We start from the raw sequence: 115,343 nt of genomic DNA on the forward strand, positions 1-115,343 counted from the left end.
AAGCTACCCAAAAATCATCCATAGAAAACACTTTTTCATGCTTATGCTCAATGCTGACATCGCCGTCCAAATACACCTTTTCAAGCTGCACATGCACCTGCAGCGGCTCATAGTGCTCCACTTCCGCGCCAAGTGCGCGGGAAGGAGCTCCTATTAAAAATACTGCCGCTGAGCAAAGAATGCCCAGCAAAAGATACGCCGTGCTGAATCGTTTCACCCTCTACACCTCTTTGCACACGTTTATGATTAGTTTGACCAAAGAGGCTACTGCTTAACCGTTTTATCAAAATTTGTCTGCACATTTTCCCTGACAAACCGTTCCTCCGTATACACATCTGTGCTTTGCTCAGAAATTGTCAAGAATCGCGTCAGAAAGCCACTGAAAAAATACAATGCCGCAAAGATCCAAATCACGCCGCCTGCACCGAGCGGCCCAATGAAAAGACTCACGATGCCCGGCGCGATAAACGCACATAAACCAGATCCCAAATTCAACACTGACATGGCAGCACCTTTATTATCAGGTGCAAGCGTCGGCAAAAGCGCGCTTAATGGGACGTACCCTGCTAAAGCCGCGCCGTAGCAGCAGGCGATAATCATGAGCACCCAATACTGATGCCCGATCAGCTGAGGCGTGTAATACAGCGCCAGCGTAAAAATACCGCATCCGACACCGCCAAACCACATGACCGTATTGCGCCAGCCAAGTTTATCTCCGACTGCACCGAAAATGATATTAAACACAATATTCACAAAAAACAGCGTCCCCCATATTTGCAGCCATTCCGAAACCGAATACCCGTATCGTGCTAAATAAGTAGGAAGAAAGATGGCAAATCCAAATTGTCCTATCGCATTAATCGTCTTGACCACTCCGCCGATGCCGACCTTAGGATTTTCAAACATAATTGTAAATGCCTTGGACAGCTCTTTCCATTTCGGCTGATCTTGTTTTTGTATCGGAGTAAATTTATCTTTGTTAAAAAATAAGGCCAGAAATCCGCCTGCCGCCACAAACAGTAAAGCGCTCCAAAGCGTATTGATTTCTCCAAAGGCCGGAACCGCATAGCTGGAATAGAACGGGCCGAGCACGTTAAGGCCGCACGTAAACATAAACCAAAACCAGCCGACGGCTTTTCCGAGAATATTTTGAGAGGTGCTGTATGACACCCATACGAGAAAAGAGTATGCAAACAGCGGATATCCCAAGCCTCTAAGAGCATAGCTGCCCAAGAGAGCCGGATAATACATATGAGGAATCGCCCAGCCGATAAAAGCGGCCGAACCGAGGATAAATGCAAGCAATCCGACAGTCATCGTTTTTCTCGGCCCCCAAGTTTGGACAAACGTTCCTGAAAGCCAAGCTGAGATGGTGACAGCAATGCCGTACATGGTAAATAACGATGCGGATTGCTGCATACTGAGACCATGATCAACGAGAAAAGGAGACAGCCAGCCTTGTTCGAGGCCGTCTCCAACCATAAAGATGACAACGCCAATATAACCCCAAACCATGTGAGAAGGAATTCCGATTTTGTTCAAAACATTTCCTTTAGCATGTACTGTATTCATTTTCTCCACCGCCTACTTAAAGTATCAATGGAGTATATACCCAAGCTTGCTGAATTGTAATCCTGTTAGATTAAAAAGCGATTTTTTCAGTGTGCTCAATGCTGACAGGCATGCCAAAAGCAAGCGATTGCTGTGCTGCTCTGGCGATCCTTCCGGCCTGAAAACCGTCATTGCCGGTGCAGGGAGTCTCCTGGTTTGTGCCGATCGCTTCTGCAAAACGGAGAATCTCCTCCTCATATGAATCCTTATAGCGTTCAAGGAAAAAGAAATGCGGTTTATCCTTCATCACAAAATCAGCTGTTGACACCTCAACCGTTGTCGGCCTGCTATTGTCAGCCGCTGCAGAGCCTTTCGTCCCGAAAACCTCAACCCGCTGGTCATATCCGTACACAGCTTGGCGGCTGTTATCAATCACAGCCATGGCACCGTTTTCAAAAGTCAGTGTAATAACAGCTGTATCAATATCACCCAGTTCCGCAAAAGAAGGATTCACCAAAGCCGCCCCTTTGGCATACACTTCCGTCACTTCGCTTCCCATAATATATCTGGCCATATCAAAATCATGGATCGACATATCCATAAACAATCCGCCTGACGTACGGACATAATCTATATTCGGCGGTTCTGGGTCCCGGGACGTGATTCTTAATAAATGAGGTGTGCCGATTTCACCATTTTCAACAATCGTTTTGATTTTCTTAAAATGAGGATCAAAGCGGCGGTTAAATCCGACTTGAAGTGTTACCCCGTGTTTCCGGACAGCCGCAAGCGCTTCACTCGTTTCGTCCAGAGAGAAACTAACGGGCTTCTCACAAAATATATGCTTTTTCGCCTCGGCTGCTTCTTTGATCATCTGTGCATGTACGGCTGTAGGAGAGCAAATAAAAATAGCATCAATATCAGGATCATGTAATAAATCACGATAATCAGAGGTTATGTATTCAATCTGATGACTGTCGGCCCAGCTTTTTATACGGCTTGCCTGAATGTCAGAGACTGCTTTTATTTTCATGTGAGGAATCCGGCTTATATTTTGAACATGAAGTTTGCCGATGCGGCCTGCACCGATAATCCCTGTCACAATCTGTTTTGTCATGGCTTCTTCCCCCTTGATCATTCACGAAAGCGCTTTATTTAAAATTAATACTATCCCATTTGTAAGCGCTTTTCAAGAATGGAAATTAAACGTTCTATGTCTCTTTTATCACAATTCATGCTTATAAGTAGCCTTCTTCTTCAAGACCAGATACACTAGAATTAGGCTCTTTTTCCTGAACAGTTTATGATTTTCCTATAAACAGCTGCATAAAATAGAGCAAAGAAGGTGAATGAAATGCTGACAAAAGCAGAGGCACTGGCCCATTCCGTCATATACCGCAAGAACAGCAGATTTGATAAAGTCAAAGAGAAATCCGAGGAATTAACACTAATCGGCAAGGGAAGAAGCGCCTATGTGTTTGCCTTAACAGAAGGCGGTCGAAAAATGGCGCTGAAAGTATTTTTTCCGGAATATCAAGCGACAGCAGTCAAAGAAGCAGCGATCTATGAAAAATTAGCCGGGTCCGCATTCTATCCTGACATTTACGAAACTGGCGATTCATTTATTCTCATGGAATATATTAAAGGTGAAACCTTTTATAACTGTCTGAAGAAAGGCATTGCAATCAGTGATGACATGATTCAGCAGGTTGAAGAAGCGCTTTCTGACGCCCGGGCAGCCGGACTGAACCCGTCAGATATTCATTTGCGGAATCTGATATTGACAGAAACCGGGGCGGTGCGGGTGATTGATGTTGCGAGATTTGAGCAAACAAAAACATGCACGCAGTGGGACGACTTAAAATCCGCATATCATGCACTCTACAAAAAACCGATATTCCCCAAAAAGATTCCGGGTTTTTGGCTGGAGATCATCGCATTTTTATATAAGAAAGATTGGTTTCAAAAGCATTTCGCACAGCGGAAAAGAAAATATTCTTAAATCAAAAAGGCAGCCGCACAAGCGGCTGCCTTTATCATGTATTTTTTACTTTCTGACGGCAGAAATCAGTTTCATTTGTTCAGGCGACAGCTTAATTCGATAGCCTCTCACAGTTAAGTAGACCGCTTCTGGGTCCTTCTCGCCGGAATGACAATACGTTTTTTCCATTTCTGTCTCCCCTCACCCTTTATTGGCTTTATTTCATCTTATCATTGCTTTATTAAGGTAATTTTAAAGAAATGTAAAGATCATATGAATCCGATATATAGTAAAATGAGAGAAAAAAAGGGAGAGAGTCACATTAAGACACGCAGCAACATCCCGCTTATTATGTTTGCCCTGCTGGTCTTCTTCGGCGGCGCCATCTATTGGATGTTATTTTCACTAAAAAACGTTCCGAAAGGCAATCTCGTCCAATCGGTTGAATCGCCGGACGGCAGCTATACGTTAAACACTTATGTATCCGAAAACACCTTGAGCTTAGATGCAGCCAGAGGTGAACTTGTAAATGAAAAAACACTTGTCAAGAGAACAATCTACTGGAATTACCCGGACAGCCGCCCAGCAGTGACGTGGGTCAATCACAATACAGTGAAAATCGGCAATCAGACTTTACATCTTGATACTGATGAAACGTATGATTGGCGAAAAGATGATCATTGGATCCGTGAAGAACCGCCGCAGGCAGGCGTCAGTGAGGTGATGAAACATGAATAAGATGAACGGAACAAATGATGAAAAGCATTTCAATCATTTTGTGATTGCTTTATCCTTTATATACGGTTTGACTGAACTAGGCTATTTGTTGCTGAAGGATTTTATAACAATTGCCATAAGTTTGCCTCTGTAGAAAAACGCAGCGTAGTCGATACGCCGCGTTTTTTCTTTTTCCCTTCCTCTTCTTATTGATAATTACAGGTCATATAATGTGACAAATCGATTGTAGAAATAGTTCGTTTAGACCAAAATCCTTTTTATACATGTATTCGAATTTGAAGTGAGGGGGAAGCTTGATGGCAGATTTTGTTACTAGTTTGAATGCGGTCTTATGGAGTACGCCCGTCATTTATATTTTATTGGGAATTGGATTCGCCTTTTCAATTATGACCCGTTTTTTACAAGTCCGACATTTAAAAGAAATGATTGTTCAGATGTTCAAAGGCAAGAGCTCTGAAGCCGGCGTTTCATCTTTCCAAGCGTTATCGATTGCGCTGTCCGGCCGTGTGGGCACAGGAAACATCGCGGGAGTGGCGACAGCAATTGCATTCGGCGGACCCGGTGCAGTGTTCTGGATGTGGGCGATTGCCTTTATCGGGGCGGCGAGTGCCTTTGTAGAATCAACGCTTGCTCAAATTTACAAAGTGAAACAAGACGGTCAATATCGGGGCGGCCCTGCTTATTATATAGAAAAAGGCTTAGGCATTAAGTGGTTTGCCGTCTTATTTGCCGCTGCTGCCCTTATTGCAATGGCCTTTCTAATGCCGGGCGTACAGTCCAACTCCATTGCGGCTGGGATCCAAAATGCATTCGGCATCTCTCCTTTCGTCACAGGGTGTGGTCTGGTTTTATTATTAGGGTTCATTATTTTTGGCGGCGTCAAACGAATTGCCAATGCGGCGCAAATGATTGTTCCATTTATGGCCATTGGATATATCCTGCTGTCTTTGATTATTATTGTCATGAATGTGTCTGAATTGCCTGCTGTGATCTCATTAATATTCAAAAGCGCCTTTGCATTGGATTCCGCTTTTGGCGGCTTGATCGGCATGGCGATTTCCTGGGGCGTTAAACGTGGCATTTATTCAAACGAAGCCGGCCAGGGAACAGGCCCGCATCCGGCAGCTGCTGCAGAGGTTTCTCATCCGGTCAAGCAGGGACTGGTTCAGGCATTTTCTGTTTATATTGACACCTTGTTTGTATGTTCCGCTACAGCTTTCATGATCTTGTTTACCGGCATGTACAATACCCAGGCTGCAGATGGTTCCTTTATCGTTCACCAGCTTAAAGGCGTAGAAGCAGGACCTGGTTTCACACAAGCGGCAATTGACAGTGTTCTGCCTGGATTCGGTGCAGGCTTTGTTGCCATCGCTTTATTCTTCTTCGCTTTTACAACAATTATGGCGTATTACTACATCGCAGAAACAAATATCGCCTATTTAGCACGAGGCAGAGAAAGCAAATGGGCGATGCTTGGCTTAAAACTGATTATTTTAGCCGCCACGTTCTATGGTACTGTGAAAACAGCTTCACTTGCTTGGGCATTAGGGGATGCAGGGCTTGGCATTATGGTATGGCTGAACGTCATTGCCATTGTGCTGCTTGCCAAACCGGCGCTTCTTGCTTTAAAGGATTATGAGCGCCAAAAGAAGCAGGGCTTAGACCCGGTCTTTGATCCAAAAGCGCTGGGTATCAAAAACGCTGATTTCTGGGAGAAAGAATACACTCATGAAAGTGAACGTGTCTCCTGAACATACTAAAACCGGCCCGATATGACATCGTGCCGGTTTTTTATGAGCGATAGTTTGTATACACTTCTTGAACATCATCGTCATCTTCAAGGACGTCTATTAATGTTTCCAGCTTCTCAACAGCCTGATCATCGGCTTCTGCATAGGTATTGGGAAGCATGGTCACCTCCGCCGAAGAAATTAGATATTTCGATTCGAGGGCTGTTTTCACCTCTTCAAAATGCTCAAGCTCTGTGAAAACCTCATATAGGTCTTCTTCAGTTCGCAGCTCTTCTCCTCCTGCTTCAAGCACATCAAGCATGAGCTCATCTTCTTCTATTTGCCGTTCAGTACGGTCTATCGTAATGAACCCCTTTCGTTCAAATAAAAAGGCTACACATCCGCTTTCTCCCAGACTTCCGCCATTTTTATTAAAGGCTGTCCGCACATTTGACGCCGTTCGGTTTTTATTATCTGTTACGCATTCAACCATGACGGCAATCCCTGAAGGGCCGTAGCCTTCATAGGTGATTTCTTCATAGCTGCTTCCGTCTTGGCCTCCCGCAGCTTTTTTAATGGCCCGATCTATATTTTCATTCGGCATATTGGCGCCTTTTGCTTTTTCGATGACAAGACGCAATGCTGAATTTGCTTCTGGATCCGCTCCGCCTTCTTTCGCTGCCACATAGATTTCTTTTGCCAGCTTCATAAATATTTTCCCGCGCTTTGCATCCTGTGCATTTTTTCTTTTTTGAATGTTTTTCCACTTGGAATGGCCTGCCATGTTTTCACCTTCTTTTACATTTTCTATGTACACTTTAATGGGAATTGTTCGCTGATGCAAAGAAAAAGGCTGCCGAATATCACTTCCGGCAGCCCTTCCTTCCTAGCGGTTGTTCATTTTATGAAGTTTTCTGAACAGCCCTTTATCTGTTGATACTTGGACATCACGGCCATTTGCATAGTTGCGCGCTGCTTTTACGACATTATCTCTGTCAGACTTTGTGAACTCTCTGTGGCTTTTGACTGCGATAACTACTCGGGCATCCGATACCATAACTTGTGTGTCATTGACGTTTTTCACTTGTTTCACACGGTTGGCAATTTTTGCAGCCAGTCTTCTGTTTTCTTGGTTGTCATACCCGTTGTTCGCTGCATTCCGATTCATGTTTCGGTTATTCGTGTTGTTATATGTTCCGTCAGTTGCCAAAGGAACACGATCGTCAGCAGTAACACGGTCACGGTTATTTACATTCGTGGTGTTTCGGTTACCGTCGTTCTGATCCTCCATTAATTCAGAAACAGGACCATCGTGGTCGATTCCGTCTCCCTGTCTATCGGCGTCATTTTCATTTGAATAATATCCGATTGGACGGGTATTGCCGTTATTGCGCGTATCATTCATAGCATTATCGTTTGCTCCGCATGCTGTTAAGCCGGCTGTCATTAGAATCAGGCTAGCGATCGTCATTTTTTTACCCAATGGAAAAACCCCCCGTGGACGAATTGAGCAAGTTTGCTCGCTTTTATCATGTGCGTATGGGGGGCATGTTAAGCGTGTCAGTTCTCTCCATTTGGCAGTGATCTGCTTGAAAATAAAAAAAGGAACGATTTACATCGTTCCGAACGATCACTCATTTTCTTCTTCCGGCCGGCCAAACATTTGGTTTACAGAAGGCTGGTTCGTCATTGGCATAGAAACTCCTGCCGAATATGGGTTTGGATTTGGGTTAGCTGTGCCATATGGCATATTAGGGCTTCCGTAAGCTCCCATTCCCGAATGGCCAGGCGCAGAGAAATATGGCTGATGATCACCGTCACAGCCGCAGTCGTCATGATCTTTGTACGGCATGTAACCATGAGCCGCAGCAGGCTGGTATGCTCCCATTACTTGGGGAGTGCCGTAATAAGGGCCATACGGCATATGTCCATACGGAGATCCATAAGCCGGAGATGCGTAATGCGGCGCACCGTATGAACCGTAATGTCCGTGATGGGTGTTTTCATGATGCTGGTTTTCATAACCCGGGTCATACTGAGGCGATACAAAGCCTGGCTGGTATCCATGCATCGGATGCATTGGATAAGCTTGTGCCGGATAGTACGGATAGCATAATCCTGATCCTGGAAGAATTGGCGAAACAGGCACCGGACACGGTACGAAATGAGCCGGATAATGATAATAAGGCTGAACAGCCGGCATCGGCATATTCGGAACTGTGTGATGAACGTTTTCCTCTTCTATACCGCCTACCTCTGGCGCCTTTGGCATATTAGGCATATTCGGATAATTTGCATTTTCCATATTACTCATAGCCTCCTGTTGTGGAAATTGGTCTTGCATATGATACATATGATCCATATTTCCGTCATGATGTTTTTTCGGCTCCTCCGGTTTAGGAGGCGACCAAGGCTGGAAAAGCTGTTTCATATCATAATAATCGTTCACATCAGCTTCAGGGTACACATTTTCCTGCAAATTAGGCATCGGCGGGACATACGGCATGGACTTCTTTTCTTTCGGCTTTGTGTCTTCTACATCGACAACGGATTTAGGCTTCTCTTTCGCATATGGATGTTCTTGCTTCACACTCCCGGCCGCAGGACTTTTGCCCGCTTTTGGCTCTTTTCTGACCGGGACTCCTTCTGACGGCACTTTTATTTTCATTCCAGGCATGATTAAGTCTGGATTGCTAAGCTGTGTATTGAGTTTTTTCACTTCCTCAACATCGACTCCGTACTTTTCAGCTATTTTCCAGAGCGAATCGCCTTTTTGAACGATATGGATTTTCAACGTTTTCCCCTCCTATGCAAAACGTGAACAGTTCAGCTGTGATTACAATATGTTTCTTCACAACATATGCCTGAACAAAAGAAGTTATGAGTAAAGGAAGGGAAAATATTTCTGATCTACGTGATCGAAAGCATTCGATTCAGGGCAAGGAGTGCATCTTCCTGAATGGCTTTTGGCACCTTGATGACGCCTGAAGGTTCTCCTTTTTCAATTTGTTCCAGCGACCACAACAAATGCGGCAAATCAATTCGGTTCATTGTCAGGCAAGGGCACATGTCAGGGTTAAGTGATTCGATTTGTTTATCTGGATGCTCGTGAATGATCCGCTGAACAAGATTCATTTCTGTCCCGATTGCCCACTTGCTTCCCGCCGGAGCCTGGTTGATTGTGTCGATAATATATTTCGTTGATCCGTTATCATCGCTTAGTGTCACGACTTCGTGTGAACATTCCGGGTGCACAATGATCTGAATGTCGGGGTCTCGCTCTCTCATATCATGGATATTTTTAGTGGTGAATTTCTCGTGAACAGAGCAATGCCCTTTCCACAAAATCACTTTCACATTCGTATGCCCGGATTCAGCTACTAATTCATCTTTCATCGGGTCCCACACAGCCATATCTTCAAGCGCAATGCCCAGATCATAAGCCGTATTTCTCCCTAAATGCTGATCAGGCAAAAATAAAATTCTTTTTTTCTGTGTAAACGCCCATTCAAGCACTTTTTTCGCATTCGAAGAAGTCACAGTTGCTCCGCCATGCTTTCCAACGAATGCCTTGATCTCCGCAGTGGAGTTCACATAAGTTAAAGGTATGATCGTATCTCCAAATATATGCTGAAGCTTCTTCCATGCCCTATTGGTCTGCTGCATGTCAGCCATGTCAGCCATAGAACATCCAGCTCTCATATCTGGCAGGACGACCGTTTGCCGCTCGCTTGTCAGCATATCGGCGGTTTCTGCCATAAAGTGAACGCCGCAAAATACGATATAATCCGCTTCTTTGTTTTTTTCCGCTACTTGGGCCAATTGCAGAGAGTCGCCTGTTTGGTCAGCAAATTGTATCACTTCATCCTTTTGATAATGATGGCCTGGTATAAAGAGCCTGCTGCCGAACTTTTTCTTAATGGCGGCAACGCGCGTTTCCATATCCTTTCTCGATAGTTCTTTATAACTTTCGGGCATCATATCATTCGATTGTTTGATCACATCAAGAATTGACATAACGGCATTCCTCCACAGATTCATTTGATAACGTAACATCCATGCTGATATCTAAACTTTTGACGGAATGAGTCAGAAAGCCTAATGAAATATAATTCACACCCGTCCCTTTAAAAGCAGGCAAAGATTCTAACGTAATCCCGCCGGAGGCTTCAGTTTTTATATGATCCGGTGTGAGCTTTGCAAAATGACGGACCGTATCAGGCGGACAGTTGTCAAACATAATAACACCCGCTCCAGCTGCAATTGCTTCCCGCAGCTGTTCCTCCGTTTCAATTTCCACCTCGATATTTACCATGTGCCCCGCGGCCTGACGGGCTTTTTTGCACGCCTCTAAAATAGAACCGCATGCTGCGATATGATTATCTTTAATCATGATGCCGTCATACAAACCGAATCGATGATTATACCCGCCGCCGGCTCTGACAGCATATTTCTCCAGCATTCTGAGCCCCGGTGTTGTTTTTCTCGTGTCACAAATTTTAATCTGTTCATCATCCAGACACCGAACAGCCTCTCTTGTCATTGTCGCAATTCCTGACAGCCTCTGAATAAGATTTAATACGACCCGCTCTCCTGATAGGAGCGCAGCTGCGGGACCGTGTAACTCGGCAATCACTTCACCTTTATGCAACATGTCCCCATCTTTTTTGTGCAAAATGATTTGAGCATTTTCGTCCAATAACGAAAAGCCTTCTTTTATGATCGCTGCTCCTGCAAAAATACCCTCTGACTTTGCAACAATCTCCGCTTCACAGCTCTGTTCTCCAAAAATAGACTGCGATGTAAGATCCCCTGTCCCAATATCCTCAAGAAAAAAGTGATTCAGTAATTTTTTCAGCTGTAAATGATTCATTGTTCCAAATCCCCTCGTTTTTTCTGATCTTCGTTCCTTTTTTTGTATGGACAATTTGACTTCCTTGCCAGCTCACCTCAGCATGAGGAAAATCGGTGCGGAAGTGAGCCCCTCTGCTTTCCTCCCGCAAAAGCGCAGAAAACGTCATCAGCTTTGCAGTTTGCCATAGATGAGAAAGTTCCATCTGCCGAATTGTGATATCCTTCACATTTACTTCCTGAAAAGGCAGCGTATGAAGCCAGATGCTAAGCTCAATCAAACTGCTTTGTTCCCGCAGAATAGACATGTGGCTTGTCATTTTGCTTTGCAGTTCATGCATCTCAATATCCGGCACCTCGTAGACGACACTGGTTTCTAGCCTTGATTGATATTGCCTGTTATAAACCGATTTTTGGATAATATGCTCTGCTGCCCTTTTTCCAAATACCAGCGCTTCCAATAAAGAATTGCTTGCAAGCCGGTTTGCTCCATGTAAACCGGAGCATGCTGTCTCGCCAATCGCATAAAGCCCCGGCACTGTCGTTTCTCCCCAGCGATTAACTGAAACACCTCCCATTAAGAAATGCATTCCCGGAGCAACAGGAATTTTTCCGCTGTGAATATCAACCCCTGCTTTTTCACAAATAGCAGTGATGGTAGGGAAACGAGTTTCAAAATCAGAAATCGCACTGAAGTCTATATAAACGCAATTTCCTTTTGCCATTTCTTCGTGAATAACCCGTGAGACAATATCTCTTGGAGCCAGGTCACCTAAAGGATGCCGTTCAGCCATAATCCTGCGGCCGTTTTCGTCTACTAAACAGCCGCCTTCCCCTCTGACAGCTTCTGAAACAAGCCCGTAGGAAACACCATTTTTCACAAGCAGTGTCGGGTGAAACTGAGTAAACTCCAAATCCGTTAATTCCGCCCCGGCCCGGTAAGCCAGAGAAAGACCGTCACCTGTGACAGTGGGATCATTCGTATGGTGAAGAAACAGGTTTCCACAGCCGCCGGCAGCCAGCACAACTTCGTCTGCGTGCCTTACCTTGAGCCGCCCTTTGCTGTCTTTTGTCATGACGCCGATACATCGTCCGTCCTCTATAAGCAAATCTGCTGCCATTTCATTCTCGATTAACTTGATTTTGCTGTTGATCCGTTTGAGCAAATAATCGATAAGCAGCCTGCCTGTTGCATCTCCGCCTGCATGAAATATGCGGTTGTATGAGTGGGCCCCTTCTCTTCCAAGACAAACACAGCCTCGTTCATTGCGGTCGAATGGAAACCCACGCTCCAATAGGCTTTGAACCATCATTTTTCCATCATGTAAAATGTCTGCTGCAATAGCTAGATTATTATGGCCGCACCCTGCGTATAACGTATCCTTCAGATGGGCTTCAATCGAGTCATCTTTTGCATAGGCCGCAGCAATCCCGCCTTGTGCATAGACAGAATTGCTGTTTTTGACGCTTTTTTTTGTGATAACAGTCACTTCGTATGAGGGCGGGAAAGCTGCAGCTAAGGAAAGTGCCGCCGCCCCTAAACCGATGACTGCAATCGTCTTTTTAGACATATGCCATCCTCCTGTTGTTTACACCTGTCTTGACACCTATATTTACACAAGGATAAAATAAACTCAAGAGTTTTTTATGGAGAACGGATGGAGGAAGACCGGATGATTTATTTAGATTATGCAGCGACAACGCCTATTTGTGAGGAAGCCCTTACTGTATATCAGAAGCTTAGTATGGATATGTACGGAAATGCCAGCAGCCTGCATGATGCAGGAGGAAAAGCAAAGCACATACTGGAGTACTGCCGTAAAAAAATCGCCAACATCATTGGCGGAGAAGCAAGCGGCATCTATTTTACAAGCGGCGGCACTGAATCCAACTTTCTGGCCATTCAATCATTGCTAAACGGCCTGCCAAAAACGAAAAGACATTTTATTACGACTGCCATGGAGCATCAGTCCATTCACAATTGCGCTGCTTTTTTGGAACAGCAGGGATATGATGTAACAGTCATTGAACCGAATGAATACGGGCTTATTACCGAGGAAATATTACTAGCTCATATCCGGCCGGAAACAGGCCTTGTATCTATTCAGCATGCAAATTCTGAAACCGGGATCATTCAGCCCATTCAACGCCTGTCTTCATACCTGCACAATAAGGGGATTCTTCTTCATAGCGACGCTGTTCAAACGTTTGGAAAGATCCCGATCAATACAAAAAATCTGGGAGTAGATGCACTCTCAATGTCCGGCCATAAAATCCACGGTCCTAAAGGAGTAGGGGCGGTCTATATCCGGCCGGATGTCCCTTGGAAACCCGTTTATCCTCTGACTACTCACGAATACGGATTCAGAGCCGGCACCGTAAATGTTCCCGGGATCGGTGCCTTCACTGCCGCTGCAGAATTGATCGTAAGCGAAATGGAAAAACAGATATCCCGCAATGAGGCATTAAGAACTTACTTTCTAGACCAAATCCGTATTCGGTCTCTCCCTGTAACCCTTGCGGCAGAGACTTCGCAAGCAGAATGTCTTCCGCATATTATAGGGTGTTTTTTTCACTCATTTGAAGGACAATATGTTATGTTAGAATGTAATCGGAGTAATATTTGCATTTCAACCGGCAGCGCTTGTTCTGCGGGTTACCACGGTCCTTCTGAAACAATGAAAGCATTAAGAAAAACCGAACAAGAAGCTCTGCAATTTATCCGCATCTCTTTTGGCAGGCATACAACAGCTGAACAGCTGGAACAGTTATTACATACGTTTACAGTGCTTTGGGAACAAAAGAAAGGAGAATTTGATATTGACCGAAGAATTAAAGCTAATGGGCGCCAACAGGCGTGACCAGCTTCTTCTGTGGCTGAAGGAATCTAATTCACCGCTGACAGGAGGAGAACTCGCAAAAAAAGCGAACGTTTCAAGACAGGTTATTGTACAGGATATATCGCTCTTGAAAGCGAAAAATGTACCGATTATCGCCACAAGCCAAGGGTATGTATACATGGATGCAGCCGCTCAGCAGCACCAGCAGGCAGAAAGAATCATAGCATGTCTGCACGGTCCTGAACGGACAGAAGAGGAACTGCAGCTCATCGTCGACGAAGGCGTTACAGTAAAAGACGTAAAAATCGAGCATCCCGTGTATGGAGATTTAACTGCAGCCATCCAAGTAGGCACCCGGAAAGAAGTTAGCCATTTCATTAAAAAAATCAATTCTACGAATGCTGCCTACTTATCACAGCTGACCGACGGCGTGCACCTGCATACTCTGACAGCACCTGATGAACATCGCATCGATCAAGCTTGCCAAGCCCTCGAAGAAGCCGGCATTTTAATTAAAGACTAAAAAAAGCCCTCTAGTGGGCTTTTTTATAATTGGTAAGACTGGTATGCACCCAGGAGCTTCACTTTGCAGCCGAGCGCTTCAAGCTCCTGCATGGCCCCTGGAATCAATACATTATCAAACGCTTTCTCAATATCAATAATAAAGAAATAATGGCCTAATCCCGTTTTAGTCGGACGTGACTCAATTTTTGACAAGTTTAAATTTCTCCAAGAAAATGCAGACAGCACTCTATGCAGCGCCCCCGACTGATCATCCTGCGGAAGCATGACCATTAAGGTCGTTTTCGGCCTGGAATTCAATTTTGAATTCACTTCAAAAGATATGTTTTCATCCGGGGACAGGATAACAAATCTTGTATGATTGTCCCTATAATCCTGTATATCCCGTTTCACGATTTTTAATTCGTATGTAGAAGCTGCCATATCATTGGCAATGACCCCGATATTCAGCTCGGGATGGTCACTGACAAACTTTGCTGCCGCCCCGGTAGAATTGGCGTATTCATATGGAACGGAAGGAAAATGTCGATGAAGAAATTTATGGCATTGCGCAATCGCGTGTGAATGTGAGTAAATTTTGTCGAGCTCTTTCCATGCATTCTCTCTTGAGGGATGGACGAGCAAGTGCTGATGAATCGGCAACGTCATTTCACCCACGATTGGCAAGGGCTGTTCATGTATTAAATAGTCTATTGTTAGATTAACAGATCCTTCTAAAGCATTTTCCAAAGGAACAAAAGCAAAATCAACTTCGCCTGAAACGGCTGCATCTATACACTCCGGAATGGTGCGGTAAGCAACATGTTCGGCGCCGTTTTGAAAACAAGAACTGACTGCTAGATGTGTAAATGTAGCTGCTGGACCTAAATAACCGACTTTCATGACGATTTTCTCTCCCTTATGCACCTGAACCTAATATTTCAACCTTTTCTACAAAATCAAACTTCCTGAGCTTATTCATTAATGTATGAATGTCTTCTTCCATTGCCGACGTACTGATAGACAGTGTCACATTTGCTCTGCCTTGAAGCGGAATCGTCTGGTGAATGGAAAGAACGTTGCTTCCAGAATCAGCTACCGCCTGAAGAAGCTGAGATAACGCACCTGACCTATCCTCTAAATGAAAGAAAAGTGTGATAATTTGTTCTTTTACCATGGTGTAGAATGGAAAAACAGCATCCCTGTATTTATAAAACGCACTTCTGCTTAAATCGACCTTTTGAACGGCATCTGCTACTGAATCTGCTTTTTTTCGATCAAGCAGCTTTTTGACTTCTAATGTTTTTCTCATTGCATCGGGCAATACATCTTCACGGACAAGATAAAATGTCTCCTCTTTCATTTGCATCCCCCCTTTAAAATAGAGAGCCTGACACCAGGCTCTCTTTTCAGCCAACATTCATTAATCAATAAATTCAAATTCAAATTCCAGAAGCCTGATTATATCTCCATCCTTGGCTCCGCGTTCTCTGAGTGCTTCATCAACACCCATTCCGCGCATCTGTCTCGCAAACCGTTTAACCGATTCATCACGTGAGAAATCAGTCATCTTGAATAACCGCTCAAGGCTGTCTCCTGAAAGCACAAATACACCGTCTGGATCGCGTGTAATGTTAAATGGCACTTCCTCATTTTCAATCGTGTACATGACACGGTTTTGTGTAAGCTCTTCCTCGTCATACAGCGGGAATTCCGGTGTGTTCTCAAGCTGATTGGCAACTTCAAACAGAAGCTCGCGAAGGCCTTCTCTTGTCACCGCGCTGATCGGGAATACCGGATAATCATCCGTCAGTTTTTCTTTAAAGGCTTCAAGATTTTCTGCAGCCTCCGGCATGTCCATTTTATTTGCAACGATAATTTGCGGACGCTCAGTGAGTCGCAGATTGTACTCGCTCAGCTCCTGGTTAATCGTAAGATAATCCTCATACGGATCGCGGCCCTCTAAGCCCGACATGTCAATGACGTGAACAATAACCCTCGTCCGTTCAATATGGCGCAAAAACTGGTGGCCCAGTCCGACGCCTTGGTGTGCGCCTTCAATCAGTCCTGGCAAATCAGCCATGACAAAGCTGCGTCCGTCATCCGTTTCAACCATGCCGAGATTCGGGACAAGCGTTGTAAAGTGATAGTCCGCAATTTTCGGTTTTGCAGATGAGACAACAGACAGCAAAGTCGATTTTCCCACACTCGGGAACCCGACAAGTCCGACATCTGCAAGCACTTTTAATTCAAGAACAATATAGCGTTCTTTTCCCGGCTCGCCGTTTTCTGAAAGCTGAGGCGCGGGATTAGCCGGTGTAGCAAAGCGGCTATTCCCTCTTCCGCCTCTTCCGCCTCTTGCAATGACAGCCCGCTGTCCGTGCTCTGTTAAATCAGCGATGACCTGTTTTGTATCATCGTCTGTCACAACGGTGCCCGGCGGAACTTTAATGACCATATCATCAGCATTTCGTCCGTGCTGGTTTTTGGACATGCCATGCTCGCCGCGAATCGCTTTAAAGTGTTTTTTGTATCTAAAATCCATCAGGGTGCGGAGACCTTCATCTACTTCAAAAACGACGTCTCCTCCCTTTCCTCCGTCACCGCCGGCAGGGCCGCCTTTCGGCACATATTTTTCACGGCGAAACGCAACCATACCGTTGCCGCCGTCGCCGCCTTTTACATATACTTTGACCTGATCTACAAACATAATGTCCTCCGTTCTAAACCGTTAAAAACTCCGCTAATCCAACCCAATTTCAATCAGACATTCGTGACTCGTAATTTCAAAACGCATGATATCAACGTCCTCATATCCATTCTGCCGAATATCATCAAAAGCAGATGGATCGGCAAAGGCGCCGTGAAAATCAAGGTACAGAATCAGCTGTCTGTCAGGATGATCCGTTTGAAGCGAAACCGTTAAATGATTTTCACTCTCTCTGCTGACTGCTTGATCAAACAGATGAAACAGCTTTCTCATCAGTTTCGCCAGCTTTTGATCATAAGCCGACAAATCCTTAATTTCTCCGAGAACTTCATATTCAAGCGTCATATAATGGGTTTTCCAATTAAACGTAAGAAAATCAAACGCCAAATGCGGTGTTTTCAGGTTTGAGAGCTTTGATTCGTGCTTTGCGTCTATAACCATTTCTTCAATCATTTCAAAGACGCGGTCATACTTCTGTAAGCTTAAGTTTCCTTTAATCAGCTGCAGCTTATTCATCCAATCATGCCGGGAATGGCCAAGCAGATGAATCAGTTCGTTTGTTAATGCCGTGTCGCTTATATTTTCTTCTTGATTTTTTGAAACATCCTTCATTTTCGCACTCCCAATCATTTAATTTCTTATTTAGGAGTCTGTATAAGTGTGTATTATGAATTATAACAGAGAAGGCTTTGTTAGAAAAACAATTGTTTTTCCCAGAAATATCATGTTCCTTTTTTCTGGCTTTGGTTGATTTGCAGCCAGGCAGAACATTTTATGTATTACTGCTTGGGGAACATATCCAGTGGGTTTGAGATGTTTATTCTCATTCTTGGCGGGGTCTGCTCGCACATACTCTGCATTTCATTCTAGGTGTTTACTCCGCATATTGCAAAAAAAACTCCAGTCATCATCGACCGGAGTTTTTTGAATCATTATTGAGCTACAGGATATACGCTCACTTTTTTGCGGTCACGGCCGAAACGTTCGAATTTAACAGTTCCGTCGATTTTCGCAAATAGAGTGTCATCTCCGCCGCGGCCCACGTTTTCACCTGGGTAAATTTTTGTTCCGCGTTGACGGTAAAGGATAGAACCGCCTGTTACGAATTGACCGTCAGCACGTTTAGCACCTAAACGTTTAGCCTCAGAGTCACGTCCGTTCTTTGTAGAACCTACTCCTTTTTTAGAAGCGAAAAACTGAAGATCTAATCTAAGCATGTAGCTCACCTCCTATATTATGTTTGTGGTCACACGCAAGTTGTCTTTGTAATCCCGTTCGATTGTCTCCAGCGAAACAATCATGCCTTCAATCAGCAGCTGAGCTTTTTGGCGTGCCTCTGGATCAAGAGATTCAGGGAATTCAAAATAAAAATAACCCCCGTCCTCCCCTATATCAAGAAGCGGCTCGAAGCCCGCGAGCACAATGACCGCGTTAACGGCTCCAAACACAACGGCTGTCACTCCGGCACAAACAAGATCTTGTCCATGTTCAGCAAAATTCGCATGGCCCGTCATTTCAAAAGACAATATGCCTTTATCATGAGACCTTCTGATTGTTGCCTGAATCATGCTTACGCGTTGATTTTTTCGATCGTCACTTTAGTGTAAGGCTGACGATGACCTTGTTTTTTATGAACGTTTTTCTTTGGTTTGTATCTGAAAACAGTGATTTTTTTCGCGCGGCCTTGTTTTTCAACTTTAGCCGTTACTGTTGCGCCTTCAACTGTAGGGTTGCCGACTTTCACGTTGTCTCCGCCAACAAACAAAACGTCTTCAAAAGTAACTGTTTCACCTGCTTCAGCAGCAAGTTTTTCGATGTAAACAGTTTGGCCTTCTTCAACTTTGATTTGTTTACCGCCTGTTTTAATGATTGCGTACATTCTCTGCACCTCCTATTAGACTAAGACTCGCCAGATACCAGGGGGCTGTAAAAGCTCTTAACACCTGTACTGAGCGGTTGTAGCAATGGTGCTACATCCATAACATTAAAAAATATACCAAAATACAAGGCGTTTGTCAATCAGTTTTAGTAGGGCAGCAGCAGTTCCTCCATGGAAGAATTCGTCCGCTTATCGGCAAAGTAAGCGTGCAGCACTTCATTCTCGTCAAGCTGGCTGAGCTTTTGGCCTGATTTTTCTATAATAATCGGATGCTTACAGCCACGTTTGAACTCGGCCATCACATGATAGACTTTATCCTCCGCCTTTACTGTCAGCGGCAGAAGTTTCTCAAGCTCCCTGTTTTTTCCGTAATACCTTTCAAGAAGAAATCTCACATGGGTATAGTGTCTTTGCCGATATTCCTCAAACAAGGAAACCGCCAGAAAGACAAACAAAACCCATGCGCTGATTTGCAGAGGAATCACGAATAAAACCCAGCACCCGAGCAACAGGCAGAAGCAGAGCGACGTTTTTAGATTAAGCCGGTGAGCCTTTTGAAAAGGCAGCTGTTTGGAAAACAACAAAAATAACAGTTTTCCTCCATCCAGCGGCCAGATCGGCAGTAAATTGACAAATAAAATAGAAAGATTATAAAAGGTGAAGAGTTCAAAGGTATGCTGATGAATCACTGAGACTTCTGCAAGCATCCAGGCGGCAAACTGAAGCCAGATGTGCTGAAGAGGGCCGGCAATAATAACCGCAAACTCTTCCTTTAACGGTCGATTCCCGTGCTCTTCCACTTCGACCGTTCCCCCAAACGGCAGCAAAAAAACACGCTTGATTCTCCAAGAAAAAAACACGGCCAGAGCAGCATGCCCCAGCTCATGAATCAATACAATCAGGAGCAGACATAATAATGCTTTCATATGGCCTGTGAGCAAGCCCAATGCCGCGATAATCCAAAGAAAAGGATGCACATGGATCTTTAAGATAAGGTCGAGCCATTTATTCAAATGAAATCACCTGAATCGGATCAATAAATTTATCGCCGTCTTTCATGGCAAAATAATAGACCCCTTTATTATGATCATCAAGCTTAATCGAACCGAGCTTTTTGCCTTTATCAACAAAATCATATAAAGCAACATCCACATCTTTGAGCTCGCCATAAATACTATAGGTGTTGTCAGCATGCTGCACCTTAACCGTCAGTCCCGTCTGGCTGTCTTTGCTGACTTCAACCACATAGCCTTCTTTTACACTATCAATCTTATCGCTGCTTGTTTCGACTTTAATTCCTTCCCCATTGTCCTGAAAATCCTGCTGTACTTTCCCGGATGCAGGCGCGATCAGATCTTTGCCTACTTCAATCTGCTGTTCCTTATTTTTGTGTTCAGGAGCCAGGAAAGCAAGCGGATTTCCGAATTTGGTTTCGAACCAATGGCTTGCTGAGGCAAATTGAAATTCAGTTTCAAAGGTTTTGGCTACGGCGGGTTTAATCTGACTGACGGGTCCAATGTTTGTTTTATAGGCTATAGCTGAAACGAGAACAAGGCAGGCCGACAGAAGACATTTCAGGATAATTGAATCTGTTTTCACCAATGGGTGTTTTCCGTTGAATGTTGGCATGTTATCTTCGTAGACCGGGATTGTTCCATGTTTTTCCTGATCCGTTACCATCACCCAGGACGGAGGTTTCTGCTTTTCAGAAACTGTCTGAGTAGAGAAACGTTTTGAGCCGGAAAGCTGCTTTCTTCTTTTCTCTAATCGTTTTCTGATTTCATCTGCTCTGTGACTCATTGCCATCATCCTTTGCATTCGTTGGGTTTGTACATCATATGTCTTGTCCATGGCAAATATTCGGTTTAGTCAAGAACAAAGCAGGCAAAAACAAAAAAACCTGACATAGCATTTGCTTTGTCAGATTCTTCTCTTTGATTCTATCACATTAAGATCTTACTCCGAAAAATGACTTAATCTTAGCCATCATTCCTTTGTTTTGCTCTTCAAGCACCTGTAAAGGAACAGATTCACCTAAGATGCGGCGGGCAATATTGCGATATGCAATAGAAGCGCGGTTTTTCGGGTCCATCGCAATCGGTTCACCATGGTTGGAAGCTTTGATGACTTCATCATCATCAGCCACGATTCCTAGCAAATCGATCGACAAATGCTGTACGATTTCGTCGATATCCATCGTATCACCGTTTTTCATCAGGTGATTTCTGATTCTGTTAACAACGAGCCGCGGCGGTTCAATATTTTCCTCTTGCTCCAGCAGTCCTATAATACGGTCAGCATCACGAACAGCTGAGATTTCAGGCGTAGTGACCACAATCGCTTTATCAGCTCCTGAAACGGCATTTTTGTACCCTTGCTCGATTCCGGCAGGACAGTCTATGATGACATAGTCAAATTCCTGTTTAAGCTCTTGGACCATGTTTTTAATTTGTTCAGGAGCAACAGCTGTCTTATCGCTCGTTTGAGCAGCGGGCATTAAATAGAGCAGATCATCGAAACGTTTGTCTTTTACGAGCGCCTGATGCATTTTGCATCTGCCCTCTACAACGTCTACAAGATCGTAAATAATTCTATTTTCAAGACCCATTACAACATCAAGGTTGCGCAGTCCTATATCAGTATCTACTAAGCATACGCGCTTCCCTAAAATGGCTAAGGCGGTACCGAGGTTCGCAGATGTTGTTGTTTTACCTACTCCGCCTTTTCCCGAAGTTATTACGATAGCCTCACCCAATTCACATTCCTCCCTCAAGCCTTGTTAGATCAGGTCTTAAATGAGCCAAATGTTGAAGGCGTTCAATGACCATATTTCCGTCTGTATCTAAATAAGCACATTCCATTTCGTTCCCTTTTTGAATGTGGTCTGGGGAGCGATTTAACACATGATTGATTCTTAATTGTGTCGGAAGCATTTCAGAGGCGGCGATGACCGCTTGATTATTTCCATTAAATCCGGCATGCGCAATTCCTTTCAGTGAGCCCAGAACAAAAATGTTCCCTCCGGCCCTGACTGTTCCGCCGGGATTCACGTCACCGATCAGGAGCAAGTCGCCTTTTACCTGCAGCACTTGGCCTGAACGGACAATTTTTGAAACAGAAATAATTTCGGCTTCCTCTCTTATCTGCTGTGCTTCTTTTTTAGTAATGACTTCACTGTCAATAGAATGAACAAACAAATCTTTCTTTGACGCAATCAATTCGGTTAGCTGTTCCTCTTGCTCCTTATATAAAAAGCGATTTCCCAGCTTAACATGAACGCTGATTTTCTGGCCTTTTCCATCGGTATATTGTTCAATTGACAGCATATTCTGAAGACCATCGAGAAGCTCATCAAAAGAACACGCATCATCCAGATGCAATGTTAGTCCATTCTTTGTTCCTTTTATTGTTACATATTGCTGCTTTTTGGTCTTCACAATATTCACCTCAACAACATACTCATTTCGTCAAAAAAAGATAAAATCCTTTTTACTCATCTCTCAATTCTTTCTTTAGACTCATAAAAAACAATCTAAATGGCAGAACAAGAATAAGAGCTGCTGCAATATTTAATAAAATTGTCGGTATAAACCGGTCAAGCACAAAGCCGTTAAATGTCATAATGTCTTTATGAATCAAAGACTGAATGCCGAATACGTAAAATTCGAGCAGGCACACGGCGAGAACTGCTATCAATATCACTACAAATGCGTTTGTATGCAACACTTTAAACGCTTTTGAAGCCAAATAGCATAGCCCTGCAAAACCAAACATGTAAACGCCTAATAGACTTGTATAGTTCATGTCATATAGAAAACCAAAAATAAATCCGTAAATCATCGCGTGCTTTTGGTTGATAAAAGCCGACATGAATATCAATACAAGCATCAAAAAACGCGGGGCGAGCACTTGGTCATCTGTAACGAAAGGAAAATGCACCAAATCTGTAAAAATGCTTTCCGCAGAAAAAACAAGCATCATAACGAAAGGGAGAAGGAAACGTTTCACGATCCTTCCTCCTCTGTATCGACAGTCGGCACGTCACGGTTAACAACGATCACATTATTTAAATCTGTAAGGTCAGCCGCAGGTTTTACATAAGCAACCTTTGTCAGTCCATAGGAATCTGACTCGATATCAGTCACTTCACCTATTGTCAGCCCTTCTGGGAAAACACCGCCTGTCCCTGATGTTTCAATAAGATCGCCTTTTTTCACGTCTTGTTTATCCTTACGCTCAATAATTGTCATCTTAAGACGTTTTTTCTCTTTGTCATATCCTTCGATCAAGCCGTAGCCTTTGCTGCCTTTTTTTCCGGAAATTTTTGTCGCGACTCTGTTATTGCGGTCAGTATCGCTTAAAAGCTGAACAGTAGACGTAAAATTGTTAAGTCCGGAGCTTTTGATCTTGCCGATTAATGCGCCTTTTTCGTTTGTAACGGCCATATCTTTCGCTACGTTTTGCTGAGTCCCCTTGTTAATGGTGACCTGTTTCGCCCAATTATCAGGGCTTCTGGCGATGACCGTTGCTAAAATCGGCTTGTAATCTTTAATCGATTTGACATGGCCAAGCTCGTCACGCAAGGATTTGTTTTCTTCTTCAAGCTCTTGAAGCTTGGCTTCATATTGTGTCTGTCCGTCAAGTTTTTCTCTTAGACGCTCGTTTTCTTTGTATGTGTTTTTTAAATCATTGATGTTCTCAAATATTCCTGCAAAAAATTCGGCAGGCGTATGAAAAATATTTTGAAATACTCCCGTCGTATCGCCGATCACTTTCTCAGGCCAGGTGGTATTGCGGCCGCCCTTCAGCGAAAATCCAATCATAGCCACCAATATGATAATACACAGAAGTAATAGCATTAACCGCTTATTCGGCATCGTGTTACACCTCTTCTATTGAACTCCCGATTATCTAGTTTTCCCTTTGAAAAGATGGATGTGCTCCAGTGCTTTCCCTGTTCCGATCGCTACACAATCAAGCGGATCTTCGGCGATAAGGACCGGCATTTTTGTTTCTTCGCTGATGACTTTGTCCAAATTGCGCAAAAGCGCTCCGCCGCCGGTTAACACTATACCTCTGTCCATGATATCTGCTGCAAGCTCAGGCGGTGTTTTTTCGAGTGTGCTCTTCACTGCTTCGACAATTGTAGATACAGTGTCGCGCAGAGCGTTAGAAATCTCTTTTCCTGTGATTTCAATTGTTTTCGGCAAACCTGTCAGCAAATCGCGTCCGCGGATTTCCATGTTGTCGGATTCTTCAGGAGCTTCTGCAGATCCGATTTCCATTTTAATCGCTTCAGCCGTACGGTCACCGATCATCAGATTGTACGTTTTTCTGATGTAGTTGATAATCGCGTCATCCATCTCATCACCGGCTACACGGATTGACTGAGACGTTACGATGCCTCCGAGGGAAATAATCGCAACTTCTGTCGTACCGCCCCCGATATCAACAACCATGCTTCCAGTCGGTTCCCAAACTGGCAAATTGGCTCCGATTGCTGCGGCAAAAGGCTCTTCAATCGGATACGCGTCACGCGCTCCCGCCTGTCTTGTCGCATCGATAACAGCGCGTTCTTCAACAGCTGTAATGCCTGATGGGACACATACCATTACATATGGTTTTCTGGCAAACATGCCTTTATTTTTTATGGCCTGATTGATGTAATATTTCATCATCGTCGCCGTTGTTTCATAATCAGCGATAACGCCGTCTTTCATCGGGCGAAGAGCCACCACGTTGCCCGGTGTCCGTCCAATCATATTTTTCGCATCATTTCCGACAGCGACAATCGATTTCGTATCCGTCTGCAAAGCGACAACTGACGGCTCTCTCACAACAATTCCTTTTCCTTTTACAAAAACAAGCGTATTCGCAGTTCCAAGATCTATACCAAGGTCTCTAGCACCAATTCCAAACATATGTATGTATCTTCCTTTCTTAAAGCAAAAATACCCTAAAGGGAAAAACTCATAAACTCTATTATAGCTTAATTCGACGAAAAAAAAAGTGTTACAAATATCCTTTTTCCTTTAAACTCACAAATTTTTTATCCCCGATCACCAAATGGTCAAGCAGCTCGATGCCAATCAGGTTTCCGCATTCAAACAGCCGTCTTGTCACTTCAATATCTTCCCTGCTCGGCGTCGGATCTCCAGAAGGATGATTATGAACACAGATAAAGGAAGCGGCAGATCGTTTAAACGCTTCTTTAAACACCTCTCGCGGGTGGACAATAGATGAATTCAGGCTTCCGATAAATACGGTGCGTTTATGGATGACTTGATTTTTTGTATTTAAGTATAAACAGACAAAATGCTCCTGGGTTAAAAAGCGCATATCCTCCATGACGAGATTAGCGCCGTCTTCCGGGGAGCGAATAACGAAATGTTCTTCGTTGGCTAATTTATGAATCCGGCTTCCAAGCTCAACTGCAGCCAGTATTTGAATCGCTTTTACCATACCGATTCCCGGGATGCTTGACAGCTCTTCAACCGATGCTTCCTTGAGCAGACGCAGCCCGTCAAATGAGCGCAGCAGCCGGTTTGACAGGTCCAAAACAGATTCGTGTTTAGTCCCTGTCCGCAATAATATAGCCAAAAGTTCATGATTCGCTAAGTTCTCGGCTCCGACTTTCAGGAGCCGTTCTCTTGGCTTTTCTTTCATTGGGAAATCTTTGAGTTTTAATGGCAGATCTTGTATGACCAAGCACTCCTTTTCTTTCCCTTCCCGTTTATAGAACCGTCATGCCCTTATATCAAAATGGCGAAGAGCTCTCATTGTTTTTGATATAGGAAGACCCATGACTGAATAATAATCTCCGTCTATTTTCTTTACAAAAAGCGCGCCTCTTCCTTGGATGCCGTATGCACCTGCTTTATCCATCGGCTCTTTTGTTTCAATATACGTCCAAATCTCTTCTTCACTGAGGGACCAAAACGCAACTTCTGTCTTATCATAAAAAGTCTCGCTGTGATTTTCAGCTTGAATGCTGACCGCGGTTATTACTGAGTGACTTCGGCCTGAAAGCCTCCGCAGCATAGAAGCAGCTTCTTCTTGATCCTGCGGTTTGCCAAGGCATTCGCCGTCAAGGCATACCATTGTATCAGCACCGATAACGATTGCATGCGGGTGGAGATCAGCTACAGCCTTAGCTTTTTGTTTTGCCAACCATTGGACGTTTTCTTCTGGTGAAAAGTTTCGATTTAATTTTTCTTCTACTTCACTGACAATAATGGAGTAGGGCAGCTGGAGAAGATCGAGGAGTTCTTTCCTGCGCGGAGATTGTGATGCAAGTATTAGCGGTTTTGTCATGTTCGTCATCCTTTCAGGGTTTGCTTAAGAAAAAAAGATACTCGTTTATCCTACCAAATCACGAGGCTTGTCACAATTTCAGAAAAATAACTTTTTCATGACAAAATAAAAAAAGCCTGTCACTAAAGGACGAAGGCTCAGGGCACTATCTCTTATTTTACGACGGCTAACAGCTCCTGCTGAGCCTTCCACCCGGCTTCAGCACTTGGATCTTCTAATTCCTTTAAAGCCTGCAAAATCGCTTTTTTCTCTCCTGTTTCTGACGCTTTTGTTTCACCAAGCGACTTTTCTATTTTCTCTACACTCGCTTTTGTAATGTCTTCGCCGAGAATCACCTTTGCTGCAAGCTCCGCTGTTTCCTTAAAAGAATCTGTCATATCTGACTCTATTGATAAGGAAAGCTCCTTGCCTCCCCAGGCTTCAAATTCACTGTCGATTAAAACCTGTCCTAACTGCTGTGAGACATCCTTATCAGTGGCTAAGCCCGCGATGACATACGTATACCCATCATCCTTTGACAGTGACACGGCGGAATATCCTTTTTCGGTCAATTGTTCTGTTAACGTTTCGGCGCCCTTTTCATTTGAAAATTTTCCGGCTTGCACAGCGTATGTTTTGTATGTACCTTCAGTTTGTGCCGCTTGTTTTTCTGCGCCTGAAGTTTGTTTTTCAGATGAAGTATCCCCTGCTTTTGCCGTTTGGCTGCCTAAAGAATCCTCTAAAGAGGCCGGTGCTGACGCTTCTTTATTCCCCGATATGTTTAACGCGAATAACCCTAATCCAGTGCCAATGACAGCCGCGAAGGTAATCGTCGCGGCCACTCTTTTTACCGGTTTGGCAGCCCCGGTCTTTCCTTTTGCATAAAGCTTTGTTTTTTTCTTTTGAAAAGGAGGAACAACTTTAGGGTCCTCTTTAAACACCTTGTCCTCCTCGGAATCCCAATTGAATTCATCTTCATCAGGGTGTTCCTGGGATGCCGCAACCTCTTGTTCTGCCTGTCTTTTTTCCTCCCAATTTGAAAATGTCATGCTTTTATTCGCCTCTGTCTCAGGCGTCTCTTGTTCGTAAACCGTCTCTTCTTTTCCATTAATCGTCACCTTGAGGGCTTTTTCTGCGGCTTTACTGTTTTTTTTATTCTTTCTTTTTTTCAATTCCGCTTCCTCCCTTCATTTGCTTGACCGTTCTTGTCGGCTTTTCATGCTACACACTTTAGCACAGGCAAAGAAAAAAAGAACAAGACTTTTGTCGCCTTGTCCAAAAAACGTTCGTCAAATTTTTCAGCAGTCAGCCCAATGCCATTTTGATATAAAAAGAAATGATAGAGTCACCGTATAAATAGGCTAAAATGCTCCCTGCGGCTATAGCGGGGGCGAAGGGAAGCGGCTGCCTTTTAGCGAGTCTACCAGTCAGAACAGCTGCCGACCCGTACAATGCACCTATCAAAACAGAAAAGAAAAAGGCAGCCGCCAGCATTTTCACACCAAGCACAAAGCCAATCACCGCAAATAATTTAATATCTCCTCCCCCTACTCCCCCATGGGTGATTGCGGCAATTACAGCCAGAAATAGAAATCCGGCTGCCGCACCTAACAGGCCTGCATACCAGGAATCAAGCGGAGAAATCAATCTCGCGGCCGCCAAAAAGGGAAGAAAGAAAATCAATATTCGATTTGGAATCAGCATAAAATGAATATCTGTCACTGCAACAATAATGAGAAGAGAGATAAACACCACAGCGGGAAACAGTTCCAGCGATGTGCCAAAGCGTATTCCTGCGGCGGCAAATAAACACGCTGTCACAAGCTCTGCTGTGGGATACATAAAAGAAATCTTATGCCCGCAGCTTTTACATTTACCTTTTTGAAATAGGAATGACAGGATGGGAATTAATTCTGCAGGAGTTAATGTCCGCCGGCAAAACGGGCATGATGAACGGGGCGCAATAATAGATAGATGTAAGGGGATACGGCACCCGGCCGTATAGTAAAAAGAACCAAGGATCAGCCCAAAGATAATAAGAATGGATAGCATAGACAACACACCTTTACTCATTGAGTTCTGGTATGGATTGTAGCAAAATGGACATCCTGAGCTCCAATTGGGAATATTCAATTTTACACATGAAAAAAACGGCAGAATCTTTTTTTTGATTCTGCCGGAGCCGGATGCTTTTATTTCAACCTTTTTCGAATGTCAGAAATAAAGTAAAGAGATCCGGTAATCAGCACAATTTCATTTGAGCCCTTTTTACTTTCTATGAATTTGATCACATCGTCTGGATCTTCACTCCAGCTTTTATTGCTGATTTCACTTGCATCATAGAGATCTTTTGCAAGGGAAGCACGCGGGAAATCAAAAGAAGCAAAATGCATCGCATGAGCAATGGTTTCCAGTCTTTTAATCATGTTCTGATACGGTTTGTCCTTTAACGCGCTAAACACCACAGAAATGCGTGAATTGGCGAAACGCTGCTTCATCGTTTCCGCCAGCTTTTCAACACCTTCTTCGTTATGCGCACCGTCTAAATATACCGGAGGATGTTCCTGAACAAGCTCTAACCGTCCCGGCCAAGCAGCCTTCACAAGCCCGCTCCTTAACGCTTCGTCACTGATATGGGCGATATTCTCCTTATTGAGCCACTCCGCAGCCAAAATGGACAAAGCAGCATTTTGTCTTTGATGGGTGCCAATCAGAGATGTCCGAATATCTTCATAGCATTTCTCTTCCGTTTTGAATGAAAACTGTTCTCCTGCAGGCAGAGCCTCTTCATTGAAAATAACACATGCATCATGCAATGACTGGAACGGCGCAGCATGCCGTTGAGCTTCATGGCGGATGACCTGTAAAGCTTCCGGCTGGGTAACTGCTGTAACGATTGGAATACCTTCTTTAATAATACCGGCCTTTTCTCCTGCAATTTCTTCAATGGTGTTTCCCAAAATGTTCATATGATCGTGTCCGATGCTTGTAATCACAGTTAAGAGCGGTTCAACCACATTAGTAGAATCGAATCTACCGCCCAGACCTGTTTCAAAAATAACAAAATCGACCTTATGAAACTCTGCAAAATATAAAAACGCACAAGCTGTCATAATTTCAAATTCTGTCGGCTGTCCGTATTCCGTTTGATCAAGGGCTTCAACGTGCGGTTTCATTTGATTGACGAGTGCTGTCCATTCCTCATCTGAAATCGGTATCCCGTTTACGCTGATCCTTTCATTAAACGTAATAATATAAGGCGATGTAAATGTTCCAACCGTATATCCGGCTTCCTGCAGCATAGAACGGATAAAAGCGACAGTTGATCCTTTACCGTTTGTTCCTGCAACGTGGAACGCTCGGATTTTTTTTTCAGGATGTCCTAACCGCGCCATCAGCTGTTTCATTCGGCCAAGTCCGGGCTTCACCCCGAATTTCAGCCTCCCGTGAATCCAGCTGCGCGCATCTTGATATGCAGTAAACAATGATAATCCCCTCTTTTATAAGACAAGGCGGTTTCTCTAGAAACCGCCCCGGCTTTTCATTAACCCTTCAGCTCAGCCATTCGTTTTTGAACAGCGTCACGCTTCGCCACATAATCTTTTTCTTTTTCACGTTCTTCATCAATTACGTGTGCAGGCGCTTTTTTCATAAATCCTTCATTTCCAAGTTTCTTTTGGACACGCTCAACTTCTTTTGTCAGTTTATCAAATTCTTTTTGCAGACGGGCAATTTCTTCATCAATATTGATTAAGCCTTCAAGCGGAAGAATAACCTCTGCTCCTGAGACAACGGCCGTCATCGCCTTATCAACAGCCTCAATATCGGTGCCGATTTTAAGCACGCTCGGATTCGTAAAGCGTTCAACATATGAACGGTTCGCTTCGAGGCGGGCCGCTATTTCGTCTGTGCTTGTTTTAATATACAGTTCAACCTGCTTGCTCATTGGCGTATTGACTTCACTGCGGATATTACGCACAGAACGGATCAGCTCAACAAGAAGCTTCATGTCAGCTGCCGCTTCAGTATCGGTATGCTCCGGCACTACTACAGGCCATTGACTTACTGTAATCGATTCCCCTTGGTGAGGAAGGTGCTGCCAAATTTCCTCCGTTAAGAATGGCATAAACGGATGGAGCAGACGCATCGTTTGATCAAGTACGTAAGCAAGGATGGAACGGGTAGTTTTCTTAGCCGCTTCGTCTTCTCCATAAAGCGGAAGCTTCGCCATTTCAATATACCAATCACAGAAATCATCCCAGATAAAGTTATATAAATGGCGTCCCACTTCACCAAATTCATATCGATCAGCAAGCTGGGTCACGTGCTCGATCGTTTCATTTAATCGCGTTAAAATCCACTTGTCAGCAACTGACTTTTCGCCTGACAGATCAAGCTCATCGTACGTCATGCCATCCATATTCATTAATGCAAAACGGGAGGCGTTCCAAATTTTATTGGCAAAATTCCAGGTCGATTCCACTTTTTCATAGCTGAAGCGCAGATCCTGGCCAGGAGAGCTTCCAGTCGCAAGGAAATAACGCAGAGAATCGGCTCCGTACTTGTCAATCACATCCATCGGGTCGACACCGTTGCCAAGAGATTTACTCATTTTCCGGCCTTGCTCGTCACGGATTAAGCCGTGGATTAAAACATCTTTGAACGGGCGCTCGCCTGTAAATTCAATGCCTTGGAAAATCATGCGTGATACCCAGAAGAAAATGATATCGTACCCTGTCACGAGAACATCTGTCGGATAGTAGCGTTTAAAGTCTTCAGCCGTTACATCAGGCCAGCCCATTGTGGAGAAAGGCCATAGCGCAGAACTGAACCATGTATCCAGTACGTCTGTATCCTGTTCCCAATTTTCGCTGTCTTCCGGCGTTTCAAGCCCGACATATAGCTCGCCTGTTTCTTTATGATACCAGGCAGGAATACGATGGCCCCACCACAATTGACGGGAGATACACCAGTCGCGGATGTTTTCCATCCAGTGTAAATACGTTTTTTCGAAACGGTCAGGCACAAAGTTGACCTTTTCTTCTTTCTTTTGCAGCTCAATCGCTGCATCAGCAAGCGGCTGCATGCGCACAAACCATTGTGTAGAAAGATAAGGCTCCACAACAGCCCCGCTTCGTTCACTATGGCCGACAGAGTGCATATGATCCTCGATCTTGAAGAGAACTCCCGCCTCCTGTAAATCTTTCACGAGCTTTTTGCGGCATTCAAAACGATCCATGCCTTGATATTGCAGAGCATTTTCATTCATCGTGCCATCTTCATTCATGACAAGGATGCGTTCTAAATTGTGGCGGTTGCCAAGCTCGAAGTCGTTCGGATCATGAGCAGGCGTAATTTTCACGGCACCTGAACCAAATTCCATATCAACATAGTCATCACCGACAATCGGAATTTCACGATTTACAATCGGCAGGATCACCGTTTTTCCGATAAGGTGTTTATAGCGCTCGTCTTCAGGGTGAACGGCAACAGCTGTATCACCGAGCATTGTTTCAGGACGTGTCGTCGCAATTTCAATTGAGCCTGAACCGTCAGCAAGCGGATAGCTCATATGATAGAATGCGCCTTGAACATCCTTGTAAATCACCTCAATGTCGGATAGGGCTGTTTTTGTCGCTGGGTCCCAGTTAATAATATATTCGCCTCTGTAGATCAGGCCTTTTTCATAAAGCTTAACGAATACTTCTCTTACCGCTTTGCTCAAGCCTTCATCAAGCGTAAAACGTTCACGGGAATAATCTAGGCCAAGACCTAATTTCGCCCACTGGCTGCGAATAAAGTCAGCATATTCTTCCTTCCACTTCCACGTTTCTTCGAGGAATTTTTCACGGCCTAAATCGTAGCGGGATTTGCCTTCTTCACGAAGTTTCGCCTCTACTTTAGCCTGTGTCGCGATGCCGGCGTGGTCCATGCCAGGAAGCCACAGCACATCATAGCCCTGCATGCGTTTCATTCTTGTTACAATGTCTTGCAGCGTTGTGTCCCATGCGTGGCCAAGGTGAAGTCTTCCTGTTACGTTTGGCGGCGGGATGACAACAGAGTATGGCTCTTTTGTCTGGTCACTGCCCGCTTCAAAAAATTTGCCTTTTAGCCAAAAATCATATCGGTCTTTTTCAACCGCTGCCGGATCATATTTCGTCGGCATTGTTTGTTCATTCGTTTCCATCATAACCCTCCAGCATGTTTAAAAATGGCTGAGAACGAAAAAAGAGCTCTTCATCCCTGTAAAAGGACGAAAAGCTCTTTCGCGGTACCACCTTTTTTCATGAACTCTATCAGTTCATGCACTTATAACGGATAACGGGTGTTTCCCGAATTTCTCTACTCTTCTTTCAAGAAATTATGCTCCCGGGCGACCTTCCAATCAGACAACATAAGAAGCCTTTCAGCAAACGGCTTCTCTCTCTGCATGCGCCTTTTTTGTACTCTTCCCGTTCTAAGCAGGTGTATTTATCAGCTCATTATATACATTATTTATGTTCTTTATTATAGTAAAAGTGTTTTTGATTCGTCAATCATCTTTTCCAAAAACACCGCTTTCTATACAGATGGGCAGGCACCTATTGCCCAAGTTTACATATGATGCTTGTAAATGCGTAGAGGAGGATGCACCGTGAAGAAACGTTTCAGCTCTTATTCGCTGCCGCCATGGGTAAGGCAAATTCGGCTTGTATCCGCACAAGTGATTATTCCCATTACGATTTTTCAAGGAATCAGAACCATTTTCTTTCCGACAACCTTTGATGTTTTGCTGCTCGCAATCCTAATCTTTTTAGCTTGCGCCCTTCATTTAGAATGGATATAAACAAACAAGTCCGCGCCATTAAGACGTGGACTCGTTTTCAGCCTGAAATTTTTTCTCTTGTTCAATCTGATGAATTTTCATCACAAACGGCTCTATATTTTTCATTTGCCAATAAGCCTTTAATAATTGTGTACATTCCTCTTTTTCATGCTGTCTTTTCCCAGTTTGATAACCGTTCAGCACCTTGTACATGGCTGCCGGATATGCCATATAGCTGAGAAAAAGGCTGACTTCCGCTTCACGCAAAGGGAATGATTTCGTATATCCATAAAACCATTCGACGCATTCCGGACAAGCTTTCGGAAAGCCTCTGAAAATTTTTGTATAAAAGCCGAGCAGGTCGTTTTGCGGCGGACCGACAGATGCTCTTTCGAAGTTTGTAAAATACCCGGTCCCGGCATCATTATACAGAAAATGGTGTATAGACAGGCTGCCGTGGTTCATTACAACCCTTGAAACGTCCTTTTCCTTTGCAGACTCATACCAGTCCTCCAACCGTTCCAGCGCAAAATTCACTGCGGAAATGGTTTCTGAAAAATAGGTTATGGCCTGGAGTTCAAAAGGAGAAAGGTACCACTCCTTCTCCGCACTATCCACAAACTGCTCATAGAAAATTTTATCTTGTTCCCACTTTTTTTTCGTTTGCCCGTAATAACGTTCAATCTCATCACGTCTAACCTTTAGTTCCTGCGCGGTTCTCTCGTGAAGACGGGCTGTTTCTCTAAATAAATAAGCATGTTTCTGATCCCGTTCTTCCTCTTGGTCAAATTGGAGCCAAGGCATTAAATAGTAGGTATCTCCGTATTGTATGCCTGCTGAGAAAAACTCACCGCTATTTGTTCTGTAAATGGGAACGAATGAACGAAAGCCTTTTTCCTCAATCGCCACCATATGATCTGTAAAATGCTTGCCGCGCCCCTCTTTCAATTTTTTCAGGGCAAATATGCCGTAGTCTGTATACACTTTCCAAACAAGAGGACTGACAGGCTCAATAAATTGAGCAGTCAGTCCGTATTCCTGAAGAACCGATTGGGTATCTTCCATTTCATTCACCACATTTTCCGATCACTTACGGTTTACGCATGGCTATTTTTATATTGAGGAATATAGAGAATCTGTCCTGCTTTTAATTCATCATCCAAGGCTAAAGAATTCATCCTGATCAGCTGCTGGGATGTAATTTCATACCGTTCGCATAAACGCTCGATCGTATCTTCCTGCTGCACAATACAAATTTTCATTCTCGAAAACTCATCCGCTTCTTTTGTAAAGAGTTTTGTTAAATAAAGAGAATTATCACTTTCCTTTGTTTGAGGTTCCTTCGTTTCAGCAGCAGGAGCAACCCTAGGAACAGCATCCGTTTCCTTCCTTTCAGTCTCAGAAGATTCAGGCAGCTGGAAGGATTGAAAAGGTGTTTCTTCCTTAGGCTCTTCAGCTGATGGTGTTTTTCTCACTTCAATTTCGAAGCTCTCTTCCTCTTGTTCTTCCTCCTCCAGCAGCTTAGGCGCTGAATAAAAAGAATCCTCCTCTTCTTGTTCAGGCAGGAAGGTACGGTATGCCGGTTCAGGCAATTCTTCTTGAGATGCCTCCTCCGAGCTTGTTTTTTGATTGAAATGGAAATGTAAATCGGCTTTGTCATTCTCCACACATACAGCTGAAGCTGTTTCTCTGCTATCTTCTACGGAGAGAGCGGACTCTGATACACTCTCCAAAGCTTCATCCGGTTCCGCCTCTTCTTGGCAAAGCGCAGGATCAGCCTGATCCGATTGAGCTGCTTCTTCATTTTGAGCCTCTTGGCGCAGCGCATATTCATGATTAGAAGACACTGTTGTTTCCTCTTTTTCCTCTGCAATCACGGTCTCTGAATGAAGTTCAGCTTCCAAAGCAGGCGATTCTTCTGCTCCGGCGTGTTCACGAAGCTCAGTCTCCGCTGGAGAGTCTGCTTCTTCACGAACATCCGCTATTACAGCTGCCGGCTCAGCCGTTTCTTTTTTTGCTTTAACGATCTCTTGAATCTCTATTTCTGAAGGATCAGGTTCTGGCTCAGATTCTTCTGTTTCCGATTCAGCACGAACCTCCGTTTCCGGCACAGCAAGCTCTTCTGACTCGTCTTCCTCTTTCACATCTTCTCTGGCCTCTGGTTCTGAAGCAACCGATTCAGGCGGCTCAGATTCTGCTTTTTCTGTCTCCAGTTCTTCACGGAGGCCCGCTTTCGAGATAAAAAGTTCTGGCGGTTCGGCTGGCGGTTCATGCTGAAGAACTGCTTCCTCTGCCGATGATGCACCCGGTTCTTCTACTACACTATGTGCCGGCGGCTCTGAAAGCTCTTCCTCCCTGAATGCCGCAGGAGCTTCATATAAAGGTATCTCCGGCTCTTTGTCTTGCGTATCGTCCAAAAGCCCTTCGATCGCTAAATCAGCTTGAATTGTTAAAATGCGCGAATCCGTCAATTGATAGTCAAAGGCGTCAATAAAGACAAAGACATCCTGTAAATGGCTCACTTTATTTTTCGGAATGGTAATATCCACAGGAAAACAGTGAGTCAGTTCCGCACTTCCATCCTCTCTCTTTCTGACTTGTTCAACAAACCGCTTATCTGTATAAATCTCTTCGGTATGTTTGTTTTGATCTATGTTGTACTCACCTGTAAGTTCAAGCGATCCTATGATTGATACATAATCATTTACTTCCTGAACCCTAATATCAGGATCTAATGAAATAGAAAGCAGTTCAGAAACTTCCTGTCCTTTTTGGAAACAGATCGATTCTTCTACAGAAAATTGCAATCGATGATTTTGCGGCAAGTTCATATCCTCCTTTCATCTAATCCTTAAAATTAGATGTCACTAAAGGTGTATGTATGAACTGGAGAAAATATGAGTGGGAGAGCACGAAAAAACCGGCACAAGGAGTCCTTGATACCGGTTTTCACTCTTATCTGCGGCTGATCTCAGCAAATACTTTCTCAGCTGCCTGGATTGTGTTTTCAATATCTTCATCAGTATGGGCCGTTGAGAGGAAAAGACCTTCGAATTGTGATGGCGGAAGGAATACCCCTTCATTTGCCATCCCTTTATAATAGCTTGCGAACAGCTTCAAATCAGATGATTTCGCTGTTTCATAATTGATGACTGGTTCGTTTGTAAAGAAGAAACCGATCATCGAACCTGCACGGTTAAAGGTATGCGGAATGCCATAAGCCTCGGCAGCTTTTGAAATTCCTTCTTCCAGTCTGTCGCCTTTTTTGATGAAATTCTTGTAGGAATCAGGTGTCAGCTGTTTCAATGTCTCTAAGCCAGCCGTCATCGCAAGCGGATTGCCTGACAATGTACCAGCTTGATAGATCGGACCGCTTGGAGCGATCTGCTCCATGATTTCTGCCTTTCCGCCATAAGCGCCGACAGGGAGTCCGCCCCCAATTACTTTTCCTAAACAAGTCAGATCAGGCGTTACGCCGAAGTAGCCTTGAGCGCAGTTATAATCGACCCGGAAGCCAGTCATCACTTCATCAAAAATCAGCAGGGAGCCGTACTGCTCAGTGATATCACGCAGACCCTGCAGGAAACCTTCTTGCGGCGGAACAACACCCATATTTCCGGCAACTGGCTCTACAATGACTCCCGCAATGTCTTCACCGAATTGCTGGAAAGCAAGCTTTACACTTTCTAAATCATTGTACGGAACGGTGATGGTGTTTTTCGCAATGCCTTCAGGCACCCCCGGGCTGTCAGGCAGACCAAGAGTGGCAACACCTGAACCAGCTTTAATCAAGAGAGAATCGCCGTGTCCGTGGTAGCAGCCCTCAAATTTTAAAATCTTGTTGCGGCCCGTATAGCCCCTTGCCAAACGGAGGGCACTCATTGTAGCCTCTGTTCCGGAGCTTACCATTCGTACAATTTCTACAGATGGCACACGATCAATGACGAGCTTAGCCAGTTCATTTTCTACTTCAGTCGGAGCACCGAAGCTTGTCCCGTATTCAGCCACTTTTTTGAGGCTTTCTACGACGCGGTCATTTGTATGCCCTAAAATTAAAGGCCCCCATGACAAGACGTAGTCAATATATTCATTCCCGTCAATATCAAAGATTTTCGAGCCTTTTCCGCGCTCCATAAAAATCGGGTCCATGTCTACCGATTTAAATGCGCGAACGGGACTGTTCACACCGCCCGGCATGAGTTTTTGCGCTTCTTTAAAAGCCGTTTTTGATTTTTCATAGCTTCTCATCTGCCTCAACTCCTGTCAACTGAATAAAATTACTCCGCAAGCCATTTCGCTGCGTCTTTCGCATGATACGTAATAATCAGGTCAGCACCCGCGCGCTTCATGCTTGTCAAAATTTCCAACACAATTTCTTTTTCTTTGATCCAGCCGTTCTGCGCTGCAGCCTTCACCATTGAATACTCTCCGCTTACATTATAAGCGACGAGCGGCAAAGTAAACTCATTTTTTACGTCACGCATGATATCCATATAAGAAAGCGAAGGTTTGACAATCAAAAAGTCCGCGCCTTCCTCGACATCTGATTGTGCTTCGCGGAGTGCCTCCATACGGTTGGCAGGGTCCATCTGATATGTTTTGCGGTCTCCGAATTGCGGTGTGCTGTTTGCTGCATCACGGAACGGACCGTAAAACTCGCTAGAATATTTCACAGCGTAAGACATGATTGGAATATTGACGAATCCTTCTTTATCAAGTGCTTCTCTGATCACTGTAACAAATCCGTCCATCATGTTTGATGGCGCAATGATATCCGCACCTGCTTTCGCTTGGCTGACAGCTGTCTGCGCCAAAAGCTCCAGCGATTCATCATTGAGGATGACCCCGTCTTTGACAAGTCCGCAATGGCCGTGGTCTGTGTATTCGCACAGGCACGTGTCAGCGACAACAACCATTTCAGGGAAGTGTTCTTTAATTTCTGTGATGGCTTTTTGGACAATTCCGTGATCATGGTACGCTTGTGTTCCGCAATCATCTTTTTCTTCCGGGATGCCGAATACAATAACAGATTGAATGCCCAGTTTAACCAGCTCCGCTACTTCGTCCTTCAATAAATCTAATGATACATGGTAAACATCAGGCATTGATGGAACAGCTTTTTTGCCTTCCAGCCCTTCAACGACAAAAATCGGATAAATAAAATCTGATGGATGCAAACGTGTTTCCTTTACCATTTCTCTCATTGATTTTGATGTCCGCAGGCGGCGGTGTCTATTAAATGATTGACTCATATTCTCTCTTCCTCTCTTGACATGCTGCACATTAACTCAAGCATGCCATCTATTGTAAATGTATCAGGCGTATGCGATGTGATGCCGTACGTCAGAAGGGCATCATTTGTTAAAGGCCCAATGCTGATACAAGCCGTCCCATTCGCCTTCCACTTTTTTAATTCTTCTCCCAAGACATGCATAAACGTATGTACGGTTGATGAACTCGTAAATGTTACATAGTCAAAGGAATATTGACCCGCAGCATCTTTCAGTGCCTCAATGCCTTCTTCATCCGGAATCGTTTCGTAGAGAATCCATTCCTTTACTTCAAAACCGAGCGGGACAAGCTCTTGTTTTATCACATCACGTGACAAATTCCCTTTCATCACGGTAATGGGCTCCCCCGGTTCAGCATGCTGCTTAAGAGCGTCAGCCAATTGTTCAGCAATATACTCCTGTGGCATCACATCAACCGATACGTTATGCGTTTTTAAACGGCGGGCGGTTTTTTCACCGACGGCTGCAATTTTTTTATGCGCAGGGAGAATAAGCTGATTTTCCTTCAGATAAGAAAAAAAGAAGTCTGCCCCGTTCACACTTGTAAAAACAAGCCAGCCTGGCGCGGCAAGATCCTCTCTTACCTGTTCCGCAACATCATTCGGCAAAGCGCGGCGAAACGTAATCAAAGAGGTTAAAACCGCTTTACCGCCAAGCGCCTCCACTTTTTGCTGAAATGATGTTGCCTGTGCCTTATTCCGGGTGACAAGCACTGTTTTTCCTTTCAACGGAAAATCATTTTCCATCCTCATCAAGCTCCCGTTTTACACGATCAATTAAATCTTTTGCTCCTTTGTCAGCCATAAGAGCGGCACAGCGCTTTCCTACTTCCTCCGGATCGTTTCCGGTGACGGTTTCTTTAAAAATGATTTTGCCGTCAGGTGAAGCGACAAGACCTGTCATTTCAATTTCATCCTGTCCATTTAACACGGAGTAGCCCGCGATCGGAACCTGGCAGCCGCCCTCCATCGCGTTTAAAAAAGCACGTTCCGCTAAGACAGTCCGTTTTGTATATTCATCTGTAAACTGAGAAAACAACGCCAACAGCTCTTCATCCGATTCTCGGCACTCAATCGCCAGTGCTCCCTGCCCCACAGCAGGCAAACAGCGCTCAGGCTCAAGGAATTCGGTTACGATATCTTGCTTCCACCCCATTCTAGAAAGGCCGGCAGCTGCTAAAATAATCGCGTCATAATCCTCTGTTTCCAGCTTTTGAAGTCTTGTATCTATATTACCTCTAATCCATTTAATTGTAAGGTCAGGGCGCTCAATCAAAAGCTGCGCGCTTCTTCTTAAACTGCTTGTGCCAATGACAGCACCTTCCTTCATTTCTGAAAGCTTTACGCGATTCTTTGAAATAAGGGCATCACGCGGGTCCTCCCGTTCAGGAATACAGCCGATCACAAGGCCTTCAGGCAAAACAGCAGGCATGTCCTTCATGCTGTGCACTGCCATATCAATCTCTTCGTTTAAAAGCGCCTGTTCAATTTCTTTGACAAACAGCCCTTTTCCACCTACTTTTGAGAGTGTAACATCGACAATTCGGTCGCCCTTTGTCACGATCTCTTTAATTTCAAAAGCAAACGAAGGATTGATTTCCTTCAGTTTTTGAATAACCCATTTTGTTTGAGTCATAGCGAGTTTGCTTCGTCTGGAACCTACTTTAATCGTTCTCATCATTTCTTTCCTCCCGAATCTGCTTGGGACATCGTTTAACTGAACCAATGGAATTGCGACAGGCTTCCAAGCAGGAAATAATTGATCATCAGCACCAGAAAACAAGCCGTATTCCACAGTGCAGCGACCTTTCCTTGCAGCTCTTTAATCAGCCTAATATAAAGATAATAGCTGTACAGCAGCAGGACGACAAACGAACCAAGCACTTTGGCGTCAAACCAATACAGCGTTTCTAGTGAGACATATGCCCATATGACGCCGAGAATCAAACTCAGCAGCAGCATCGGAACCCCAATGACATTTAAAACATACGCCATATAATCAAGCTTAGATAAATCTTCTATTCTCAACAGCCATTTTCCCCACTTTTTCTTTTTCAGCAGATGATATTGAAACATATATAGCACAGAAAAAACGAAAGAAAGGGAAAAAGCGCCGTATGAAAGAATCGCCATTGTAATATGAATCACCAAAAGCTCGGATACAAGCTGCCCGGAAAAAGCGGCTGACTGCTGCTCTGTCGGTGAAAATGTGTGAATGGCGATCATAGAAAATCCTATAACATTTGTAAAAAACACGATAAAGTCAACACGTAAAAGCTTTGTCAGTACAAGTGACAGCGTGACAAGCACCCAGGCATAAAAATAAAGCGCCTCCGTCACATTTAATACCGGAAACCGCCCCGTCACCCACATAAAATAGGCCAAATACACGGTTTGCAGAGTCCAGACAATAGAAAGCAACCAGAAGGCCATTTTTCCAGCCTTCCGGTTGTGTTGAAGAAAATCTATAAAATAAAAGAGTACACTTAACGCGTAAATGACGATTGTCCCCTCATTAAGTCTTGCCATTGCAGTATCAATCATTCAGCTTTCACTCACTTACAAGTGGGCTAAAGCCCGCTTTTGATTCAGCCTTTTTAAAAGAGTGGACCTTCTGGCTGCTTTCAACGGTTTTCATCATTTGACGGCCCGCAGCTTCTTCAATATCAAAGATCTGCATAAACAACGCGAGCTTTTCTTCAGAATCAGCATCTGCCGCAAGCTCTTTCACCTTTAAAATCGGATCACGAAGCATTTGGTTAATAATACTTTTGGTGTGTTTGTTCAACAGTTTTTTCTCTCTTGTGCTTAAGTGAGGCAGCTTACGCTCAATGCTGTCCATCGTTTCTGACTGGATGGCAAGCGCCTTTTCGCGCAATGCAGAAATAACAGGCACAACACCAAGTGTATTCATCCATTGTTTAAATTCCACAATGGTTTCTTCAATTAACAGTTCAACTTTTTCAGCTGTTTCTCTCCGCTCTTTCATGTTCGCTTCTACAATGCCTTCCAGATCGTCGATATCATAAAGAAAAACACCTTCAAGATCATTCAGCGCCGGATCAAGATCTCTAGGCACGGCAATGTCGACCATAAACAGCGGGCGTCCCTTGCGAAGCTTATTCGCGTTTTCCATCATCTCTTTGGACACGACAAATTCACTTGCACCGGTTGAACTGATTAAAATATCAGCCTCCGCAAGCGCGCTTTCAAGCTGATTCAAGCTTCTCGCTTCACCTGAGAAACGGTCTGCAAGCTCCTTCGCTTTCAAGTATGTTCGGTTAATGACAGTGACCTTGCCGATTCCCTGTCCGTGCAGGTTTTCCGCAGCAAGCTCGCCCATTTTTCCCGCACCGAGAATCAATATGTGCTTGCTTGAAAGATTTCCGAAGATTTTTTTGGCAAGTTCAACTGCAGCATAGCTTACTGACACCGCATTTGAGCCAATGTCTGTTTCTGCGTGAGTTCGTTTGCCCACTGTAACCGCCTGCTTAAACAGCTCATTAAAAATAGTCCCGATCGTTTTTTCTTGCTGAGCTGTTTTAAAGCTGTCGCGTACCTGTCCGAGAATCTGCGTTTCGCCAATCACCATAGAGTCAAGTCCGCAGGCTACACGGAATAAATGCTCAACAGCGGCATCGCTCTCATAAAACGTTAAGAACGGTGACAGCTCTTCTTTGCTTAATTGAAACCAATCAGCTAAAAACTTTTTTATATAATAACGGCCGGTATGGAGCTGATCGACTACCGCATAAATTTCAGTGCGGTTGCAGGTTGAGACAATGATGTTTTCAAGAATGCTTTTCTCTTCTTTCAGCTGCACCATTGCTTCTGCCAGCTCATTCGGCTGAAAACTTACTTTTTCACGTATCTCAATAGGGGCGGATTTATAATCTACTCCCACAACAAGTATATGCATCGCTCTAATTACACCCCCAACACCCAATCTTAATTTATAATCATTCTAACATAGAACTCATTATTTATAATAATTATAACATAGTTTCTTTCACAAAATGTGAACAGATTTTAAAATTCTTATGCTATATTAGAAAAAGCTTCAGGGAAAAGAAGCATTCCTATTGACAATACCAAAAACAGCAGAAATTTACTACACATCAGCTCTAAAAAACAAGAAGGTGATATCATGAAACAAAAATCAATTTTATTCCCTTGTCTGCTGCTTGCCGCTTCAGTATATGCATGGCTTGAAAGCGGCCAAGCCGAACTGTTTTCAGGGCAGGATCAATGGCCTGTTCTCCTCATGCTGTTAGGCGCAGCCTTTGTATATCAAGGAAAAAAAGAAGCCGTTACACCCCATTTTTTTATCGGTTTGCTTCTCTTCGGGATCGGTTTACACTTTTTTGCCAAGCCGAAATGGGTATGGTGGCCGGATGATTTTGAAATGCTCCTCTTTATGATCGGCTTCTCACTTCTCGTTTCAGCCGTTCAAAAAAAAGAATATGTATATGAAGCTGTGTCGATGATTTGTTTTTCCCTGTTTTTGTACTTTTTCAAACAAATTATGGCATGGCTTGAGTCTGCGCATATTCCAACAGCGCTTCTGAAGGAGTATTGGCCGTTTGTCTTTATTGGAATCAGTTTATTGTTATTATTGATAAAACGAAAAAAATCTATACGATAAATAAAACCGGTAGAGGATCCTCTACCGGTTTATCATTTTTTTGATCGCTCCCCAAGCTTCGTCTTTTCCCTTTTTCGTTTCTGAAGAAAAGAGAATCAGCTCGTCTTCCGGATCAATATTTAATGTTTGTCGGACAACCTTCGCGTGTTTGTCCCATTTGCCTTTCGGGATCTTATCCGCCTTTGTAGCGATAACAATAACAGGAATGCCGTAATACTTTAAAAATTCATACATCTGTACATCATCATTAGATGGCGCATGCCGCAAATCAACGATCTGCACCACAGCTTTTAATTCCTCGCGTGTCGTGATATAGGTTTCAATCATTCTGCCCCATGCTTCACGCTCAGACTTTGACACTTTGGCAAAACCGTAGCCCGGCACATCCACAAAATGCAACTCATCATTGATAATGTAGAAATTAAGCGTTTGTGTTTTTCCCGGCTTTGATGACGTTCTCGCAAGATTTTTGCGATTGATTAATGAATTGATAAAAGACGATTTTCCTACGTTCGATCTTCCGGCCAATGCGATTTCCGGAAGCCCCCCTTCAGGGTACTGTTCCGGTTTTACTGCACTGATCACGATTTCTGACTTTGTGACTTTCATTTCTTCTCTCCTACTAAGGCATGTTCCAAAACCTCGTCTAAGTGGGACGCCAATATAAATGTCAGCCCCTCCCTGACGCTTTCCGGAATATCCTCTATATCTTTTTCATTATCTTTAGGCGCAATAATGGTCGTTAATCCCGCTCTATGTGCGCCAAGCGCTTTTTCCTTTAAGCCGCCGATCGGCAGCACGCGCCCGCGAAGCGTGATTTCCCCAGTCATGCCAACTTCACGCGAAACTGCCCGTCCCGTTAAAGCAGAAACAAGCGCTGTTGCCATCGTAATACCGGCTGACGGACCATCTTTTGGCACCGCACCCTCTGGTACATGTATATGAATATCATACTTCTCATGAAAGTCAGGTTCAATGCCAAGTTCTTCTGTTTTGGATCGCACATAGCTGAATGCAGCCTGAGCAGACTCTCTCATAACATCTCCGAGCTTTCCTGTCAGGATTAATTTCCCTTTCCCCGGAGAAAGCGATACTTCAATCGACAGCGTATCTCCGCCAACGGTTGTATAAGCAAGCCCTGTCACTACACCAACCTGATCCTCTGTTTCAGCTTGTCCATATCTGAAAATACGTTTTCCGATAAAGTCTTGAAGGTTCTTCTCAGTAACCGTAATCCGTTTTCGCTCTTCAGCAACAATGGCTTTTGCAGCTTTACGGCAAATCGCGGCAAGCTGGCGTTCAAGGCTTCTCACACCAGCTTCTCTCGTATAGTAGCGGATAATATCAAGAATCGCCTGATCACGCAGCTGCAGGTTGCTTTTCTTCAGCCCGTGTTCTTTGATTTGCTTTGGAAGCAAGTGATCCTTTACGATTTCAAGTTTTTCTATTTCTGTGTAGCCTGCGATATTAATAATTTCCATTCTGTCTCTGAGCGGGCCCGGGATTGTGGCCAAATTGTTCGCCGTTGCGATAAACAGCACTTTGGATAAATCAAAGGTTTCTTCAATATAGTGATCACTGAAGCTGCTGTTTTGCTCTGGGTCAAGCACTTCAAGCATAGCGGATGACGGGTCTCCTCTAAAATCAGATGACATTTTGTCAATTTCGTCTAATAAGAAGACCGGATTCAGCTTGCCCGCTTTTTTCATCCCTTGAATAATACGTCCAGGCATTGCTCCGACATAGGTCCGTCTGTGTCCGCGTATCTCTGATTCGTCCCGAACTCCTCCGAGTGAGATTCTGACGAATTTGCGTCCCAAGCTTTTTGCAATTGATTTGGCTAAAGACGTTTTCCCGACACCTGGAGGTCCTGCCAAACAGAGAATCGGGCCTTTCAGGGATTTTGTCAGCTTTTGGACAGCCAAATATTCTAAAATACGTTCTTTTACTTTTTCAAGCCCGTGGTGCTCTTCGTCCAAGAGACGTCCTGCTTCTTTCAAATCAAGCTTATCATCTGTTTCATCCGTCCACGGAAGAGCAACCAGCCAGTCGATATAGTTGCGGATCACGGAGCTTTCCGCAGAACTTGACGGAATTTTTTCATATCTGTTCAATTCTTTAAGCGCTGTTTCCTTCACATGATCAGGCATGCCTGCTTCTTCGATTTTTTCCGTCAGCGTCTGAACTTCGCCAGTTTTGCCTTCTTTATCGCCAAGCTCTTTTTGGATCGCCTTCATTTGTTCTCGTAAGTAGTATTCCTTCTGCGTACGCTCCATCGAACGTTTGACGCGCTGGCCGATTTTTTTCTCAATCTCCAGCACTTCTTTTTCATTATTAATAAAATCAATGACCTTGTTCAGCCTGTCTTTGACATCAGCCGTTTCTAAAATATCCTGCTTATCCTTTAGTTTAAGGGGCAGATGAGAAGCAACGATGTCTGCCATTCTCCCCGGCTCTTCGATATCAGTAACCGCGGCGTACGTTTCGGCCGAGATTTTTTTAGAAATTTTTATGTACTGATCAAAGTGGTCTAGCAAAGTCCGCATCAATGCTTCGTCTTCTGTATCTTTTGAATCATCTTCATGAATAAGTTGAATGTCGACCGACGTGTAATCCTCGTGTTCATTGTATTTGACGATATGGGCGCGCTTGAGGCCCTCCACCAACACACGAATCGTACCGTTCGGAAGCTTCAGCATTTGCTTAATTTTTGTATAGGTGCCGACAGTGAAAATCTCGTCTTCACCAGGTTCGTCTATCGAAATATCCTGCTGAGTGGCTAAAAATATCATATGATCATGCATCATTGCCTGTTCAAGAGCCTGAACCGACTTGTCACGTCCTACATCTAAATGCAAAACCATCGTCGGGTACACTAATAAACCTCTTAAAGGGAGGAGCGGGATGCTGCGTTTTAATTCTTCTGCCATGTGACTGACACCTCCGTGACTTTAGTATGAACCATTATAATACAACTTTTTCATCCTTGTACAATAAACGGCATGGTTCCATTTTCTATAAAACAGTCTCCTCGTAGTATACCCTTTCTTTCTGATATGAAAAAGGAAAAGATGTCCTTCATGAAAAAAACCCTATTATCAAAATAGGGTTTAAACGGATTCTTTATTGATTTCAATATGAAACGGTTTTTGTTCCGTTGGCGGATTCACTAAAATTTCATCAAGCACTTCCTGGAACGTCTTCACTGCAATAATCTCGATCCCGTCAATCTGCTTTAAGATGGCCTGCTGATTTTCATATGGGATAATCACCTTTTTCGCACCGGACTGCTTGGCCGCTTTTATTTTCGGAATGACGCCTCCGATGGGTTTCACAAGACCGTTCAGGCTGATTTCGCCCGTCATCGCAACGGTATTGTCAATAGGAATTTTGTGTATCGCCGAGAAAATCCCCGCCGCCATCGCGATGCCCGCTGACGGCCCATCAATCGGAACCCCTCCAGGGAAATTGATGTGAATATCGTAATCAGACGGCTTCATTCCCATTGTCCGGAGCACGGTTAATACATTTTCAACCGAACCCTTCGCCATGCTTTTTCGTCTGATTGATTTTGATTGGCTGCCGATGCTTTCTTCTTCAGCTATTCCTGTGATATTAATTGATCCTTTATCTTGAGCCGCGGTTACACTTACTTCGATTTCCAGAAGCGACCCGCTGTTAGGCCCATAGACTGCAAGTCCATTTACAATGCCGACCTGCGGTTCAACACCGATTTTTTGCTCATGCTTCGGTGTGAGCTGACTAGAGTGGATGACCCATTCAATATCCTCAATGGTAATGTCTTTCCGATTCTCCGTAACAGCCATCCCCGCTGCGATTTGAATCATATTGACAGCTTCCCGTCCGTTCCGCGTGTAGCTGGTCAAAAGATCTAGGCCTTCTTCGGAGATATTTTTTTCAATTTTATCAGCTGCTGTTTTAGCAACCGTTTTCAGCTCATCCTTTTCAAGCTCGCGGAAAAAAACCTCCAAACAGCGGGACCTGATAGCTGGCGGAATTTCGTTTGGCATTCTCGTGGTCGCGCCAATCAAGCGAAAATCAGCCGGTAGCCCATTTTGAAAAATATCATGAATATGATTCGGAATTTGTGTATTTTCCTCACTGTAATACGCACTGTCTAAAAAGACTTTTCTATCCTCAAGCACCTTCAGCATTTTATTCATTTGAATAGGATGCAGCTCCCCTATTTCATCAATAAACAGCACACCGCCATGGGCATGGGTGACAGCTCCCTGCTTCGGCTGCGGAATCCCAGCCTGTCCCATCGCTCCGGCCCCTTGGTATATAGGGTCATGGACAGAGCCAATGAGCGGATCGGCAATTCCTCTTTCATCAAAACGGGCTGTTGTCGCATCGAGTTCCACAAAGACAGCCTGCTCTTTAAACGGTGATTGTTTATGTTTTTTTGCTTCTTCCAACACAAGCCGCGCAGCAGCCGTTTTCCCAACTCCCGGTGGCCCATAGACAATCACATGCTGAGGATTTGGCCCGCATAAAGCAGCCTTTAATGCTTTAATGCCGTCTTCCTGTCCGACGATATCTTGAAAGCTTTTGGGGCGGACCTTCTCAGATAATGGCTCGGACAAGCTGATAGCGCGCATTTTCCGAAGCTGCTCCATTTCCTTCTTTGATTCTTTATCTATTGTGACCTTTTGTGTCCTTTGATTTTTAAGCAAATTCCAAAAATACAAACCGATGATGATCCCAAAAAACAGCTGAATAAATAACGCGATCCCTGTCCAACTCATGGTGGTCCCTCCTGAAAAACAATTTATATATCCAATTCATTCCTCTGATTGCTAGTATCTCCCATAGAAGACGGGAATAAACGTTTTTCCGGAAGAGTTGCATGCAAAAAAACCTCCTGAGTGTTACCACTCAGGAGGTTTGTACTTATCTTTATGCAGATGTTTTATCTTGGCTTACCTCAGTGCCGTCTTTTAATAAGAGGCGAGGAGGCTCTCCGTGTGTCACAGTCGCCCCGGTAATTACACATTTTTCAATGTCATCACGAGAAGGCAGCTCAAACATCACATCAAGCATGATGCCTTCAATGATAGAACGGAGTCCGCGTGCTCCAGTCTTGCGTTCAATTGCTTTTTTAGCAATTTCAGATAGCGCTTCTTCTTCAAACTCAAGCTCAACGTTGTCAAGCTCAAGCATTTTCTTGAATTGCTTAACAAGAGCGTTTTTCGGTTTTGTTAAGATCGCAACCAATGCTTCTTCGTCAAGCTTTTCAAGGCTTGCAATAACCGGAAGACGTCCGATAAATTCAGGAATTAACCCGAAACGGAGCAAATCTTCAGGAAGCACTTTTGAAAGAAGATCTTCTTTCTCAAGATCAGCAGCTTTATTGTCGGCACCGAATCCAATCACTTTTTGGCCTAAACGGCGTTTGATGATTTGTTCGATACCATCGAAAGCTCCGCCGCAAATGAACAAAATATTTGTTGTGTCAATTTGAATGAATTCTTGATGAGGATGCTTACGTCCCCCTTGAGGCGGCACGCTTGCCACTGTACCCTCAAGAATTTTAAGCAATGCCTGCTGTACACCCTCACCTGACACATCACGTGTGATAGACGGGTTTTCAGATTTTCTAGCCACTTTATCGATTTCATCAATATAGATAATGCCTTTTTCGGCTTTTTCCACATCATAATCAGCAGCTTGGATGAGCTTCAAGAGAATATTCTCTACATCTTCACCCACGTATCCAGCTTCAGTCAAAGATGTAGCGTCTGCAATCGCAAACGGCACATTTAAAATGCGAGCCAATGTTTGCGCCAGAAGGGTTTTACCGCTTCCCGTAGGGCCGATTAATGAAATATTACTTTTTGAAAGCTCAACATCATCAACTTTGCTGTTAGAGTTAATGCGCTTATAGTGGTTATACACAGCCACAGCAAGTGATTTCTTCGCTTGATCTTGGCCGATGACATATTCATTCAAAATTTCACGAATTTCCTGAGGCTTTGGTACGTCTTTAAATTCTACTTCTTCTTCTGTTCCGAGTTCTTCCTCTACAATTTCAGTGCAAAGTTCGATACATTCGTCACATATATATACACCAGGTCCAGCTACAAGCTTACGAACCTGATCTTGTGTTTTTCCACAGAACGAGCATTTTAATTGTCCTTTTTCCTCGTTAAATTTAAACATTCTTTCACCCCTTAATCTTGTCTCACTTTTTCTTTTACCGGCAGAGCAAAAGAAAATGATTCTTGAAACGAACGAGTATGTATTGCATTTTACCATACTTTCCAAAAAGACGGTAACAATGTGTTTCTGACTTGCACATTCTATATGTATGACAAAAAACAGCCCTGCATTAACTATATTGCCCCAAGAAAAAGAGATAACTCATAATTGTACAAAACAAGGCACGAATGATTCGCGCCCTGTTTTATTAGTACTATTATTATGCACCATATTAACGGTTTTCTACAAGAAAATCAATTGCTTTGCGAACTTTTAAATCTTCTTTCATCGCGTCAGTAGAGCCGATGGCTTGTTTAATATTTTCAACAGGCATGTTGTATGCTTCAGCCATTTTAGTAAGCTCAGCATCAACTTCCTCATCTGATACTTCAAGGTTTTCCGCTTTCGCAATCGCCTCAAGAGTCAGGTTAGATTTTACGCGTTTTTCAGCATCTTCTTTCATTTGCTCTTTAAGCGCAGCTTCATCTTGACCTGAGAATTGAGTGTAAAGCTCAAGGTTCATGCCTTGCATTTGCAGACGCTGTTCGAATTCTTTCAGCATGCGGTCAAGCTCAGTGTCGACCATTGCTTGCGGAACGTCGATTTCAGCATTTTCAGAAGCTTTCAGAACAAGCTCTTCACGCAATTTAGCGTCAGCTTCGTTTTCTTTTGCTTCTTCCAGACGTTTCTTTGTTTTTTCAGTTAATTCAGCAAGTGTTTCCACTTCTTCATCGATATCTTTTGCGAATTCATCGTTAAGCTCAGGAAGCTCTTTCGCTTTGATTTCGTGAATTTTCACTTTAAACACAGCTGGTTTGCCTGCAAGCTCTTCAGCGTGGTATTCTTCTGGGAATGTCACTTCAACATCCTTTTCAGCGCCTGCTTCAAGGCCGACTAACTGATCTTCGAAGCCAGGGATGAATGAGCCAGATCCTACTTCAAGAGAGTAGTTTTCAGCTTTTCCGCCTTCGAAAGCTTCGCCGTCAACGAATCCTTCGAAATCAAGAACAACTGTGTTTCCTTCTTCAACGGCGCCTTCTTCTTTTACAACAAGCTCAGCTTGACGCTCTTGAAGGGCTTTTAGTTCGTTTTGAACATCTTCGTCAGTTACAGTTGTGTCGTCTTTTTCAATGCCCAGGCCTTTGTATTCGCCAAGCTTCACTTCAGGTTTTACTGTTACTTTCGCAGTGAAGATTAAGCTTTCGCCTTTTTCGATTTTTTCAACATCGATTTCAGGACGGTCTACAGGCTCGATTCCAGCTTCTTCAACCGCTTTAGGGTATTCTACAGGAAGAAGAATATCCAAAGCATCTTGGTAAAGAGCTTCTACGCCAAAGCGCTGTTCGAATAATCCGCGAGGAATTTTACCTTTACGGAATCCAGGAATTGAAACTTGTTTTACTACTTTTTTAAATGCATCATCAAGTGCTGTTTTAAACGTTTCAGCATCAACTTCAACCGTTAAAACGCCTTCGTTGCCTTCTTGTTTTTCCCATTTTACAGACATGTGTTTCCCTCCAAAAATCTATTCAGGTTGTGTCGGTCTTCCATTCTAAAGCAATCATTCGGCTTCGTCCAACAAAAACAAAGCTGCCAAAGATCAGAATCATTATGTATAGATGTAAATAATGAACTGCAAAGCCTGTCCAACCGTATTTCTTATAACCCGTTATACACAAATACAACCACTATATTATAACATAACACATAGCGCTTTCAACTATATGGCGCGATTTACAAATAAGAAATTTCTTCAATATCTTTTAACATTGTACAAGCTTCATCGAGTTCTCTGTCGGTAAATTCATACATCATATGAAGTTCTTCTCTTTCAATTTCAATTCCGTGCATCTCGTAACCGACTTTATGCAGGGCAGCCGCCCAAAGGTCAGCCGACAGCAATTTCGGCTGGAACGGATATAAAACGTATAAATGTCTTCTCCACAATTCTTCTACTGCCGCATATAAGGTTGGATTTTCATTTCCAAGTGTCTCATCCAGCACCCTGAGAACACGGTGCAGGATCGGGGCGGCATCAGGCGAGACAATCTCAGAAGGTTCAATAGTCAACGACTCGCCAAATTTGCTAATGTGCACAGGTTTACTGTACTCATGCTCAGCCAACAGCATGACAATCATCGTTTTGATAATCGGATGGGCTGAGGGGTCTTGGAGAATTGTTTTGAGCAATCCTGTATACTTTGCTACGTTACGGTCTTTTAAGGAATGAATGAGATTCATTTGCTCCTCAGGGCTTGCCAGCACTTTCTCGGTGTCAATTGTATCCTCATATTCTTCGGCCCAAGCCTCGTCCTCACGATCCGGATCGGTCATTTTCCGGCTGAAATCCAGCAGCTTATAAAATTGCTCGGCGCTTTCTGCCGGCAGCTGATTTTCTTCCAAAACGGCTTCAATGGTGCTTTTGACTTCCTCGTATTTTTTGAGCTGAATTAAGATGGTCATGTACACCTGCAAAACCGTAAAATAATGGCCATAACCTTCTTTGAGCATCTTCTCGCACACGCTTTTTGCCTCTTCCAGCTCGCCCAGTTCTAAAAAGCAGATGGCCATCCCTAAGTGAAGATCGGATTCAGTATCATCATATTTCATCGCTTCTGAAAACAGTTCGAGCGCTTCTTGATACTTTTTTTCCTTTAGTGATGACATCCCTTTTTCCACAAGGCGGTCTTTCAGATGAGGAAAAGGAATAATTTTTGCGTTCTTCTTGTCATGCGTCATACCTATATTCCTTTCAGGCATTTATTTTGTTCAAGTGTATCAACACCTGTGAACAAACACAAGAAATGAAAGGTTTCACCAGGCAAAAAAAGCCGCCGGACAAATACCGGCCGCTTTTTCAGTCTTGAAGCCAAGAGCTTCTTTGTGATTCAAATTGCTTGATTTCATCTTCCAGCAGCAGCGTTAATGAAATTTCATCATATCCGTTGATCAGCATCTCTTTCCAATGCGGATCAACTTCAAATGAAATTTGATTGCCTTCACTGTCATGAATCAGCTGATTTTCAAGGTCAACAGTCATTTTCAATGACTTGTTTTCATACTGGCCGACAAGCTGTTTCCAATTGTCATATGGCATGCGGATCGGAAGCATGCCGTTTTTAAAGCAGTTCTGATGGAAAATATCAGCAAATGACGGTGCAATGATAATTTTAAACCCATAATCATCAAGTGCCCACGGAGCGTGTTCACGCGATGACCCGCAGCCGAAGTTTTCTCCCGCTATTAAAATGGAAGCTCCTTGATAAACAGGCTGGTTTAATTCAAATTCAGGGTTCGGTTCACCATCCGCATCATATCTCCAGTCAAAGAATGCAAAACGCCCGTAGCCTGTTCTTTCAATCCTCTTCAAAAATTGCTTAGGAATAATCTGGTCTGTATCCACATTGATCCGATTTAATACGGCCGCTTTCCCCGTATGTGATTTCAAAGGTTCCATCTCGCGCACTCCTTACACAACTGTTTTTTCCTGATAAAACTTTCTGACATCAACGAAGTGTCCGTGAATGGCAGCCATCGCAGCCATTGCCGGGCTGACGAGATGTGTTCTTGCACCTTTTCCTTGTCTGCCCTCGAAGTTGCGGTTAGAGGTTGATGCACAGCGCTCTCCCTCAGGAACAACATCATTATTCATACTCAAACACATGCTGCAGCCTGACTCTCTCCATTCAAATCCAGCTTCCAAGAAAATCTGGTCAAGCCCTTCTTTTTCAGCCTGAAGCTTCACGCTTTGGGATCCGGGCACGACGATGGCCCTTACGCTGTCAGCTACCTTCTTCCCTTTGATCATGTCAGCAGCCTGGCGAAGGTCAGTCATGCGGGAATTTGTGCAGGAACCGATAAATACGTGCTCCACTTTAATGTCTTCAATTTTTTGGTGAGGAGTCAATCCCATATATTCATAAGCGCGAATCGCTTCTTTTTTATCGTCTTCTGCAGAAAAGCTTTCCGGCGCAGGAACTTCAGAATCGACAGGAAGAACCATTCCCGGGTTAATGCCCCATGTCACCATAGGGGAAATTTTGTTGCCGTCAAGGACGATAGATTTATCGTAAACAGCGCCCGGGTCTGTGCGCAGCGCCTTCCATTCCTCTACGGCCTTGTCAAATTCTTCGCCTTTTGGCGTGTACTTGCGATTTTTGCAATATTCAAACGTCACCTCGTCAGGTGCAATCAAACCAGCTCTTGCTCCTGCTTCAATTGACATGTTACAAACAGTCATTCGTTCATCCATCGTCATATTTCTGAATACTTCCCCAGTGTATTCAATGACGTAGCCTGTGCCGAATTTCACACCATATTTGCCGATGACAGCAAGGATGACATCCTTTGCCGTTACCCCTTTTTGCAGCGTTCCATCTACGCGCACTTCAAGTGTTTTTGGACGCTGCTGCCAAAGTGTCTGTGTGGAAAGGACATGTTCAACTTCACTCGTCCCGATTCCAAATGCAAGAGCGCCGAAAGCGCCATGTGTTGATGTATGACTGTCACCGCACACAATCGTTTTCCCTGGAAGCGTTAAGCCCAGTTCAGGGCCGACGACATGAACAATCCCTTGATCCACACTGTGAAGATCGGCAAGGCGCACGCCAAATTCCTCACAGTTTCTTTCAAGCGCCGTTACCTGGCGTTTCGCAACTTCATCCTTTATCTCAAAACGATTGACAGTCGGGATGTTGTGGTCCATTGTCGCAAATGTGTTTTGGGGTCTTCTGACCTTTCTTCCCTTTTGTCTCAAGCCTTCAAATGCCTGAGGAGACGTCACCTCATGAATGAGGTGCAAATCAATATAGAGAAGATCCGGCTTTCCCTCACCATGTTTTACAATATGCTGATCCCAAATCTTTTCGATGATTGTTCGAGGCATCATCTTTTATTTCCTCCCTCTACCTAGAGCTAAGACCGCTTAACGTAAGCTGTCACACATTAGACATTGTATTTTCACTCATGATTGCTGCCTTAACTTCCTCTGTAATGGCCTGAGTGCTGCTGAACTCTTCACCCCGTGCCAAGTCTCTTGTTCTTTTTCCGGAAGCCAAGACTTTGTTTACCGCATCTTCTACAGCTTTCGCTTCCTCTTCAAGCCCGAAAGATGTCCTCAAAAGCATTGCCGCTGACAATATGGCTGCGAACGGATTTGCCATCCCTTTACCAGCAATATCAGGCGCGGAGCCATGAACAGGTTCAAACAGATGAAGACCAGAGCTTGATAGGCTGGCTGACGGGAGCATTCCGAGCGAGCCTGTAAGCATGGACGCTTCATCGCTTAAAATATCACCGAACATATTTTCAGTCACAACGACATCAAATTGATTCGGTGCATAGATTAGCTGCATGGCCGCGTTATCCACAAGCATGTGCTCAAGCTTCACATCAGGAAACTCTTGTGCAACGTCCTCAGCCACTTCACGCCACAGCCGGCTTGATTCAAGAACATTCGCTTTATCTACAGAGGTCACTTTGCCTTTTCTGGCTGCCGCCATTTTGAAGCCCTCTCTGATCACTCGTTCAATTTCCGTTCGCTTATAAAACAGTGTATCTACTGCTTCCTGCTCACCTTCAGTGTTTACATAGCGTTTGCTCGGCTGGCCGAAATACAAGCCGCCTGTGAGTTCACGAACGATAACGAAATCAACATTATCTATATATTCTTTTTTCAAAGGCGAAGCGTCAGAAAGGCTTTCAAATACCTTCACAGGCCGTAAATTCGCAAACAAATCAAGCTGTTTTCTGATGCTGAGCAGCCCTTTTTCCGGTCTCAGTTCCGAAGGATTTTGATCCCATTTCGGTCCGCCGACAGCGCCAAGCAATATCGCGTCTGCATTTTTACAAGCAGCAACGGTTTCCTCCGGGAGGGGGTTATGATGTTCATCAATAGCCGCCCCTCCAATCAGGCCATATTCAAATTCAAATTCATGGTTAAAGCGTTCGGCAACACTTTTCAGTACGTCTGTCGCTGATTCTAATACTTCAGGGCCGATCCCGTCTCCGGGCAATAGAGCAATACGTTTCTTCAAGTTAACCGTTCTCCTTTCTTTTATGATCCGACAGCTGTGTGGTTTTTCAATCCGCTCATATTCGACTGGAAAACCAATTGACGGTTGACTGCGTTCAAATAGGCTTTCGCTGATGCTTCTAATACGTCTTGCGCTATGCCCCGCCCTGCTGATTCTTTTCCGTTCACCAAAACTCTTACATACACCTGGGCAAACGCATCTTCGCCTTTTCTGTTAGACTGAGTGCGGTAGTCTAAGAGCTCCACGTCCTTATCGATGCAGCGCTCAAGCGTATTGTAGATTGCTTCAACGCTTCCAGCTCCAGTTGCAGCTTCCTGAATAAGCTCTGCGTTTTCTTGATTTTTCAAAGAAAGAGTAGCCGTAGGGACCTGACTTGTTCCGTAATGTACTTGCAGAGAAAGAAATTCATACCCAATCTTGCGATCTGTTACTTTTTCTTCTAAAATAAGAGAAACAAGATCCTCATCAGTGATTTCTTTTTTCTTCTCAGTCAACTCTTTGAACATCGTAAAGAATTTATTAATCTCTTCACTGTCAAATTGGAATCCTAAAGCAGTCAGCCGGTCTTTAAATGCGTGGCGTCCGGAATGTTTACCTAGGACAAGCGCATCTGCGGTTACGCCGACAAGCTCCGGTGAAATAATTTCATAAGTCGATTTTTCTTTTAAAAAGCCGTCCTGATGGATGCCTGATTCATGAGCAAATGCATTATCTCCAACAACCGCTTTGTTGCGCGGGACAGCCATGCCTGTCAGTTTGCTTACTAAATCACTTGTTCTCTTAATCTCGTTCAGTGTAATGCCTGTTTCGACTTGGTAGAAATCTTTTCTGGTATGGAGGGCTACGGCAATTTCCTCTAATGCCGCGTTTCCGGCTCTTTCACCGATCCCGTTCACAGCGCATTCGATTTGATCAGCGCCATTTTCAATCGCAGCAAGAGAGTTTGCGACTGCCATTCCCAAATCATCATGACAGTGGGCTGAAAGCTTTGCTTTGTGAATGTTCGGAACGTTTTCTTTCATATATTTAAAGATATTTCCGTATTCCGCCGGGGCCAGGTAGCCGACAGTGTCCGGAAGATTGATAACACTGGCGCCTGCGTCAATCACTTTCTCGACGATTTCTGCTAGAAACGGCAGTTCAGTGCGGCAGGCATCTTCAGCTGACCATTGCACAATCGGAAAACGTTCTTTTGCGTATTTCACCATTCCAACTGCTCTTTCAATGACTTGCTCACGTGTCATTTTCAGCTTGTGCTTCAAATGAATGTCCGATGTCGCAATAAATACATGAATTCTTGGTTGAGCACCATCCTTTAACGCTTCCCAAGCAGCATCAATATCACCTTTTACACAACGGGCCAGACCAGTTACTGAACAATTTTTAATGGTTCTTGCGATTTCCTGAACAGCTAAAAAGTCACCTCGGGACGAAGCGGGAAATCCCGCTTCAATGATATCTGCCCCGAGTCTTTCGAGCTGCTTAGCTATGGCAAGTTTCTCCTGTGTATTCAAGTTCACTCCAGGGGACTGTTCACCATCACGAAGCGTCGTATCGAAAAAATTAATTTTGCGCAACGGAGACCACCGCTTCCTTCTTCTTGCTTTGTTTCACAAACGGCATCATTTCACGAAGCTTTCTTCCCACTACTTCGATTTGATGTTCGTTCTCGCTTGCATTGATAGCGTTGAAACGAGGACGGTTTACTTGGTTTTCGACGATCCACTCTTTTGCGAATGTTCCGTTTTGGATATCTTTTAATACTTCTTTCATAGATTCTTTTACTTTAGCGTCCACAACGCGAGGACCTGATACGAAATCTCCCCACTGTGCTGTATCAGAGATTGAATATCTCATTCCTGCAAGTCCTTCTTCGTACATAAGGTCTACGATTAATTTCAGCTCATGAAGGCACTCGAAGTATGCAAGTTCAGGCTGATAACCTGCTTCAGTTAATGTTTCAAATCCGGCTTTGACAAGCGCGCTTAATCCGCCGCAAAGAACTGCTTGCTCACCGAACAAATCTGTTTCTGTTTCTTCTTTAAATGTCGTTTCTAATACGCCCGCTCTTGCGCCGCCGATTCCTTTAGCATAAGCGAGGGCTTTGTCTCTTGCTTCTCCAGTCACATCTTGATAGATTGCGAACAATGCAGGTACGCCAGCTCCTTGCTCATATGTTCTTCTGACCAAGTGTCCCGGTCCTTTAGGCGCAACTAAGAATACATCTACATCCGCCGGAGGAACAATTTGATGGAAATGCACGTTAAATCCATGAGCGAATACTAATGATTTTCCTGCTGTCAATTCATCTTTGATTTCAGCTTCGTATACTTTTTGCTGCTGTTCATCCGGAAGCAGAACCATGATGATTTCGGCTTGGGCTGCCGCTTCTTTTACTGAAAATACTTTATGTCCGTCTTCTTGGGCTTGAGTGAAAGATTTTCCTTGTCTAACACCGACGATAACGTCTACTCCGCTTTCTTTAAGGTTCAGGGCATGTGCGTGGCCTTGCGAACCGTACCCGATAACCGCTACTGTTTTTCCAGCCAATACGTTCTCTTTGATATCACCGTTATAATATACTTTTACCATTTCAATCTCTCCCTTGTTATGTTTTATACAATAGATATTGTTTTATTGGATGACGCCTTTTGCTGAGTTCCCCTCGCAAAAGCCGTTGTACCTGTTCTCGCGATTTCTTTAATGCCATAAGGTTTTAATAACTCAATAAGCGCTTCAATTTTGTTAGATTCACCTGTCACCTGAACAACGATGCTGTCTCTGCTGACATCAACGACAGAGGCTCTAAACGGTTCTATGATTCCATTAATCTCTGTTCTCGTTGAAGGTGCGGAGACAACCTTGATTAAGGCCAGCTCCCTCTGGACAATCGATTGATTTGTGATGTCTGTAACTTTCAGCACATCAATCTGTTTGTTGAGCTGTTTCGTTAACTGTTCAACATCATTTTCTCCTTCAACGTGAACGACGAAGGTGATTCTGGAAACGCCGGCTGTTTCTGTGTGTCCAACTGTAATGCTTTCAATGTTGTAATGCCTTTTTGTGAATAGACCGGTGATCCGGTTTAACACCCCGGAGCGGTTCACCACAGTCAATGTGATAATTCTTTTCAAGGTTTCACCCCCACCATTTCATGCAGCCCTTTCCCCGGAGCCACCATCGGGAATACTTTTTCTTCGCTGGCAACCCGCACGTCAATGACAACAGGTTCTCTTGATGTTAATGCCTCTTCCAGCTTTTCCTTTGCTTCCGCTTCTGATGAAATTCTGATGCCTTTAATGCCGTATGCTTCGGACAATTTGACGAAGTCAGGCTGAGAAGCGAATTTAGATTCTGAATAACGTTCTTCATAGAAAATTTCCTGCCACTGTCTGACCATTCCGAGACAAGCGTTATTTAAAATCACTACCTTGACCGGAAGATTTAATTCGCGAATAACATCGAGTTCTTGAAGCGTCATTTGGAAACCGCCGTCTCCGACAACCGCGACAACAGTAGCATCTTTTTCGGCCAGCTGTGCGCCGATCGCCGCCGGAAGACCGAATCCCATCGTTCCAAGTCCGCCTGACGTGACCCATTTATCTGCTTTTTGGAACGGATAAAATTGCGCTGACCACATTTGATGCTGGCCTACATCCGTTGCGACAATGGCCTCTCCTTTTGTAAATTGATGAATATATTCAATCAATTTCTGAGGTTTAAAACCTTCTTCTTCATTATCTACATACCAGAGCGGATACTCTTCTTTCCATTCGGCGAGCTGTTTTTTCCATTCGCTTGAATCGCTTTGTTTGCCGTCTTGTTTGATCAGCTCCTGCAGGACAATTTTGCTGTCTCCGACTACAGGAATCTGTGTTTTCATGATTTTTCCGATTTCAGCTGGATCAATATCGATGTGAGCAATCTTTGCGTTTCTGGCAAAGTGTTTCAGGTTTCCTGTGACACGGTCATCAAAACGGGCGCCGATACTGATTAATAGATCACATTCATGAAGGGCCATATTGGCTGTATAAGTACCGTGCATCCCCGCCATCCCTAGGAAAAGCGGATGGTCAGCCGGGAAGCCTCCGAGCCCCAAAAGGGTGTGTGCCACAGGGATTTGCTGCTGTTCAGCATAATTTTTTAATTCTTCTGACGCTTTTCCGTGCAGTACGCCCGCACCCGCCAGGATCACCGGTTTTTTCGCACTGCTCACGGCTTCCACAAGCTTGCGGATCTGCAAATAATTCGGCTCTGTTGTCGGCTGGTATCCCGGGAGATTCATCTCATGATCGTAGCTGAATTCTCCTTCAATTGTTGCTACATCTTTCGGAATATCAATCAATACAGGTCCGGGTCTTCCAGTTGTTGCAATATGGAACGCTTCTTTAATGATGCGCGGCAGATCTTCCGGCTGGCGAACCTGGTAGCTGTGTTTTGTTACTGGCATCGTAATCCCTAAAATGTCCGCTTCCTGAAATGCATCGCTCCCGATTACAGAGGTTGCTACCTGCCCTGTAAAGACAACTAACGGCAATGAATCAATCATGGCATCAGCAAGGCCTGTAACAAGGTTTGTCGCTCCCGGGCCTGACGTGGCAATGACGACACCCGGTTTTCCGGAGACTCTTGCGTATCCCTCCGCTGCATGAATTGCGCCTTGTTCGTGACGGGGAAGGATATGTACCAACCCTGAATTGTATAGCTTATCGTAAATCGGAAGCACAGCCCCGCCCGGATAACCGAAGATCATTTCTACTTTCTCTTTTTTTAATGATTCAATCAGCATTAATGCTCCGCTCATCGTCTGTGTACATTTGGCAGATGCTGAATCTACCTGTACATTAGTCCCCATTTTAGTTCCTCCTTTTGGATTTTCATCCTTTAAAGATCATCTTTTCACTAGCTAGATAGCTGATTATTCAATAAAAAAAGCCCTTCCGCCCACAATCAGCCGCGCAGTAACTGCGATAGCTAAAAGGGGCGAAAAGGCTTTTCTTTCCGCGGTACCACCCTTGTTTACGGCCTGTTAATCGGCCGTCTCATGGATATTTCTATCCGCTTTAGTAACGAGTGAATCAAGTTCACCCGGCCAAGTCCTACTGTCATTTCAGACTGGCACTCTGAGGCGAGTTCACCTTGTAAAGCTTCGCCGGTTCTCAGCTAACCCGGTTCTCTGTGGAAAGCTTTATCAAGGCTACTTATCCTCATCTGCGCTTTTCATATTCAGCCTTCGGAACGGCTTTCCAGCTGTTCAAGAAGGTCGTTCGTTTTTCATTTTTTTAGAATCATACTGCGATGATTTTCGCTTGTGAAGCTTGCGTTTATCTTTTGTTGAACTCATATTACGCCGCTTTGGACGCAGTGTCAACAGCATTTTTTAAAATTATTAGACAATTTTGATTAATCAATCTATATTGTATACGCTTTCATTATTGGTACAAAAGGAATTGCAAATGTTAAAAGTTTTTATAATTTTTTTATTAATCTATCAAGAATACACCAGAATTATTTCATTTTATATAAACATGTAAGATTTTATAACACGCTATGGTTCGTATATGGATTGAGTCTGACAGATCATCTTGCAATCCATTTCAATTTCGGATAGGCACCCCTATTATTCCCCGGCATACATTAATGGTATCTTGCAAAGAAAAGGTGATACGATGAATAAATCATTTGCAGACATGCAAGGATTTCCTGCGGGCTTTCCAAGCTTCCCCAACTTTCCGCAGCAGTATTATCCTGCTACCCCTGCCTTCTACCAGCAAAGCCAGCAGCCATTTGGAGGCTACGGATACGGACAGCCGTTCAGTCAGGCATACAGCCCGTTAACCACTCCCTCTGGAATGTACTCCTCATTCCCATACGCTTCAGGATTTTACGGACAGCAATTTTCAGGTGCAGGCTTTAGCGGCCATAGCGGCAGCTTAAGTGCTCCAGCGATACATGCCGGCGGATTCAGCGGGGCGCCAGGCGTACACGGAGGCTTTAGATATTAAAGAAGACCACAAGGGCCGAACATCTATTGCGGTCCTTTTATTGTTTTAAAACGACTTCACAAATACAGTCACATTTTCTGTCTTTATATTTGGAAACAGGATGGAATATGATTAAGATGAATTGAACGATATTCTGCACAACCCGTAAGTTTTCGAGGAGGAATAAAATTGCATATAAAAATAGACGATTTAACTGGACGTCAGGTGGTCTCACTTGTGAATGAGCATTTACATAGCATGACGCTTATGTCCCCGCCAGAAAGCATTCATGCCTTAGGTTTAGAAAAACTAAGAGGGCCTGAAATAACATTTTGGAGCGCATGGGAAGGCGATGAACTAGCTGGCTGCGGAGCGCTAAAAGAACTGGACACCCGGCATGGAGAAATCAAATCAATGCGAACATCTGCATCACATTTAAGAAAAGGCGTTGCCAAACAAGTTCTCCAGCACATCATTGAAGAAGCCGAGAAGCGAGGCTATGAGCGGTTAAGCTTAGAAACGGGGTCAATGGCTTCATTTGAGCCGGCAAGAAAGTTGTATGAAAGCTTCTATTTTCAGTACTGTGAATCGTTTGCAGACTATGTTGAAGATCCAAACAGTGTGTTTATGACGAAGGAATTGTGAGACGGCTTTATAAGGATAGATAAGTGCAGGGGAAGGTCTGTCTATCCCTTACAGTTTTCCCTTCTAAAACTTAATAGAGTAAGTCAACAAAAACCATCCAGCATTGCATTGGATGGTTTTTGGATGGATTATTTATATTTATTTACTTCGTACATCAAAATGTTTTTAAACACAACATAATCCTTTTTACTTTCAAAAGGCCCTTTGTTGTTGTCATGCTCATCTATTTCATAAAAGCCTGGTCCCTCTCCGGCATCACGCTGCTTGTACCATTTGAGGAATCCGTTCACTTCTTTCATAGACAGCTGATATTCTTTTTGCAAACCGTTTACCATGGTGACAACAAGAAGGGCGTCTCCGTCTTCTGCTGAGTTATCCTCAGAAGGTGTTGTTGATCCTTTGTCCTTATCTCCTGAATTGCCTTCAGAAGGGGTTGTTGATCCTTTATCCTTATCTCCCGGAGTTTCCTCTGATTCGGATGGTATGTTTAAATCTTTTAACGAAATAGATATAACTGATTTAATTTTAGCATTTGCATATCCATCAACAAAACTTGATGTCTCCTCCCTTCCACCGATGACGTAAAGGGTATCATCAATAATGGCAGAAGAATGCGCCATTCTGTATAGTGCTTTCGGATTTGTCACTGCTGTAGCTGATTGACTTTTAGGATCGTACACCTTAATTCGGTTTACACCTCCAGTCATCAGAATTTTTCCTTTGTAAGCAAGCGCAGAATAATACCCTGCTGTGAATCCGGTACCATTTTTTACCCACGTATCTTTTTCTGGATCATAAACATAAACGATTTGGGGAATATAATGCGTTCCGCCAAGTAAATATAGTTTATTATCAATCACTGCTGTAGAAGCTCCAGTTACTTCATAATTTTTTAATGTCTGTTTTTTCTCCCATTTCTTCGTTTCTAGATCATAACTGTAAGTGGTTCCATCAAACCTATTTTCGAAGCCTACCACGTAAATTTTCTTTCCTATAACTTCAGCGTATATTTGATAGGCTGGAACCTTTCTTTCAAAAGGAAGATCATCTAATTTTTCCCACGTGTCTTTTTTTGGATCATATACTTCTATTGTGTTGACAGCTCCATCGTTTGACATTCCGCCCAAGACATAAATTTTCCCATCTACAGTAACTGATGCAGCTCCCCCCCTCGCTGTTGGCATGTCGGCTTTTCTTGTCCATTCATTTGTTTTAGGATCATAGACAAACGTTTGATTCCCATAAGTACCTGGTTTTACAGTTCCGCCACCTATCACATATATCTTTCCATCTACTACACCGCTGCTTGCGCCGACACGCGGCTCAGGCAAATCTGCTCTTTCTTTCCATTCAACTGTTTCCGCGCTAACTGTTTGGAGCGATTGACACAGCGCAATAACAAATAAGAAACAAACAACGAACCATTTTTTCAAAAGAAAACACTCCTTTATTTAATTGTTTCACAAAACAAATATCGGCAAGACTATGAATTTTTTCATATCTTTTCCTGTATATTCATTTTTCAGGAAATTCTAATTAAAGTTTTCTCTAAAAAACTCGGATGTTTTCAATCTTGTTTATTTTAAAGAACAGCGGGAATTACAAACGACATGAACGATATCATGCAAATTCATAAAGGAGGAGATTGATATGAAAAGCATAGTTGGTGTATACGAAACTCCGCAGGAAACCATCGCAGCGATTGAAGGCTTACTCACAAAAGGCTATGATTCTGATGACATTTCTGTTGTGACAAGCCGGCGAGATACAGATTATTTGGAGTCACGTACAGGAACAGAAGTCAATCAAGCCATCGATGCACATCAGGACGAATCTGAATCTTTTTTCGATAAACTGAAAGATTATTTCACAATGGATGATACTGCTACACACAGCAAAGCATTATCCGACTTGGATATTAAAACTGATGAAATAGACAAGTATCAAGAAGATTTGGATGACGGAAAACTTCTGGTAGCCGTCGATACAGATGCAGATGTAATTGCTCCTATTGATAACGGCAATGCCCTTTCAAGCGGCTTTTCAAGCACAAATGAAATGGCGGATTATACAACGAAAGAAGAAAAAACGATGCCGCTCCGGGAAGAACAGCTGAAGGTCGATAAGGAAGACGTTCAAACCGGCGAAGTAGAAATAGGAAAAGAAGTGAAAACAGAAAAAAGAGATATGGACATTCCTGTGAGACATGATGAAATTTATGTTGAACGACGTCCAGTGGATGAAAATAAAACAGATGCTGCTCCCGTCAACGATTCGGAAGAAATCAGAGTTCCAATCGTTGAGGAAAAGCTGGAAGTGACTAAAAAACCGGTTGTCACTGATGAAGTGGTTGTCGGCAAACGCACTGTTGAAGAAAATGAACATATTTCTGAAACTGTGAAAAAAGAAGAACCTCGTCTGAATAAAGAAGGAAAAGTTGACGGCTTGGATGATGATCCGTTAAATAACAAATGAAAATCATAAGACGACAACAAAAAACCTCAAATCCTAAATGGATTTGAGGTTTTTCTTTTGGTACGTCCCAGGAGAGATTCGAACTCCCGACCGACGGCTTAGAAGGCCGTTGCTCTATCCAGCTGAGCTACTGGGACACGTTTTGTTTTTTGTTTTTCGCTTTAACTATCAGCGACAAGATTTATTATATATGGGATGAAACAATAAGTCAACGGTTTTTTAGAATTTTTTTCATGAGGAAGAAAATTTTCTTCCTCATGACATTTTCATAGTGTGACTCGGTTTTGCAGATCCTCAATTTCATTGCCTGCTTGGTCGTAAAAACGGACTGTCGCAGCATCATTTTCTAATGTCAGTATAGCATAGCTTTCTGTCCTGCGCACCCTCGGAAGCCGGATGCTGCCTGGGTTAATCATCAGTTTGCCCCGCAGCACTTCGCTTCCCGCGATGTGCGAATGCCCGAAGCAGATAATATCCGCTCCGAGCTCCTCTGCACGATAGTATACGTTTAACAAGGTCTGTTTTATACCGTGAAGGTGGCCGTGTGTGACAAGTATTTTTCTTGAGCCGGCAGTCAGAAGAAGCTCGTCCTTAAAATCGCCGGCAAAATCGCAATTGCCTTTTACAACCGCATAAGGCTCCAATGCAGGATGCCTCGTTTCAAGCTCAGAGTCCCCGCAATGAATCATGAGATCAACTTCTGCCTCATGCCGTTTCGCAATGGTTTGGAGTTCTTCTTCAAGCCCATGGCTGTCACTGATAATCAGCACGTTCATGTACAAGCTTCCTCCTTATGCCTCCAAAAGCTTAGACAGCTTTTTAAGCGCGTCAGCCCTATGGCTGATTTTATTTTTTTCATCACTTGTCAGTTCAGCCATTGTCTTATCTTTATCTTTCACGATAAAGATTGGGTCATAGCCAAAGCCATATTCTCCTCTCGGTTCTTCGGCAATATACCCTTCAACATGGCCTTCGACTGTTTTTGTTTCCTCACCGGGAATACTCACGGCCAGTGCGCAGCGGAAACGGGCGGTGCGCTGTTCTTTTTCGATACCTTTCAGCTCGCTGAGCACTTTTTCGATATTTGCCTGGTCGTCTTTCTGTTCCCCTGCATAGCGGGCTGAATAAACCCCGGGTCTGCCGCCAAGATTATCGATGGATAGACCGGAGTCGTCCGCAATCACCATTTTGTTCACTGCTTTGGCAACAGCTTCCGCTTTCAGAATGGCATTTTCTTCAAATGTATGGCCTATTTCTTCAATTTCTTCTGTGAATCCAATTTCAGCTAAAGATTTGACATCATAGCCTCTTGGCTCAAGAATTTCTTTGAATTCCTTCACTTTTCCCGGATTATGTGTCGCAATAATTGCTTCTTTCATGATGATCAAGCCTTTCTGTCTTTATTTCAGTTCTGGCAGAGAATCACCCAGCACTTCTTTTTGCTTGTCAATCAGCTCTTGAATTCCTTTTTCCGCAAGACCCAGAAGACCGTTCAGATCCTCTCTTGAAAAAGTCGCCTCTTCCCCGGTTCCCTGCAGTTCCACAAAACGGCCGCTGCCTGTCATGATGACATTCATGTCAACTTCAGCGGAGGAATCTTCTTCATAATTTAAATCTAACAAAATTCCCTGTTCCTTATCAATTCCAACAGAGATCGCAGCAAGAAAATCAGTGATCGGATTTGTCTTGATTGTTCCTGCTTTGATCAGCTTGCCAATCGCAATCGCCATAGCAAGAAATGCGCCTGTAATGGAAGCTGTTCTAGTTCCTCCATCAGCTTGAATGACATCACAGTCAATCCAAATCGTCCGTTCACCGAGCTTTTCCAGATCTACAACAGCTCGAAGCGCGCGGCCGATCAGGCGTTGGATCTCCATTGTTCTGCCAGAAATTTTCCCCTTAGAAGATTCTCTGATTGTTCTTTGGTTTGTTGCCCGCGGCAGCATGCTGTACTCTGCTGTAATCCAGCCTTTCCCTCCGCCCCGCAAAAACGGCGGTACGCGGTCCTCAACAGACGCGTTGCAGATTACCTTTGTATTTCCCGCTGTTATTAGAACAGAACCTTCCGGATGGCTGATAAAATCCAAATCGAATGTGATTGGACGCAGCTCATCGTGTTGTCTTCCGTCATGTCTCATGTTTTACCTCCGATTGTATGTACATAAACCATTTTTGTCCCGGAATTGAATAAAGAAAGAGGCAGCCGGAACGCTAACCTCTTTCTTTCTAGTATATCAAAAATCCCAATTTAAAAACTACCCGTATTCACTTGAGAAGGTCTGGAGACCGGTTCTGTGAGCTTTTCGCCTTTTTCATTTACAAGCTCTGATTTTCCGTTCACTTTAACAGAGACGCTTTTTACATCCGGCTGCTCCGTTAACGTCAGCACAATGCTGTTCAGCACTTCTGAAGAAATCATTTTCGTCTTCTCATCGGCGCTGCCGAATATAGATTGATTGAAATCCAACGTCACGCGCCCGTCTTTGATTTTCGGTTTGCTGACCAGCTTTACATCTTCACTGAAGTCTGTTAACAGCCCGCTCACCTTGCTTGGCCCTTTAGCCAATTCATTAATGGCTGCCGTAATGTCGTCTTTTTCCGAATTGTAGATTCGTTTGGTCACAGGCACGTAGTATTCACTGTCTTCGTTTTCCGCCAAGTAGTAGACTGTCAGCGGATGGGTAGCAGTGAGATCATTTACACCGGCTGTTTCCAAATTAATGCCGTCTTTGCGGCTTAAATCATCTGAGATCGGCGTCCCTCCTACAGGCATCTCCTTCAGTTCATGCCCGTTTATTCTCATCTTCACTTTATCTATCGAACTAAATTGCGTCAGCGTCCACGTCACAGATTGAACGATTTTCTGTTCGTCTTCTTTCTTGTAATTTTTGAACTCATTAGAGAAATCAGCTATCGCGGTTCCATCTTTTTTGATGTCAACGTTAACGGTGGTGTCAGCCGGCAATACAGCTCTGAAGCCATTCGGAAGAATTTCAGACACAGGCCCGCCCTGTACGAGGTATTCAAGCGCCTGCTTAGCCGTGCTCTCACTTTTAGGGAGAGGCAGCGTTTGCGCAACAACATACCCGTTTTTATCAATGAGATAAAGCTCCCTCATAACAGTAGATGAGGCTTGATCCGCTTTTGCGGTATCGCTTTTTTCACTTTCTGTTTTTTTGGCTGCTGTTGTATTTGAATTGGCACCCGCTTCATCGTTCACGAATGTAACGTCTTGAGGCGGATCAATTTCCTCGGCTGCCTTATCAGATTGAAACAAGCCGCATCCGGATAAAAGCAAGGCAGAGGTGAGACAAGTGGCACCAATGACTGCAGGTCCTTTTTTCAGCATACTTTTCCCTCCTAAGGATGTTTGTACTATTATGTATACGAGCCTCTTTAGGAAATAGACCGAAGAATTCCGGCAAAACAGAAAAAAACCCGCAACATACCGTTGCGGGGAAAACTATCTTCTAATCGGTTCTTGCAGTGAGATGCATTCCACATGGCCCACCTCATGGCCAAACCAATCGTCTGCGATTTTCGCAAACTGATCACGCGCTCCTGTTGTCAAGAACTGATGATCCGGAGCATTCGCAGACTGGTTCAGCAGCCCTTTATACGAGAGAATCGTGCTGACTTCCCGGGCTGTTTCATCGCCGGACGAAATAATGTTAACGTGTTCTCCCATATATCTTTGAATGGCTTCTTTCAAAATGGGATAGTGGGTGCAGCCTAAAATCAGCGAATCAATCGATGTATCTTTTAACGGATACAGCGAGGTTTTGACAATCTCGTCTGCTGTTTTGTCAAGAAACTTCCCGCTTTCCACAAAAGGCACAAGCAGCGGGCAGGCAAGGTTTTCAACCTTCAGATCAGGATTTAATGCCAAAAGCGCCTCTTCGTATGCATTGCTCTTAATCGTATTCTCTGTGCCGATGACACCGATATGCTGATTATCCGTCACTTTTATCGCTGCTCTCGCACCAGGCTGGATCACTCCGACCACCGGTATACCGACGCTTCGCTGGATGTCATCCAATGCGATCGCTGTTGCTGTGTTACAGGCGATCACGAGCATTTTGATGTGGTGGTTTTCGAGTAAATAATTCGTCAGCTCCCACGTATATTGAAGCACCTCTTCTTCAGGGCGCGGCCCATAAGGACACCGTTTCGTATCCCCGACGTAGATAATATTTTCTTTAGGTAGCTGTCTCATGATTTCCTTCGCAACGGTTAAACCGCCAACCCCGGAATCAATGACTCCTATTGGTTGTTCCAACAAAATCGCCTCATTTTCTCTTCATTTCATGCTGCAGTTTCATCAAAGATTTTTCGAAGATGGCTATTTCTTCATCTGTAAACGATTCGAACATATCACGCAGATATTCCTGTCTTTTTGTAATGACCTCTTGGATAATCCGTTCTCCTTCAGGCAGCAGATGTATCCGGACAACACGTCTGTCCGCCGGGTCCTTGACCCGCTCAACAAGCTCATTTTTTTGCATGCGGTCGATTAAGTCCGTTGTCGTGCTGCATGCCAGATACATTTTGCCCGATAATTCACCGATTGTCATATCTCCTAATTCATAAAGCCATTGCAAGCCGACAAATTGCGGCGGCGTAATCGCATATTGGTTAAGGATTTCTCGTCCTTTTTGCTTAATGATCGCGGCAATGTGGCGGAGTGACTTTTCAATATCCGCAACATGCTCCAAAGGTTTTGATGTCATTTGTCCATCCCTCACTCAAGGATCTCTTACGCACAAAAGCGTTCCGTGTCTATTTTCCTTCTTTTTTGAAGAAAATGCAAGACTCGAAGGAGAGAAATAGAGGACTTTAGTCAAACAACATCAAGAAATAAAATTTATTTTATGACTTGCCTACGTTTTGCACAGCATTCCAAATTTGGTTTCGAATGTTCCAAACAAACAGCAATAACCGGCTCCTTCCTAAAAGAAGGAATACCGGCAAGGATTAAAGCTCTAGCTCACCCATTCTAAGAAGCTCAACAACGGCTTGCGAACGCCCTTTCACACCCAATTTCTGCATGGCATTTGAAATATGGTTTCGAACGGTTTTCTCACTGATAAATAGCTCGCTTGCAATCTCCTTTGTTGTCTTATCTTGAACGAGCAATTCGAACACTTCTCTTTCTCTTTTCGTTAGCAGCGGCTTCGATTGAAATTCTTTCTCCTTCAAGTATTGTAACCCTCCTTGCTAAGGTGAGAGCGAATCAGAAACGAATGGGTTTTGATATAGTCGAGATATCATATGTAAGAAGGGCGCAGGAGGTGACGTTTACAAGATAATTAGTTTATCGTGTATGAAGAAGCGTTTCTTTCTCCTCATCCGTCCAGCTGACAGCCTTGCCGCTTTCCTTTGAGACTTGAACCATCACGACTGCCCCGGTGAAGCAGGGTTCGCCTTCGAGGTTCTCTCCGAGATAGTGCAAAGTAAGAGATGAACTGCCGACGGCGCTTGTTTTCACATAGATGCGCAACTCTTCATAAGGCATGACTTGGCGCAAATAATCGCACTGCTGGCTTGCCACGACTGTCATGGTCTGTTTGTTTTCACTCATCATATTCAGCTTTTTAAAATAAGAAATCCGCGCCTCCTCAAAGTATATAAAAGGAGTTACATTATTCATATGCCCAAACATGTCTGTCTCGGAAAATCTTACGGATACCTCATTGAAAAAAGAAAAGGATGTTTTCCATTCTTGAAACGGCATATCAATATAAGCGGGAAGCTTCATCTTTTTTCATCTCCTTATTGTTTTAAAAAACCTCTCCCATGCGGAAGAGGTTTTTTCTTCTTATACTCTGTCGCTTCCGAAGAAATTGCGGAACGCTTGTAAGTTTGTATCTCTATTCAAGGCTGCAATCGAAGTGGTAAGCGGAATCCCCTTCGGACAGGATTGAACACAGTTTTGCGAGTTGCCGCAATCTGCAAGGCCGCCTTCATCCATTAATGCTTCCAATCGTTCAGATTTATTCATGGCGCCTGTCGGATGCGCGTTAAACAGGCGGACTTGCGACATCGGTGCAGGCCCCATGAACTTCGATTTGCTGTTCACATTCGGGCAAGCTTCGAGGCAGACGCCGCATGTCATGCATTTTGATAATTCATATGCCCATTGACGGCGTTTTTCCGGCATTCTCGGCCCCGGTCCTAAATCGTACGTACCGTCAATCGGTATCCACGCTTTTACTTTTTTCAATGAATCAAACATTCTGCTGCGATCAACCTGCAAATCACGAACGACTGGGAATGTTTTCATTGGTTTTAAACGGATCGGCTGTTCAAGCTGGTCGATAAGCGCCGTGCAAGACTGGCGGGGTTTTCCGTTTATGACCATTGAACATGCGCCGCATACTTCCTCAAGACAATTCATATCCCATGTGACAGGGGTTGTCTTCTCACCTTTGACATTAACCGGATTCCGGCGGATTTCCATCAGAGCGGAAATGACGTTCAGATTCGGGCGGTATGGAATCTCAAATTCTTCATCGTAAGGCGTGCTGTCGGCTGTATCTTGACGTGTGATAATAAATCGTATGGTTTTTTGTTCACTCATAATTATTTCGCCACCTTCTTCTTCGAGTAATCCCGTTTCCGAGGCGTTATCAGTGATACATCGACATCCTGATACTCAAATTCCGGCGCTTCATACGGGCTTATATGTTTAGCCATTGTTGTTTTGAGCCATTCGTCATCATTACGTTCAGGATAATCCGGTTTATAATGGGCGCCCCGGCTTTCATTACGGTTGTATGCGCCAAGGGTAATCACCCTCGCAAGCTGAAGCATGTTCGAGAACTGGCGTGTGAACATCGCTCCCTGGTTGCTCCATTTTGTCGTGTCATTGATGTTGATCTTTTTGAAGCGCTCCATTAACTCCTGAATTTTGTCATCCGTTTTCAAAAGCTTGTCATTATGGCGGACAACCGTTACGTTCGCCGTCATCCACTCACCGAGCTCTTTGTGAAGAACATAGGCATTTTCGGTTCCGTCCATACTCATAATATCAGCCCATTTTTCTTCTTCTTTCTTAACGTGAGCGTCGAATAATGATGAAGACATGTCTTCCGCTGAAGATTCTAAGCCGTTTACATATTTCACCGCATTCGGTCCGGCCACCATGCCTCCGTAAATCGCAGACAGCAAGGAGTTTGCTCCCAAGCGGTTGCCGCCGTGCATAGAATAATCACATTCCCCAGCCGCAAACAGTCCAGGGATGTTTGTCATTTGATCGTAATCCACCCATAAACCGCCCATAGAATAATGGACCGCAGGGAAGATTTTCATTGGAAGCTTACGCGGGTCGTCTCCCATGAATTTCTCATAAATCTCAATGATGCCGCCAAGCTTAATATCAAGCTCTTTCGGATCTTTATGAGACAGATCGAGATATACCATGTTTTCACCGTTAATGCCGAGCTTCTGGTTCACACACACATCAAATATTTCGCGTGTCGCAATATCACGCGGCACCAGGTTTCCGTATGCCGGATATTTTTCCTCCAGGAAATACCATGGTTTGCCGTCTTTATATGTCCATACGCGACCGCCTTCACCACGCGCTGATTCACTCATCAGTCTTAATTTGTCATCGCCCGGTATGGCTGTCGGGTGGATTTGAATGAATTCTCCGTTTGCATAATACGCTCCCTGCTGATAAACGATTGATGCAGCAGATCCTGTATTAATCATGGAGTTCGTTGATTTTCCAAAAATGATTCCCGGTCCGCCCGTCGCCATAATGACAGCGTCTGAACGGAAGGATTCAATTTGCATGTTTGTCAGGTTTTGTGCAACAATTCCGCGGCAGGTTCTGTCATCATCTAAAACAGCGCCAAGGAATTCCCAGCCTTCGTATTTTGTGACCAGACCCGCAACTTCGTATCTGCGCACTTGCTCGTCCAGTGCATAAAGCAGCTGCTGTCCCGTCGTCGCACCCGCATAAGCCGTTCTGTGATGCTGTGTACCCCCGAATCGACGGAAATCAAGCAGGCCTTCAGGCGTCCGGTTAAACATAACACCCATCCGGTCTAATAAGTGGATGATCGAAGGCGCCGCTTCACACATCGCCTTGACCGGCGGCTGGTTGGCAAGAAAGTCTCCCCCGTATACCGTGTCATCAAAATGTTCCCACGGAGAGTCACCTTCCCCTTTTGTATTGACCGCTCCGTTTATGCCGCCTTGCGCACAAACTGAATGCGAACGTTTGACAGGAACGATGGAAAACAATTTAACCGCCATTCCTGATTCCGCTGCTTTAATTGTCGCCATGAGGCCGGCAAGACCCCCGCCGACTACGATAATGCTTGATTGACTCATGATAGCCCCTCTCCCTCTAGTAATCTAGTACTCTTAAACAAATGCGAAAATCGCTTTTAAGCCTACGTATGACAGTGCAACAAAAATAATCAGCGTAACGTATGTCGAAATTCTTTGAGAACGAGGCGTTACCGTGATGCCCCATGTAACAGCGAAAGACCATAAACCGTTCGAGAAGTGGAAAATTGTTGATAAAACACCGACAATGTAAAAACCAAGCATAGCCGGAGAGCTCAAAATATTCGCCATCATGTCGAAATTGACCTCAGCACCCATTTGTGCGGCAATGCGGGTTTCCCACACGTGCCAGCTGACGAAAATGAGGGTGATGATACCGGTTACACGCTGCAGGACGAATAGCCAGTTTCTCATGTAGCTGTATTGGCCTGCGTTATTTTTCGCAGTAAACGCTATGTACACACCATAAACTGCATGATAAATTAATGGTAAGAAGATAATAAAAATTTCCAAGGCATACCTGAAAGGCAGACTATCCATAAAATGAGCAGCGCTATTGAATGCTTCAGCGCCCCTTGCGGCAAACTGGTTGACGACTAAATGCTGAATAAGAAAGATGCCGACCGGTATGACGCCAAGCAAGGAATGCAATCTTCGAAAATAAAACTCTCTGTTCCCAGACATTACTTTACCCCCTGTTTGATAAGTGCGAAATGTGCTAAATCTCTTCCCCCACTTCTTTCAATTGTAAGCACTTTATTAAGATTTATTGACAATTTCATTTTACTCCTCCCTCAAAAGGGCGTCAAGAAAACGCGTACATAAATTATAATTTTCCGAATTGATTAGTTGATTGAAAAATTTTATTTTATCAATATATATTTCTTGCTTAATTTTTCATAAGAATTACAGGATCATTCTGTAATCCTCCCCCCTGTTTGAGCTATAATATACGCAGGAGAGAGGGGAGACAGATATGAAGTCTAAATTTGAAGCATCTATTGACAACCTAAAAGAAATTGAAATGAACGCCTATGCCTACGAACTAATACGAGAGATCGTTCTCCCAGATATGCTTGGCCAAGATTACTCTTCCATGATGTATTGGGCAGGAAAACATCTCGCCCGTAAGTTTCCTCTTGAATCATGGGAGGAATTTCCGGCCTTCTTTGAAGAAGCGGGCTGGGGAACCCTCACCAACGTAAGCGCTAAAAAACAGGAGCTTGAATTTGAACTTGAAGGGCCGATCATTTCCAACCGGCTTAAACATCAGAAAGAACCATGCTTTCAGCTGGAGGCTGGTTTTATCGCTGAACAAATTCAATTGATGAATGATCAGATTGCCGAATCATATGAACAAGTGAAAAAGAGAGCCGATAAAGTGGTTCTGACTGTGAAATGGGATATGAAAGACCCAGTGTAATCAAAAAGGCGGTGACTGCATAGTCCCGCCTTTTTGATTGTCATTACACAGCTGAAGGATGTTTTGAAAGCTCAAATGCATCGTGAAGCGACTCGACTGCTTTCACCATGTCATTTTCGCTTACGACTGTTGACACTTTGATTTCAGATGTGCTGACCATTTTGATTAAAATGTTTTTTTGCGCCAGTACAGCAAACATTTCAGCCGCTACACCGGGATTTGAGACCATGCCGGATCCAACAATAGATACTTTAGCCAATTTGCTTTCTGTCTCGATTTTCTCAAATTCCAGCGCGTCTTTATACTCTTCAAGCACCGCAACGGTTTGGTCTGCATCTTCTGTTTTGACAGAGAAGGAAATTCCAGTCTTGTCCTCGGCCTGCGTTTGGATAATGATATCCACGTTTATGTTTCTTTTGGCAAGTGTCGTAAAAATAGTAGACAAAGTTGTCAGGCCGCTAGTCAGCCCGTAAATGGTTACTCTTGTGATTTGATCTTCAAATGCAATGCCTCTGACAATTAAATTCTGTTCCATGGATGATTCCTCCTCAATTAATGTTCCCGCTTCGGTTTCTGTACTTGAACGCACTTCTAACGGCACTTGGTAATTTTTCGCGAACTCAACTGCTCTTGGATGAAGAACGCCGGCGCCTAAATTGGCAAGCTCAAGCATTTCATCGTATGAGATGCCCGCAAGTTTTCTCGCTGATTTCACATAGCGCGGATCGGTTGTAAACACGCCTGGCACGTCTGTGTATATGTCACATTTATCAGCTTTTAAAGCGGCAGCCAAAGCAACTGCTGTTGTATCTGAACCGCCCCGGCCCAATGTCGTAATTTCACAATCCTCTGTCATGCCTTGGAATCCTGCAACAATGACAATTTTCCCCATTTCAAGCTGGTCTGCTAAAACCGAAGTGTCGATATCTGTAATTCTGGCGTTTCCGTGAATGGCCTCCGTACGGATTCCCGCCTGCCAGCCAGTATAAGAAACAGCGTCATAGCCTTTTTCCTGCAATGCCATTGAAAGGAGTGAAATCGTGACCTGCTCGCCTGTCGCCAGCAGCATATCCATTTCGCGTTTGCTCGGCTGGTCAGAAATAGCTTTTGCAAGGCTGACCAATTCGTCAGTGGATTTTCCCATTGCTGAAACGACGACAACGACTTGATGGCCTTTCTGTTTTTCTAAAATTGCGCGGTTTGCCGCATTTTGAATTTTTTCGACTGAGCCGACGGAAGTGCCTCCGAATTTTTGTACAATAAGACCCATGTATTACCACCCTTTACATTTTGGTTCGTGCGGGTGAGGAGAAAGAGCGCTTTGTCCACAATAAAAAAAGCAATGAGAGGAATACTCTCATTGCTTATCAATTAATCATCATAAATGATTATGAACAACGAGATAGCCCTCCAAGAAAATGATTTCTTGACAGCCTTACATTTATTCAATGCACGGCCAGCAAATAATACCGATGGGGTTTTATTTGCTTCGGCGACGCTCCCCTTTCAGCCTTTTTCACAGAATCCATCTTTCTCCAAAGGCATACTCTTGAAGTTCGCACCTCTATCTTCACCATATAACACGATCTAACTATGAAATTAGTTCACATTTTATCAGATCTTATTTAAAAGGACAACATTATTTTTGCAATTTGTCGTAAAGGAGCTGAGCCGCCGCTGCGGGAACACCGGCTTTTTTGATGTCCTCAAGGCTTGCTTCCTTCATTTTTTTAACGGAACCGAAATGCTTTAACAGCATTTTCTTTCTTTTCTCTCCGATACCCGGGATGTCGTCCAAAACGGATTGAAACGCGCTTTTTCCCCGGATTTGCCTGTGAAAACTGATTGCAAAACGGTGCACCTCGTCCTGAATGCGCTGCAGGAGGTAAAATTCCTGGCTGTTTCGTTCCAGATACACCACCTCCAGCGGCTCACCGATCAGTAAATTTGAGGTTCTGTGTTTTTCATCTTTCGCTAAACCGGCGATCGGGATATCCAAGCCGAGTTCATTTTCAATGACATCCCTTGCTGCGTTGATCTGCCCTTTTCCTCCGTCAATTATAATCAGATCAGGCAGCGGCAGATTCTCACGAAGCACTCTCGTATAGCGTCTTCTGACAACCTCTCTCATAGAACCGTAATCATCCGGCCCTGTAACGGTTTTGATTTTATATTTGCGGTATTCCTTTTTGTATGGTTTGCCGTCGATAAACACAATCATCGCGGAAACCGGGTTTGTCCCCTGTATGTTTGAGTTATCAAACGCTTCAATTCTGTGCGGCGTATAAATATTTAATGCCTCACCTAGTTTCTGCACAGCCCCGATTGAACGCTCCTCGTCGCGTTCGATTAAAGAGAATTTTTCTTTCAATGCGATTTTCGCATTTTTATGGGCAAGCATGAGCAGTTCTTTTTTCGGGCCTTTCTTCGGCTGGTGAACGTTTGTTTCCAGCAGCTGCTCGATCATGGATTGATCTACGCTGTCCGGAACTAAAATCTCCTTCGGAAGGAAGTGGTTGTTTTTTGAATAGAACTGCCCGATGAACGTGAGGAACTCTTCATCTGCTTCCTGATAAAGCGGGAACATGCTGACATCGCGTTCAATGAGCTTTCCTTGGCGGATGAAAAAGACCTGCACGCACATCCAGCCCTTATCGTACGCGTACGCGAATACATCACGGTCGACTAGATCGTTCATCGTCATTTTTTGTTTTTCCATCGTTGATTCAATATGGGCAATTTGGTCACGAAGCTCTTTTGCTCGTTCAAACTCAAGATTCTCAGCAGCTTCATGCATTTTCTCTTCAAGCTCTTTTTTGACCTCATTATAGCCGCCCCTTAAGAAACGTGTAATGCTTTCAACCAGCTCTCTGTTCGTCTCTTCGGAAATATCCTTTACGCACGGAGCGAGGCATTGGCCCAGATGATAGTAAAGGCACACTCTGTCCGGGAGCTTGGAGCATTTTCTGAGAGGATACAGACGGTCGAGCAGTTTTTTTGTTTCCCTTGCTGCCTGTACATTCGGATACGGCCCGAAATAACGCCCTTTGTCTTTTTTGACATTGCGGGTGACAATCAGCCTTGGGTGGCGTTCATGGGTGAGTTTTATGAAAGGATAGGTTTTGTCGTCTTTGAGCATGACATTGTATTTCGGATCATGCTTTTTGATCAGATTCATTTCTAAAATAAGCGCTTCAAGATTGGAGGACGTCACGATATATTCAAAATCCTCGATTTCCGTCACAAGCCTTTGGGTTTTCGCGTCGTGAGAACCGGTGAAGTAGGAGCGCACTCTGTTTTTCAGCACTTTTGCTTTCCCTACGTAGATCACAGTCTGCTGCCGGTCCTTCATGAGATAACAACCCGGTTGATCGGGAAGGAGGGCGAGTTTTTCTTTCAGTTGTTTGTTCATATGGTACCCTTCCTTATATTTAATCCTTTATTTCCAGTTTAACACGAACGTTTGTTTTTCTCTATGGTTCACAATTGGCGAATAAAAAAAGCGATCCCTCAATCGGAATCGCTCTGGCATGTAAGCAGCGGAAAATTAAAGATGTTTGTTTACAAGCTCTTGAAGCGCTTCTTTTGGTTTGAAGCCGACTGAAGTTTCAACTACTTCGCCGTCTTTTAACACAAGAAGAGTCGGGATGCTCATAACGCCGTATTTTCCGGCAGTTTCTTGGTTTTCGTCTACATCGATTTTTACGATTTTCAGTTTGTCTCCCATTTCTTGATCCAATTCTTCAAGAACAGGTGCAATCATTTTACAAGGTCCGCACCAAGGAGCCCAGAAGTCTGCCAGTACGACGCCTTCGCTTGTTTCAGCTGAGAAAGATTGATCAGTTGCTTTTACGATAGCCATTATTGAATTCCTCCAATGTGAAATGATGATTTTTAGTATAGCATCTCCCATTCGTTCACGCTATTTTAATGCTTACAAATTATTTTTTCCTGATCACAGCCGGTTTACTCATTTTTATATGGTTGAATGGGATATGCTCTTTTTTTAAAACACAAATCTGATAATGGCCCCGATCACTACAATTGCCCCAATAATCATTAAAATGGTACGAAGCATAAGATCACATCTCCTCTTCACTGTCATGTACTTTACCATGCCCTGCCGGAGCTGTTTTAAAACCTGAAAAAGAGCGCCGGCATGAAGCTCCGGCGCTTTTGCGCAATTAAGAATCGGCACGCAGCGTAAGTAAGACGACTGACATTGGCGGGAGTTTTACTTTCAGTTTGTTTTTGCTGAGCGTGTATTGTCTGAAGGATTCCGGTTTGACATGATGAGGATCGTCAAACGTGTTATGCGCATTCATTTTTTCTGCCGTGAGAATGACCCCGGAATGGTCCGCTGCCTTGTGTAGGCCCCTCAGCTCGATTTCCGCCTCCGCTTTGTTTTGGTGATCGATGTTGCAAATTGTGATATTGATATCGCCTTCAGCTTGTTTCGACGCTGAAATGCTGATTTGCGGAAGCGTTTTACCGTTCCATTCATAGTCGGCAGACATTGTCTCTGTGGCTAAAAGAGAAGCGTCCTGGTGCACCTTAAACATATTGAATACATGGTACGTCGGTGTCAAAAGCATCCGCTCTCCCTCAGTCAAAATCATCGCTTGTAGAACGTTTACTGTTTGGGCGATGTTGGCCATTTGCACCCGGCGGCAATGCTGATGGAAAATGTGGAAATGAGAAGCCGCCACCAGTGCATCACGAATGGTGTTTTGCTGATATAAGAAACCGGGATTCGTGCCTGGCTCGGGATCAAACCACGTGCCCCATTCATCAATAATCAGCCCGACCCGCTGCTCCGGATCGTACCGGTCCATAATCGTGCCGTGTTTTTGAATCAATTCATCGATGTATTTGGCTTTTTTCATCGTAATAAACCATTCATCTTCCGTGAATTCTGTGGCTGATCCTTTGCCCTTCCAGAAATCCCCCGGAATCGTGTAATAATGAAGACTCAACCCGTCCATCAGGCCAGCGGCTTTTTTCATAAGCACGTCCGTCCAATTAAAATCATCCACATTTGCGCCGCCTGCAATTTTATAAATGTCATTCCCGCTGTAATTGCGGACATAAGTCTGAAAACGCCGGTACAGATCTGCGTAGTATTCGGGATGCATGTTGCCGCCGCAACCCCAGTTTTCATTGCCCACGCCGAAATATTTCAGCTTCCAAGGTTCTTCTCTTCCATTTTGCTTTCTCCAGTCTGACATCGGCGTGCCTTCTTCAAATGTCATATACTCAATCCACTCCGCCATTTCCTGAACGGTTCCGCTTCCGACATTGCCGCAAATATATGGCTCGCATTCAAGCAGCTCGCAAAGCATCATAAATTCATGCGTTCCGAATTCATTTGATTCAATTGTACCGCCCCAGTGAGTGTTCAGCATTGTCTTACGGTCACCGACACCGTTTGCCCAATGGTATTCGTCCGCAAAACACCCGCCCGGCCACCTGAGGACAGGAATGTGCAGCTGTTTGAGCGCCTCCAGCACGTCCTTTCGTATCCCGTTGATATTGGGGATGTCTGAGTCCGTTCCGACCCAGATCCCCTCATAAATCCCTCTTCCTAAATGCTCGGCAAAATGACCGTATATATTTTTGTTAATGGTTCCTTTTACGATATCTGTTTGAATCACTGCTTGATGTTCAGACATGCCTCTGATCATTCCTTTCATACGGATATGAAAAGCACCACAGTCAAATATGTGATCTGTCTTTGCCTGAGGAGTCAGCATGAATGTAAGCGCTTTTAAAGTAACCATATTATATATGTTCGTACATGTCAACGACATTTTCTATTGTTTTTATATTTGTACGTATGTATTTATAAACATGAAAAAATCCCGAACTTTTAAAGTCCGGGATTTCCTTTATGAGTGTATATTCAATTGTTTGAATTCCTCAGTTAATAACGGGACAACTTCAAATAAATCACCGACGATGCCGTAATCCGCTATTTTAAAGATATCGGCTTCGGGGTCTTTATTGATGGCGACGATCACCTTGCTGTTTGACATGCCGGCCAAATGCTGGATGGCGCCGGAAATGCCGCATGCAATGTACAAATCCGGAGTGACGACTTTCCCGGTCTGCCCGATTTGGAGAGCATAATCGCAATAATCAGCGTCACATGCCCCGCGAGAAGCCCCGACTGCGGCCCCTAGCACCTCTGCAAGCTCCTGCAGCGGCTGAAATCCTTCCATGCTTTTGACTCCTCGGCCGCCCGCAACGATAATTTTCGCTTCGGAAAGATCAACACCGTCCGCCGTTTTTTTGACGACCTCTTGAATCACGGTGCGAAGGTCAGTAAGAGAGACATTTATGCTTTCGATGCTTCCCGACCTGCTGGTGTCTTTTTCTGAAGCTTGAATGTTATTGGGGCGAATTGTTGCAAAGATCATCGGATCGGTTGAAATGACGCGTTCAAAAGCTTTCCCCGAGTAAATCGGCCGTGTGAACACAATATTCCCTCCGGTAACGCTTACATCTATAGCATCAGAAATTAAGCCTGTTTGCAGCCGGGCAGCAAGCTTCGGTGAAAGATCCTTGCCCATTGCCGTATGCCCGAAGATGACTGAATCAGGATTTTCTTGCTCGATAACACCTCTCATGACCTGGCTGTACCCGTCTGCCGTGTATGTTTTCAGCTTCGGGTCTTCAGCGGTAAGAACTTTATCTGCTCCGTAATGAATAAGCTCTTGTGCAATGCTTTGTACATTTTCACCGATGAGAACACCGATGACTTCCCCATCTCCTGAAATGGTTCTTCCTGCAGCTATTGCTTCAAAGGTGACATTCCGCAATTCCCCATCGCGTATTTCTCCAAGCACGATCACTTTTTTTCCCATTCTAACATCCCCCTGTTTCTTTGAATGTCCAAGCTTTAAATGACTTTAGCTTCGCTGCGGAGCAATGAAACAAGCTCTTTTGCCTGTTCAGCAGGCTCACCTTGGAGAAGCTTCCCGGATTCTTTTTTCGGCGGCAGAAAACGTTCAATGGTTTTCAGCTTTGGTTCAGCATCCTCTTCGTCCAGGTCAAGATCATCAAGTTCAAGCTCTTCAAGCGGCTTTTTCTTAGCCTTCATAATTCCCGGAAGCGATGGATAGCGCGGCTCGTTTAAGCCCTGCTGAGCTGTGACAAGCAATGGGAGCGTCGTTTTGATTTTTTCAACATCCCCTTCGACGTCCCTTTCTGCTTCTGCATCAGTGCCGTTGATTTCGAGTTTGGTGATCGTAGTGATACATGGAATGTCCAGTAGCTCGGCAAGCCGAGGCGCCACTTGTCCTGATCCTCCGTCAATGGCAACATTTCCGCCGAGAATCAAATCAAACTCCTGATCCTTCATATAGTGGTATAAAACTTGAGAAATGGAATATTGGTCGGGTTCTTCAAGATCATCTTCTATGTTGATTAAAACAGCTTGGTCACAACCCATGGCAAGCGCCGTACGCAATTCTTTCTCCGCTTCTTCACCGCCGACAGTGACAGCGGTGATCGTTCCGCCATGCTTTTCCTTCAGCTGGATGGCTTCTTCTATCGCGTACTCATCATATGGATTAATGATCCATTCCGCTCCGTCATCCTGAATCTTTCCTGTTTCAATGACGATTTTTTCTTCTGTGTCAAACGTCCGTTTCATCAGTACAAATAGATTCATGATCATATCCCCTTTTATTCGCCTTTGAACTGAGGCTTTCTTTTTTCGAGAAATGCCTGGATGCCTTCCTTGGCGTCCTCTGACTCAAATGCTTCCCCAAATCGCTTTGCTTCAAGCTTTAAGCTGCCTTCATAGGAATACACCTTGTTGGAATAGAGAAGTTCAAGCAAAGATGCCAGCGTTTGCGGGCTTTTCTCTGCAAACTTAGCGGCAAGTGCTTTTGCTTTTTCAATCACTTCTGCCTCATCTTTCGCTCCAATTGAGACAAGTCCGAGATCAAGCGCTTCTTTTCCGGATATCGGTTCTCCTGATCCGATGAGCTCTAATGCTTTGGCTGTACCGACATATCTCGGAAGGCGCTGTGTCCCCGCAAAACCCGGAATGATACCGAGATTAAGCTCCGGGAGCCCCAGCTTAGCATCTTCTGTTGCAATTCTGATATGACAGGCCATCGCAAGCTCCAGCCCGCCTCCGAGAGCAGCGCCGTGAATCGCTGCGATAATCGGTTTTGGAAAGCTTTCGATTCTCTCCATTAACTGCTGGCCGCGCTCAGCGAGCAATGAGGAATCCTCATTGCCTTTAAGCGATGTAAATTCTTTAATATCAGCGCCGGCTGAGAAAAATCTTCCCTCGCCGTGAATGATAATGCTTCGTACGCCTGCATCTGTCTCACATTGATCAAGACAGGAAGACAGCTCTTCTAATATCCGGCTGGAAAGCGCATTTGCCGGCGGATTGTGAATCGCCAAAACTGCCACAAATTGATCAACTGTCAGTGATATTGCATTCATAGGACAGAACTCCTTTACTTATTATGAATTCCGGACACCAATAATTCTAAAACGCTGTCTGAAAGCGCAGCGAGATCGTACTTTTGGTCATTCATCACCCAAGTTGTCACGGTTTCGTCAATCGTTCCAAAAATCATCTGCCGGGCGAGGCGGACGTCGAGGCCTTCTTTTAATTCGCCTGATTGTATGCCTTCCGTCAAAATGCCATCCAAAATATTTAAGTAGCCTTTTAATATTTCGTTGATTTTTTGGCGCAGCTCCAAGTTGGATTGGCGGAGCTCAAGCTGCGTGACAATTGCGAGATTATGGTCACCCGCTAAAAGGGAAAAATGCTTTGAAATCACAAGCGCCAATTTCTCTTTCGCTGTTGCTTTTTCTTTAATGTCCTCTTCCATCCGCTCAATAAATTGACCCATTTTTTCTTTGAAAAGAGAAATTAAAATATCTTCTTTGTTTTTAAAATAGAGATAGATGGTGCCGTCCGCTACTCCGGCTTGTTTGGCAATTTTGGATACCTGTGACTGGTGGTAGCCGTTTTCTGCAATGACTTCTACTGCTGCATCAATAATCTGCATATACTTTGGCCGTTTTTGCTTCAATGTTCATCGTTCCTTCCTATAGAAATGAATGACTATTCATTCATAATTTCATGATAAGAAGGATTTTCAAGTTTGTCAAGTTTATTCATAGGCGTTCTCTTTTTTTATTTGATATGATGATTTTCGGTTTCCTCATCAAGTAAACGCCTTCTTAAAATTTTTCCCACCGCCGTTTTCGGCAGCTCTTTTCTGAACTCATAGGCTTTAGGCACCTTATAGGGAGCTAGACGTGATCTCGCAAAATCGTCCAGTTCTTCTGCATCGGCTTTTGCGCCTTTCTTTAATACGACAAATGCTTTTACTGTTTCTCCCCTGTAGGAATCGGGAACGCCTGCGACAACAATTTCCTGGATGGCTTCATGTTCATAAAGCGCTTCTTCTACCTCACGCGGGTAAATATTGTAACCGCCGGCAATGATGATATCCTTCTTCCTGTCAGCAATATAGAAAAAGCCTTCTTCATCCATATAGCCCATGTCCCCGGTGAACAGCCAGCCATCTCTCAGCACTGCGGCGGTTTCCTCTGGTTTATTCCAGTATCCTTTCATGACTTGCGGACCTTTTACAATGATTTCTCCATGCTCATAGGGAGCGGCAAGCTCACCCGTCTCTTCAGAATAGATCGCAGCGTCCGTACTCGGCCAAGGACAGCCGATACTGCCCGGCTTGTTTTTTCCCCAGATAAAGTTGGCGTGCGTCACTGGGGATGCCTCAGACAAACCATAGCCTTCCACAAGCTTTCCGCCAGTCACCTTTTCAAATTTCTGCTTTACCTCCACGGGGAGCGCGGCTGATCCGCTAAGACAGCTTTTAATGGATGACAGATCATAATGCTGCAATTCGGGGTGATGCAAAAGGCCAATGTAAATTGTCGGTGCGCCAGGAAAGAGCGTCGGTTTGTGTTTGTCGATGATTTTAAGTGTTTCGAGCGGATCAAACTTAGGAAGAAGAATCATTTCGAAGCCTAGTTTAATCGAATAGTTCATGACTGCCGTCAGTCCGTAGACATGAAAAAACGGGACGATGCCCAGCACTTTTTCAGCGCCTTCTTTCACGTCATACATCCAAGCGGCGCACATTTCAGTATTTGCCAAAATATTTTGGTGCGTGAGCATGACCCCTTTTGGAGCTCCGGTTGTTCCTCCGGTATACTGGAGGACAGCGATATCATGCTCAGGATCGATCTTCGGGATTGTCAGGAGTTCAGTTTTTTCCTGCTTCATACTGGAAGCGAACGTGTGAATGTTAGCTGTTTTGTCAAAGTCGATATGCACTTTTTGTTTTTGCGTCAGCGGGTAAAGAATATTCTTCGGAAAAGGCAAATAGTCTTTTACGCTGGTTATCAAAATCTGGTCAACTATTGATAACGTTTTCATTTTTATTGCCTTCGGGAAAAGCAAATCTAAGGTGATGATTACACTTACCTGAGCATCTCTAAGCTGGTATTCAAGCTCATGCTCGGTATAAAGCGGATTCGTCTGCACCACGATGCCACCGGCAAACAAGACGCCATAATAAGAAATCACTGTTTGCGGGCAATTGGGCAGCATAACAGCCACTCTGTCTCCTTTTTGCAGGCCATTGACCTGCAAAAAAGCTGCAAGTTTAAGAGCATCCGTCAGAATGTCATGAAAGGTGAGTTTTTTTCCATAAAACGATATTGCGGTTTTATCAGGGAATCGTGCGGCGGAGTCTGTCAGGATGGATTGCAGGGTTTTATTCGGCAACGGAAGCTCATGCGGGATATCGTCGGGATACTCGGCAAGCCACGGCTTTTGAGACTGCATAAAACCTCCCCTTTCGATTTTAGAGATCCACCTTATCATTATAGCAGATGGACGGCAAAAAAAAGAAAAAGAAAGGTAAATCTTTCTTTTTCTCATAATATGAACAGATATATAAGACCAATTAACAAAAAGATTCCCGCCGCGGCGAGCAGTATTTTCGCAAGCTTTTCCATTTATTCTCCGTCCCCTTATATTCCGGCTGCCACCACAAAAGAAAGCCCGACAGAAATGACAAATGAAATAAAGCCGACAGCCCGGTTATCATTCTCGATTTCCTGATCAATTTTAAACCGCGGAGTCAAAAACTCAAAAATAAAGTAGCTGATCAGAAGCATAACAAACCCGTAAACGCCCCAGCCGATCATTTGCAGCAGCGAATTATGCTGGGAGATGGAATGCTGAAATACGTTTGCGATTCCCAAAATTTTTCCGCCGGTCGCCATTGCCACCGCAAGATTTCCTTTTTGAATCTCTTCCCAGTTTTTATAAGCCGTCACCAGCTCAAACACAGTCAAAAAGAGGACGAGGCAGAGAACCGCGACACTGTAATATGCCGCGATTTCCACAAGCTCGTTTTCCCAAAAATCACTCATGGCCATACTCCCTTTTATTTTAGTTCAACAACCGTAACGCCTGATCCTCCCTCACCTGCTTCACCGAAACGGGAACTTTTGACGCTGCGGTGGTTTTTCAGAAGATCCTGTACGCCTTTTCTTAAAGCGCCGGTTCCTTTTCCGTGGATGATTGACACTCTTGGATATCCGGCTAACACCGCATCATCCAAGTATTTTTCAACCCGGCTGAGGGCATTTTCATAGCGTTCGCCGCGGAGATCAAGTTCAAGCGATACGTGATAGTCCTTTCCCTTGACCGCTGTAATGATTTTTTCTTTTTTTGGCTCCGGAGCTGATTTGATAAACTCCAGATCTTTTTCTTTTACTTTCATCTTTAAAATACCGATTTGAACATTCCATTCATTGCCGCCTGTTTTTTCGAGCAATGTTCCTTTTTGCCCGAAAGTGAGGACTTTCACCTCGTCACCAGGCTTAAAGTCGCGTTTTTCCGCTTTAGGCTTTTCCGGTTTCTTGGACTTTTCAAAAGCCGGCATAGCGCCTTCTAACCGTTTCTTCGCGTTGATCAGCTCGTGATCCTTGAAGGATTTGTGTTCTTCTTTTATGGAGCGCAATTCATGAATAATGTCCTCGGCTTCTTTCATTGCCGCTTTTACTTTTTCAGCAGCCTGCTGTTCTGCCTCTTCAAGCATTTTGTCTTTTTTGCTGTTAAGCTCGATGATTTGCTGCTGCAGCTCTTTATGCAGTTTTTCCGCTTCTTTTCTGATTGATTCTGTCTCAGAAAGCTCTTCTTCCGCACGTTTTTTGCTTTGCTCCAGCGACGCAATCATCGTATCGACTTCGTTATGCTCGGCCGTCATTTCTGACTTCGCCTGCCCGATGATATGGTCCGGAAGCCCGAGGCGTTTTGAAATTTCGAAAGCATTGCTTCGACCCGGCACACCAATTAAAAGTTTATAGGTCGGTGACAGCGTTTCGATGTCAAATTCAACGCTGGCATTCATGACGCCTTCTCTGTTATAGCCGTACGCCTTCAATTCCGGATAATGCGTCGTAGCTAACACTCGTGCATTGGTGCGATGCACGTCATCCAAGATGCTCATGGCGAGGGCCGCCCCCTCCTGCGGATCTGTCCCTGCACCAAGTTCATCGAAAAGCACAAGGCTGTTTTCATTGACCTGTTCTAAAATGCCGACAATATTCACCATATGGGATGAGAACGTACTTAAACTTTGCTCAATCGACTGTTCATCACCGATATCAGCGAATACGTGCTCAAATACTGCCGCTTCTGACCCTTCATCTGCCGGGATATGAAGACCTGACTGCGCCATTAAGGTTAGCAGGCCTAACGTTTTAAGGGTGACTGTTTTCCCCCCGGTGTTTGGCCCTGTGATGACAATGGTTGAAAAATCGCGGCCAAGCTCGATGTCATTGGCAACAACCTGATCAGGCGGAAGCAATGGATGGCGGGCTTTTTTCAAACGGATAAAGCCGGTGTCGTTCATAATCGGTTTTGTCGCTTTAACCGCTTTTGCATATCTAGCTTTTGCAAAAATAAAGTCAAGCGTCTGCAGCACTTGCAAATCTAGAAATAGCTCCTCTGTATACTCTGCCGTTTTCTCTGTCAGCACACGCAAAATCCGTTCAATTTCTTGCTTTTCTTTCACTTTCGCCTGCTGAAGGGAATTGTTCATATCTACAATCGCCTGCGGTTCAATGAATAGTGTCGCACCAGAGGATGAGGTGTCATGCACAATTCCTCCATAGCTGGATCTGTACTCCTGTTTGACCGGGATCACAAAGCGGTCATTCCGAATCGTAACAATCGTATCAGACAGCATTTTCGAAGCGGAAGAGGAACGCAGCATCGACTCTAACCGGTCTCTGACTCTTGATTCGAGTGTTCTGAGCTGTGTGCGGATTCCTCTTAATGTTTCCGATGCATGATCAAGCACTTCTCCGTGATCATCAATGCAGGAATTAATGTCTCGCTCTAAATCGGACAGCGTGATAAGCTGTTCAGCATGCTGATGGATCAGCGGAATGTCGACACCGTCTTCAGCCATTTGGGTGATAAAATGTTTCATTTGTTTAACTGCATAAAGCAGGCCTGAGATTTCAGTGAATTCAGAAGGACTGAGAACGCTGCCGATTTCCGCCCGTCTTAACGCTCCTCTGATATCTACAAGGCCGCCAAATGGCGCTTGGCCTCTCAGCCGGATAATGTCAGAAGCTTCGTCTACTTCATCCAGCTGTTTTTTGATTTCGTCTATAGAAGCAGAAGGCTTAAGCTCGAGAAGCATTTCTTTTCCGAGCGATGAAGCGGCATGCCCAATAACCTGTTCTTTCACTTTATGAAATTCAAGAGCTGATAATACTTTTTGCTGCACGATTGTGTGAGCCTCCTTACTTAATCGTTGCGCTTCAGAAATGCCTCTACGTCTTTAAGCGACCGGGCATTCAGAACGTTTTTCGTTTCCGTCCATCCTTTGCGCGCGGCAGTAACGCCAGTTTTCATATCGTCTAACATCTCAATATTATGGGCATCAGTATTAATCACCAATGTAACCCCTTGTTCGTTTGCTTTCATTAAATGCTCTGTGCGCAGATCAAGGCGCGCAGGGTTGGCGTTGAGTTCAAGCGCCGTATTTGTTTTCCTCGCAAGCTCAATCAGCTGATCAATATCGATTTCGTAACCGGCCCGTCTGCCGATAAGGCGCCCGGTCGGGTGTGCGATAATGTCAACATGCTTGTTTGTCAGTGCCGTCTCAAGCCGTTTCATAATCACGTGTTCCGGCTGATTAAAACTGGAATGAATCGATGCAATAACGATATCCATTTCCGCAAGCACATCGTCATCATAATCGAGCGTACCGTCAGGCAGGATATCCATCTCAACGCCTTTCAAAATACGGAAGTTTTCAAACTCTGCATTCAGCGCATCAATTTCTTTTGCCTGCTGCTTAAGTCTTTCTGCAGTAAGGCCGTTGGCGACCTTTAAATATTGTGAGTGATCGGTGATCGCCATGTATTGATAGCCTTTTTTGATGCAGGCTTCAGCCATCTCTCTGATCGAAAATGCACCATCGCTCCACGTTGAGTGCATGTGGAGATCACCTTTGATTTGCCCGGGCTCTATCAGTTCAATGCTGTCGCTGTAAGTTTCCACTTCCTGTCCGCTTTCACGAATTTCCGGCGGAATCAGCGGCAGGCCGAAGTGCGCATAAAATTCACGTTCACCCGGAAATGTTTTGATCTCTCCGGTTTCAACTGTCTCAACGCCGTATTCACTGATTCGCTCGCCGCGTTCTTTGGCGATTTGGCGCATCTTAATATTGTGATCCTTTGATCCCGTAAAATGATGGAGTGTTGTCGGAAACTGCTCTTCCGTCACAAGACGGAAATCGACGCTTGTTTCATATTCAAAGGAAAGGATGACGGACACCTTCGTATCTCCGCTTGCGATCACGCTTTTGATGTTTGGCAGCTCAAGAAGCTGCTCTCTTACTTCAGCCGGATGATCTGTAGCAATGATATAATCCAGATCCTTCACCGTTTCCCGCGCTCTGCGGAGACTTCCGGCACGAGAAAATTTGATGATATGCGTAAATTGAGAAAGATACTCCTCAATTTCCCGCGCGATCCGGAGGGCGTATCCGATCGGGAACCGTTCAGGCTGTTTTCCGGCTTCCCCGAGCGCCTGTAATATTTTTTCTTCCGATTTTTTGCCGAAGCCCGCAAGACCCTGGACCTTTTGCTGCTCACAGGCTTCCTTCAGAGATTCTGCATCGTGTACGCCGAGCTCTTTATATAGCTTTGCGATTTTTTTGCCGCCGAGGCCCGGCAGTTTCAATAAAGGCACGAGTCCTTCCGGCACTTCTTTCTGCAGCGATTCGAGCGTGCTTGAATTTCCTTCATCTATATACTCTTTAATGACGCTGTACGTTCCTTTTCCAATGCCGGACAGCGACATCATATCGTCCATTTCTGATAAGCTTCGGTCGTCCTGTTCCAGGGCTGCCGCCGCTTTTCGGAAGGCGGATACTTTAAACGGGTTGTCCCCTTTGAGTTCCATATAGACTGCAATGGTTTCAAGCAGCCGGATAATATCTTTTTTATGCATATCATAACCCCCAGACGTTCACATATGTTTCCATCATACTTGAAAAAAACTTCTCCGGACAAGAGAAGTTTTTTTATGCCCCGTACTGTGTCCACAGCTCTTGTAAAAGCCCTGACAAGTACGGTGTATGGTTAATGATCACATTTGCGAGAGACGATTGCCCCATCATTTGCTGCAACGCATCTACCGGTAGAACGGATGCGACATACAGCAGCACAAATGTAAATAAATAGACTTCTAGAAAACCGAGAACGGCGCCCAGCATCTGGTTGATTTGTTTAATCACCGGAATGCCGGCTACAATACTCAGGAACGAGCCGATGATTCTCAGTAAGATTTTAGCAATGATAAATAAAACGATAAACGCAATCGCATTATAGTACGCTGCTTCCAAATTCCCCGTAAAAAAAGAAAGAGCCGGCTGTCCCGCTGAAAAATCGGGTGCGGGAATCCAATGTAAATGCGGTGCCACGTTTTTATAGAATAAAGCCGCAAAGGCAATTGATAAAATAAAGCTCGTCAAGCGGATAAACTGCAGGATAAAACCGCGTTTTAACCCCAGTAAAGTCCCCATCAGGAGCAAGATTAAGATGATGATATCTAGCATAGTTGTTCAATCCTTTTCTTTAAGCTGACGCTCCAGTTTTTCACATTTCTCTTGTAATTTGACATAATCGTGCACCACATTTACCGCTGTCAGCACTGCAAGTTTATTTATATCAAGGTATGGATTTTTTTCATTGATTTCTCTCATTTTATCATCAACAATTCCGGCGACATACCTCATATGGGCTCTGCTTTCTTCACCGACAATCGTGAAGTGCTGGCCGTAAATGTCAACGGTTGTTTTTGTTTTTTTGCCGTCAGACAACGTTTCTCCTCCATTCCGCGAGAATCCTAGTTCTTATCATAACACGTTTATTAAATGAATGGAAAGACGAGCCTCCCGCTGTTATGATACACTGGTATATACAGCGAAAAGTGTAAAAAAAGGAGATTATTACGTGTCCCATTCAGTGATAAAAGTATCGTTGTCTGCTATTGACCAAATGAAAATGACATACAGCGGTTCGCTTACAGCCTCTGTTCCGCAGGGAGCCGTTTTTCAGGCGAAACCGCCCGGCTGTACCATTACAGCATATAAATCAGGCAAGGTCTTGTTTCAAGGCAAAAACGCAGCGGCAGAATCCGCGCGCTGGGGAACAGCAGAGCCGGAAAAGAAGAAAATGGCCAAAAAGCCGGCTGATCCCCGCTATGCCCCTCCGGCAGATATCGCCGGAATGTCTGTTATCGGTTCTGACGAAGTCGGAACCGGAGATTACTTTGGCCCAATGACGGTTGTATGCGCGTACGTCGACAAAACCATGCTTCCTTTAATGAAGGAACTCGGTGTTAAGGATTCTAAAGATTTAAAAGATCCGCAAATCATCGAGATTGCCCGAAACCTGATCAAAACTATTCCATATAGCCTGCTGGTTTTAAAAAATGAAAAGTATAACAGCATGCAGGAAAAAGGCATGAGCCAAGGGAAAATGAAAGCTTTGCTGCACAATCAGGCGATCACCCATTTATTAAGAAAATTGGATGGAGTAAAGCCTGAAGCCATTTTGATTGACCAATTCGCTGAGCCAGGCGTCTACTTCAATCATTTAAAGGGCAGAGACATTGTGAAGGAGCGGACCTATTTTAGCACAAAAGCTGAAGGTATTCACCTGGCTGTCGCCGCTGCTTCAATCATTGCAAGATATTCGTTTTTAATGGAAATGGATAAACTATCACGCGAGGCAGGAATGACGCTTCCAAAAGGGGCCGGTCCTCACGTCGATGAAGCGGCCGCCAAGCTGATCCTCAAAAAAGGGGCATCTGCACTCAGAACCTTTACAAAACTCCATTTCGCCAATACGCAAAAAGCGCAGCGCCTTGCTGATAAAAAACGTTCATAGAAAAAAGCTTGCAGATTTCTCTGCAAGCTTTTTTATCAGCCTCTTAAAACAGCTTGATATGTGTCTTCTAACGCTTTCAGCACTTTGCTGTGCGCCTTTGTCACTTCTTCTTCAGTCAGTGTTTGTTCAGGGTTGACATACTGGAGTGAGAAAGCGACTGACTTCTTGCCTTCCTCCATATGTTCGCCTTCGTATACGTCAAAGACGGTTACCTCTTTCAGAAGCTTTCCGCCAGCCTCTTTAATGACGCTCTCGAGCTGTCCGCTTGTGACGGTTTTATCTGTTACAAGGGCGATATCACGTGTCACAGACGGATATTTCGGAATCGCCGTGTAAACAAGCGGGGCTGTTTCTGCCGCGAGCAACGCATGAAGATCGAGCTCAAATACGTATGTTTCCTTTATATCCAGTTCTTTTTCCAATGAAGGATGGACTTGGCCGATGAAGCCGATCAGAGAACCATTCAATAAAATGTTCGCTGTTCTGCCCGGATGCAGCTGTTTGCGTTCAGACTGTACAAATTCAATGCTGTCTTGGACGTTGAGTTTGTCTAACAGCCCTTCCACAATTCCTTTGACAACAAAGAAATCAACTTGTTTCTTTTCTCCCTGCCATAGCTGTTTGCGCCATAATCCGGTAACAGCTCCTGCTACGCGCTCTGTTTCAACAGGTTTTGTGTCCTCTTCCTTCGTCAGGAAAACGGAGCCGACTTCGTACAGTGCAACTGAGTCAGTCTGCCTCGCGAGGTTGTAAGAAACAGAATCAAGCAGATTCGGAACAAGACTGTGTCTGAGAATGCTTCTTTCTTCACTCATTGGAAGCGCAAGCACAGTATTCAGTGATTTTTCAATCGCAAACGCTGCCGCTTTCTTCTCGTTTGTCAGTGAGTAAGTGATGGCTTGTGATAAGCCTGCGCCTTCAAGGAAGCGTCTGACTTTACGGCGTTTTGCCTGGTATGGCGTTAATCCGCCTGTAGTTCCCGCTGTCTCAGGAAGCGTAGACGGAATGTTATCGTAGCCGTATAGTCTTGCCGCTTCTTCGATTAAATCCTCTTCTATTGTAATGTCGCCGCGGCGTGATGGGACGGTCACAACGAGAAGTTCACCCGCTTCACCGACCGTAAAACCGAGACGTTTATAAATGCTGATCAGTTCTTCTTTACTGATCGTCAGGCCTAGAACGCTGCTCACTTTGTCAGCAGATACGTGAATGTTATTTGCTTCGATTGTCAGGTGATCTTCCTCAACTGTTCCTGCAAGCACCTCACCGCCGGCATACAGATGGATCAGCTGCGCAGCCCGTTCTGCTGCAAGACGTACGCGCGCCGGATCAATTCCTTTTTCAAATCTTACGCTTGATTCACTTCTCAAACCAAGGTCTTTGGAAGCCTTGCGAACCGTCTGCCCGTTGAAATACGCTGCCTCAAGCAAAATCGTTTTCGTATCTTCCTGAACCTCTGACTCTGCTCCTCCCATGACACCCGCAACGGCCTGCGCTTTCGTTCCGTTTGTAATGACAAGGTGATCGGCGGACAGCTTACGTTCTTGATCATCAAGAGTTACGATCATTTCATTCTCAGCTGCTTTTCTTACTACCACTTCCTTAGAGCCAAATCTGTCATAATCAAACGCATGAAGCGGCTGTCCGTATTCCAACAGGACAAAATTTGTGATGTCAACGACGTTGTTGTGCGGACGAATGCCTGCATTCATCAGCTTTGTCTGCATCCAAAGCGGTGACGGAGCAATCGTGACATTTTTAATGATTTTTGCAGTGTACAGCGGGTTCGCTTCTTGATCTTCAATTTTGACTGAAATGTAATCAGACGCTTGTTCTGAAGCAGCCGGGTAATCCGTTTGCGGAAGCTTTACCTCAGTGTCTAAAATCGCGGCAACCTCGTAAGCAACACCAAGCATGTTCATGGCATCGGCGCGGTTTGGCGTTAAACCCAGCTCAAGAATCGCATCGTCAAGCTGTAAAGCCGCTAAGGCATCGCTTCCTGTTTCAGCGTCATTCGGGAATACGAAAATGCCTTCTGCATACTCCTTCGCCACAAGTTTGCTTTCAATACCAAGCTCCTGTAAGGAACAGATCATGCCGTTTGATTCTTCACCGCGAAGCTTGGCTTTTTTGATTTTGAAATTGCCCGGCAGCACCGCTCCGACTGTTGCAACCGCGACTTTTTGTCCTTTATCCACATTCGGCGCGCCGCAAATGATTTGTACAGGGGCTTCCGCTCCAATATCCACAAGGCACTTATTCAGTTTATCAGCATTCGGATGCTGCTCGCGCTCCAGCACATGGCCGATGACAACACCTTTGATGCCTTCTCCTTTGTATTCAATTCCTTCAACCTCAATACCGGCTCTTGTAATTTTTTCAGCAAGAACAGCCGGGTCCATGCCTTTTAAATCAACATAATCCTCTAACCATTTATAAGAAACAAACATCCTTGCATCCTCCTCTTACGCCTGTTTAAACTGCGAAATAAATCTGACATCGTTTGTATAGAAGTGGCGGATATCATCAATGCCGTATTTCAGCATCGCGATGCGCTCAACACCCATTCCGAATGCGAAGCCCTGATATTCCTTCGGATCAAAGCCAGCCATTTTAAGCACGTTCGGGTGGACCATGCCGGCGCCGAGGATTTCAATCCAGCCTGTTCCTTTACAGACTGAGCAGCCGTTCCCACCGCATTTAAAGCATGTCACATCCACTTCTACTGAAGGCTCAGTAAACGGAAAGAAGCTTGGACGGAGTCTGATTTCGCGGTCTTGCCCGAACATTTTTTTCGCAACGAGTTCAAGCGTTCCTTTTAAATCACTCATGCTGATGTTTTTGTCAACGACAAGCCCTTCAATTTGCATAAATTGGTGAGAGTGCGTCGCATCATCGTTATCACGGCGATATACTTTACCCGGGCAAATGATTTTAACGGGACCTTTGCCTTCATGCTTTTCCATCGTCCGTGTTTGGACAGGAGAAGTTTGCGTTCTCATCAAAGTTTCCTCTGTGATGTAAAAGCTGTCCTGCATATCGCGCGCTGGGTGTTCTTTCGGAAGATTGAGCGATTCGAAGTTGTAGTAATCCGTTTCAACCTCTGGCCCTTCCTCGACTGTGTAGCCCATACCGATAAATAAATCTTCAATTTCTTCAATGACAACAGTGAGCGGATGGCGGCCGCCGACTGCAACAGGGTTCCCCGGCAGCGTGACGTCAATTGTCTGTCCTGCAAGCTTCTGCTTCATTTCCTCTTCTTCAAGCTTCTCGTTTTTGTCAGCAATCGCATTGGCAATACGCTCCCTTACTTCGTTCGCGAGCGCCCCCATTTTTGGACGTTCCTCAGCAGAAAGCTTGCCCATTCCGCGCAGCACTTCTGTAATCGGCCCTTTTTTTCCGAGATATTGCACCCGAATATCATTGACAACCTTCAATGAGCTTGCCGCTTCTACTTGTTCTAAAGCTTCTTGTTCCAGCTGTTTTAGCTTTTCTTCCATTTTGCATCCTCCTTTTATGTAAACAAACCGTCATATGTCTTTGGAAAATAAAAAAAACCCGTCCCTTGTACAAGGGACGAGTTGTGGCCGCGGTACCACCCTTATTTCAGACAGACTGATGCTGTCGTCAGCTTCATTGACATAACGGAATCAGATTCCGGTTCACCTTTACGCGCATGTGCACGGTCCCGGCGACAACTCAAGAGGTGAAGCCAATTTCCGGCTGCGTTAAAAATGCTCTCAGTCAGCGGCATTTTCTCCCTGGAAAGCAGTTGATCAGAAATTGAGGTCCTCTGTCACGGTTTTTGAAATATTATGTTCTATTATAGAGAAATCCAACGCTTGGCGCAACACTATCCTCGCAAGTGATACACGAGGATGGCAGCCGCAACCGCAACGTTTAGTGATTCAGCCTGTCCGTAAAGCGGCACGTACAGGTTCAAATCCGTTTTTTCCAGCAATGCAGCATCCACCCCTGCACCTTCATTTCCTACAATGAGCGCAAAGGATTCAGACTGAGGGATCTCCTGGTAAGGCGCTCCGTTTTGCAACGCCGTGCCGTATACTTTTACGCCCTCTGCCTTCAATTCGTCCACATATGAAGGCAGGTTTCTTCTCACAACAGGAATATGGAAGTGAGATCCTTGAGCAGATCGCAGTGTTTTTCCGTTAAAGGCGTCCGCCGTGCCGTCACCGAGTACAACCGCATCCAAACCGGCCGCATCAGCCGTTCGAATCATTGTGCCAAGGTTTCCCGGATCTTGAACAGCGTCAATCAGCAGCACCTTGCGTGCCGTTGCCAGCTTTTCTTCAGGCATATGGCACACAGCGGCAATCTGCTGCGGCGTTTCGGTTTCAGTCACAGCTGAAAACGCATCTTCACTCAGCATATAGCACTGGATACCAGTCTCAAGATCTGAAGGAATCTTCGTTTCATCCTTTACAAGGATTTCTTTCACAATGCCCGGGCTTTTCAACGCCTCTTCAACGAGGTGTTCTCCCTCTATCAGAAATGTATTTGTTTTTGTTCGTTCTTTTTTTGTGTGAAGCTTTTTCCAATCCTTCACTTTTTGGTTTTTTGCCGATTCTATTTGTTTCACTGTCTATGTGGCGCTCCTTTTTTTAACATGATGTTATTATATCGCAAGAACAGCACATAATAAACCAGGTGCAGGGTTAGAATATACGTATTACATTTTAGAAAAAGGAGCGTTTTACATGGATCTTAATTTACGTCATGCCGTCATCTCCAATGTCACCGGCAATAATCAGGAGCAGCTTGAGCATACAATCGTAGATGCGATTCAAAGCGGTGAAGAAAAAATGCTTCCAGGGCTCGGCGTTTTATTCGAAGTCATTTGGCAGCACGCATCCGAAAGTGAGAAAAACGAAATGCTAAAAACGCTTGAAGGCGGATTAAAACCCGCCGAATAAGACATGAAACCGGGTGACAGCGCCCGGTTTTTTTCTTATATAATAAAAACATGATGAGGGGGAACGCCATGTTTTTACAGCCGTTATTAGCGAAAAAAATTATTGCTGAAGTTAAAAAAATGTACGAACGTGAAGTCATTATTGTAAACACGGACGGTCTTATTATGGCAGGCACAAACGATGAGCGTGTCGGACAATTTCATGAGGGAGCGCTTATCTGCGCAAAAGAAAGACGCAGCGTGATTATTACAAAAGAAGATGAAACAAGGTTAAAAGGAGTGAAAGCAGGCATAAACCTCCCTGTATTTTTTGACCATGATGTGATCGCCGTCTTCGGGCTGACAGGTGAGCCTGCAGAGATTCAGCCATTCGGAGAACTGCTTCGAAAAATGACAGAGCTGTTCATTAAGGAATCGCGGCACTTAGAGCAATCCCAGTGGCGTGAGAGAATGCTGGAGTCCTTTATGATCGATTGGCTGCAACTAAAGGAGTGGTCTCCCAGTTTTCTTGAGAAAGCTCAACTTCTTGGTGTTGACCTTTCCTCCCGGCGCCAAATGATTCTTATTCAGGGGTATGAGTGGTCACGTCATGATATTGAAAAAATGGCACGCATCTGGAAATCATCGTACCCTGCGGATTTGTTCATCAGGTGGGGAAATGAACGGATTTTGATTAATCATGAAGTGCCGCAGCATGAACAAAGGGATCGGCTTTTACGGAAGATCCTTCACATTTGTTCGTTTGCCAATACCGCAAACAGCCAATTTGCAGCAGCTGGCGCCGGAAGAGCCGTCGCAAGCTCCAGCCTGACAGATTCATACGAGCAAGCGGAAAAAGCGCTGGCTGTCAGCCTTAAGCGAAAAACGCCCATATTTGAAGAGGATCTGAAGCTTGATATGTGTCTGACGGAGATCAGCCCGGGAACCCGAAACGAATTTCCGCAAAGAGTATTAGGAGAGGCGCTAGAGCATCAGGAACTTATGAATACGATACGGACTTTCTTTCATCACGATTTGTCTTTGAAACAAACCGCTGAAGACATGCATATACACATCAATACATTGCGTTATCGTCTGTCTAAGGCTGAACAGCTGACGGGTTTACGTTTTGACCGTACCGAGGACGTCGTCACGATGTACGTCGCACTCTATTTTTTAGATCAAGATACAAAATAGAGAGAGTTTCAGTTTCATTTTTTGTATGTTTCTCCATGGAAGGCTTTGCTTTTTTTCTTTTACAATAGATTGAAAGCGTTTTTTGACAGGGGGATGGGTGAAATGATCACCAAGGATGTAAAAGAACAGCTGATTCAAATCGTCGGACCCGAAAACTTTGATGACTCAAAAGCCGGCCGGCTCGTCTATTCTTATGATGCGACGCCGCAGTTTCAGTCTATGCCTGATGCCGTGATTGCTCCGAGGAATACTGATGAAGTATCACGCATTTTAACAATTTGCAGCGAACATCGAGTGCCGATCGTTCCAAGAGGATCAGGGACAAACCTGTGCGGCGGCACGTGCCCGACTGAAGGCGGACTTGTGCTTCTCTTTAAGCACATGAACCAGATTCTTGAGATTGATGAAGAAAATTTAACTGCCACAGTTCAGCCGGGAGTCATTACGCTGGATATGATCCGGGCAGTTGAAAGCAAAGGTTTGTTTTATCCGCCTGACCCGAGTTCTATGAAAATATCAACCATGGGCGGAAACATCAATGAAAATTCCGGCGGGCTACGTGGATTAAAATACGGCGTCACCCGCGACTATGTTATTGGACTGGAGGTTGTGCTCGCAAATGGTGACATCATCCGCACCGGCGGAAAACTCGCAAAGGATGTGGCCGGATACGATCTCACACGTCTTTTTGTCGGCTCAGAAGGAACACTCGGCATTGTGACAGAGGCAATCGTCAAACTCGTTCCAAAGCCGGAAACAAAGAAGACGCTGCTTGCCCTTTATGAAAACATCGATGCCGCTGCTCAAACGGTATCAGACATCATTGCCGCAAAAATCATACCCGCCACGCTTGAATTTCTCGACCAGCCTACACTTTTGGTGATTGAGGATTATGCCAAAATCGGACTTCCGACAAGCGCAAAGGCAGTTCTGTTAATTGAACAAGACGGACCGCTTGAAATCGTGGCACGGGATATGGAAAAGATTGAGGCGATCTGCAAAAAAGGCGACGCCGTTTCCGTTCAGACCGCACAAACAGAGGAGGAAGCGTTTGCCCTGACTGAAGCCCGGCGTTCTGCACTTTCTGCCCTAGCCCGCCTCAAACCGACGACGATTTTAGAGGATGCGACCGTTCCTCGCTCAGAAATAGCCAATATGGTTAAAGCGATTAATGATATTGCTGCTAAATATGATATTTCCATCTGCACCTTTGGCCATGCGGGAGACGGGAACCTTCACCCGACATGCACGACAGACATAAGAAATAAGGATGAAATGGAACGTGTCGAACAGGCTTTTGCCGAGATTTTTGAGAAAGCGATTGAACTTGGCGGGACGATAACCGGAGAGCACGGAGTCGGGGAAATGAAAGCGCCTTACTTGGAAATGAAGCTGAAAAAAGAAGGCATTGATGCGATGAAAGCGTTGAAAGCGGCATTTGACCCCCGGAACATATTAAATCCGGGCAAAGTGTTTGCGAAAGATGCCAGAAAACGTGTGGTGGCGGAAAGATGACAACAGAAAAAGAAATGAAACAGATCCAAAATGAATTTAAAGAGCGTATGGATGAAGGCGAGTTATTAAATTGTATGCGCTGCGGCTTCTGTCTTCCTTCCTGTCCGACCTATATCGAATCGGGATTTCAGGAAACACACTCTCCGCGCGGGCGTATCGCCTTAATGAAAGCCGTAGCCGACGGTATGATTGAACCGGATGAAGATGTCGAACGTTCGCTGTCACTTTGCCTCGGCTGCCGCGCCTGTGAGCCCGTATGCCCGTCTGGCGTGAAATACGGGCAGCTGCTTGAGGAAGCCAGAGATATTATCCACCAAAATAAAAAACACTCGCTTGGTGAACGTGTCATGCGAAAGACGGCTTTTCACGAGCTGTTTCCGCATCAAAACCGCATGCGCTCAGCTGTAAGCCTTATCGGTTTGTATCAGCGGTCAGGGCTGCAAACCGCTGTGCGTAAAACCGGTATGCTTCGCGTCCTGCCTGAGCATTTGCGAACGATGGAAGCTGTTCTTCCTGATATTCCAAAAAGCAAAGAAATGAACAATAGGCCGCGTTTCCTGCCGTCCATTGGCCCCATGAAAAAACGGGTCGCCTTTTTTTCGGGCTGCTTAATGGATACGATGTTTTTACCGACTAACAATGCCACATTGAAGCTTTTACAGCTGGCAGGCTGCGACATTGTCATCCCGCCTGAACAGGCTTGCTGCGGGGCGCTTCATGGACACAGCGGTGAAAAAAACACAGGGAAAGAGCTCGCGAAACAAAATATCGCTGCTTTCGAAGCATTAGACGTGGATGCAGTCATTACAAACGCAGGAGGATGCGGAGCCTTTCTTACCGAATATGATCATTTGCTGAAGGATGACCCGGAATGGTCGGAGCGGGCCGCCGCTTTTGTTCAAAAGCTGAAGGATTTTTCTTCAGTTTTGGTTGAACTCGATTTCCATCAAATGGACTTAGCGCTCGAGACGCCTCAGGTCGTTACCTACCAAGATTCATGCCACCTAAGAAATGTAATGCATACGTCGCTTGAGCCCCGCCAGCTTCTTAAAAGCATCAAAGGGGCTGAATTCAAAGAAATGGAGAAAGCAGACAGCTGCTGCGGGTCAGCGGGTATTTACAACATCGTCGAAGCTGAAATGTCTATGAAAATACTGGACAGCAAAATGGCTGCCGTCAAAGCAACCGAAGCGCTCCTCATTGTAACAGCAAATCCCGGCTGCCTGCTGCAGATGAAGCTCGGGATTGAACGCGAAGGACTAAGCGGTAAAGTCAGAGCCGTTCACCTGGCTGATCTGCTATTGGAAGCAGCCGGGCACAAAACATCATGAGAAAGCCCAAAACAGACATTGTTTTGGGCTTTTGTGCGTTAATCCATCGGACTGCAAATTTCGATATAATGTCCATCCGGATCAGCGATATAGGCGACCGTCTGCCCCCATGGTTTCACTTTCGGCTCCCCGATAATCGATACGCCTTGTTCTCTCATCCTTTTGATGACCGCTTCTACATTTTCAGTAACAAACCCGATTTCAAATGTGTTTGAAGCAGATGTATCCGGAATGTCCAGCGCCGTGATGTCTCTGGCGCTTTCCCGCGTATTAAGCGCCAATATCGTAGACCCTGTATCAAATTCGACATACGTGCCGTGTTCAGCACGAATCGGCAGTCCTAAAATATCCCGGTAAAAATGAATAGCCCGCTGGCTGTCCGATACGTATAGAATAAGATATTTCATTGATAGATTCATTGCCAACCCCCCTCAGCATTTTTCAATAGTCCTTCTAGCCCGGTATAGACGCTTCCATCCTTAAGCTCGGATCTTTCCACATCTGCGCCCATTTTTTCACAGCCGCCACGATAATAATGAAGCCTAACACCAGCATGATGATAGATAATACGCCATTCAATACACTATATCCTGCTGCTTCAGGATTGAGATACACATTGCGCACCATCCAATAGCCCGCATAATTGACAGTGACATATAAATAGGCAAGCGGGATAAGGCAAGTCAGAATGTATCGGCGTTTATCAGCGATTTTCAGCACGATGGTCGCTCCGATAATCAGCCCCACTGAAGCCATCAGCTGATTAGAAACGCCGAACAGCGCCCAAATGGAACCGATATCTCCTGAATACAGCAAGTACCCCCACATCAAACAGGCAAGCGCGCTGGCAAATACAGAGCCCGGAATCCAGTCTGTTTTCTTCAGCGGCTTATACACCTCCCCGAAGAAGTCATGGATCAAATAACGGGCGACACGTGTGCCGGCGTCAATCGCGGTTAAAATAAAGACCGCTTCAAACATAATGACAAATTGGAAAAAGTATGAGGCCAAATGGCTGAAAAACGGCATTCCGGTAAAAATGTAAGTCATTCCCACCGCAAGTGTGACTGCTCCCCCTGTTCTTCCTTCTAAGTCCAAACCGATTTCCCTGCTCAATTCAGGCAAATGTACGACATTCATGCCAAGCGTACGGAAAACCTCAGGCGTGCTGTTAATCGCAAAGTAATCAGCAGGCTGTAAAGCGGTCGCTGCAATCAGCGCCATGATGCCGACAAGACACTCAACAAGCATTGCGCCAAACGCAACCGGCTTCATATCACTCCATTTATTCAGCATTTTCGGTGTCGTTCCTGAGCCGACAAAGGCATGGAACCCAGAGATCGCCCCGCAGGCGATGGTTATTGAGATGAACGGCCAGACAGGTCCTGCCAGCACCGGCCCGCCGCCTTTTACGAATTCTGTAAACGCAGGAAACGGAATGGACGGATTGACGACAAACACACCAACAATCAAAGCGATAAAAACACCGATTTTCATAAAGCTGCTTAAATAATCACGCGGAGCAAGAAGCAGCCAAACGGGAAGCGCAGCCGCAAAAAACGCATAAACAGGAAGCGCGATTGCAAGCGTTTTCGTATCTAGCGTTAAAAAGTCACCGAGTGCGGTAGTCTGTACCCATGGACCGATAAAGACTCCTGCCATTAAAAAGAGAAAGCCGACCGTTGAAGCGAGCTTTAAATTTCCCGTTTTCTTATAAAATAAGCCCACACCCATCGCAATCGGAATCGTAATCCCTACCGCAAATGTTCCCCATGGATTACGTTCAAGCGCATGCAAGACAACCATCGACAGGCCCGCCATTGTGATCGTGATGATAAACAGCATGGACAGTCCTGTACAAAATCCTGCAACAGGGCCAAGCTCATCCTTCGCCACTTCCGACAGCGATTTTCCGTTTTTGCGCATCGATGCAAACAGCACAACAATATCATGGACGGCTCCCCCAATTACCGCCCCGATTAACAGCCACAATAATCCCGGCAAATAGCCAAACTGCGCCGCCAGAATGGGTCCGACCAGCGGACCGGCCGCTGCGATTGCGGCAAAGTGGTGGCCGAACGTAACCCATTTATTTGTAGGCACATAGTCTTTCCCATCCTCAAGTGCATGAGCAGGTGTTGGCTTGTCATCATTCACTTTGAGAACCTTCACCATCATAAATGTTCCGTATAAACGATAGGCAATAGCCAAAATACACATTGATGCTATCACAATTGTAACCGCATTCATTTTCTCCCATCCCCTTTGCTGTTTTTCATAAATATATCATAATTTCATGGTGAAAAGCGGTCATTTTTTCCTATACAAAAAGCCGGCTTGAACGGGCCGGCTCGTGGCAGTTGAAAGACAAGCCGGAGAGAAATCTCCGGCTTAGCTTCTCTTATGACTGTTTTTTCAGGCGGATCACATTCCAGGAAAGCGGCGTGAAATGAGCAGTTAAGCCGTTTTCGCTGACAGACGATGATCCGTTGGAATGCGGAACGACATTTTTTCTGTTATGCTGGTTTGTCGCTTTGATATCCTGATGCTCAAGTACGATGTGCTCTGCGATTTGATAGGATTCAAAGCCTCTGAGCGAAATCTCCGTCTCCATCTGATCCTCAGCCTTGTTTACCGCAAAAATAGTCAGTGTTTCTTCCTCTTCAGAGTACACAACAGCAGCATCAACATATGGCACATCAGTGAAATCAGAACAGTCGTACTTAGGAGAAGAAATAAGCGGTTTCAGTGACTCGCCCCTTCCATAAACAGAAGCATGCATGTATGGATAGAAAATCGGCTGTCTCCATGCTTCTCCGCCTTTTTCCGTCATGATCGGCGCGATGACATTGACAAGCTGTGCAAGACACGCAATTTTCACACGGTCTGCGTGCTGCAGCATCGTAATGAGCAGAGAGCCGACTAATAAGGCATCTTCAAAATTGTAAATATCCTCTAAAATCGGACGCGCAGTGATCCACGGCTCGACTTTTTTATCAGCCTCATTTGAGTGGTACCAGACGTTCCATTCATCCAGAGAAAGATTGATTGTTTTCTTGCTGCGTGTTTTTGCTTTTACATAGTCACAGGTCGCAGCGACTGATTTGATAAAATGATCCAAATCCATAGAACGTGCCAAGTAGTTTGGCAGATTGTTATCCCGGTTTCCGTAGTAAGTGTGAAGAGAGATATAGTCGACATGCTCATACGTATGCTCAAGCACCTTCGCTTCCCAATCGATAAAGGTCGGCATGCCGCTGTTTGAGCTGCCGCAGGCAACAAGTTCAATTGATGGGTCAACCCACTTCATGACCTTTGCTGTCTCTGCGGCAAGCCGTCCGTATTCATCAGCTGTTTTGTGGCCGATCTGCCACGGTCCATCCATTTCGTTTCCTAAGCACCATGTTTTGATGCCATACGGCTGTTCATAGCCATGCGATCTTCTTAAATCACTCCAGTAAGAGCCTTTCGGATGGTTGCAATATTCAACGAGATTACGGGCGGCATCTATGCCTCTTGTGCCAAGGTTGACGGCCATATTGACCTCAGTGTTCACCTTTTTTGCCCAAGATAAAAATTCATTTGTTCCCACTTCATTGGTTTCTGTCGTTTGCCATGCCAAGTCAAGCCGTCTCGGGCGGTTTTCGACTGGTCCGACACCGTCCTCCCAGTTGTATCCGGATAAAAAGTTTCCGCCCGGATAGCGGATGATGGGAACCTGTAATTCTTTGATCAGCGACTGGACATCTTTTCTAAATCCATCTTCATCCGCTTCAGGGTGATCAGGCTCGTATATGCCTTCATATACCGCACGACCCATATGTTCGATAAACGAGCCATAAATCCGTTTATCTACTTCACCGATTTTATATTCTTTGTCTACAATCATTCGCGCTTTTTTCATCACACGTTTCCTCCTTCATTAACCTTTGACTCCCCCTACCGTCAGGCCGGAGATAAAGTACTTTTGGAAAAACAAGAAAATGATAATCACCGGTAAAATCGCAAATACTGAGCCGGATATAAGCATGTCGTAATTATTTCCATAAGGGCTCAGCAAGCTGGACAGCCCTATTGGAAGCGTAAACATTTCTTTCGACCGAAGCACAATCAGCGGCCACAAGAAGTTGTTCCAGCTGTTTAAGGACTGAAGGATAATCATCGCACCGAAAGCCGGTTTCATCAGTGGTGCCATAATCCTGAAAAAGATGCCGAATTCCGTACAGCCGTCCATCCTTGCGGAGTCCAGCAGATCTCTTGGAAGGCCAAGAGCATATTGCCTGAAAAAGAAAACGGCAACAGGTGAAACGATAAACGGCAATATGACACCCGTATATGAATCGATCAAGTGCAGTCCGACAGTAAGCTTAAACAGAGGAAGCATCATCACTTCCAGCGGAACCATCATAATAATCAGCACAAGAACAAAGATGATATTTCTTCCCTTAAAATCATAAACCGCAAGCCCGTACCCGATCATCGAAGAAAAAAACAGGGTGAGCACGGTCGTAAAAAGTCCGAGTACAAGACTGTTAAAAAACCATTTGAAATAAATGCTGCCGCCATTAAACAGAAATGTGTAGTTATTAAAACTCATCACTTTTGGATCAATATCAAGATTCAGCCCCACACGCAAAAGCTCAGATGAGGGCTTTAATGATCCTAAAAGCAAACAGAAAATCGGAAAAAGATACAATAGGCTCAGCATAATAAAAAACAGGGTTAGCGCAATTCTATAAACGCTGAACTGAGGACTGTGCCGCAACATTTATCCCTCCCCCTTAAACGAGCCTGACAGCTTTAATGAAATCAGGCTGACAACAAGGATCACAATCAAAAGCACAATGCCGATAGCCGCTCCATACCCCATTTCGTTGTAGGCAAGCCCCTGCTGATACAAATATCCGACAAGCGTCAGACCAATATTACCCGGGGAATTATTCTGCCAAAGGACGTAGCTTTCCTCAAACATCCTGAAGCCGCCGATGATGCTGATGGTCAGCACATATACGGTTACAGGCTTGAGAAACGGCAGCGTGATGTGCAGAAATTTTTTCATTGTATTCGCGCCGTCTATATCAGCGGCTTCGTACAGCTCTTTCGGCACATTTTGCAAACCGGCTAAAAAGTAAAGGATGTTGATTCCCATCCATCTCCATGAAGCAAGCAGCACCATCAAAAACATGCCGGTATGTTCATTGTTCATCCAGTTCTGAGGTGAAAAGCCGAGTTTGAGTAGGATGGAATTGGCCAGAGACGTTTCCATTTCTCCGAAGATCAGCCGAAAAATGATCCCCGCGACAATGGTGGAGGTCAATGCCGGGATAAATAGCGCTGATTTAAATATATTTCTAAATTTGACCAGCTTTGAATTCAGGAATATGGCCAGAAGCAATGGAACAGGAATCAGCACGATCAGCGTCCAAAAGGTGTATTCCAGCGTATTCCAAAGGGCGGTATAGAACGTCGGGTTGTTTAGCGCTGTATAATTAGACAATCCGACAAAGGACACCTCTCCCGGCAAAATTCTTTGGAAGCTCATGATGAAGACACTAATGATGGGGTATAGAAAAAATACGAGAAAGGATAAAACGAATGGCGCTGTAAACAGATAGGGCGCCGCTTTTTTTGAATAAAATAGATCTCGCCAGCCTGATTGTTTCGCAGCTGAAGGAACGGGATGAACCGTTCCTGTTTTCACAGGTTTCATGAGAACCTCCCCGCTTTCACTTTTTGAATGGGATTCTATTTCTGTTTCAGTTCACCTGCCGCTCTGTCCAAGGCCTGTTTAGGCGTTTTTTGCTGAGATTTAAGTGCGTCGAACAACACGCTTCTGTTGACAAGGTCTGAAGCCTTGGCAAAATCCTCATGTAAATAAATCGGATTGATTTCATCCTTGATATCGAGCAGCACGGAAAAAATGCCTGTTCCGTTTTGGAAGTAATCCGTGTACTTGTTTTTCTCTTTCAATTCCTTGGAGCTCCAGACATCCCAGCGAAGCGGGTCAAACCCTAGTACGCTCCAGAGCTTTTTGTTTCCTTCTTTAGAGCCCTTCGCAAAGGCTAAAAACTCTTTTGCTAACTCAACATGCTTGGCTTGCTTCGGCACAACAGTTGCCGTACCGCCCAAACCTGCCGAGCGGTCGCCTCCCTCTTTCCATGCCGGGAGCGGCCTGATGGCAATCTTCCCTTTCAGATCAGGCATATAGTCGATAAATCTTCCCATATACCAAATCGGCATGAGGACTGAAGCAGCTCCTCCTTGGTTCATAAAGCCGTAGTATTCTTCACTGTGATGCCCGCCGCCCGGCGCAGGAATCATCGTTTTATCATTGATCATGTCTTTTAAATATTGAAGTGTTTTTACGTTGGTGTCATTATTGAGGATCAGCTTGCCGTTTTTATCAAAATAGCCTGAGTTTTGCTGTGAAATCATAGATAAGAACGTTCCGGAATCATTTGTTTCCACCGTTCCCATCGGCTTCCCGGTCACTTTGCGCACTTTCTGTCCGGCTTTATGGTAATCATCCCATGTTTTAATATCGTCAGGATTGACGCCGGCTTTCTTCATAACATCCATGTTATAAAACATGACTGTTGTTCCTACATGCGTATCGAGTCCGTAAAGCTTGCCGTTTTTGCTGTACAGGGTCAGCCGCGCCTCAACGAATTTATCACGGTCCTTTTCAATCAGCGGAGTCAAGTCGGCAAGCGGTATGTCAGAGCCCTTCAAAAAGTTTGAAAAACGGGCCAATTCGACATCGGCAATATCAGGGACGCCTTCTCCTGCAATTAAGGAGATAGACAAGTTATCGTGCATTTGTCCATACGGATAAACGACCGTATTCAGCTTAATTTTGCGGTCAGGATATTTTTCATTCCATTCCTTCACCATTTCTATATAGAACTGCTCATGAAGTCCGTTAAATGTCCAAAAGGTCAGCTCGGTTTCACCCGACTTCCCGGATGATCTTTCTGCTGAACACCCAGCAATGACTAATGTCAGCAGCATCATGAGCACAAGAAAACAGACAGTCATTTTTTTCATCTGCGTTACCCCTTCCATTCGAGGTGCGGGCTATTCATATAGACCATGGTTGATCAGCGTTTTGTTTTCATTAATGATTCTTAATCCGGTGCAGCGGTCTCTTAAGGTGTGCGCGTGTCTGAAGGCATTCTTGACGGAATCCTGCCCGACACCGATTTCGTCAAAATACGCAGGGCCTCCGGCTGATCTCAGCCAATCAGCCAGCACTTCTCCTTCCGGGAGAGTTTGATAAGCCGATTGGATGGCTTGCCGCCGGCTCGGTGAAAATTCGTTGAGCCCGTCATCCTTAGCGAGCTTTCTGTATGTGTCAGTTAATAAAACAGCTGCACAGCCCACCTTTGCCCCATGAAGAATCTGTGGCCGTTTTTTCTCCATTAATTCCATCTCAATCCAATGTGAAATATGATGCTCTCCGCCTGATGCCGGGCGGGAATGATCTAATGCCAGCATGACAAGCCCCGATACAAGTAAAGACTCCATCAAAACCCGTATGCCTGTTTCCGTTTTCATCGCAATGTCTTCTGTGTGTTCAATGCAGGCAGCAAGCGCCTCCTGAACAATCTTAGCTCCTGCTGGCGAATAAGGCTCGCCGGCAAGATGCCGGGATATTTCCCAATCTGCTAAAGACGTTATTTTACCGAGCATGTCACCAAATCCAGCCGCCACCATTGACTGCGGTGCCGCTTTTAATAGATCCAGATCAGCGAACAGTGCAGACGGGGCCTTCGTTTGAATGGTTGTTTTCGTACCGTATAAAATAATCGGCGCCCCTGCTGATGTAAAACCGTCTACAGATGGAGCAGTCGGATAAGAAATAAACGGCAAATCTCTTTGAAACGCTGCAAAGCGGACGATATCATGAATCGTGCCCGAACCGACTGCGATCATGACATCCGTTGGTTGTTTCGTATGGATCAGCACATGAATGAGCGATCGTTCATCAGCTGTCACATCTCCGGCTTCATTTTCTGGAATGATCAGGCACTCGGCCTGAAATCCTTCTTGATTCAGCTGATTTTCCAGATCAATTCCTGCAATGCGGTGTGTATTCGCGTCGCAGACAAGGACAATATGTTTATTGTTTTTTCGTTTTACATAATCCAAAAGCGAATCAGCTGCTTGTTTACCGAGAACAATTTCTTCAACTTTTATAGGCAACGTCTTTTCTCCGGCGTGTTCAAAAGCACGCTGAACGTCAGCTGCGATACGATTCATATCAGAATCCCCTCCTCAGCCAATTTGGTTACATCCTTAATAGAATCCAGCACATAATCCGGCGTGTACAAACGCTGTTCGCCCTGTTTCGCAGAACCAGTTAGCACTAAGGCGCTTTTCATGCCATAAAGCTTCCCCATCGCAATGTCAGATTCAATGCTGTCTCCTATAATCATGCATTCATGTGCGGACAGCCCCATTGCTGTACAGGCAGCCTCCGCCATCAGCCATGACGGCTTTCCGACAACAAGTTCAGTCTTCGCTTGTGCAGAAGCCTCTATCGCCCCGATCATTCCGGCCACATCAATGGCATTTCCGTCTTCGTTCGGAAAAGAGCGGTCTTTGTTTGTAGCAATAATACGAGCGCCGCCGGCAGCCGCTTGAAAGGCTTGATTTAAATCGTCGTACGTGAGCGTTTCATGAAGGGAGATCACGAGCCAATCCGCTTCCTTCGGTTCGTTCGCGTGCTGCACACCGGCCAGCCTCAGCTCGTCAACCAAGCCTTGTTCCCCAAGCACCCATACCTTTGAAAAACGATAATGTTTTTTCAGAAAAGCCGCTGTCACGCTTGATGACAGAACAATGTCGTTTACGTCCGTTTCAATCCCCGCGCCAAGAAGTTTTTTTCTGCACATGGCACGGGAGATATTCCCCCGGTTGCTTAAAAAGACGATTTTCTTTCCCATTCTCCTAAGCGTTTTGATCGCTTCTCTTGCTCCTTCGATCAACTCATTTCCTCTGAATACAGTACCGTCCAAGTCAATCAGAATGCCAGCCGGTGACACAGGCGTATCATGACTGGCCATAATACGCATTTGCTCCGTGTTTTCGATAAAAATGCTTTTCATGCAGGACTGTATTGATTGGGGTTACATCCTTGTTCAGCATAATGGAGTGATAGGCCATTTCGGCAACCGTTTCTAATACAACTGCGTTATGAATGGCATTTAAGGCGTCAGTGCCCCAGCAGAACGGTCCGTGATTATTCACGAGCACACCCGGCACCTGTTCGTAGTTATGATGCTGAAAGGTTTCCGCTATGACTTTTCCTGTATTCAGTTCGTAGTCATGAATGATTTCTTCATCGTACATTTCTCGAGTACATGGAATCGCACTGTCAAAATAATCAGCATGGGTCGTGCCTAACGGAGGGATGTCTCTGCCCGATTGCGCCCAGCTTGTCGCCCATTGAGAATGGGTATGGACAATTCCCCCGATATTCGGAAAGGCTTTATATAAATAAACATGGGTAGGTGTATCTGAAGAAGGCTTAAGCGAGCCTTCGACGACCTCTCCATCAAGGTTCAAAACAACCAAGTCATCTGCTGTAAGGTCGCTGTATTCGACTCCGCTAGGTTTGATGACAATTCTTTCTTTTTCACGGTCAATGCCGCTGACATTTCCCCACGTAAAGGTTACCAGCTGATGCTCTTGAAGCTTCAGGTTGGCAGCCAGCACTTCCTTTTTTAATGTTTCAAGCATGCTCCATCACCCTTTATCAATTCTTTTTGGCGGCAGATGAAAATTGAAGATTTTTGATCGTTTTCAGACGCTTCATGACATGATTTTCTTTTCCGAAATAATGAACCAGCTCTTTATATTCAGCGTACAATTTTTCATAAACCGCGGCGTTTTCGGCATTTGGCGTATAAGTTATATCTTTCAGTTTTCCCATGTTCGCCGCTGCCTCTTTGATGTCATCGTAGCCGCCTTTTTCTTTGCCTGCTGCAAGCGCGCCGAAAATGGCAGATCCTAAGGCTGGTGCTTGCGGTGAACCAGAGATTTTAATGTCCATGTTTGTCACATCCGCATAAATCTGCATGACAAACGGGTTTTTCTCAGCTATTCCGCCCGCTGCGTATAGTTCCTCAATCGGAACACCGCTTTCTTTGAATGTTTCGATAATCATCCGGGTTCCGTAAGCTGTCGCTTCAACTAACGCTCTATAAATCTCCTCAGGCTTTGTCAGCAGTGTCATGCCAAGCAGCATCCCTGTTAAATCTGCATCAACAAGAGTTGAACGGTTTCCATTCCACCAATCTAAAGCAAGCAGGCCGCTTTCACCTGGCGCTTGATGGTTTGCTTTCTCACTCAGCAGCTCATGAACGCCAATGTTTTTTTCCTTTGCTTCCTCTTGATAAGCTGGCGGGACACATGTTTTCACAAACCAGTCAAAATGATCGCCGACACAGGACTGCCCGGCTTCATATCCCGCATAGCCCGGGAGAATTCCGTTGTCCACAACGCCGCACATACCTGGAACGATATGCACCTCTTCACCAAGAAGAACATGGCACGTTGAGGTTCCCATAATCATCAGCATTTTCCCTGGCTCTGTAATGCCGACCGCCGGTACGGAAACATGAGCGTCCACATTGGCAACCGCAACAGCCGTTCCCGGGAGAAGCCCTGTCAGTTTTGCCATTTTTTCAGTCAGACTGCCGGCTTTTTCTCCTACTGAATGAATAGAACCAGACAATTTGTCCTTTGTAATCGTTTTCATTGAAGGATTTAATTTCTCAAAGAAATCATCTGACGGATACCCCGCTTTTTCACTCCACATCGCTTTATACCCTGCGGTACAATTGCTTCGCTTGAGCGAGCCGCACAGCTGGTACACGATCCAGTCCGCAGCCTCGATGATCCGGTCGGCCGCTTCATAAATATGAGGCGCTTCCTCGGCAATTTGCATGACCTTTGGAATCATCCATTCTGATGAAATTTTTCCCCCGTACCGCTGTAAAAAAGCCTCTCCTTCTTCTTCCGCGATTTGATTGAGCCGATCAGCATGTTTTTGGGCCGCATGATGCTTCCAGAGCTTCACATAGCTGTGCGGCTCCTCTTCATATTCAGGCAGCATGCATAACGGCTGCCCACTGCTGTCAATAGGAAGGATCGTACATGCCGTGAAATCAATTCCAATCCCGATAATGTCTTTCGGATCAACGCCCGTCTGTTCGAGTAAAGACGGAATGGTTGTTTCCAAGACTTCGAGGTAATCAGCAGGGTGCTGCAGCGCCCAGTCACGAGGCAGCTTTTGACCCGTTTTTGGAAGGACGGTATCAATGACAGCATGCCTGTATTCTTTTACAGCAGCCGCAAGTTCCTCCCCTGTTTGGACATGAACGAGCACCGCTCTTCCTGATAAAGTTCCAAAATCAACCCCTATTGTGTAAGCCATGTGACATCCCCCTCTACTTTTGAAGCCGGTAAAGCGCCTCGTTCCATTTTAACTCGTGTTTCAGTTTATGAATTGTCGTATCACGGGAAATGAGAACACTTTCGATCCCCGCCATTTCCGCCCAATCAAGCATTTGCTCCGCTGTCAGTTCATAAGACAGGCAGGTATGGTGTGCACCGCCGGCTAAAATCCATGCCTCCGCTGCTGTTTTCAATGACGGCTCCGGCTTCCAGAGAACACGGGCAACCGGTAAATTCGGCATGTCTTTTTCAATTTCCTGGCCGTTGACTTCATTCAGCACAAGGCGGAAACGCCCGCCAATATCAACAATGCTAGCTTGAATGGCAGAACCGCTGATGCCGTTAAATACAAAACGCGCAGGGTCCTCTTTGCCGCCAATCGAAAGCGGATGAACCTCGATTTTCGGCTGATCCAAAGCGACAGTCGGACACACTTCAAGCATGTGAGAGCCCAGAATCATTTCATTTCCCGGTTCAAAATGGTACGTGTAATCTTCCATGAAGGAAGTTCTTTTTCCTTTAGCCATGATTTTCATCATCCGTACAAGGGCCGCTGTCTTCCAATCTCCTTCACCGGCAAACCCGTAGCCTTTCTCCATCAGTCGCTGAACGGCAAGTCCCGGCAGCTGTTTCATTCCGTGCAGCACTTCAAACGATGTCGTAAACGCTGTGTATCCGCCTTGCTCAAGAAAAGCGGTTAAGCCAAGTTCAATTTTCGCCTGTTCTTTAATGGACGCTACCTTTGCTTCGTCACGTTTTGTTTCCTCACTGATCACATATAGTCTGTCATACTCGGCATAAAGCGTGTCAACCTCGTCGTCCGTAATGCGATCCATCACTTCAACGAGATCCCCGATGCCATATCCGTCAACCTGCCAGCCAAATTGAATATGCGCTCCCACCTTGTCTCCGTCCGTTACCGCGACATGACGCATGTTATCTCCAAATCTGGCAACCTTAATATGTCTGCTTTCATTTAATGCAGCCGCCGTATCCATCCACTGGGATATTTCTTTTTTCACTTCTTCATCATCCCAATAGCCGGCAATGACTTTTCGGCTAAGCCCCATTCTCGAGTTGATGTAACCGTACTCTCGATCGCCATGCGCGGATTGGTTGCTGTTCATAAAATCCATGTCAATCGTACCCCACGGGATATCGCGATTATATTGGGTATGCAAATGCATAAGCGGTTTTTGATAAGAGGAAAGGCCTTCTATCCACATTTTTGCAGGGGAAAATGTGTGCATCCATGTAATGATGCCAGCACATGTCTCACTGTACTCCGCTTCTCTTAACAGCTCTCTGATGGTTTCCGGTGAAGTGACGACGGGCTTATGAGTGATTTTATATCTGGAAGAAATCCCGCTGAGCCCCTCACAAATGCTTTTAGCATGCTGATCTACGAGTTCCAGCGTCTCTTCCCCGTATAGGTGCTGGCTTCCTGTCACAAACCAGAATTCATAATCCTTTGTCTGAAGCATGTAAACTGCCCCTTTCTCATAAAATAAAACGCTTTCAAATACAAAAGATACGTACTAATGATAGAAAATAAACCTATAAATAAATATTTGTACGAACAATTTTATTATAGTAATTGCCTATTATACTGTCAATCTTTTCTTTTAAAAAAAGCCGGGGGCAGAGCCCGGCTTTTTGATTCAATAGGACGGCCAGCCCGAGCTCCAATTCAAATCATTGATGAGAAGCTTCGGAATGCCATTGTCATTGGCATCATAGGCATGGCGAACAAGAATATTTCCATTTACAATATCCTGGCCTCCAGGCCCTTTCCATTGGTCATTGCCCGAATCCAAAATGGTACCTCCTCCTTCAAGCATGCTTTTTCCGCTTTTATCAAGATAAGGGCCTGTAATGTTTTTGGATCTTCCGTAAGCAATTTTGTACGTACTGTTTACCCCGTCACAGCATTTATCAAAGGAAACCATTAAATAATAGTAACCATTTTGATACGTCAGAGTAGGGGCCTCCAGCGCACCGCCATTATTCGGTCTGGCTGCAATCGAATAGAGCGAACCTGTAGGCTTCATCGTACTCTTATCGAGCTTGGTCAGCTTAATGCCGGTCCAAAACGAGCCGAACGCGAGCCACGGGTTGCCATCCTTGTCGAATGTCAGCTCCGGATCAATGGCGTTATAATTATTTGAGCTTGTCGAACGAATCACCAAGCCCTCGTCCTTCCAGCTCCCCGAACTGATGCTTGTTGAAGATGCCAGGCCAATGGCAGATGTATTGCTTCCAAAAGAAGAAACGGAATAATACAGCCAGTACTTGCCGTTATAGTATTGGATGTCCGGCGCCCACTGGTTTTGACCATAATTCGGCACATAATTGGACCACCACGATAGCGGTGTACTGAAAATAGATCTTTGTACGGTCCAATTTTTAGCGTCTGAAGACTTCAACACCCGCAGTCCCCGTTCTTCATTAAGCCCTGTTCCGAGCGCATACCATGAGCTCCCCTCTTTAATCATAGTCGGGTCATGAAGCAGCTCATTGGATGCACCCCAAAATGCTGCCTCTGCAGGAGCAGCGGAAGTGAATATCAAACCTGCAGCCAGAGCGGCACTCGAAAAGTGTAAGAAGCGTTTCCATGTTTTTTTCTTTTTCAATTTTGTTCAACCTCCTTTATATTAGAGAGCGCTTACAAATTAGATTGTTTATCCTCCCTTCCTGTCAAATCGAGCTGCGTGTCGTATATCGTCATGTTCAGGAAATTTTCGGTATCCTCTTTATTGTAGTCACTATGCTGTAATTTGTACAGACAAAAAAATAGAATCCGCCTCAATAGGCGGATTCTTCCGTATCTTTTTATTGGTACGTAATTTCGTCAACCGTTTTTCGGTCTAACTTCTTAATGACTTCTGTAATTAACTTTACCGCGTTTTCATAATCATCACGATGCAGCATGGCCGCGTGCGTATGAATGTAGCGGGTTGCAATGGTAATGGACAGCGCAGGAACGCCATTTGCCGTCAAATGGATGGCACCCGAATCAGTTCCGCCGCCGGCAATGGCATCAAATTGGTACGGAATGCCGGCTTCCTCCGCAGTGGCTACAACTGCATCGCGCAAACCTTTGTGAGAGACCATGGATGCATCGTAAACGATAATCTGCGGGCCTTTGCCCATTTTGCTCTGCGCTTCCTTCTCGGAAATGCCAGGCGTGTCTCCTGCTATCCCTACATCAACACCAAACGCAATATCAGGCTGAATGGTGTGTGCAGCCGTTTTCGCTCCCCTCAGGCCGACTTCCTCCTGCACGGTTCCGACGCCATATACTATATTTGGATGGTCTGTGTTTTGTAAGTTTCTTAACACATCAATTGCAATCGCACAGCCGATGCGGTTGTCCCAGGCCTTTGCGAGTAGGAATTTTTCATTGTTCATGACCGTAAATTCAAAATGCGGAACGATCATATCTCCCGGGAGTACACCCCACTCCAAGGCTTCTTCCCGGCTTGAAGCTCCAATATCAATAAACATGTCTTTTATTTCCACTGATTTTTTTC

The 115,343-nt window shown here is 44.8% G+C and carries 111 protein-coding genes, 1 tRNA gene, 3 pseudogenes, 1 riboswitch and 3 other annotated features (2 of these 119 cut by a window edge); of the genes and pseudogenes, 20 read left to right on the forward strand and 95 right to left on the reverse strand.

Translation table 11 applies throughout. The features are described from left to right. The 3 genes from bofC to iolG all read right to left on the reverse strand — a co-directional run. Positions 1 to 217, reverse strand: partial view of a sporulation cell-cell signaling protein BofC gene (gene bofC / locus NYE53_RS13720; RefSeq protein WP_339245159.1) — the start only. 296 nt of this gene lie to the left of the window's left edge; the window shows 217 of its 513 coding nt (coding positions 1-217); it begins with the start codon at positions 215 to 217; the stop codon falls past the left edge of the window. Positions 218 to 264: 47 nt separating this feature from the next. Next, positions 265 to 1,572, reverse strand: a complete 1,308-nt coding sequence (locus NYE53_RS13725; protein WP_339245161.1) for an MFS transporter — start codon at positions 1,570 to 1,572, stop codon at positions 265 to 267. A 70-nt stretch (positions 1,573 to 1,642) separates the two neighbouring features. Continuing rightward, a complete protein-coding gene (iolG, locus tag NYE53_RS13730; RefSeq protein WP_339245164.1) occupies positions 1,643 to 2,668 on the reverse strand; it encodes an inositol 2-dehydrogenase in 1,026 nt (341 codons plus the stop codon). 237 nt (positions 2,669 to 2,905) lie between these two features. Here iolG and NYE53_RS13735 point away from each other — a divergent pair, with 237 nt between their 5' ends. Then, positions 2,906 to 3,553, forward strand: coding sequence for a phosphotransferase (locus NYE53_RS13735; RefSeq protein ID WP_024572252.1), 648 nt, complete (start codon positions 2,906 to 2,908; stop codon positions 3,551 to 3,553). A gap of 45 nt (positions 3,554 to 3,598) precedes the next feature. Here NYE53_RS13735 and NYE53_RS13740 read toward each other — a convergent pair whose 3' ends face one another. After that, entirely contained in the window at positions 3,599 to 3,721 is a 123-nt protein-coding gene (locus tag NYE53_RS13740; protein ID WP_003229707.1) for a hypothetical protein, read from the reverse strand. 84 nt (positions 3,722 to 3,805) lie between these two features. Between NYE53_RS13740 and NYE53_RS13745 the strand changes: the two are divergent. The 4 genes and pseudogenes from NYE53_RS13745 to NYE53_RS13760 form a co-directional block, all read left to right on the forward strand. After that, a pseudogene (locus NYE53_RS13745) lies at positions 3,806 to 3,880 on the forward strand (hypothetical protein); the annotation flags it as partial. A 3-nt stretch (positions 3,881 to 3,883) separates the two neighbouring features. Then, on the forward strand, positions 3,884 to 4,270 hold the full coding sequence (locus NYE53_RS13750; protein WP_339248550.1) for a DUF5412 family protein: 387 nt from the start codon (positions 3,884 to 3,886) through the stop codon (positions 4,268 to 4,270). Continuing rightward, positions 4,263 to 4,403, forward strand: a complete 141-nt coding sequence (locus NYE53_RS13755; protein WP_004398683.1) for a hypothetical protein — start codon at positions 4,263 to 4,265, stop codon at positions 4,401 to 4,403. The genes NYE53_RS13750 and NYE53_RS13755 overlap by 8 nt, the downstream gene beginning before the upstream one ends. A 163-nt stretch (positions 4,404 to 4,566) precedes the next feature. Continuing rightward, positions 4,567 to 6,021 (forward strand): alanine/glycine:cation symporter family protein, encoded by a 1,455-nt coding sequence (locus tag NYE53_RS13760; protein WP_339245166.1) that lies wholly within the window; start codon positions 4,567 to 4,569, stop codon positions 6,019 to 6,021. Between the two features lie 40 nt (positions 6,022 to 6,061). Here NYE53_RS13760 and NYE53_RS13765 read toward each other — a convergent pair whose 3' ends face one another. From NYE53_RS13765 to nadB, 6 genes are all read right to left on the reverse strand, one after another. After that, positions 6,062 to 6,784: a YebC/PmpR family DNA-binding transcriptional regulator gene (locus NYE53_RS13765; RefSeq protein ID WP_339248553.1), complete on the reverse strand. Its 723-nt coding sequence runs from the start codon at positions 6,782 to 6,784 to the stop codon at positions 6,062 to 6,064. Positions 6,785 to 6,886: 102 nt separating this feature from the next. Continuing rightward, entirely contained in the window at positions 6,887 to 7,483 is a 597-nt protein-coding gene (gene sgpA, locus NYE53_RS13770; RefSeq protein WP_339245168.1) for a spore germination protein SgpA, read from the reverse strand. Between the two features lie 147 nt (positions 7,484 to 7,630). Continuing rightward, entirely contained in the window at positions 7,631 to 8,794 is a 1,164-nt protein-coding gene (gene safA / locus NYE53_RS13775) for a spore coat assembly protein SafA (RefSeq protein ID WP_339245171.1), read from the reverse strand. A gap of 116 nt (positions 8,795 to 8,910) precedes the next feature. Continuing rightward, entirely contained in the window at positions 8,911 to 10,017 is a 1,107-nt protein-coding gene (gene nadA / locus NYE53_RS13780; RefSeq protein ID WP_101502146.1) for a quinolinate synthase NadA, read from the reverse strand. Then, a complete protein-coding gene (gene nadC, locus NYE53_RS13785; protein WP_339245174.1) occupies positions 10,004 to 10,873 on the reverse strand; it encodes a carboxylating nicotinate-nucleotide diphosphorylase in 870 nt (289 codons plus the stop codon). Before nadC ends, nadA begins: the two co-directional genes overlap by 14 nt. Further along, positions 10,827 to 12,422 (reverse strand): L-aspartate oxidase, encoded by a 1,596-nt coding sequence (gene nadB / locus NYE53_RS13790; RefSeq protein WP_339245177.1) that lies wholly within the window; start codon positions 12,420 to 12,422, stop codon positions 10,827 to 10,829. Before nadB ends, nadC begins: the two co-directional genes overlap by 47 nt. A 102-nt stretch (positions 12,423 to 12,524) precedes the next feature. Here nadB and nifS point away from each other — a divergent pair, with 102 nt between their 5' ends. Both nifS and NYE53_RS13800 read left to right on the forward strand, forming a co-directional pair. Next, positions 12,525 to 13,712 (forward strand): cysteine desulfurase NifS, encoded by a 1,188-nt coding sequence (gene nifS / locus NYE53_RS13795; RefSeq protein ID WP_339245179.1) that lies wholly within the window; start codon positions 12,525 to 12,527, stop codon positions 13,710 to 13,712. Next, on the forward strand, positions 13,672 to 14,214 hold the full coding sequence (locus tag NYE53_RS13800; protein WP_339245183.1) for a transcription repressor NadR: 543 nt from the start codon (positions 13,672 to 13,674) through the stop codon (positions 14,212 to 14,214). The genes nifS and NYE53_RS13800 overlap by 41 nt, the downstream gene beginning before the upstream one ends. A 23-nt stretch (positions 14,215 to 14,237) precedes the next feature. Here NYE53_RS13800 and pheA read toward each other — a convergent pair whose 3' ends face one another. From pheA to spo0B, 4 genes are read right to left on the reverse strand one after another with little or no spacing between them, the layout of a single operon-like run. Beyond that, the gene (gene pheA / locus NYE53_RS13805) at positions 14,238 to 15,095 is read right to left on the reverse strand and encodes a prephenate dehydratase (RefSeq protein ID WP_339245185.1); all 858 of its coding nucleotides are present in this window, start codon (positions 15,093 to 15,095) and stop codon (positions 14,238 to 14,240) included. Positions 15,096 to 15,111: 16 nt separating this feature from the next. Beyond that, positions 15,112 to 15,555 (reverse strand): transcriptional regulator ThrR, encoded by a 444-nt coding sequence (gene thrR / locus NYE53_RS13810; RefSeq protein ID WP_003222630.1) that lies wholly within the window; start codon positions 15,553 to 15,555, stop codon positions 15,112 to 15,114. 60 nt (positions 15,556 to 15,615) lie between these two features. Continuing rightward, positions 15,616 to 16,902, reverse strand: coding sequence for a GTPase ObgE (gene obgE / locus NYE53_RS13815; RefSeq protein ID WP_219144601.1), 1,287 nt, complete (start codon positions 16,900 to 16,902; stop codon positions 15,616 to 15,618). Between the two features lie 33 nt (positions 16,903 to 16,935). Continuing rightward, positions 16,936 to 17,514 (reverse strand): sporulation initiation phosphotransferase Sop0B, encoded by a 579-nt coding sequence (spo0B, locus tag NYE53_RS13820; protein ID WP_004399131.1) that lies wholly within the window; start codon positions 17,512 to 17,514, stop codon positions 16,936 to 16,938. Between the two features lie 77 nt (positions 17,515 to 17,591). Here spo0B and NYE53_RS13825 point away from each other — a divergent pair, with 77 nt between their 5' ends. After that, positions 17,592 to 17,714 (forward strand): hypothetical protein, encoded by a 123-nt coding sequence (locus tag NYE53_RS13825; protein ID WP_003229671.1) that lies wholly within the window; start codon positions 17,592 to 17,594, stop codon positions 17,712 to 17,714. Between the two features lie 120 nt (positions 17,715 to 17,834). Here the strand turns inward: NYE53_RS13825 and rpmA are convergent, their stop codons facing one another. The 16 genes from rpmA to valS form a co-directional block, all read right to left on the reverse strand. Continuing rightward, positions 17,835 to 18,119, reverse strand: coding sequence for a 50S ribosomal protein L27 (rpmA, locus tag NYE53_RS13830; RefSeq protein ID WP_003222623.1), 285 nt, complete (start codon positions 18,117 to 18,119; stop codon positions 17,835 to 17,837). Between the two features lie 12 nt (positions 18,120 to 18,131). After that, on the reverse strand, positions 18,132 to 18,470 hold the full coding sequence (locus NYE53_RS13835) for a ribosomal-processing cysteine protease Prp (RefSeq protein ID WP_003229669.1): 339 nt from the start codon (positions 18,468 to 18,470) through the stop codon (positions 18,132 to 18,134). Positions 18,471 to 18,472: 2 nt separating this feature from the next. Beyond that, positions 18,473 to 18,781, reverse strand: a complete 309-nt coding sequence (rplU, locus tag NYE53_RS13840; protein ID WP_003229668.1) for a 50S ribosomal protein L21 — start codon at positions 18,779 to 18,781, stop codon at positions 18,473 to 18,475. A gap of 13 nt (positions 18,782 to 18,794) precedes the next feature. Then, positions 18,795 to 18,870 (reverse strand) — a sequence feature (ribosomal protein L21 leader region). Between the two features lie 57 nt (positions 18,871 to 18,927). Next, positions 18,928 to 19,794, reverse strand: coding sequence for a stage IV sporulation intramembrane metalloprotease SpoIVFB (gene spoIVFB, locus NYE53_RS13845; RefSeq protein ID WP_103803775.1), 867 nt, complete (start codon positions 19,792 to 19,794; stop codon positions 18,928 to 18,930). Beyond that, a complete protein-coding gene (gene spoIVFA, locus NYE53_RS13850; RefSeq protein WP_087614643.1) occupies positions 19,787 to 20,581 on the reverse strand; it encodes a stage IV sporulation protein SpoIVFA in 795 nt (264 codons plus the stop codon). The genes spoIVFB and spoIVFA overlap by 8 nt, the downstream gene beginning before the upstream one ends. A gap of 148 nt (positions 20,582 to 20,729) precedes the next feature. Continuing rightward, the gene (minD, locus tag NYE53_RS13855; RefSeq protein ID WP_004398624.1) at positions 20,730 to 21,536 is read right to left on the reverse strand and encodes a septum site-determining protein MinD; all 807 of its coding nucleotides are present in this window, start codon (positions 21,534 to 21,536) and stop codon (positions 20,730 to 20,732) included. 1 nt (position 21,537) lies between these two features. After that, on the reverse strand, positions 21,538 to 22,218 hold the full coding sequence (gene minC / locus NYE53_RS13860; RefSeq protein WP_004398901.1) for a septum site-determining protein MinC: 681 nt from the start codon (positions 22,216 to 22,218) through the stop codon (positions 21,538 to 21,540). A 52-nt stretch (positions 22,219 to 22,270) separates the two neighbouring features. After that, entirely contained in the window at positions 22,271 to 22,789 is a 519-nt protein-coding gene (gene mreD, locus NYE53_RS13865; RefSeq protein WP_004398811.1) for a rod shape-determining protein MreD, read from the reverse strand. Then, positions 22,786 to 23,658 carry a rod shape-determining protein MreC gene (gene mreC, locus NYE53_RS13870; RefSeq protein WP_003222609.1) on the reverse strand — a complete coding sequence of 291 codons (873 nt, stop codon included), beginning with the start codon at positions 23,656 to 23,658 and terminating at the stop codon, positions 22,786 to 22,788. Before mreC ends, mreD begins: the two co-directional genes overlap by 4 nt. A gap of 30 nt (positions 23,659 to 23,688) precedes the next feature. Beyond that, positions 23,689 to 24,702, reverse strand: coding sequence for a cell shape-determining protein MreB (gene mreB, locus NYE53_RS13875; protein ID WP_003229650.1), 1,014 nt, complete (start codon positions 24,700 to 24,702; stop codon positions 23,689 to 23,691). Positions 24,703 to 24,793: 91 nt separating this feature from the next. Further along, on the reverse strand, positions 24,794 to 25,489 hold the full coding sequence (radC, locus tag NYE53_RS13880) for a DNA repair protein RadC (protein WP_021480240.1): 696 nt from the start codon (positions 25,487 to 25,489) through the stop codon (positions 24,794 to 24,796). A gap of 36 nt (positions 25,490 to 25,525) precedes the next feature. After that, complete coding sequence (locus NYE53_RS13885; protein ID WP_004398496.1) at positions 25,526 to 26,095, reverse strand: Maf family nucleotide pyrophosphatase; 570 nt, start codon at positions 26,093 to 26,095, stop codon at positions 25,526 to 25,528. A gap of 152 nt (positions 26,096 to 26,247) precedes the next feature. Then, positions 26,248 to 27,246, reverse strand: a complete 999-nt coding sequence (gene spoIIB, locus NYE53_RS13890) for a stage II sporulation protein SpoIIB (protein ID WP_339245190.1) — start codon at positions 27,244 to 27,246, stop codon at positions 26,248 to 26,250. Positions 27,247 to 27,379: 133 nt separating this feature from the next. Further along, a complete protein-coding gene (locus tag NYE53_RS13895) occupies positions 27,380 to 28,126 on the reverse strand; it encodes an A24 family peptidase (protein ID WP_187957069.1) in 747 nt (248 codons plus the stop codon). A 140-nt stretch (positions 28,127 to 28,266) separates the two neighbouring features. Further along, positions 28,267 to 29,559, reverse strand: a complete 1,293-nt coding sequence (locus NYE53_RS13900) for a folylpolyglutamate synthase/dihydrofolate synthase family protein (protein WP_160221718.1) — start codon at positions 29,557 to 29,559, stop codon at positions 28,267 to 28,269. Between the two features lie 59 nt (positions 29,560 to 29,618). After that, positions 29,619 to 32,261 carry a valine--tRNA ligase gene (valS, locus tag NYE53_RS13905; RefSeq protein WP_251187692.1) on the reverse strand — a complete coding sequence of 881 codons (2,643 nt, stop codon included), beginning with the start codon at positions 32,259 to 32,261 and terminating at the stop codon, positions 29,619 to 29,621. A 59-nt stretch (positions 32,262 to 32,320) separates the two neighbouring features. Next, positions 32,321 to 32,543, reverse strand: a binding site (T-box leader). 165 nt (positions 32,544 to 32,708) lie between these two features. Between valS and NYE53_RS13910 the strand changes: the two genes are divergently transcribed. Continuing rightward, positions 32,709 to 32,900, forward strand: a complete 192-nt coding sequence (locus NYE53_RS13910) for a hypothetical protein (protein WP_003222590.1) — start codon at positions 32,709 to 32,711, stop codon at positions 32,898 to 32,900. A gap of 18 nt (positions 32,901 to 32,918) precedes the next feature. Here NYE53_RS13910 and cotN read toward each other — a convergent pair whose 3' ends face one another. From cotN to hemA, 8 genes are all read right to left on the reverse strand, one after another. Then, a complete protein-coding gene (gene cotN / locus NYE53_RS13915) occupies positions 32,919 to 33,944 on the reverse strand; it encodes a spore coat protein CotN (RefSeq protein WP_339245197.1) in 1,026 nt (341 codons plus the stop codon). A 32-nt stretch (positions 33,945 to 33,976) separates the two neighbouring features. Further along, on the reverse strand, positions 33,977 to 35,704 hold the full coding sequence (spoVID, locus tag NYE53_RS13920) for a spore coat morphogenetic protein SpoVID (protein WP_339245199.1): 1,728 nt from the start codon (positions 35,702 to 35,704) through the stop codon (positions 33,977 to 33,979). A gap of 130 nt (positions 35,705 to 35,834) precedes the next feature. Then, a complete protein-coding gene (gene hemL / locus NYE53_RS13925; RefSeq protein WP_339245202.1) occupies positions 35,835 to 37,127 on the reverse strand; it encodes a glutamate-1-semialdehyde 2,1-aminomutase in 1,293 nt (430 codons plus the stop codon). Between the two features lie 29 nt (positions 37,128 to 37,156). Next, a complete protein-coding gene (gene hemB / locus NYE53_RS13930) occupies positions 37,157 to 38,131 on the reverse strand; it encodes a porphobilinogen synthase (protein WP_339245205.1) in 975 nt (324 codons plus the stop codon). Beyond that, a complete protein-coding gene (gene hemD, locus NYE53_RS13935; RefSeq protein WP_339245207.1) occupies positions 38,128 to 38,916 on the reverse strand; it encodes a uroporphyrinogen-III synthase in 789 nt (262 codons plus the stop codon). Before hemD ends, hemB begins: the two co-directional genes overlap by 4 nt. After that, on the reverse strand, positions 38,906 to 39,850 hold the full coding sequence (gene hemC, locus NYE53_RS13940; protein ID WP_339245209.1) for a hydroxymethylbilane synthase: 945 nt from the start codon (positions 39,848 to 39,850) through the stop codon (positions 38,906 to 38,908). The genes hemD and hemC overlap by 11 nt, the downstream gene beginning before the upstream one ends. A 32-nt stretch (positions 39,851 to 39,882) precedes the next feature. Further along, positions 39,883 to 40,713: a cytochrome c biogenesis protein gene (locus tag NYE53_RS13945; RefSeq protein WP_003222575.1), complete on the reverse strand. Its 831-nt coding sequence runs from the start codon at positions 40,711 to 40,713 to the stop codon at positions 39,883 to 39,885. 7 nt (positions 40,714 to 40,720) lie between these two features. Next, positions 40,721 to 42,088, reverse strand: a complete 1,368-nt coding sequence (hemA, locus tag NYE53_RS13950; protein WP_004399038.1) for a glutamyl-tRNA reductase — start codon at positions 42,086 to 42,088, stop codon at positions 40,721 to 40,723. Between the two features lie 228 nt (positions 42,089 to 42,316). Between hemA and NYE53_RS13955 the strand changes: the two genes are divergently transcribed. Then, positions 42,317 to 42,814 (forward strand): hypothetical protein, encoded by a 498-nt coding sequence (locus NYE53_RS13955; protein WP_014477563.1) that lies wholly within the window; start codon positions 42,317 to 42,319, stop codon positions 42,812 to 42,814. Between the two features lie 21 nt (positions 42,815 to 42,835). Here NYE53_RS13955 and yihA read toward each other — a convergent pair whose 3' ends face one another. The 13 genes from yihA to ilvB all read right to left on the reverse strand — a co-directional run bounded on the left by yihA (position 42,836) and on the right by ilvB (position 59,926). Next, complete coding sequence (gene yihA / locus NYE53_RS13960) at positions 42,836 to 43,423, reverse strand: ribosome biogenesis GTP-binding protein YihA/YsxC (RefSeq protein WP_003229621.1); 588 nt, start codon at positions 43,421 to 43,423, stop codon at positions 42,836 to 42,838. Beyond that, entirely contained in the window at positions 43,420 to 45,744 is a 2,325-nt protein-coding gene (lon, locus tag NYE53_RS13965; protein ID WP_003229618.1) for an endopeptidase La, read from the reverse strand. The genes yihA and lon overlap by 4 nt, the downstream gene beginning before the upstream one ends. 180 nt (positions 45,745 to 45,924) lie before the next feature. Continuing rightward, complete coding sequence (gene lonB / locus NYE53_RS13970; RefSeq protein ID WP_251187576.1) at positions 45,925 to 47,583, reverse strand: ATP-dependent protease LonB; 1,659 nt, start codon at positions 47,581 to 47,583, stop codon at positions 45,925 to 45,927. Positions 47,584 to 47,734: 151 nt separating this feature from the next. After that, positions 47,735 to 48,997 (reverse strand): ATP-dependent protease ATP-binding subunit ClpX, encoded by a 1,263-nt coding sequence (gene clpX / locus NYE53_RS13975; protein ID WP_003229613.1) that lies wholly within the window; start codon positions 48,995 to 48,997, stop codon positions 47,735 to 47,737. A 271-nt stretch (positions 48,998 to 49,268) separates the two neighbouring features. Further along, positions 49,269 to 50,543, reverse strand: a complete 1,275-nt coding sequence (gene tig / locus NYE53_RS13980) for a trigger factor (RefSeq protein ID WP_015384284.1) — start codon at positions 50,541 to 50,543, stop codon at positions 49,269 to 49,271. 227 nt (positions 50,544 to 50,770) lie between these two features. Next, the gene (ddcA, locus tag NYE53_RS13985; RefSeq protein ID WP_327840580.1) at positions 50,771 to 51,775 is read right to left on the reverse strand and encodes a DNA damage checkpoint antagonist DdcA; all 1,005 of its coding nucleotides are present in this window, start codon (positions 51,773 to 51,775) and stop codon (positions 50,771 to 50,773) included. 118 nt (positions 51,776 to 51,893) lie between these two features. Then, positions 51,894 to 52,493 carry a 3-isopropylmalate dehydratase small subunit gene (gene leuD / locus NYE53_RS13990; RefSeq protein WP_327828134.1) on the reverse strand — a complete coding sequence of 200 codons (600 nt, stop codon included), beginning with the start codon at positions 52,491 to 52,493 and terminating at the stop codon, positions 51,894 to 51,896. A gap of 12 nt (positions 52,494 to 52,505) precedes the next feature. Next, the gene (leuC, locus tag NYE53_RS13995) at positions 52,506 to 53,924 is read right to left on the reverse strand and encodes a 3-isopropylmalate dehydratase large subunit (RefSeq protein ID WP_003229604.1); all 1,419 of its coding nucleotides are present in this window, start codon (positions 53,922 to 53,924) and stop codon (positions 52,506 to 52,508) included. A 49-nt stretch (positions 53,925 to 53,973) separates the two neighbouring features. Beyond that, the gene (gene leuB, locus NYE53_RS14000; protein WP_072175585.1) at positions 53,974 to 55,071 is read right to left on the reverse strand and encodes a 3-isopropylmalate dehydrogenase; all 1,098 of its coding nucleotides are present in this window, start codon (positions 55,069 to 55,071) and stop codon (positions 53,974 to 53,976) included. Positions 55,072 to 55,091: 20 nt separating this feature from the next. Continuing rightward, entirely contained in the window at positions 55,092 to 56,648 is a 1,557-nt protein-coding gene (locus NYE53_RS14005) for a 2-isopropylmalate synthase (protein ID WP_339245219.1), read from the reverse strand. Continuing rightward, entirely contained in the window at positions 56,635 to 57,663 is a 1,029-nt protein-coding gene (gene ilvC, locus NYE53_RS14010) for a ketol-acid reductoisomerase (RefSeq protein WP_339245222.1), read from the reverse strand. The genes NYE53_RS14005 and ilvC overlap by 14 nt, the downstream gene beginning before the upstream one ends. Positions 57,664 to 57,686: 23 nt before the next feature. Continuing rightward, positions 57,687 to 58,205 carry an acetolactate synthase small subunit gene (gene ilvN / locus NYE53_RS14015; RefSeq protein ID WP_004399096.1) on the reverse strand — a complete coding sequence of 173 codons (519 nt, stop codon included), beginning with the start codon at positions 58,203 to 58,205 and terminating at the stop codon, positions 57,687 to 57,689. Beyond that, complete coding sequence (gene ilvB / locus NYE53_RS14020) at positions 58,202 to 59,926, reverse strand: acetolactate synthase large subunit (RefSeq protein ID WP_015251528.1); 1,725 nt, start codon at positions 59,924 to 59,926, stop codon at positions 58,202 to 58,204. Before ilvB ends, ilvN begins: the two co-directional genes overlap by 4 nt. Before the next feature lie 121 nt (positions 59,927 to 60,047). Next, positions 60,048 to 60,294: a binding site (T-box leader), on the reverse strand. Positions 60,295 to 60,740: 446 nt separating this feature from the next. Here ilvB and cotQ point away from each other — a divergent pair. Both cotQ and NYE53_RS14030 read left to right on the forward strand, forming a co-directional pair. Then, positions 60,741 to 61,076 (forward strand): inner spore coat protein CotQ, encoded by a 336-nt coding sequence (cotQ, locus tag NYE53_RS14025; protein WP_173614219.1) that lies wholly within the window; start codon positions 60,741 to 60,743, stop codon positions 61,074 to 61,076. A 168-nt stretch (positions 61,077 to 61,244) separates the two neighbouring features. After that, on the forward strand, positions 61,245 to 61,700 hold the full coding sequence (locus NYE53_RS14030) for a GNAT family N-acetyltransferase (protein ID WP_339245226.1): 456 nt from the start codon (positions 61,245 to 61,247) through the stop codon (positions 61,698 to 61,700). A 128-nt stretch (positions 61,701 to 61,828) separates the two neighbouring features. On the opposite strand, the gene NYE53_RS14035 is transcribed toward NYE53_RS14030, so the two are convergent. Further along, positions 61,829 to 63,133, reverse strand: coding sequence for a DUF1668 domain-containing protein (locus NYE53_RS14035; protein ID WP_339245228.1), 1,305 nt, complete (start codon positions 63,131 to 63,133; stop codon positions 61,829 to 61,831). A 217-nt stretch (positions 63,134 to 63,350) separates the two neighbouring features. Between NYE53_RS14035 and NYE53_RS14040 the strand changes: the two genes are divergently transcribed. After that, positions 63,351 to 64,175 carry a YsnF/AvaK domain-containing protein gene (locus tag NYE53_RS14040; protein WP_339245230.1) on the forward strand — a complete coding sequence of 275 codons (825 nt, stop codon included), beginning with the start codon at positions 63,351 to 63,353 and terminating at the stop codon, positions 64,173 to 64,175. Positions 64,176 to 64,238: 63 nt separating this feature from the next. Here NYE53_RS14040 and NYE53_RS14045 read toward each other — a convergent pair. The 12 genes from NYE53_RS14045 to sdhC form a co-directional block, all read right to left on the reverse strand. Then, a tRNA-Arg gene (locus tag NYE53_RS14045) sits at positions 64,239 to 64,312 on the reverse strand. Between the two features lie 129 nt (positions 64,313 to 64,441). Beyond that, complete coding sequence (locus tag NYE53_RS14050; protein ID WP_015384295.1) at positions 64,442 to 64,951, reverse strand: metallophosphoesterase; 510 nt, start codon at positions 64,949 to 64,951, stop codon at positions 64,442 to 64,444. A 15-nt stretch (positions 64,952 to 64,966) separates the two neighbouring features. Further along, entirely contained in the window at positions 64,967 to 65,563 is a 597-nt protein-coding gene (locus NYE53_RS14055) for an XTP/dITP diphosphatase (protein WP_123372953.1), read from the reverse strand. A 12-nt stretch (positions 65,564 to 65,575) separates the two neighbouring features. Further along, positions 65,576 to 66,313, reverse strand: a complete 738-nt coding sequence (rph, locus tag NYE53_RS14060) for a ribonuclease PH (protein WP_003246039.1) — start codon at positions 66,311 to 66,313, stop codon at positions 65,576 to 65,578. 110 nt (positions 66,314 to 66,423) lie between these two features. Beyond that, positions 66,424 to 67,524, reverse strand: a complete 1,101-nt coding sequence (gene gerM / locus NYE53_RS14065; protein ID WP_123372952.1) for a spore germination protein GerM — start codon at positions 67,522 to 67,524, stop codon at positions 66,424 to 66,426. A 114-nt stretch (positions 67,525 to 67,638) separates the two neighbouring features. Continuing rightward, on the reverse strand, positions 67,639 to 68,457 hold the full coding sequence (racE, locus tag NYE53_RS14070; protein WP_015251521.1) for a glutamate racemase: 819 nt from the start codon (positions 68,455 to 68,457) through the stop codon (positions 67,639 to 67,641). A gap of 7 nt (positions 68,458 to 68,464) precedes the next feature. Next, positions 68,465 to 68,905, reverse strand: coding sequence for a MarR family transcriptional regulator (locus NYE53_RS14075; RefSeq protein ID WP_003229573.1), 441 nt, complete (start codon positions 68,903 to 68,905; stop codon positions 68,465 to 68,467). A gap of 244 nt (positions 68,906 to 69,149) precedes the next feature. After that, positions 69,150 to 69,374: a spore germination transcription factor GerE gene (gene gerE / locus NYE53_RS14080; RefSeq protein WP_003184172.1), complete on the reverse strand. Its 225-nt coding sequence runs from the start codon at positions 69,372 to 69,374 to the stop codon at positions 69,150 to 69,152. A gap of 115 nt (positions 69,375 to 69,489) precedes the next feature. Further along, positions 69,490 to 69,933 (reverse strand): thioesterase family protein, encoded by a 444-nt coding sequence (locus NYE53_RS14085; RefSeq protein ID WP_015251520.1) that lies wholly within the window; start codon positions 69,931 to 69,933, stop codon positions 69,490 to 69,492. A 60-nt stretch (positions 69,934 to 69,993) separates the two neighbouring features. Next, positions 69,994 to 70,755 (reverse strand): succinate dehydrogenase iron-sulfur subunit, encoded by a 762-nt coding sequence (sdhB, locus tag NYE53_RS14090; protein ID WP_003229569.1) that lies wholly within the window; start codon positions 70,753 to 70,755, stop codon positions 69,994 to 69,996. A gap of 2 nt (positions 70,756 to 70,757) precedes the next feature. Continuing rightward, positions 70,758 to 72,518 carry a succinate dehydrogenase flavoprotein subunit gene (gene sdhA / locus NYE53_RS14095; RefSeq protein WP_339245234.1) on the reverse strand — a complete coding sequence of 587 codons (1,761 nt, stop codon included), beginning with the start codon at positions 72,516 to 72,518 and terminating at the stop codon, positions 70,758 to 70,760. 33 nt (positions 72,519 to 72,551) lie between these two features. Continuing rightward, complete coding sequence (gene sdhC, locus NYE53_RS14100) at positions 72,552 to 73,160, reverse strand: succinate dehydrogenase cytochrome B558 (RefSeq protein WP_003222512.1); 609 nt, start codon at positions 73,158 to 73,160, stop codon at positions 72,552 to 72,554. A 292-nt stretch (positions 73,161 to 73,452) separates the two neighbouring features. Between sdhC and NYE53_RS14105 the strand changes: the two genes are divergently transcribed. Then, complete coding sequence (locus NYE53_RS14105) at positions 73,453 to 73,899, forward strand: YslB family protein (RefSeq protein ID WP_003222508.1); 447 nt, start codon at positions 73,453 to 73,455, stop codon at positions 73,897 to 73,899. Positions 73,900 to 73,942: 43 nt separating this feature from the next. Here NYE53_RS14105 and NYE53_RS14110 read toward each other — a convergent pair whose 3' ends face one another. The 14 genes from NYE53_RS14110 to zapA form a co-directional block, all read right to left on the reverse strand. After that, a complete protein-coding gene (locus NYE53_RS14110; RefSeq protein ID WP_268552908.1) occupies positions 73,943 to 75,169 on the reverse strand; it encodes an aspartate kinase in 1,227 nt (408 codons plus the stop codon). Between the two features lie 125 nt (positions 75,170 to 75,294). Continuing rightward, a riboswitch (Lysine riboswitch) is annotated at positions 75,295 to 75,474 on the reverse strand. A 64-nt stretch (positions 75,475 to 75,538) separates the two neighbouring features. Continuing rightward, on the reverse strand, positions 75,539 to 77,311 hold the full coding sequence (gene uvrC / locus NYE53_RS14115) for an excinuclease ABC subunit UvrC (protein ID WP_038828019.1): 1,773 nt from the start codon (positions 77,309 to 77,311) through the stop codon (positions 75,539 to 75,541). Positions 77,312 to 77,446: 135 nt separating this feature from the next. Beyond that, positions 77,447 to 77,761: a thioredoxin gene (gene trxA / locus NYE53_RS14120; protein WP_003222500.1), complete on the reverse strand. Its 315-nt coding sequence runs from the start codon at positions 77,759 to 77,761 to the stop codon at positions 77,447 to 77,449. 322 nt (positions 77,762 to 78,083) lie between these two features. Then, the gene (abfB, locus tag NYE53_RS14125; RefSeq protein ID WP_339245243.1) at positions 78,084 to 79,571 is read right to left on the reverse strand and encodes an alpha-L-arabinofuranosidase AbfB; all 1,488 of its coding nucleotides are present in this window, start codon (positions 79,569 to 79,571) and stop codon (positions 78,084 to 78,086) included. A 216-nt stretch (positions 79,572 to 79,787) separates the two neighbouring features. Next, positions 79,788 to 80,765: an electron transfer flavoprotein subunit alpha gene (gene etfA, locus NYE53_RS14130; RefSeq protein WP_339245245.1), complete on the reverse strand. Its 978-nt coding sequence runs from the start codon at positions 80,763 to 80,765 to the stop codon at positions 79,788 to 79,790. Between the two features lie 35 nt (positions 80,766 to 80,800). Further along, complete coding sequence (etfB, locus tag NYE53_RS14135; RefSeq protein ID WP_339245248.1) at positions 80,801 to 81,574, reverse strand: electron transfer flavoprotein subunit beta; 774 nt, start codon at positions 81,572 to 81,574, stop codon at positions 80,801 to 80,803. 14 nt (positions 81,575 to 81,588) lie between these two features. Then, the gene (locus tag NYE53_RS14140; RefSeq protein ID WP_339245251.1) at positions 81,589 to 82,365 is read right to left on the reverse strand and encodes an enoyl-CoA hydratase; all 777 of its coding nucleotides are present in this window, start codon (positions 82,363 to 82,365) and stop codon (positions 81,589 to 81,591) included. 14 nt (positions 82,366 to 82,379) lie between these two features. After that, positions 82,380 to 82,964, reverse strand: a complete 585-nt coding sequence (gene fadR, locus NYE53_RS14145) for a fatty acid metabolism transcriptional regulator FadR (protein ID WP_014477593.1) — start codon at positions 82,962 to 82,964, stop codon at positions 82,380 to 82,382. Between the two features lie 104 nt (positions 82,965 to 83,068). Next, entirely contained in the window at positions 83,069 to 84,751 is a 1,683-nt protein-coding gene (gene lcfA / locus NYE53_RS14150) for a long-chain-fatty-acid--CoA ligase LcfA (RefSeq protein ID WP_339245255.1), read from the reverse strand. 188 nt (positions 84,752 to 84,939) lie between these two features. Next, positions 84,940 to 85,344, reverse strand: a complete 405-nt coding sequence (locus tag NYE53_RS14155) for a DUF350 domain-containing protein (protein ID WP_003237674.1) — start codon at positions 85,342 to 85,344, stop codon at positions 84,940 to 84,942. Positions 85,345 to 85,358: 14 nt separating this feature from the next. Beyond that, the gene (locus tag NYE53_RS14160; RefSeq protein ID WP_339245258.1) at positions 85,359 to 87,716 is read right to left on the reverse strand and encodes an endonuclease MutS2; all 2,358 of its coding nucleotides are present in this window, start codon (positions 87,714 to 87,716) and stop codon (positions 85,359 to 85,361) included. 20 nt (positions 87,717 to 87,736) lie between these two features. Next, on the reverse strand, positions 87,737 to 89,449 hold the full coding sequence (gene polX, locus NYE53_RS14165) for a DNA polymerase/3'-5' exonuclease PolX (protein ID WP_339245261.1): 1,713 nt from the start codon (positions 89,447 to 89,449) through the stop codon (positions 87,737 to 87,739). Between the two features lie 73 nt (positions 89,450 to 89,522). Next, positions 89,523 to 90,056 (reverse strand): CvpA family protein, encoded by a 534-nt coding sequence (locus tag NYE53_RS14170; RefSeq protein ID WP_003229537.1) that lies wholly within the window; start codon positions 90,054 to 90,056, stop codon positions 89,523 to 89,525. 6 nt (positions 90,057 to 90,062) lie between these two features. Continuing rightward, positions 90,063 to 90,320, reverse strand: a complete 258-nt coding sequence (zapA, locus tag NYE53_RS14175; protein WP_003229534.1) for a cell division protein ZapA — start codon at positions 90,318 to 90,320, stop codon at positions 90,063 to 90,065. Between the two features lie 133 nt (positions 90,321 to 90,453). Between zapA and rnhC the strand changes: the two genes are divergently transcribed. Continuing rightward, positions 90,454 to 91,392 (forward strand): ribonuclease HIII, encoded by a 939-nt coding sequence (gene rnhC, locus NYE53_RS14180; RefSeq protein ID WP_014480506.1) that lies wholly within the window; start codon positions 90,454 to 90,456, stop codon positions 91,390 to 91,392. Between the two features lie 35 nt (positions 91,393 to 91,427). Here rnhC and pheT read toward each other — a convergent pair whose 3' ends face one another. Next, positions 91,428 to 93,842, reverse strand: a complete 2,415-nt coding sequence (gene pheT, locus NYE53_RS14185) for a phenylalanine--tRNA ligase subunit beta (RefSeq protein WP_339245264.1) — start codon at positions 93,840 to 93,842, stop codon at positions 91,428 to 91,430. 15 nt (positions 93,843 to 93,857) lie between these two features. Beyond that, positions 93,858 to 94,892 (reverse strand): phenylalanine--tRNA ligase subunit alpha, encoded by a 1,035-nt coding sequence (gene pheS, locus NYE53_RS14190; RefSeq protein ID WP_004398818.1) that lies wholly within the window; start codon positions 94,890 to 94,892, stop codon positions 93,858 to 93,860. 81 nt (positions 94,893 to 94,973) lie between these two features. On the opposite strand from pheS, the pseudogene NYE53_RS14195 reads away from it, so the two are divergent. Next, a pseudogene (locus NYE53_RS14195) lies at positions 94,974 to 95,179 on the forward strand (hypothetical protein). A 66-nt stretch (positions 95,180 to 95,245) separates the two neighbouring features. On the opposite strand, the gene NYE53_RS14200 reads toward NYE53_RS14195, so the two are convergent. Beyond that, the gene (locus tag NYE53_RS14200; RefSeq protein WP_015714484.1) at positions 95,246 to 95,992 is read right to left on the reverse strand and encodes an RNA methyltransferase; all 747 of its coding nucleotides are present in this window, start codon (positions 95,990 to 95,992) and stop codon (positions 95,246 to 95,248) included. Between the two features lie 118 nt (positions 95,993 to 96,110). Between NYE53_RS14200 and sspI the strand changes: the two genes are divergently transcribed. The 4 genes from sspI to NYE53_RS14220 all read left to right on the forward strand — a co-directional run bounded on the left by sspI (position 96,111) and on the right by NYE53_RS14220 (position 100,347). Then, positions 96,111 to 96,326: a small acid-soluble spore protein SspI gene (gene sspI, locus NYE53_RS14205; protein WP_021480275.1), complete on the forward strand. Its 216-nt coding sequence runs from the start codon at positions 96,111 to 96,113 to the stop codon at positions 96,324 to 96,326. Between the two features lie 68 nt (positions 96,327 to 96,394). Further along, positions 96,395 to 97,501, forward strand: coding sequence for a CdaR family transcriptional regulator (locus tag NYE53_RS14210; RefSeq protein WP_339245267.1), 1,107 nt, complete (start codon positions 96,395 to 96,397; stop codon positions 97,499 to 97,501). Positions 97,502 to 97,603: 102 nt separating this feature from the next. Continuing rightward, positions 97,604 to 99,016 carry a glycolate oxidase subunit GlcD gene (glcD, locus tag NYE53_RS14215; protein ID WP_339245270.1) on the forward strand — a complete coding sequence of 471 codons (1,413 nt, stop codon included), beginning with the start codon at positions 97,604 to 97,606 and terminating at the stop codon, positions 99,014 to 99,016. Then, the gene (locus tag NYE53_RS14220; RefSeq protein ID WP_339245272.1) at positions 99,013 to 100,347 is read left to right on the forward strand and encodes a (Fe-S)-binding protein; all 1,335 of its coding nucleotides are present in this window, start codon (positions 99,013 to 99,015) and stop codon (positions 100,345 to 100,347) included. Before glcD ends, NYE53_RS14220 begins: the two co-directional genes overlap by 4 nt. A gap of 38 nt (positions 100,348 to 100,385) precedes the next feature. On the opposite strand, the gene NYE53_RS14225 is transcribed toward NYE53_RS14220, so the two are convergent. The 14 genes and pseudogenes from NYE53_RS14225 to NYE53_RS14290 form a co-directional block, all read right to left on the reverse strand. After that, a complete protein-coding gene (locus NYE53_RS14225) occupies positions 100,386 to 100,754 on the reverse strand; it encodes a VOC family protein (RefSeq protein WP_339248555.1) in 369 nt (122 codons plus the stop codon). Then, positions 100,669 to 100,858: pseudogene (locus NYE53_RS14230) on the reverse strand (hypothetical protein). Before NYE53_RS14230 ends, NYE53_RS14225 begins: the two are co-directional and overlap by 86 nt. After that, positions 100,801 to 102,597: a carbon starvation protein CstA gene (gene cstA, locus NYE53_RS14235; protein WP_339245275.1), complete on the reverse strand. Its 1,797-nt coding sequence runs from the start codon at positions 102,595 to 102,597 to the stop codon at positions 100,801 to 100,803. The pseudogene NYE53_RS14230 and the gene cstA overlap by 58 nt, the downstream one beginning before the upstream one ends. Positions 102,598 to 102,748: 151 nt before the next feature. Further along, on the reverse strand, positions 102,749 to 104,251 hold the full coding sequence (gene abfA / locus NYE53_RS14240; protein WP_004398747.1) for an alpha-L-arabinofuranosidase AbfA: 1,503 nt from the start codon (positions 104,249 to 104,251) through the stop codon (positions 102,749 to 102,751). An 18-nt stretch (positions 104,252 to 104,269) separates the two neighbouring features. Next, positions 104,270 to 105,115 carry an arabinose ABC transporter permease AraQ gene (gene araQ / locus NYE53_RS14245; RefSeq protein ID WP_339245278.1) on the reverse strand — a complete coding sequence of 282 codons (846 nt, stop codon included), beginning with the start codon at positions 105,113 to 105,115 and terminating at the stop codon, positions 104,270 to 104,272. Continuing rightward, a complete protein-coding gene (locus NYE53_RS14250; protein WP_003229507.1) occupies positions 105,116 to 106,057 on the reverse strand; it encodes a sugar ABC transporter permease in 942 nt (313 codons plus the stop codon). A 35-nt stretch (positions 106,058 to 106,092) separates the two neighbouring features. Continuing rightward, positions 106,093 to 107,394 (reverse strand): ABC transporter substrate-binding protein, encoded by a 1,302-nt coding sequence (locus tag NYE53_RS14255; RefSeq protein WP_339245282.1) that lies wholly within the window; start codon positions 107,392 to 107,394, stop codon positions 106,093 to 106,095. A gap of 30 nt (positions 107,395 to 107,424) precedes the next feature. Further along, a complete protein-coding gene (gene egsA, locus NYE53_RS14260) occupies positions 107,425 to 108,609 on the reverse strand; it encodes a sn-glycerol-1-phosphate dehydrogenase (protein WP_086344181.1) in 1,185 nt (394 codons plus the stop codon). Beyond that, positions 108,606 to 109,424, reverse strand: coding sequence for a sugar-phosphatase AraL (araL, locus tag NYE53_RS14265; protein ID WP_160245032.1), 819 nt, complete (start codon positions 109,422 to 109,424; stop codon positions 108,606 to 108,608). Before araL ends, egsA begins: the two co-directional genes overlap by 4 nt. Continuing rightward, the gene (gene araD, locus NYE53_RS14270; protein WP_003229501.1) at positions 109,402 to 110,091 is read right to left on the reverse strand and encodes an L-ribulose-5-phosphate 4-epimerase; all 690 of its coding nucleotides are present in this window, start codon (positions 110,089 to 110,091) and stop codon (positions 109,402 to 109,404) included. Before araD ends, araL begins: the two co-directional genes overlap by 23 nt. Positions 110,092 to 110,107: 16 nt before the next feature. Beyond that, on the reverse strand, positions 110,108 to 111,790 hold the full coding sequence (araB, locus tag NYE53_RS14275) for a ribulokinase (protein WP_339245287.1): 1,683 nt from the start codon (positions 111,788 to 111,790) through the stop codon (positions 110,108 to 110,110). 13 nt (positions 111,791 to 111,803) lie between these two features. Next, positions 111,804 to 113,294, reverse strand: a complete 1,491-nt coding sequence (gene araA / locus NYE53_RS14280; protein WP_339245289.1) for an L-arabinose isomerase — start codon at positions 113,292 to 113,294, stop codon at positions 111,804 to 111,806. Positions 113,295 to 113,471: 177 nt separating this feature from the next. After that, positions 113,472 to 114,443, reverse strand: a complete 972-nt coding sequence (gene abnA, locus NYE53_RS14285) for an arabinan endo-1,5-alpha-L-arabinosidase AbnA (protein ID WP_268555689.1) — start codon at positions 114,441 to 114,443, stop codon at positions 113,472 to 113,474. Positions 114,444 to 114,642: 199 nt separating this feature from the next. Next, positions 114,643 to 115,343, reverse strand: partial view of a M42 family metallopeptidase gene (locus NYE53_RS14290; RefSeq protein WP_003229495.1) — the 3' portion only. The gene runs 385 nt beyond the window's last position; the window shows 701 of its 1,086 coding nt (coding positions 386-1,086); its start codon lies off the right edge, out of view; it ends in the stop codon at positions 114,643 to 114,645.

Source organism: Bacillus sp. FSL R5-0523 (genome assembly GCF_037975295.1).
In the GTDB taxonomy this organism is placed as follows: domain Bacteria; phylum Bacillota; class Bacilli; order Bacillales; family Bacillaceae; genus Bacillus; species Bacillus subtilis.

Bases quoted from the DNA above. Each gene is read 5' to 3' on its own strand.
- NYE53_RS13725 (WP_339245161.1), bottom strand. From the start codon at position 1,572: ATGAATACAGTACATGCTAAAGGAAATGTTTTGAACAAAATCGGAATT.
- iolG (WP_339245164.1), bottom strand. From the start codon at position 2,668: ATGACAAAACAGATTGTGACAGGGATTATCGGTGCAGGCCGCATCGGC.
- NYE53_RS13735 (WP_024572252.1), top strand. From the start codon at position 2,906: ATGCTGACAAAAGCAGAGGCACTGGCCCATTCCGTCATATACCGCAAG.
- NYE53_RS13740 (WP_003229707.1), bottom strand. From the start codon at position 3,721: ATGGAAAAAACGTATTGTCATTCCGGCGAGAAGGACCCAGAAGCGGTC.
- NYE53_RS13750 (WP_339248550.1), top strand. From the start codon at position 3,884: ATGTTTGCCCTGCTGGTCTTCTTCGGCGGCGCCATCTATTGGATGTTA.
- NYE53_RS13755 (WP_004398683.1), top strand. From the start codon at position 4,263: ATGAATAAGATGAACGGAACAAATGATGAAAAGCATTTCAATCATTTT.
- NYE53_RS13760 (WP_339245166.1), top strand. From the start codon at position 4,567: ATGGCAGATTTTGTTACTAGTTTGAATGCGGTCTTATGGAGTACGCCC.
- NYE53_RS13765 (WP_339248553.1), bottom strand. From the start codon at position 6,784: ATGGCAGGCCATTCCAAGTGGAAAAACATTCAAAAAAGAAAAAATGCA.
- nadA (WP_101502146.1), bottom strand. From the start codon at position 10,017: ATGTCAATTCTTGATGTGATCAAACAATCGAATGATATGATGCCCGAA.
- nadC (WP_339245174.1), bottom strand. From the start codon at position 10,873: ATGAATCATTTACAGCTGAAAAAATTACTGAATCACTTTTTTCTTGAG.
- nadB (WP_339245177.1), bottom strand. From the start codon at position 12,422: ATGTCTAAAAAGACGATTGCAGTCATCGGTTTAGGGGCGGCGGCACTT.
- nifS (WP_339245179.1), top strand. From the start codon at position 12,525: ATGATTTATTTAGATTATGCAGCGACAACGCCTATTTGTGAGGAAGCC.
- pheA (WP_339245185.1), bottom strand. From the start codon at position 15,095: ATGAAAGTCGGTTATTTAGGTCCAGCAGCTACATTTACACATCTAGCA.
- thrR (WP_003222630.1), bottom strand. From the start codon at position 15,555: ATGAAAGAGGAGACATTTTATCTTGTCCGTGAAGATGTATTGCCCGAT.
- obgE (WP_219144601.1), bottom strand. From the start codon at position 16,902: ATGTTTGTAGATCAGGTCAAAGTATATGTAAAAGGCGGCGACGGCGGC.
- spo0B (WP_004399131.1), bottom strand. From the start codon at position 17,514: ATGAAGGATGTTTCAAAAAATCAAGAAGAAAATATAAGCGACACGGCA.
- rpmA (WP_003222623.1), bottom strand. From the start codon at position 18,119: ATGCTTAGATTAGATCTTCAGTTTTTCGCTTCTAAAAAAGGAGTAGGT.
- NYE53_RS13835 (WP_003229669.1), bottom strand. From the start codon at position 18,470: ATGATTCAGGCAACAATCAGAAGGTCTCATGATAAAGGCATATTGTCT.
- rplU (WP_003229668.1), bottom strand. From the start codon at position 18,781: ATGTACGCAATCATTAAAACAGGCGGTAAACAAATCAAAGTTGAAGAA.
- spoIVFA (WP_087614643.1), bottom strand. From the start codon at position 20,581: ATGAGTCACAGAGCAGATGAAATCAGAAAACGATTAGAGAAAAGAAGA.
- mreC (WP_003222609.1), bottom strand. From the start codon at position 23,658: ATGCCGAATAAGCGGTTAATGCTATTACTTCTGTGTATTATCATATTG.
- mreB (WP_003229650.1), bottom strand. From the start codon at position 24,702: ATGTTTGGAATTGGTGCTAGAGACCTTGGTATAGATCTTGGAACTGCG.
- NYE53_RS13885 (WP_004398496.1), bottom strand. From the start codon at position 26,095: ATGACAAAACCGCTAATACTTGCATCACAATCTCCGCGCAGGAAAGAA.
- NYE53_RS13895 (WP_187957069.1), bottom strand. From the start codon at position 28,126: ATGCTATCCATTCTTATTATCTTTGGGCTGATCCTTGGTTCTTTTTAC.
- valS (WP_251187692.1), bottom strand. From the start codon at position 32,261: ATGGAAACGAATGAACAAACAATGCCGACGAAATATGATCCGGCAGCG.
- cotN (WP_339245197.1), bottom strand. From the start codon at position 33,944: ATGGAAGATACCCAATCGGTTCTTCAGGAATACGGACTGACTGCTCAA.
- hemL (WP_339245202.1), bottom strand. From the start codon at position 37,127: ATGAGAAGCTATGAAAAATCAAAAACGGCTTTTAAAGAAGCGCAAAAA.
- hemB (WP_339245205.1), bottom strand. From the start codon at position 38,131: ATGAGTCAATCATTTAATAGACACCGCCGCCTGCGGACATCAAAATCA.
- hemD (WP_339245207.1), bottom strand. From the start codon at position 38,916: ATGGAAAATGATTTTCCGTTGAAAGGAAAAACAGTGCTTGTCACCCGG.
- hemC (WP_339245209.1), bottom strand. From the start codon at position 39,850: ATGATGAGAACGATTAAAGTAGGTTCCAGACGAAGCAAACTCGCTATG.
- NYE53_RS13945 (WP_003222575.1), bottom strand. From the start codon at position 40,713: ATGATTGATACTGCAATGGCAAGACTTAATGAGGGGACAATCGTCATT.
- hemA (WP_004399038.1), bottom strand. From the start codon at position 42,088: ATGCATATACTTGTTGTGGGAGTAGATTATAAATCCGCCCCTATTGAG.
- NYE53_RS13955 (WP_014477563.1), top strand. From the start codon at position 42,317: ATGAAACAAAAATCAATTTTATTCCCTTGTCTGCTGCTTGCCGCTTCA.
- yihA (WP_003229621.1), bottom strand. From the start codon at position 43,423: ATGAAAGTCACAAAGTCAGAAATCGTGATCAGTGCAGTAAAACCGGAA.
- lon (WP_003229618.1), bottom strand. From the start codon at position 45,744: ATGGCAGAAGAATTAAAACGCAGCATCCCGCTCCTCCCTTTAAGAGGT.
- lonB (WP_251187576.1), bottom strand. From the start codon at position 47,583: ATGAGTTGGACAGGGATCGCGTTATTTATTCAGCTGTTTTTTGGGATC.
- clpX (WP_003229613.1), bottom strand. From the start codon at position 48,997: ATGTTTAAATTTAACGAGGAAAAAGGACAATTAAAATGCTCGTTCTGT.
- tig (WP_015384284.1), bottom strand. From the start codon at position 50,543: ATGTCTGTAAAATGGGAAAAACAAGAAGGCAACGAAGGCGTTTTAACG.
- ddcA (WP_327840580.1), bottom strand. From the start codon at position 51,775: ATGACGCATGACAAGAAGAACGCAAAAATTATTCCTTTTCCTCATCTG.
- leuD (WP_327828134.1), bottom strand. From the start codon at position 52,493: ATGGAACCTTTGAAATCACATACGGGGAAAGCGGCCGTATTAAATCGG.
- leuC (WP_003229604.1), bottom strand. From the start codon at position 53,924: ATGATGCCTCGAACAATCATCGAAAAGATTTGGGATCAGCATATTGTA.
- ilvC (WP_339245222.1), bottom strand. From the start codon at position 57,663: ATGGTAAAAGTATATTATAACGGTGATATCAAAGAGAACGTATTGGCT.
- ilvB (WP_015251528.1), bottom strand. From the start codon at position 59,926: ATGGGGACTAATGTACAGGTAGATTCAGCATCTGCCAAATGTACACAG.
- cotQ (WP_173614219.1), top strand. From the start codon at position 60,741: ATGAATAAATCATTTGCAGACATGCAAGGATTTCCTGCGGGCTTTCCA.
- NYE53_RS14040 (WP_339245230.1), top strand. From the start codon at position 63,351: ATGAAAAGCATAGTTGGTGTATACGAAACTCCGCAGGAAACCATCGCA.
- NYE53_RS14050 (WP_015384295.1), bottom strand. From the start codon at position 64,951: ATGAACGTGCTGATTATCAGTGACAGCCATGGGCTTGAAGAAGAACTC.
- rph (WP_003246039.1), bottom strand. From the start codon at position 66,313: ATGAGACATGACGGAAGACAACACGATGAGCTGCGTCCAATCACATTC.
- gerM (WP_123372952.1), bottom strand. From the start codon at position 67,524: ATGCTGAAAAAAGGACCTGCAGTCATTGGTGCCACTTGTCTCACCTCT.
- NYE53_RS14075 (WP_003229573.1), bottom strand. From the start codon at position 68,905: ATGACATCAAAACCTTTGGAGCATGTTGCGGATATTGAAAAGTCACTC.
- NYE53_RS14085 (WP_015251520.1), bottom strand. From the start codon at position 69,933: ATGAAGCTTCCCGCTTATATTGATATGCCGTTTCAAGAATGGAAAACA.
- sdhB (WP_003229569.1), bottom strand. From the start codon at position 70,755: ATGAGTGAACAAAAAACCATACGATTTATTATCACACGTCAAGATACA.
- sdhA (WP_339245234.1), bottom strand. From the start codon at position 72,518: ATGAGTCAATCAAGCATTATCGTAGTCGGCGGGGGTCTTGCCGGCCTC.
- sdhC (WP_003222512.1), bottom strand. From the start codon at position 73,160: ATGTCTGGGAACAGAGAGTTTTATTTTCGAAGATTGCATTCCTTGCTT.
- NYE53_RS14105 (WP_003222508.1), top strand. From the start codon at position 73,453: ATGAAGTCTAAATTTGAAGCATCTATTGACAACCTAAAAGAAATTGAA.
- NYE53_RS14110 (WP_268552908.1), bottom strand. From the start codon at position 75,169: ATGGGTCTTATTGTACAAAAATTCGGAGGCACTTCCGTCGGCTCAGTC.
- uvrC (WP_038828019.1), bottom strand. From the start codon at position 77,311: ATGAACAAACAACTGAAAGAAAAACTCGCCCTCCTTCCCGATCAACCG.
- trxA (WP_003222500.1), bottom strand. From the start codon at position 77,761: ATGGCTATCGTAAAAGCAACTGATCAATCTTTCTCAGCTGAAACAAGC.
- abfB (WP_339245243.1), bottom strand. From the start codon at position 79,571: ATGTCTGAACATCAAGCAGTGATTCAAACAGATATCGTAAAAGGAACC.
- etfA (WP_339245245.1), bottom strand. From the start codon at position 80,765: ATGGGAAAAAAAGTGATCGTGCTTGGAGAAATACGCGATGGGGAATTG.
- etfB (WP_339245248.1), bottom strand. From the start codon at position 81,574: ATGAATCTATTTGTACTGATGAAACGGACGTTTGACACAGAAGAAAAA.
- NYE53_RS14140 (WP_339245251.1), bottom strand. From the start codon at position 82,365: ATGAATGCAATATCACTGACAGTTGATCAATTTGTGGCAGTTTTGGCG.
- lcfA (WP_339245255.1), bottom strand. From the start codon at position 84,751: ATGCAGTCTCAAAAGCCGTGGCTTGCCGAGTATCCCGACGATATCCCG.
- NYE53_RS14155 (WP_003237674.1), bottom strand. From the start codon at position 85,344: ATGAGTGATTTTTGGGAAAACGAGCTTGTGGAAATCGCGGCATATTAC.
- polX (WP_339245261.1), bottom strand. From the start codon at position 89,449: ATGCATAAAAAAGATATTATCCGGCTGCTTGAAACCATTGCAGTCTAT.
- NYE53_RS14170 (WP_003229537.1), bottom strand. From the start codon at position 90,056: ATGCTAGATATCATCATCTTAATCTTGCTCCTGATGGGGACTTTACTG.
- pheT (WP_339245264.1), bottom strand. From the start codon at position 93,842: ATGTTTGTTTCTTATAAATGGTTAGAGGATTATGTTGATTTAAAAGGC.
- pheS (WP_004398818.1), bottom strand. From the start codon at position 94,892: ATGGAAGAAAAGCTAAAACAGCTGGAACAAGAAGCTTTAGAACAAGTA.
- sspI (WP_021480275.1), top strand. From the start codon at position 96,111: ATGGATCTTAATTTACGTCATGCCGTCATCTCCAATGTCACCGGCAAT.
- NYE53_RS14210 (WP_339245267.1), top strand. From the start codon at position 96,395: ATGTTTTTACAGCCGTTATTAGCGAAAAAAATTATTGCTGAAGTTAAA.
- glcD (WP_339245270.1), top strand. From the start codon at position 97,604: ATGATCACCAAGGATGTAAAAGAACAGCTGATTCAAATCGTCGGACCC.
- NYE53_RS14220 (WP_339245272.1), top strand. From the start codon at position 99,013: ATGACAACAGAAAAAGAAATGAAACAGATCCAAAATGAATTTAAAGAG.
- NYE53_RS14225 (WP_339248555.1), bottom strand. From the start codon at position 100,754: ATGAAATATCTTATTCTATACGTATCGGACAGCCAGCGGGCTATTCAT.
- cstA (WP_339245275.1), bottom strand. From the start codon at position 102,597: ATGAATGCGGTTACAATTGTGATAGCATCAATGTGTATTTTGGCTATT.
- abfA (WP_004398747.1), bottom strand. From the start codon at position 104,251: ATGAAAAAAGCGCGAATGATTGTAGACAAAGAATATAAAATCGGTGAA.
- araQ (WP_339245278.1), bottom strand. From the start codon at position 105,115: ATGTTGCGGCACAGTCCTCAGTTCAGCGTTTATAGAATTGCGCTAACC.
- NYE53_RS14250 (WP_003229507.1), bottom strand. From the start codon at position 106,057: ATGAAACCTGTGAAAACAGGAACGGTTCATCCCGTTCCTTCAGCTGCG.
- NYE53_RS14255 (WP_339245282.1), bottom strand. From the start codon at position 107,394: ATGAAAAAAATGACTGTCTGTTTTCTTGTGCTCATGATGCTGCTGACA.
- egsA (WP_086344181.1), bottom strand. From the start codon at position 108,609: ATGAATCGTATCGCAGCTGACGTTCAGCGTGCTTTTGAACACGCCGGA.
- araL (WP_160245032.1), bottom strand. From the start codon at position 109,424: ATGCGTATTATGGCCAGTCATGATACGCCTGTGTCACCGGCTGGCATT.
- araD (WP_003229501.1), bottom strand. From the start codon at position 110,091: ATGCTTGAAACATTAAAAAAGGAAGTGCTGGCTGCCAACCTGAAGCTT.
- araB (WP_339245287.1), bottom strand. From the start codon at position 111,790: ATGGCTTACACAATAGGGGTTGATTTTGGAACTTTATCAGGAAGAGCG.
- araA (WP_339245289.1), bottom strand. From the start codon at position 113,294: ATGCTTCAGACAAAGGATTATGAATTCTGGTTTGTGACAGGAAGCCAG.